Here is a 115343-nt window from a genome sequence, read left to right as displayed (position 1 = left end):
GATGCCATCAGAACGGCCCGAGGTCTGGCCTTGTGCGTCTACGCGACGCACATTCGCCCGGCTTCCATCGCATTCAGCGCAGCCAACGGCGACCTGCCAGCCCTGCGGATGATGCAGGCCGCGCTGCTGCTGTGCGCCGATGCACGGATGACGCTGATCACCGGACCGTTTCCCTCGGTCGGCCATACATTCATCCGCACCGGCACGGTGGACACCGCGATTGGCGACCTGCTGGAGCGAGGACTGCTGCCAACCCGCGCACGCGGAGACCTGTATGCGATGAAGCATCGCATATCGGCGAGCGCCGCGCGATTCCACCGGAACCACGGCTCCGGCATTGAAGGCGGCAATAGGAACGAGAACATGCTGGCGCTCATCGCCAGTGACGCCGGCGAACCGTGGCGCGAAACCGCTGCGGCGCTCGCCGGCGAATGGAAGGTGGCCGCATGATCGCAACCATGAATCCGGCTGATCTGGGTAGCATGGGCCTGATTGCGGATGACCCGTTCATCTCCGACGATCCGGTCGGCATGCCCAGCCTGTCCAACGCGCTGTACGGCTTCGACCCCAGCGGTCTGGCCAATCGCATCTTCCGTCTGCTGAAGCGCTATATCGGCGCGACGGACGACGATCTGAAGATGCTGACCCTGTGGATTATGCACACATGGGTGTTCGCCAGCCTGTATACGACGCCGCGCCTGTTGGTGACGTCCATTCTTCCAGGAGCGGGCAAGACCACGCTGCTGGAGTGGATCGGGCACTTGGGCGCGAAGTCGGAGATGCTGAGCGCCATCAGCTCGGCGTCGCTGCTCGCCAATCTCGCCGATCAGGGGTACACGCTGCTGGTGGACGAGGCCGACCGGAGCCTGCGCAAGGACAATCCCCTTGCCGCCGACTTCATCGCCGTGGTGAACACCGGGTACAAGAAGGGCGGCAGTCGCACGATTCAGGAGCCAGACAAGAAGCACGGCTGGAAAGTGGTGCGCAAAAGCACGCATGCGCCGGCCGTGTTCGCGGGCAACAACCCCGATCTGCCGGCCGACACCCGGCAGCGCTGCATCCCCGTGTTCCTCTACCCGTCCGACGAGGTGGAGGAATCCGATTGGGAGATGATCGAGGAGAACGACGCGGAGTATCTGGACCTGCGGCACGATCTGCCCATATGGGCGGAAACGGCGGCGAGCGCCATCAAGCCACGTCCCACGCTGCCGGAATCGGTGAAAGGCCGTTACCGCGAGGTATGGCTGCCGCTGGCCCGCATCGCCCAGACGCAAAGCGGGGACTGGCTGGACACCGTGCGCCGGCTGTCCGCGGAGTTCGTCGAACAGGCCAAGACGGATGCCGATCTCGGCCTCGCCAACGACTCGCCGCACATCGTGCTGCTCAAGGACATCGCCGAACTGTGGGCCACACAGTGGCGGACGTGCACGTTCGTCGGCTCGCAGCAGATGTGCGACGCGCTCGCCTACGGCAATCCGACGCAGTGGGGAGACCAGCAGCCCGGCGGCTTCGGACGGTTGACCGCCAAGCGATTGGCGTCGATGCTCAAGAAGGCCGGTGTGGAAGCGAGCCGCAACCGCGAGCGCACCAAACGCGGATACCGGTTCACGGCGTTCGCGCAGGCGTGGAAGACGCTGAAGATCTGGGAGGCGTTGAAGCTCGAACCGCCCACACCGGGTACGGGCATGGGCGCCGACGCGGACGCTTCGGACGGCTCGGACACGTCGGACGCTTCCATAGGGAGCACCTTGGAAGGCATCTCAGCGAACATCTCTAAGAACGACTCGGAGCCGGAACGGCTGGAACACTGGGCAGCGACGCTCAGCACCACCGCCGACATCCCGGACTGGACGGCACTGTCCTCCGACCAGCTGCAAGCCATCCGCAAGGTGAAGCACACCGGCCTATGGCTCAACAAGACCACCACCGAACTCAGCAGACGAGGAATCACCGTATGAAGGACATCACCCTGAACGAACCCATGACCGTGCCTATGCCCACCGCCGCCGTGTCTGCTGCGAAAACGCAGACTAACGCATCCGCTGTCTCCGCTGATCAGCTGGTGCAGGCGCTCTACGAGCACGTCGATGCGCAGAATCGCGTCGCCGACCAGCTCGAAAAGATGAACGACCATCTCAGTGACATGAGTCAGATGCTGTACGCCTGCCTGCACTCGCACAGCATGAGTCTGAACGGCATCGACCGTTCGCTCGGCGAGATCGCCGAACAGGTCGAGAACACCCAAAGGCCGTTGCCGACCGACCATCAGCCGGCGACCGCCACGCGATGACCCGTCGCTGAACGACCGGCATTGATGACCGGTGAATGACCGGTAGAGGGAGAGACCCCGCCCCTACGCCTCCGGCGCTCCCCGAGGCATAGCGCCGCTCTCTCCCCCGATTTTCCCACAGCCAACCGTTGTTTTGCAATCCGGGGCCGAATCTGATATCCTGCCTCATACACAGGTCCGCAGTAATGTGAGACTTCCAAGAGCCGGGGGTAATCCCCCGGCATTTTTTATTTCAGGGGGCGTTATGGCCGAAATCTCGATTTTCGCTGACGAAAGCGGCGAACAGGGATTCCAGTCCAAGTACTACGCGCTGACATTGGTGTTCCACGACCAGTCCGATCCCGTCATCCCCATATTCGATGGTTATGAACAAACGATCCGCGACGCAGGCCTGCCGAACATTCCCATGCACGCCTCACCGCTGTTGAACGGCCATGACGCCTACCAACACCTCGGCATCAGCCAGCGCAAGCGCCTGCTCACCTACTTCCTGTCCATGCTGTTCAAACTGCCGGCACAATACGTGACGCTCATCTACCGAAAGGCCGATTACGCAACCTTGGAACAGCTGGGCGCACGCATCAAACGTGACATCGTCAACATCGTGTTCGACCATCTGGCGCTTTTCCAGAGCTTCGACACCATCAAGGTGTACTACGACGGCGGCCAGAGCCTCGTCACGCAGGCCATTCACGGCGCAATTAAATACGCGCTCTCGAAACAGGCCATCATCTACCGCAAAGGTTCGCCGACCGACTATCGGCTCGTGCAAGTGGCGGATTTCATCTGCACTATCGAACTGACCGCGCTCAAGTACGAGAACCACGAACAGACAGCGACCGACGAGCGCTTCTTCGGATCAGCACGCACCTTCAAGAAGAATTACCTCAAAAAGGTCCGTAAGCATCAGCTGACAGCTCGGTAGAGAGTTCTCCAATCCGACTCAATTCATCGCCATCGTGCTGGAGACCAGCTTGTTGGTCTTCGCCATGGCTCGGGTCACCGGCGTGTACAGCGTGAAGCCGATGAGCAAGGCGACCACGAGATAGATGCCCATGCGACCCATCTGCTCCCAGTAGACGTTGCCGTAGAATCCGCCGACGGTCTCCCTCAGCGCGGTGATGCCATGCGAGAACGGCAGGTAGGGGTACAGCTGCCTGAACCCGCTCGGGAGCATCTCCACCGGGAACGTGCCGCCGATGCCGGCGATCTGCGAGACCATGAGCGCGGCGCAGATCGCCTTGCCGACGGTGCTGAACACGGCCGACAGCGTATAGACGAGCGTCGAGCTCACCAGCGACGACCACCACAGGCACAGCATGAACAGGAACGGGTTCGTCGCCTGCGCGCGCAGGTACAGCAGGTCACCAAGCCCCAGCACGGTGGTTTGCGCCAGCGAGAACGCGACGAAGGTCAGGCCGCGGCCCAGATACAGTTGCCATGGCTTCGGATGGTCCAGGGTCGCGGCGATCTTGTCCGATACGTTCGCCTTGAGGACGATACCCAGGAACATCGCACCTACCCAGATGGCCAGCAGCGTGTAGAACGGGGTCATCGCGGAGCCGTTGTTCGCGATCGGGTACACGGCTATGCGCTTCGTCGTCACGGGCGTGGTCATGGCCAAGGCGATGGTGTCCGTGGGCTGGGAGAGCAGCTTGCGCGCCCCCTCCACTCCGCCGGATGCCATGGCCTCGTCCAGCTTGTCGGCGGTTTCGCCGAGCTTCTTCGATTGCTCGAGCAACGCGTCATGCGCCGTGTTGATGTTGGCCGTCAGCTCCTTGATATTGGCCAGAGCACCGGTCGAACCGCTGCCGTCGGTTCGACCGGTTACATCGACGAGCGCGGAGGTGGCGTCGTCGACCAGCGCCTTGGCGTCCGCCCCGGCCCGTTCGGCGGAGTCGGTCACGCCGGAGAGCGTGGCGACGACGTTGTCCTGATACGACTTGTTCAGATCGCGGATCGACTGCGCGCTGGCTTGCGCCTGCGCGGCGATATCCCCGCCGGCGTCGGTGATCGCCTGTCCCTTGGCTTCCGCCCGGTCCGCGGCGTCATTGATCTTCGCATCGGTGTCATTGAGGCGTTTGAGGGTGCGGTCCACGTCAGCGATGGCCCGGTCGATTGCAGCCTTGGCCGGTTCGGTGTGCAACGATTCCCTGATGGAGACCAGTGTGCCGCGGTATTGGGTCAGGCTCGCAATCATCGGCCTGATGCGGTTCGTGGAGATCGCGCGCAGGGACGCGGCGGTATTGTAGGCCCCGTTGGCGGGTTTGCCCAGCGCTTCCTGGACGTTACCGCCGACGGCGTCAAAGGCGTCCGCCGCGGAATCGAGTCCGTTGGTCATGTTCTCGTTGATGCGGTCGATCGACGTGGATGCGTCTCCGAGCTTGCCGGTGATGCCGTCCATGTCAACGGTGGAGGATTGCAGCGACCGCTTCGTCCGTTCCATCGACTTGCCGGATGCGTCGAGCAGGGATGCCGCGGAATCGGCGAGATCCGCGTAGCTCGAAGCGAGATCGGCAGCGTCGGCGAGATCGCTTGATTGCTGCCGCAGATTGGCACTCAATGCACTGATGGATCGTGTGCTCTGGTCCGTGTCGAGATAGGCGGACACGGAATCAAGCATGCCGGCGGCGGCCTGAGCAACGGCCGAGGTGAGGGTGTCGCTGATCTGCTGACGTACGGTGGAGGCGCCCTGATCGGTGACGGTGGAGCCGATGGGATTCTTCTTGGGGTTGGAGTAGTAGACGAGCTGAGCCTGCCGCACCTTGGTCTTGTCCGTTTTCCCGGAATCCGCGGTCCCCTCGCTCAGCAGGGAGAACAGGTCCGTGCTGAAGTCCTTGGGAATCACGATTGCCGCGTAGTATTCGCCTGATTCCACGCCGCTTTTGGCCTCATCTTCGCTCACGAACGTCCAGTCGAGGCTGTCGTTCGCCCTGAGAGCATTGGCGACCTGATCGCCCACGTTGACCTTCGCCGGCAGCAGGTCGCCCTGATAGCCCTTGTCCGAGTTGGCGACGGCGACCTTCATGCCGCCGGTGTTGCTGTATGGATCCCAGTTGGCGTAGATGTTGAACCATGCGTAGAACGACGGCATGAGGATCAGGCCGATGGCGATGATGAGCGCGATCACGCTGCTGCGGATGTGCCGCATATCGGTGCGGAATATGGTCCATACGTTCCTCATCAGTGAACATCCTTTCCACTGGCACCGATTCCATTGGCATCGTCACCGTCACCGGCGTTCCCCGCAGCATGCCGGGCGATGCTTCCGCCGGCGCTTCCCGTGACACCGCCAGCAATCACAGCACGTCCAGCGTCCACGACGGAACGCAGCAGGCTTTCGGCGCCCATCGTGCTGTCATGTGCCTGTCGCGGTAGGTGAAGGTGAATGTATTCGAGAATGATCAGCGCGACGTCCACCACGATTACCATCGCCAGCCAGACCACGAGGAATCCAATGCTCGGTCCGACGACCATCATGGCGATGAGGAACACGACGGGGATTATCCAGATGAGATGGAATCCGATGCGCACCAGATGTGGGTACAGCCGCTCGAACTTCCTCGCCCGGCGTCGTACGCCGGCTCCCCAGGTCGGATCGGCGAGCATCTTGCGCACGGTAATCATGATGTTGCGTTCGGAGCCGACAATCTCCAATCGCTGCGCGTTGACCAGATCGGTATCCGCCAGTTCACGGTTGAACAGATCGTTGAGATTGGCGAGCGCCGGACGGCACAGCATCGCCACGAGCAGGAACGCCACGGCGAACATGGAGGTCTGCCAGATGCGCGTCCAGAAGTCCGCGCCATAGAAGCCACCGATTGTCTCACGGAGCGCTTCGACGCCGTAGGTAAACGGCAGCATCGGGTACAGCAGTCGGTAGAAGTGGGGCATCATCTCGATTGGGTACATACCACCCGCGCCCGGCACCTGCACTATCAGGAAGATCACGCTCAATGCCATGCCGATGTACCGGAACATCATGACCAGACTGTAAGCGATTGATACGTAGGTCATCGAGCATACGATGGCGCCCAGATAGTACGCCCACGGCACATTGCACTGGATGCCGATGACGAGGTTGCCCGATGCGATGACGATGCCCTGCAGCACGGCGACGACCATGAGCAGCAGCCAGCGTCCAAGGAACGCCTGCTTGGGCGTGAGCGCGTCGATGCCTTCCGAATCGGTGTCGTTGCGCAATAGGGTGAGTGCCACGAAGGCGCCTGCCCAGCATGCCAGATTCGTGAAGAACGGGGCGATGGCAGTGCCGTAGTTCTTCATCGGATAGTATTCGCGGGTCTCCAGACCGACCGGGGAGGCGAGGAACGAGGACACCTGGTCGGTGTCCACATGCGCAAGGCCCTTGACGCCGGCCCACGCATCGCTCGCCCGAAGGACGGCGAAATCGGCTTGCGTGCGTTGCACCGATGCACTCACGCGATCGAGGGCCTTGCCCGTCTGCCCCATCACCTTGGACGCCGATTCGAGCGTCGTGTCGAGCTGCGCGAGATCGGCGTCGATGCGGCCAAGCGATTCGGCGGTCCCGCCCACGGTTCCGGACAGTCCGACGAGCTGGGTGGAGACACCTGTGAGAGTGGAATCAATCCTGCTCGAAGCGTCCGAGGACAGGCTGGAAAGCCCGTCGGCCTTGCCGTTCAATGCGTCCAGGGAATCAGAGAGCTTCTTGTCGCCCGCCTGCATCGCCGAGGGGATGCCATTGTTCAGCTGCCTCATCGCCTCGATCTGTGCGGCGAGGTCGTGCTGATGCTGTTTCGCCTGCGCAAGGGCGTCCGAGCCTGCGAGCTGCGGGTCGGATTCCATCGCCTCAATCGCGTCCCCCAGTGCGTCGTTCGCGGATTCGAGCGTGGACAGCGAGGCGTCGACGCGGCCGGAGATGTCCGCCGCATTGCCGTTGACGGTGTCCTTAATGCCGTCGATGCGGCCGGAAAGGGCGCCGGCCCCGGACTGCACCTGTCCGACGGTCGAGTTCATGGAGTGCTGGAACGCCGACAATCCACCACGTGCGGCGTCGACGGAGGATGCCGTGTCGTTGGCACTCGCGGAAAGGGCGTCGGCGCGACCGGCGATGCCCGTCATGTTTTGGCGGGCCCTCGTGATTGTCGCTCGCGCATCGGTGATGGAGGACTGCGCGTCATCTACTTTGCCGCGGGCCGCCACGATGCTGGATTGGGCTTCGCCCAGCTTGCCGTCCAGCTGGTTCGCCGTCCCGTCGAGCCGGTCGTTCATCTTGCCGGCCTCTTCGGAGAGCGTCTTCGTGACGGTCGCGCTGACGGTGGAGACGAACGATGCGTTGATCTGCCGTTCGAGGGCGGAGGCGCCGGATTGCGTCACACGCGGCGCGAGCGTGTTGACCTTCTCGTTGACATAGAAGGACAGTTCGGGGCGCGTGAAGTCGCCCTGTAGCACGCTGGTCAGATCCTTGCTGAAGTCCTCGGGGATCACGATGGCCGCATAGTATTCGCCGGACTCCACGCCGTTGACGGCGGCCGACTCGTCCACGAACCGCCATCCCAGATCGTGGTTGTCCTTCAGGGCGTCCATAGTCTGATCGCCCACATTCATTTCGGAGCCGTTCACCATGGTTCCCGCGTCGTTGTTGACCACCGCGATCGGCACATCTCCGGTATTCGCATATGGGTCCATGTTCGCTGCGACGTTGAGCCATGCATACAGTCCCGGCACGAAACATGACGCCAGAACGATGAACACGGCGAAGGGCACCGCGCAGATCCGCTTCACATCGCGAATGAAGACGCGCAACACGTTATGCATGATATCCGCCCATTCCCTCGTGAATTCACCTGCCGACCGTCACCATTGCGCCGGATGCGTGGGCCGCTGACGATTCGGAGACCGACACGCCAATATTCCTGGCGAGCATGGCCAGTCCGACTGCATGCGTGTTCCCGGCTGCGATCCTGACCACAAGATCAATGGGGTCCTTACGCCCACGCCGATACCATTCCTTGAGTGCGCCGACAATTCCGGCCGCCAGATACACGAAGTGGTAGTCCCTCACGGTTTCGGCGGCTTGGGTTCGGCCGTCGTCGGGCGCCAGGCTCGCGTGAGATGCGGAAATCGGATCGATGAGCTCGTTGCAGTACGCACCCATCGCGGCGATGAGATCACCTGAGAACGTATCTCCGGACCTGCCGGTCACCAACAGGGACATGGATTCGTTGGCCGTGGCGAACTCGAAAATCTCATGGATGAGAGGTTCGTAGTCGTCCTGGAGAATTTCCCCGCGATGCCGAGTGATGATGTCCTTATACGAGTCGATGAGCTCGCGTTTGAGCTGATCGAACAGGGCGTAGATGTCCGTGTAATGCACGTAGAACGTCGCTCGGTTGACGTCCGCAAGACGGGTGAGTTCCATCACCGAGATCTTGCTAAGCGGCTTGGTCTCCAGCAGTTTGACCAATGCACTCTGCAGCATCGCCCGCGTACGGCGCGACCGCCTGTCCATGGGCTTGGATTGCCCTTCGTCAGATTCGCCGATACCCGTACGAGTGCCCGCCTCTGCCATTCCGCACCTCCAATGATTCGATCCGTCACGCCACGCTGGTCGAAATACCAGGATCTTCGTTGTTGTGCATGGTCCGTTGTCTCGGCAATATCATAGCAAACACTCTTCGACAACTGTCGATAAACAATGCAACTGTCAAAAAGTAGACTCACCCATTAGATCAGCAACGTGACGCAGGCGGGAGATCCGCAGAACAGACGTCAGCCCACTGACGCCGGCTTGCAAATCTTCGCGACACGCCGAGAAGAGCGGTAATTTGAGCGGTAATGCAGTTGGTCGGTACGACGATTTTCGTTGGAATGCCGCCAGTTCTTCGGCACGAAGTTGTGAATCTCGTATCCTCCGCCATCGCCCTTTTCCCACCCAGAGGAAAAGGGCTTTTTCATTGCCAAAACGTCGGAATCCCAACGGTTTCAAGCCATTCCGCCGTTCTGCCCGCCCTCCGTTCTGACCCGTCAACCCGTTTCCCGGGATACCACAGCCAGCAAATCAAGCAGTACCGCCCCATGCCCAATCCAGAGAACGCGCCACGACAGCGCAATACGGGCGATATCGCACCCCCCCATTCCCGCCGTACGCTACGGCGGACTACACACAACTGCAAAATAGCCTTCACAGCAAGGGGTTAAAGGGCTCAAGGCCGAATCATGTTCAAACCGTGTTCAAACCGTGAGCCCTAATCCGCGCTGTCTTACCCAAGTGCGTTGCCGGCGTGTCGTTGGCTAGTTTGGGCGTCCCGCCCATCCTCCCCCATCATCATGTCGTTCATCGCTCACGCCGCCAGACTGTCCGGATCGAGCAGGAAATCGTAGACGCTCATCGTGAGGATGCCGTGCTCGTCACGGACCGGCTTGACCACGTCTCGCACGAGGATAATCTTCTGGAAGCTGTCATCGATGCGGAGCAGCGACGCTTTCTCCTGCGCGACCTTCTCCGGCGTCGGCAACTGATACGCGGATTGGATGTAATAGCGCCGGTTGCCGAGATTCGCCACGAAATCGACCTCTAGCTGCTTGCGGTATGGCTTGCCCTCGTTGGTTCCACGCTGCTCGACCACGCCCACGTCGACATTGAAACCGCGCATGCGCAGTTCGTTGTACACGATGTTCTCCATGATGTGGGTCTGCTCGATCTGGCGAAATCCCAGCCGCGCATTGCGCAATCCCATGTCTTCGAAGTAATACTTCTTCGGACTGCCGATGTACTTGCGGCCTTTGACATCGAAGCGCCTCGCCTCCTCGATGACGAACGCCTCCTCCAGGTACTCGATATATTGCATGATGGTGTTTGCACTGATGCGGGAGTGCAACATGCTGTCGAATGTGGCCTTGATTTTGGGAGGATTGGTCAGGGCCCCGATGGAGGATGCCAGCACGTCCACCAAGTCGTCAAGCTCCTGCGATCTGCGCAACCCGTTGCGGGCGACGATGTCCTTGAGATAGGTCTCCGCGAACAGGTTCTTCAGGTACAGCGACTTCTGTTCGTCGGTCTTCATGGACAGGGTGAGCGGCATGCCACCAAACATCACGTATTCGGCCCAGCCATGCTGAACATCGCCTTCATACGCCTGCATGAATTCGGCGAATGACAATGGGCGGACGCGGATTTCGTCGCCACGACCACGAAACTGGGTCATCACATCAGTGGACAGCATCTTCGAGTTGCTGCCCGTCACATACACGTCCACATTACGCATGCGTAGCAGGCCGTTGAGCACCCCGTACAGCTGTGGCGGCTCGTCGCTCCGTAGTTCTTTGTCCGAAATCGCGTACTGCACCTCATCTAGCAGCACATAGTATGGTTCGCTGCGATTCACGATGCGGGACTTCACATAATCGTATAGCGAGAGCGGGTCGCGGTAATGTGCATACATCAGGTCATCCAGCGCGATTTCGATGATGTGGTCATCATCCACACCCTGTGCGCGCAGATGTTTCTCGAACAGTTCAAACAGCAGGAAGGTCTTGCCACAGCGTCTCACGCCGGTGACGACCTTGACCATGCCGTTGCCCATGCGCACAATGAGATCGTTCAGGTATTTGTCCCGTGAGATGAGCATCAAATCCCCCAATCGCCACTCGCGCTCTCGCGCTTTTCACTGAGTGATTATGACATTTATGTCAGTTTCACGCAATAGAGAGCGACGAAAGGGGGATTTCAATGGAGGATGCGCGCGAACAAAGGCACCGGATGCCAGACGAGGAATGCACTCCGTCACGAATCGCCACGCAATCACCGTCCAGCATCGCGAACACCCAACTCACGATTGGCGATGGCACAGTGATCGGCGCGGGTTCGGTCGTCACACATGCTATTACCGCCAACGCCAAGCGGCAGTAAAGCTAAGCCCCGATGAAAGTTAGGGTCTCGCACCCTCCGCCATCACCCTTTCCCTATCCAAAGAAAAAGGGCTTTTTCATTGCCGAAACGGCGGCATTCCAACGGCTCCAAGCTCGTTCCGCCAATCCGGTCCACCTTCCGTTCTCCGTTATGACTCGTCTCGACCCATTTTTCTGGGCTATAGGAGATAACCACCGGTAGACAAGAAGGCTGTCGCGTCGGCGGTCAGCAGGATGGCGACAACAATCAGCACGCCATGCAGCATGTGGTTGAACATCGTCTGGTTCCGCGCCTTCCACTCGTCCAGTCTGGCGGCGAGCGCGTCAAGACGATTGCATTGGATGGCTGCGTACACGACCATCGTCAGGCATTGACTGACCACGAACCATAGAGCCAGCAGCAGTGCGGCCGTGACGACGCTACGCGATTCCCCGCCGATGAGCATCACCGCATAGAACGTGGGGTCGGTAAACGAGGTAATCGCGAACACGAAGCCCACGGCTATATGTCCCAACGCACCGCCGCGGACGGCTTCACGTGGTTGTTTCTTCTCGCGCCTGGGACCGGCAAAGACCCGTCTCGCCACCCAAAGCAGGATGACGACGGATACGGCAAGTTCCGCAATCGCCCAGAACCGACTGCCGTCATCAGGCAGGACGCTTTGCAAGAAACCAGCCGCCGCGGCCCCCATCGACGCCGCGAGCACCGTGCCGACAAGAATCGTGGAGACCGCGAAAGACAGGAAGAACAATGTGACGCGAGACTTCCTCTCCCCTCGCAGCCTCATCGACATCATGTATACCGCGGTGAGGGGGTCGATGCCGAGCACTCCCAGCCCGATCGTATTCAACATCCGGTGAGTCAACGCGCAGCCTCCAGCTCGTCGATCTTGCGGCGGAAGGAATCAAGATAGCGGTTCACCAGTCGCAGTATCGCCTGCTGGTCCTCGACCGGCATCTCGTCGAACACCTCGCTTTCGGCGCGTTCGACCGGCAGCACCCGCTCGCGCATCACACGCTCCCCCTGCGCGGTCAGATGCATGCGCATCTCCCGGCCTTCACCTTGGCGCAGTTCAATCAGTCCATCCTGAATCATCCTTCTGACGGACGAGTTCACGGTCTGCTTGTTCAGGCATGCATACCGGCACACGGCGGTCTGGGTACACCCCTCCCCCAGGACCAGCATCGCCCGCAGGATACCGTATGCACTGTCGGACAGCCCGCGCGCGATGGCTATCTCATGGTAGAGCCCATCGATCTGCCGATTCAGCCGATCGAACTCCCGCAAGGTCCCGTTCTGCCTGAATTCCATGATCACGCCTTCTGCCCACATGTCGAGTATGAAATCATACTCGCAGAGTAGTATGATTTCATACTCACGTCAACATCCCTGCCAAAATCAACATCAACAGTGCAGGAACCACGTTCCGACGTGGCCAAGAAGACAGCCTGCCCAGCCGCCATTGCAGACCACGCCACCTTCCGGCAATCCGCGCCCCACACACAGATCCGCAGCAATGTGAGACTCTTCCAAGAGCCGTGGAGTCCTCGGCATTTTTATGCAACATGACGTGGGCTGGAGATCCGCAAAACAGGTACCAGCCCATTGATGTCGCGCCGAACCCACACCCCAACCTAGGAACCTTACCCACACCCACTTCCTAGGTTCCTAGGTAACTTCCTAGGTTCAGGTTCAGGTTCAGGCTCAGGCTCAGGTTAGAGCATTTGGCACAGTCTCGGCTCCTACTCAGAAATGTCTACTCGGAAGCCACCAGCCGGTACCGGCGCTTGGGGCTGTACTTGGATCCGATACCCTCGACAAGATGCTCATCCATCAAACCGGACAGGTAGTCGCGGATGGTCTTCGGGGACACGCCTGCCGCGTTGGCCAGCTCGGATGTGCTGACGCTATTCCGCTCGGCCAGATACGAAAGAATCGCCTGGCGCAGGTTATCCCGCGAGTATGAGGTTCCTTCCTGTTCGGTCATCCTGCGATGCCCAAAGATAATGCGGAATTCGCTCAGCGAGCTCACCGGCACCGGTGGGTCCATGAGCGCGTCGGCAAGAGAACCCTCGATAATCGCGTACCCGGTGCCGCGATTCTCCACCACGCGACCGACCTGACCATCGACGTCCGTGTAGGGCACATCCTCCAGAATGCGCGAGAGGAACTGGTTTCGGGACTGGGTGCTGCCCTTTTTGCCAAGTTCGTCCACGGTCAACGGGCCGAACAAACCACCGGGATTGATGATCTCCAAACGATCCGGATACAGCTCCACACGCACCGGCGCTCCCTGCGCGTCCAGCGAGTAGTCACGGTGCATCAGGGCGTTCGCCACCGCCTCCCTGACTGCGGCGAGTGGATACTCCGGCACATCCTCGCGCAAAGCGCCCTTGACCACGGCACCGTGCCTGATGTTGCGGGACACCGCGCGCAACGTGGCGAGCAGCATGACCGGAATCGACCCGTCGATGTTCTGCGAATCGACGAACCTTCGACCGCCCGCCGCGACATCGCCCTTCACCGACGTGGGAAACGCCGAGAACACGATGTTCAGCCGGGGGAAGAACTTCTGCGGGAAAGCCCCCAACGCCATCAACCCGGCGACCGTGGGACGCAGTACACCCTGCGCATCGTAGGCCAGCACACGACGATTGACCATCAATTGCTCATCGCTCATGGACGCAGTGCCGCCAAACGATCCCCCTCGCTGGATGTTCAACCATCCATTCAACAGAGTCTGATCCAAATCATCCACTGTGGCCTCGTCGACGATGGCGACATCGTTGCGGGCCATCCGGTACTGGTTCTCCATGAACCGATCGATTTCATACATCGTCATCTTGTAGTCGCCATCGCCGGTGCGCAGATACGAACCCTTGGGTCTGCCGTCCTTGCGGATATAGCAAGGCTTCTGGCGCACATCCAGTTCAGGGATATTGGCGACGACCACCGGCTTGCCGCCGTGATGCAGTACAAAGATGTCGGCCATGATGGACGGGCTTATGCGGTCACGCGCCGCCTGCGCAAGCTGGCTCTGAAGCATCTTTACGTCCACATCCACCGAATCGAACGTCTTCTCGGAGATACCAAGAATGACCACGCCACCCGACGTGTTGGCGAACGCTACCATGGAATCCACCACGGAGGACGGAAAACCGCCCTTGGCATCCTTAATCTCATAATCGGCCAGATCGGTGTTGGCTTCGCGCATGGCATTCACCGCCACGGCCAAGTCATCGTCGGTAACGATCTTGGAGAACATGGAACCTCCCTGCACGCCGGAGAAGAACCTAGGAAGCAACCTAGGAAGCAACCTAGGAAGCAACCTAGGAACCCAAACCCTGCAACTTCCTAGGTTCAACAGTAGACTTCCTAGGTTCCAAGGTCAAGTTCCTAGGTATGCGGATTAATATGCAGACACATTGGAGTCTTGAACCTTGAAAACAAGCCAGAGAAAGCGTGCCTACACAGTTCCCACTAAGCGCACTTCGACAATCAACTGACGACGATTCGCTGAATTCAGCGTATTCAGCGCAGATTCAGCGAAAAGCAACATTGCGACGACACAGCCGACATGACGAAGTGCATGCGTCCGGCCACTGGGTGATGCCGTTACAGCCCGTCACGACACGCCGAGGACGTGGTAACAGGGGTGGTACGGCGAAGGCGCGAAGCTCGCGAACGACAAGCGGCAGTAAGGTTAAGCCCCGATGAAGGTTGGCGTCTCGTGTCCTCCGCCATAGTCCTTTTCCCACCCAAAGGAAAAGGGCTTTTTCATTGCCAGAACAGCGGTATTCCGACACCGATAATGGGAAAACCACTTGGACCGATGCACGGATGACTAATCTGGCAGAATCTCTCCGATGGAGAACAGCGCCGCGCTACCTCCAAGACTGACGCGCCCATCCGACACGGTCGCATGGATGGTGCCGCCGCGTTGGGAGGCCTGATAGGCAGTCAACCTGTCTCTGCCGAATCGCCTGCTCCAGTAGGGCAGGATATGGCAGTGGCCGGAACCGCAGACCGGGTCCTCATCGACGCCACATTTCGGCGCGAACGAGCGGGACACGCAGTCGAGCCCCGTTCCGGGATCGCCCGCAGCAGTGACGTTGACCAGCAGACCGGGTAACTCGTTGACCAGCGTCATGTCGGGTCGTATGCCGCGTACGATGCGTTCGTCACGCATCACGCACAGCAGGTCACGGCCGAGCCACGCCTCCACAGGACGCGCGCCAAGCGCCTGTTCCATCGCGTCGGTCACCGGCGTGGGCGCGAGATCGTAGGCGGGGAAGTCCATGGCGAAGACCTCGCCATCATCACCGCGAAACCGCGTGACCGTCAGTTGTCCACTCAGCGTGTGAAACCGAATGGTCTCGGCATCGGGTTCAACGAAGTGCATGATCACATAGGCGGAAGCGAGTGTGGCGTGCCCGCACAGGTCGATCTCGCCACCGGGAGTGAACCAGCGCAGGTGATATCCCTGTGGCTCGCGTACGATGAACGCGGTTTCCGAGAACCGGTTCTCCATCGCGATACTGGCCATGAGCTCCTCCGAAGGCCATGTCTCCGGCAGGCACACCGCCGCCGGGTTGCCTTTGAACACCTCGTCGGTGAACGCGTCCACCACATATTGCTTCATGCCCATCATCACGCTCCTTAGCGGGTTGGCTCCATTATGACACTGGACATTGCGGCACTGCCGGCGCTGCCGTTGTGCGATCCGCGCCCATGGGCAGAGCTCCGACGGATGTTCGGATGGAAGGTATCGTAACCACGCACGGATGCTCGCAATCATCAGAAAATGTGCATTCAACGAAGGATTCCGCAGGAACGCCTCGACGCCGAGGAGATCACCATCGAGGCGCAGGTCTACGCACGGTCCCTGTAAGAGAAGTGCGGGTTCCGCCAGGTCTCGCCGGAATTCCTAGAGGACGAAATTCCACATATCCAGATGAAGCTTTATTTTCAAGGGCGCCATGGCTGAAATCCGGTGCACTGAAATCTGGGGTCCTACAGCCCTACAATTGCTCTGCAATGAGCGGAATGAGCAGTATGACCGAAATGCATGGGATGAATGGCGAGAACGAGACCACGACAGGACGTACGAAGCCCGCGGCTCCTACCCTCACTGCTCCTACCCCCGCCTTGCTGGCGGCGCTGATTTTTCTGGTGGCGCTCAACCTGCGCCCTGCCATCGCGGCGGTGGGGCCGGTGCTGGTTCGCATCGGCAGCGATTTGGACTGGGGCGAGGGCACACTCGGTATGCTGGGCGCGATGCCCTTGTGGGCGTTTGCCGCGGTAAGCCCTCTGGTGCGGTTCGTCACCGCCCGCATCGGTGCCAACCGCACAATACTGGCGGCATTGCTGGTGCTTTCCATCGGATGCGTGGTTCGATCGTTCTGCGGCCCGGCCGGCGTATGGCTGGGCACATTGGCCGTGGGCGCAGGTATCGCCGCAGGCAATGTGCTGGTGCCGGTGGTCGCCAAACGCGACTACGAGAAGCACCTGCCGTTAGCCGTCGGCGCGTATTCGGCATGCATCACCGCGGGATCGGCCATCGCCGGACTCACCTCCGCCTCGCTGGCCGATTGGCTGGGCGGATGGCGTGGCGCATTGGCGGCGTGGGCGGTGCCGGCGGTGGTCGTGGCAGGATTGTGGACGGCGCGTGTGATTCGCGATCGCACAGACATCGAGGGTGCTGATCACACCACCGAACACACCACCGAATTCACCGCCGAACACGCCACGGACGCCATCAGCGAGCAACCGGCCCGTACCCGCCCGCAGATTGAAGTCGGCGTTCATCAGGACACCCCGCAGCATACCGGTCACGACACCGAAGCGGCCATCCATGTAAGCCACCCATCCGAAGGCACCCCGCTGTGGAGACGGCCGATGACCTGGTGGGTCACGATGTTCATGGGTCTACAGTCGGCGGCGTTCTACACGATGTGCAATTGGCTGCCGGCGGTAGCCTCGGCCGCAGGCTTCGACGATGCCGCAGCCGGCGTGCACCTCTTCGTGTTCCAGTCGCTCGGCATCCTCTCCGGTCTGCTCATCCCCGCGTTGATGCGAGTGCATGGCGACCAGCGCTGTGCCGCGCTCGTATCCAGCCTACCGATGGTGATCGCCGGCACAGGATGGATGCTGCTGCCCCATCTTTCATTGCTGTGGAGCGTGATCGGGGGCATGGGCCAGGGCGCGGCACTGGTGGTGGCGCTCACGCTGATCTCCCTGCGCGGAAGCACTCCGACCGAGACCGTCGCCCTCTCGGGCATAGCTCAATCGATCGGTTATCTGCTTGCCTCGGTCGGGCCGCTGGCGTTCGGCGCATTGGCCGAACTTACCGGAGGCCGATGGACTGCGCCGCTGATTCTGTTCACCACGCTCGCCGTCGCTCAGTGCGGAATCGCGTTGCTTGCCGGCCGCGACGCCTGATTCGTCGCTCATCAGGCGCGAGACGATTTCCAGCTCTCCGCCGTCGACTGGACTTCATCGAGCCCTGCGTCATTCGGACAGCAACTGCACGTAACGCTGCACTTCCTCGTCAAGCTGCTCATCGGTGATGGACAACATGCCATGAATCGCGAACGGCTTGGCGAACGTCATACCGACATGCTTGGCCGTAGTTTCCAACGGCTTGAGCAGTTCGGGACCGGTGACGCCGAACTCGCCCTCATGCGTGTACTTGGACTTGGCGCCGCCCACGGTGATGGCCAGCTGCAGCTCCTTGCCGTGCAGCTTGTCGCCGCCATGCCCATATGCCCAGCCGTGCTCAAGCACGAGATCCTCCCACTGCTTGAGCAACGCCGGCGTGGAATACCAGTAAAAGGGGAACTGCCAGACCACACAATCGGCCTCGAGCAACGCCTCCTGCTCGGCTTTGACATCGATGCCGAAATCGGGATAGAGCGCGTATTCGTCGCGTACGGTCACATTGTCGAGACTGCGCGCCGCGTCCGCCAGACGCTTGTTCGCGCGTGAACCTGATTCGAGATGCGGATGGAAGACAAGCAGCAACGTGTTCTTCGCCATGATGATTCCTTCACTTCTTCAGGCTTAACATAATCGTCGTTGCCATTGAAACAGCGTCGGCGCCCTGCCGTCCAATGTCACAGGACTATATCCGGCCATGCGTAGAACGTATCGGCAAGACGCCTGCCAACGTGCAAAGAGCGGCATCAAGGTATTGCCACAGGAGGCGCCGCCGTCATTGTCGTCTTTTGGCAAACGACAACAAGCCTGATTGAGCGCTGCGGCGTCACGCATCGGCTGCGCATCGGCCGCGCCTAGGTGTGCCGAACCGCGCCAAACCGCTTCGCACAGGACCCGCCAAAACGTCACCAGCGCACGGAGATACGTTCGCCAACATGCGCGTCATCCGTCGCAGCGGACAGCTCATCAACGATGGCGATGGCGTAGTCGGCGTAGCTGATCGCGCTCTCGCCGTCCGCGTTCGTGGTGAACTCCTCGCCGGTCAGCACGTACTTACCCGTACGAGGGCCATCAGCACGGAAGTCGGCGGCGGGCGAAACGTACGTCCACTTCACGTCGGAACGCTTGCGCAGTTCGGCGAGCGATTCGCCCATCGCGGTGGCCAGCGGCTTGAACGCCTCCGGGAATCCTTCGGACTGGCTCAGCTGCAGCGTGTGGGCGGCATCGAGGTACAGACTGCCCGCACCACCGACCACAATCAGGCGGGTATCGGTGCCGGAGAGGATGTCGGCCAGATGCTTGAGCGAGTCGGAATGCTGGTGCAGGGTTTCCGGCGCCCATGTACCGAACGCATCAACGACCGCGTCGAATCCGGCCAGATCGGCGGCGGCCAGGTCGAACAGATCCTTGGACAGAACGTGCTGGGCAGCGGTCTTGTTCTCGCCGCGCACGATTGCGGTCACGCTGAATCCGCGATCGACTGCCTCCTTGACGATGGCGCTTCCGGATTTGCCGTTGGCTGCGATAACTGCAATGTTCTTGGTCATGGTGAACTCCTTATCGGTCTGGCTAGTGGTCTGGTTAACGGTCCGTTTGTCCGTCTGATCACAACGATCTGGCTACCGGCCGGTCGTCGCGTACGCCTATTGACGCGCCCGCGATTCCCCGCTGACATGATTCACGATATTGAAGTACATCCCAAAAAGGAAGAAGGCACTCTAAAGTGCTATAGTTACCCAAAAGGAACTATTGAATGATTCCAACGATTCAGGACGGTACAATTATGATTGATGTCAACACACTACCGGCGTGTCCCGTGGAGACGACACTGACGCTCATCTCCGATAAGTGGAAGATCCTGATTGTCCGCGATTTGTTGGACGGCACCAAACGATTCAGCGAACTGCGCCGGTCAATCGGCAATATCTCGCAGAAAGTGCTCACTTCGAACCTGCGTCAGATGGAGGCTGACGGCCTTGTGCACCGCGAAGTGTACGCCGAAGTGCCGCCGCGCGTCGAATACTCGCTGACCGACACCGGCCGCAGCCTCAAAACTGTCATCGACGCCCTCTGGAACTGGGGCGAGGGCTACAAGGCCGCACTCACGGCCTAATAGCCTGTCTCACTCATGCATTGGGGATTTCAGCCCCTGCCGCTTCCCCAGTCATCGCCGTCAATCCTTCGCCAGGGGCCGATCGTCATCCAGACAATTGCGGACGGGCCACTGGCATCAATCAAGAGCGATGACTTCTCGAAAAAGGTTCATTGCCCGTAAGATTGCCGTGCGCTGACCGACAAGTGCTAACCGCCAAGTGCTAACCGCCGCACCCTGACCACCACATTCCCACCACCTGCCATAAGGAACCGCCCACCCACCATGACATCCCATCTTTCCGAAGCCGGACGCACACTGATTCCCCGCAAGGACGACCGCTACGGGCTGCTCTCCCCGGCTCTGGTGATTCTGACGTTCGTCGCCGGACTGGTGGATGCGCTGAGTTATCTGGCATTGGGCCATGTTTTCGTGGCGAACGTGACCGGCAACATCGTCTTTCTGGGATTCTCCATTGCGCACGCGCAGGGATTCGTCTGGTGGACGTCGGCGCTGACGTTGGTATCGTTCATGGTCGGGGCGCTGATCGGCGGGCGCATCATCCATTACTTTGGCAGGAACCGCGCCCGCCATCTGCTGGTGTCGACATGCGTGCAGATGACCTTCGTCGTCGCAGCGCTTGTCGGCATCTATCTGCTGAACCGTTTCGTGCCGGAACCGACGATGGGTGGAGCGGGCGCCGGAACCACACCGGCCGCGCAGGCCGCCGGGCAAGTCGCCGGACAGCCGAGTTTGAACTTCCCCACCGGCAGCCACATCGATCTGCACATCATCATGCTTATCGTGCTGCTCGCCCCGGCGATGGGCATCCAGAACTCCACCGCGCGCAAACTGTCGGTTCCTGATCTGCCCACCACCGTACTCACCATGACGCTGACCGGCGTCGTCGCCGATACGTCGGCCCACGGCCATGAGCAATCGAAACTGGGACGCCGCGCAGTGGTGATGACCGCGCTGGCGCTGGGCGCGCTGACCGGGGCGCTGCTGCAAACCAATGGCCACGAGGACGTGATCCTGATGGTGATGATCGCCTGTCTGCTGTCGGTCATCGCGATGATGATTCCGCACGTCCGCTCGGATGCGGCGTGGGTCACCGGGCGATGACCGACTGGACTGAACTGGCTGGCCGGCCGGCCTCGGCGACCTGGCGGACGTGCGGTCCGACGGACATGGTCATCGAGCGAAGCGTCGACTGACCGACCGGGCAGTGCCGACCAACCGGGCAGTGCCGACCGGACAGGCAGTGCCGACCGGACAGGCAGCGACGATTGGGCTGCGCCGCGTGGTCATCAACGCGCAGCTCTTACCTGAACCTTACTTCTTGGAGGCGTTGACGGCGTCAACGGCCTTCTGCAAGGAGGCGGTGTGGGTCTTGTACCAGTCGATCTGCTCGTTGAGCTTGTCGGTCGCGGCCTGATAGCCCTTGGTGTCCTCGGCCATGCAACCCTCGTATTCCGGGGTTTCGGCACCCAGTTCCTTGTTCAGGGCGTCGAGCGTGGAGGAGTCCTTGACGTCCTTCTCGGTGAGGGCGGCAGCTGCGGACGCATCGCCGTTGACAAGGTTGTTGTAGTCGTTGGTGGCGTTGCGCATCTCCTCAGAAGCGGTGGCGCAAGCGGCGACTGCGTTGCTGTACTGCGCGTCGGAGTAGGCCCGGTAGCCGAACACTGCAGCGATGGCGACCACGGCCACCACCACGACCACGATGACGGCGGCGGCCCACTTCGGCAGGCCCTTCTTCTTGGCGGTATCGGCGGCGTTGGCGGCAGCGTTGGACTGGAAGTTTTCGGCAGTGTTCTGCGCGGCATTCTGGTTCTCAGCGGACATGTTCTTCTCCTTTGCTGTGCTCTGATGTTCAGTGGGGTTGGCGCGAATCGGCGGCAACCCGTTAGGCAACGGGCATCTACAGTAACGGAAACGCCGCGAAACGCGAATCCGAGCCAGCGAACGTGGCACAAATCATGTCACAGATTGAATGGATTATGGATTGAATGGATTGAACGGAGACGCTGGTTCCCGCCTAACATGCCGTGCCGTGTAAACGTGACGCCCGACTACTCCTCACCCCCCGATTCACAGGGCCGGAGCCGCCGATAGGGAGACCAAGAGCTAACGGTCTGTCTCGTTAATAACTGAGGGCTTTACCTTTTTCTTCCCCGGCCAGCTTCGCGGACAGCCCACCGTCAGAGAGGGCGGATACCACTCAAGTAACGGCGAAACAGACCCTAGTATGTCAATTCTTGTTTTGCAGAGTTAAAACAAAAACCCTCGCAAAACTTGCGAGGGTCATTGGCTGGGGTGCCTGGACTCGAACCAAGAATGGCTGAACCAGAATCAGCTGTGTTGCCAATTACACCACACCCCAATTTGGCTGGCGTAGCAACTCCGAAGAGTTGTTCGTCGTACCCCCAACCGGATTTGAACCGGTGTTGGCGCCGTGAGAGGGCGTAGTCCTAGACCGCTAGACGATGGGGGCTTATTCAGTTTTCACTGGCTGCTCGGCGAACCGCGCAACAGGTGTATATATTACACGCCGAACTCTTGAATGCAAATCACGGCGTGTCGCCAGTATTTGCAAGGATTTCCGCCAATCAGGTGCAGTGACCCCGGCGCTGCAAAAGTTCCTATAGCCCGAACCAAGAGCACCGCAAAATTCCTATAACCTTATGCCGGCGGAAAAACAAAAAGACCCCGGAGGAACCGGGGTCTTCAGTCGTACCCCCAACCGGATTTGAACCGGTGTTGGCGCCGTGAGAGGGCGTAGTCCTAGACCGCTAGACGATGGGGGCATATTCAGTTTTCACTGGCCGCGACGCGAACCGCAACGACTGAATAATATACGGGAACCGTCCACAGCCGTCAACTACGGCGTGTCACATTGTGATTGCTCAGTTGACAAGGCGTGCAACGCATGGCACTTCACAGCACAATCGCCCTTCAATCATGTCAGGTCATTCATTAGGTTGATTAGTCACTCCTCTGGTAGGTAGCGCCCGAGAGACACCCGCGGAAACCCGCCATATCAACGGCTGACACGACGGGTCACCTACCAAATGAACGTCAAATCCACCAAACGAATGCATGCGTTCGTCGCTTCGAACAGTAGGGGTAGGGAGACAGAGGCGGTACTTCGAATATGCTAAAGGCGGGCATCCGCAATCATACGGATGCCCGCCTTTAACTCCCATCAGTCAGCTTTCGCCCGACAGCCCCTCGCAGAGGGTAGCCAAGGGCAGGCGGAAGCCCATCGTACTTACCGGATTCCAGCTTCCCTCCTCTGAGGGAGCCAGGATGAGGCTCACAGATGAGCGCGCAGTCCCTTGAGACGTGCGACAGTGAGCGGCTTGCCCACAATCTCCATCGACTCGAACAGCGGCGGGGAGACGCGACGGCCAGACATGGCCACACGAACCGGGCCGAAGGCGAGACGCGGCTTGTAGCCACCGTCCTCCACCAAGGCCTTGTTCAGCGTTTCGTGCAGGTGGTCGGTCTTCCAGTCGGCCTCGTCCACGCCTTCGAGCGCGGCGATGGCGGCGTCGAGCACTTCGCCGGCGGAGTCCTTGAGCTGCTTGCGGGCATCGTCGGCGGGTTCCAGATATTCCTCGGTGGAGAGGAGCGACCCGACCATGCCGGCCACCTCGCCCAGCAGACGTACACGCGGCTGGACCAGCGGTGCGGCGGCGGTCAGAATCTCCTGCTCACGGGCGGTCAGGGCGTCCCAGTCGTCGGCGGAGACCACGCCGTCGCGCTTGAGGTACGGCACGGAACGGCGCAGGAAGTCGGCCGGGTCAAGCATACGGATGTGCTCGGCGTTGATGGAGATGGCCTTGTCAAGGTCGAAGCGGGCCGGGTTGGCCTTGACGTCGCGCACGTCGAACTTGGCGATCATCTCATCCATCGTGAACACGTCGCGGTCCGGAGCGATGGACCAGCCGAGCAGGGCCAGGTAGTTGAGCAGGCCCTCGCGGATGAAGCCGGCGTCGCGGTGGTTGAACAGGTTGGATTCCGGATCGCGCTTGGAGAGCTTCTTGTTGCCCTGGCCCATCACGTACGGCATGTGGCCGAACAGCGGGGTGGTCTTGGCGATGCCGAGCGCCTCGAGGTAACGGTAAAGCACGATCTGGCGCGGGGTGGAGCTGAGCAGGTCCTCGCCGCGCAGCACCACGTTGATGTCCATCATCGCGTCGTCCACCGGATTGGTGAGCGTGTACAGGGCGTCGCCGTTCGGGCGCACGATCACGTAGTCCGGCACGGAACCGGCCTTGAATTCGATGCGGCCACGGATGAGGTCGTCAAAAGCGATGTCCTCGTCGGGCATGCGGATACGCAGCGCAGGCTTGCGGCCCTCGGCGCGGAAGGCGGCCTTCTGCTCCTCGGTGAGGTCACGGTCGTAGCCGTCGTAGCCGAACTCGGCCGGGCGTCCGGCGGCGATGTTGCGCTCCTTGATTTCCTCCGGGGTGGAGAAGGACTCGTAGGCGTAGCCGGCCTCGAGCAGCTTGGCGGCAACGTCCTTGTAGATGTCGGTGCGCTCGGACTGGCGGTACGGGCCATGGGGGCCGCCCACGTCGATGCCCTCGTCCCAGTCGATGCCGAGCCAGCGCAGGGCCTCGAGGATCTGGTTGTAGCTTTCCTCGGAGTCGCGGGCGGCGTCGGTGTCCTCGATACGGAAGATCAGCTTGCCGCCGGTGGCGCGGGCCTCGGCCCAGTTGAACAGTGCGGTGCGGACCATGCCCACATGCGGGGTGCCGGTCGGCGACGGGCAGAAGCGGACGCGAACGTTCGCGGGGAGTTCGGGTTTGGTGTTTTCAGCATCAGTCATAAGCACCCACTTTAGAACTGCCCTTGGGCAGAATTCCGCCAATCCGTTGCGATGGCCGGGAAACGGCTTGGTGGAGCCGTTTTCTGGGGATGCAAGGGCGAGAGGCGAGGGGGCGAGGGGGCGAGACACCTTCTCTCAACCCTCCCCATACACGGAATGACCTGGATGTTGCCGATGGTAATGGCGCCGTCGTCTCAGCCCTCTCATACACGGGACGACCGGAATCCCACACCGAATGCAAGCCGATCCCGCGGGCATGTAGCCTAAGGCGACCGGACCTCCGTTTGGCTGCATGGCGGAGTTGAATGCCATGCCCTTGCCGCATGCCACCATCGTCGCCACCACTGCCGCCGGAACTTGCCGGAGCCGCCGCGGAACACTGTCGCCGGTGTCACCGCCATTGTTGGAGCCGCCGTGGATTCACGGGCAGCACATTCCGCAAACGGCGGGCACCGATTTCTCAATTCCCGCTCCGCAAATATGCCACAGCACCGTCGCAGCCAAGCCAACGTATGGCCGGATGAACGCGCTGACTCTCAATCCGCTATCGCCAACGAGCCAGCAGCTGGCTCTTTGGCACCGCTAACTCGCTTAGCGTCGCCAAAAAGCCAGACCCTGGCTCTTCTACGCCGAAAATCATGTTCTACGCATCGCCAAATAGCCACCGGATGGCCTCACAACGCCGCTCACTCACTCAGTGGCGTCAACAAGCCATTCCATGGCCAAACGGCAACGCCAAATATCATCCCAGAATCACCAAATAGCCACGCACTGGCTCGCCGGCACCGCTGACGCCCTCAGCGTCGCCAAAAAGCCAGACCTTGGCTCTCCCACACCGAAGCAATTGTCAGCAGGCCAGCCCGGCGAACAGGACGGCCCAATCCTGAGCCTGGGAATCGTCTTCGCGGGAGTCGTGTCGCTCGGTGTTGGTGTCAAGGTTCATGTTCATCGTCGTTCCTTACTACATCGTTGTTCTCTATCGGTCTGCGCCGAAAGCATCATCGGCTTCCTCGGCCCCGTCTCCGCGACCGTGCGCATATAAGATTGATGTTAGCGCAAACAGTCACAATAAGCATCATTGGTACGTCTCATTCTGTATCGTTTTGATAACGATTGCGCGAATAACGCACAAATCTCGGTGGAATTCATCAGGCGAGCCGTTATCGGCCCCGCCCATACAGACGAACCCAGACGACGTCTATGGCGGACGCCGAGCACCAGCCCTGCCCGGCACCAGCCCTACCCGGCGACAGCCCTACCCGACACCAGCACAGGCGAATCCCCGGCAATATTCAGACGATATTCACTGCATATGTTGGGTTTTGGTGAAAAAGCTGGAAGAATGGAGCAGGACGACACAGTCCTGATGAAAGGGGAATCAATGACTGATCCCAACAATGCGCCGAACATCCCGAACGTGCCGCTGCCCGCGGCTCCCAACGGCGCAGCACCGAACGCATCAAATAATCCAAGCACGAACGCACAAAACCCGGCTTATCCGAGCACCTACCCAAGCTACGGCTCAGCACCATCCTACGGTCAGGCCCAGGGACAGAACGGTGATCCATACGCGGCCCAGAACCAGCAGTATGCGTATGCGCCGCAATACGGCGCCCCCACAGACCCGCAGGCGCCCGCCGGTCAACCGCAGTATGGCGCTCCGGCATCGACGACTCCGGCGACCCCCGTACCGCCCACTCCGTCCGCACCGTACGGCCCGGCAGCAGGAGGCAATCCGTACGACGGACAGAATCCGTACGGCAACCAGAACATCTACAATCAGGCCCCGCCGTCCTACAACCAGTACTCCCAGTTCGCCGCGCCATCCGCCGGCATGACGACCGGCGTCATCCCACTGGACCAGCCCTACTACGGCTGTCCGTTCCCGGAGGCGTTCCTGCGCTTCTGGAAGAAGTACGTGGTGTTCACCGGCCGCGCCTCCCGCAGCGAATACTGGTGGTGGACCTTGGCCGCCCTGGGCATCAACATCGTTCTGGGCATCATCGCCGATGTCTCGGATGACAAGCTCGCTTTCCTGACCGGCATCTGGAGTCTGGCGGTCTTCATACCGGGACTCGCGGTGTCCGTACGACGTCTGCACGACATCAACAAATCCGGTTGGTGGCTTGCCGCGCTCTACGGTGTCATGGTCATCGGCGTCATCCTCATGATCGCGGGCGGCGGTGCCGCGCTGTTCGGCGGCTTCCTCGGCTTCTCGCACGGCGACTACAACAACGTCTATGGAGCGGCCGCCGCAGGAGGATTCGGCATCATGGTGATCGGGTGGCTGGCGATCATGATTGCCAGCATCGTGCTCCTCGTGTTCATGTGCCTGCCGAGCAAGCCGGAAGGCGCGCGCTTCGACGCGCAGCCCGGCGCCGGCAATGCCGCGTTCGGCGCTCCCGCTGCCCCCGCGTACGGCCAGCCGGCAGCCGCGGCTCCTTACGCGGCCCCGACCTCAACGCCGAACAACGGATATGACCCGAACTACGGTTCGACGGCCTCCGCATACAGCCAGCCGACCGCGCCGAGCCCGTTCGACGCCGCGCCGACTGGCGCACCGACGGCACCGGAGACCCCGGCCCCGGCATACGGCCAGCAGCCCTTCTCGACTCCCGCATATGGGCAGAACGCCGCACCGGTCTCGCCGTCCGCGACGCCGTCCGTTCCGTTCGGGTCAGGCACTCCGGACGCATCGTCCGCCCCGCTGCCGGAATACGGCCAGCCTGTCCCGCCGGCCCCGACGGTCCCGGCATCGGTAACGCCGCAATCCACCGCGACTCCGACGGTTCCGGCCTCCGCGACGTACAGTCCTTCCGCAGCACCGGCCGAGGAACCGGTCAGCGACGAGACCGTGCTGTCCCCGCATGCGCCGGTCTCCCCCGAGGATGACAACGCCGCCCAGAAGCCGTGGCAGGGCCAATAACGGCGGACCGCCAAACACCGTCGCACAACAATAAGCAACAAACAACAATTGGGGTCTGTATCAGTGCATCAATCGCAGGTACAGACCCCAATTGCATATCCATCTCAGCGGCATGAGCAGCGGCATGAGATTCTGCAAAAACCGCAACGTCAATCCACGCTCACGACACACACAAGCACAGGACACGCCAGCCGGTCAGCGTAGGCCCATCACCACTGGTCAATGCCAGTTGTGCTTGATGGCGAATCGGCGGCTCATGTCTCCAGTCCACCGCAAGTCAGGACCGGTATGGTCCGGCGCACAGAACAACGGCGCACAGAGCAACAGCGCACAGAGCAACAGCACACAGAGCAACAGCGCACAGAGCAACAGCGCACAGAGCAACGGTCACGAAGCCGCAAAGGTGCGGCGCAACCAAGCCTCAGCCAGTTGCGGCCAGCTTTGCACGCATTCGACGACGTGGGCGTACCTGCTGGCACCGGCCGTCTCCTCGTCGCCCAGCGACAGGCCGTGACTACCTTCGGGGAAGAGGTGCGCCTCAACGCTCACGTCGGCGTCGCGGCAGGCCCCAATGAGCATGAGCGTGTTCTCCACCGGCACGCTGGTATCCGTCATAGTGTGCCAGACGAACACCGGCGGCGTCTTGGCGTCGATGTGCCGTTCGATGGACAGACGCTCCAGCAGCTCCTCATCGTCCGCCCGTTCGCCCAGCAGACAACGGAAGCTGCCGCGATGAGCCAACGGACCGGAAGTGACCACCGGATAGGCCAGCATCAGCGCATCCGGCCGCACCTCATCCGGGTTCAGACCGTGCGCATGGAGATCCTCATCGCCGGCCGTGGTGGCGAGATTCGCCGCCAGATGACCGCCGGCCGAAAAGCCCAGCACCGCCACACGCTGCGGGTCCACATGCCATTCGTCGGCATGGGCGCGGATGAGCCGCATCGCCTCACCCGCCTCGACCAGCGCCACCGGATACCGACTGGGCCGGACCGAATACCGCAGTACGAACACGTTGAATCCCCGGCCAAGGAACCGCAGGGCCACCGGCTCGGACTCACGGTCGGAGGTCATCGCGTACCCGCCGCCGGGCAGAATCAGAATGGACGTGCGGCGCCGCGCCGGGTCCATTTCCGGACTGTTGTCCGCCACATATCCGATGAACCGCGCCTCGCTGCCGTCAATGCCGGCGATCGTCCGCTCGATGTACTGCATGACTCCCTCCTCACCCTCGATCAGGAACGTATTCCCCTTCTCGCCATCATCGTAACCGTTCCGCGAGTCGACTGACGGCGGAACCCCCAGCCGACCACGTCCATATGTCTACGCCGCGACCCGCAATGCATGGTCGGACAGCGTATGAATCGCGTTATTGATCGCTGCCCTACGTGCAAGCAACCACTGTGCATCATGCGGGTAATCCGCGAATGTCAGAGGACGATCCAATCCATCCCGCAGCAGCGTCAGCACGCGGTCTCGCCCCGCCAACGATTCCAACAGTCGGCATGCGCGCAGGTCGTTCATCGCCTCCTCAAGCACCATGATGCGAACGGATTCCTCAGGCACACCCTTCGGGCCCGGATACAGCAGGAAGGCGTCGCCCGCAGCGAACCCCTCCGGTGTGCCCGCCTCGGTGTACGGGTTGATTGGCCTCATGGAATATTGAGAATTGTAGAAGTTAAGTCCCCAATGCAGGAACCCGGCCAAATCGTAGACATACAGCAGGAAACCGAGTATGCGGTTGCGATAGGACGGCATCGCCATAAACCGGTTGGGCACATCCGTGGTCTGCGAGCAGCAGTAGTAGGTCCACAGGCCCTTCACACCAGCTCGTACAAACGGCTCGATGGCATCGTCCGCCGGAATGGGATGCTCGCAGGCGCCACTTTTGTAGAATTCGACGTGACTCACCGCATCCATGATCCGGTAATCCTTGAGATATGGCACGACCACTGCCTTCGCCGCCAGATACGAGTCGAGATTGTCGGAGACCGGCTCATCGGAGACATGGAACACCGTATCCCCGGCAATGCCCAAGCGGCGCAGCTCGCGATCCAGTTCCGGCAGGAACGCGGCAAGGAAGTCAGGATATCCATCGGCCGGGTCGGTGGCGGAGGCCGACCAACCGAACAACTTACGTTCGACGCCATCCACCCGAGCAATGACCTTCGGACAATGCGCCGCACCCCACTGCGTAAACAGATGACTCATCTCGAATTGTCTGACGCCCGCTGCCCGGCACATTGCCACCCACCGCTCAAGCCGGGCAAAATCAAAGCTCCATACGCCCCGCTCACGAGTGACGCCAATGAGCTGCGTGGTCAACCGTTCGCCGCCGACCACCGTATCCAGCGGCGGAGTGAACAACGGGGTGTACATCATGGTGACTCCGCGCTTGACTGCCGCCCGCACGAACCGCTCCACAATGGTCCAGTGCTCATCGCTCCAGACCGGTACGCCATACCATTGCGCCAGACAATCGGCATGCAGCCATTCGGTATGCTGCAACGTCAGCTCGGGCAGTTGCGCGGGGATGCGGTGAATCTCGACGGATGCACGCGCCACTTCAGCACCGTCGCGACGGGTGAAGACGAATTCCAGCGTGCTCGTCCGCTCTTCCATCTCCTCATCAGTTTCCTCAATCGCAGGCAGTTCCACATCCACCCACAGCGAACGCCACTGTCCTGGCATAAAAGCCACCCACCCATCGGTGTCCTGCAGTAAATCTGGGTATGAACCGGAACGGTCGGATATGTAAGCGCCATCGACGGTACCGGGATAGGCCACGAAATCCGCATGCACCAGCCGCACCGCACGCACACGGGCGTGCGCTGAGAGCAGGCCGGAAACCGTCACGCGGGTGACGAATTGGTTGACGCAGGTATCGTTCACAGTACTTTCTGCGAGCGCCGGCCGCTCGTCATCGCCGCAGACACGGCCACTCGAATGTCCGTCCATGCCCTTGGCGACCTTGGCGGCACCCGCATCCACCGTATCCTCGACCCGATAGGCGAGCTGGAAGGAGACCGTCTCCCCTGCAAGGCCGGTCACCATATCGATTCGCACGGACGCCGGGTCGCCGTCCGGGAACACCTTCTCCAGCGAATGAATGGGTATAACGTTGTATACAACCATGAGGTATGTTCCTTTCTTTCAGATGGCAATCGGCCTTGTTGTTTTGTCAAGTCCGTCGAAGCGGAAAGGTGCAAGTGCCGTTAGCAAACATAAAGATGCGTGGCGATGTGAATGAGGAATAGGAGATTAATTCACACCGCCACGCAAGTCTGTATCTCGTCTCGGGCATTCTTAACCGCAAGGGCTTGGGAAGGTTCGATGCCCACGGCCCGAGAAAAAGGATGGCGACGCGGCGAAGGCAAGGGTATCGGTGAATCCGCGCCGCCAAGTGTCACATCTTGACCGCGCCGGAGGCGAGGCCCGACTTCCAGTACCGCTGGGTGAGCATGAAGATGGCCACCAACGGAATCAGGGAGACGAACGCGCCGACCAGCGACAGCGTGCCCAACTGGGCCACGGATTTGGCCTGGTTGCTCCAATCGACCAAGCCAACGGTCACCGGGAACATCTTCGGATCGTTGAGAATCATCAACGGCAGCATGTAGTTGTTCCAGCTGGCGGTGAACGCGAACAGGAACACCGTGGTGAGTCCGACGCGCATCATCGGCACAGCGATCCGGAAGAAGATGCCAATCTCGCCGCAGCCGTCCACGCGGGCGGCCTCGATGATCTCCATCGGGACCGAGGACTGAGCGGTAATCCAGGACAGCATCACGCCGAACGGGTACACCAGAGCGGGCAACAGCACGGCCAGCACATTATTGCTTAGTCCCATCTTCACCAGCAGCAGGTACTGCGGCTGGGTGAGAGCGGCCATCGGCACGAGGAAGCTTAACGTAACGGCCCCGAGCACGATGCCCCGCCCGCGGAATCGATATACCGCAAGACCGTAGCCGCACATGGCACTCACCAGCACGGTAAGCAACGAGCCGACCACCGAATACAGCACCGAGTTGCCAATCCATCGCAAGAAGATGCCATCGTTATAGGTGAACACCTCCTTGAGATTCTCAAACAGGCGGAACCTCGCGAAGGAGAAGCTGGGCGTGGTATACAGGTCGCCGGCGTTTTTCGTCGACGCGATGAACAGCCAAATCACCGGCACCACGAAATAGACGAAGGCAGCGGCGAACAGCAGCAACGTCAGCATGCGCGCCCACCAAGGCGACAACGCGATACGTTGCCCCTGACGCGGAACCCCGTGCACGGCATTTCGTCCGAACTTGGCGGAACTCACTGTCGCACTCATGATTCAGTCCTTCTTCCTGCGCTGGGCAAGAGCCACCAGCGCCGACAACACGAACGCAACCACCGCCACGATGATGGACATGGCAGATCCCATATTCTGATTCTTCATCGTCATTGTGGTGTTGAGAACACTCATCATCGGTGTGAAGTCACTACTGACATTGGCCGTGATGCTTCGTAGCACCGTCGGTTCGTTGAACAGCTGGATTGTGCCGACGATGGACATGAACAGCGTCACCAGCAGCGACGGCAGCACCATGGGGATTTTGATGGACCAGGCGATGCGGAACTCGCTGGCGCCATCGATGCGGGCGGCTTCATACAAATCATGCGGGATGGATTGCAGGGACGAGAAGATGATCACCATGTTCACGCCGACGTACACCCATGTGGTGATGTTGGCCGCGGACCAGAGCACCGTGCCGGGGGCCAGAAAATCAGCGTTGACGCCGATGGCCTTCAGCCCTTTGACGATGGGGCTCACGCCCGGCTGGTACAAAAAGCCCCAGAGCAGGGCGGCCACCACGCTGGGCACCGCGTAAGGCAGGAACACCATGACCTGCGCGGTCTTCTTGAATCTGACCAGCGAAGAATCGATCAGCAGCGCAAACAGCAGGGACAGACCGAGCATAACCGGCACCTGCACCACACCGAACAGCAGCATGCGGCCGAAGCCGGACATGAATGCCTGATTATGCAATGCCTCGATGTAGTTGTTCAGTCCCACGAACCGGGCTTCACGACCACCTCCGCCGAAGCCGAGTCCGGAACGTTTGACAGCGAACAACGAATCCCAAATGGCCATACCGAGCGGCACCAAAATGAACACCACAAAGGCTACGACGAATGGACCCACGAAGAAGTACGGGACGGCGCTAGGCCCGCGCTTGCCGGCACGGGCGATGCGCTTGGAATGACCGGCCGTGGCGCTGGGGACGGCACCACGGGATACGGTCTTCGCAGAGGCCGTGCGGCCGGCGGCGGTTTGTTCACCGTCGGCCGCACTACGAACGGACATCGCGGACGTCATGGCGATCACTTCACGTTCAGGCCCTTGTCGGCCGCGGCCTTCTTCAGCTTCGCAGCGGCGTTGGTCAGGGCTTCCTTGAAGGTCTCATCGCCATTGACAACCTTGGCGAACTCCTCCTGCAGGGCCGTTTGACCAGCGGTGATGGCCGGACCATTGATGCCACCGTCGGAGTTCAGGTTATTCGCGGACTTGATGAATTCGTCATAGATGGGCTGGCCGGAGAAGTAGTCGCTCGGGGCCGACATGGCTTCGCTCTCGAATCCGGCCTTGGCGGCGGGGAACAGGCCTCCCTTGCCGATCAGCACTTCGAGTGAATCGGGGTCGGAATTGAGCCACACGATGAACTTGGCGGCCTGCTCCGGGTACTTGCAGTTCTTGGTCACCACGTTGATGCCACCACCATCGTCGCTCCAGGGACCGTTGCCGTCATCGGAGATGGCTTGGGAGATGGCCCACTTGCCGGACAGGTCGGGCGCATTCTCTTTGAGAATCGTGGTGAACCAAGCGAGGTAATTGAAGGATGCGATTTCTCCGTTGTTGACCGCGGTCCAGAACTCCGGCGTGAAGATCTCGACCGGTTTGACCAGTCCTTCATCAAGCAGGGTCTGGTAGCGTTCGGCGACCTTCTGGTTCGCCTCGCTGTCCAGCGTCACCTTCCAAGAGTCACCATCGGTCTTGAACCATGAACCTCCGTACTGCAGGAAGTCGGTCTCAAACGGAGCGGTGTCGTTGGGAGTGAACGCCGCGATATATACGTTCGGATCCGCTGCGTGCAGCTTGCGGGCCGCATCCAGGTACTCATCCCACGTCTTCGGTACCTCGACGCCGTACTTCTCGAAGATATCCTTACGGTACATGAACGCGGTGGGAGCGGAGTCCTGCGGGACACCGTAAATGCCGTCTCCGAGCACCGCCGTGGACCATGCACCGTCGGTGAACAGGTCCTTGTCGTCGGAAACATACTGGCTGATGTCCTGAATCTGGCCATCGATCACATAATCGACCATGTCGAAGGCCGGCATCTGCAGGATGTCCCCGGACGTGCCGGCATCGATTTGCGTGGAGTAGTTCTTGCGGGCGTCGCTAGCGATGCGCTTGAACTCGACCTGGATGTCCGGGTTCTCCTTGTTCCACAGATCCACGGCCTCCTCGATGCCAGGCACCCAGCCGGTGAAGGTTAGTTTTACCTTGCCATCTGCGGGAGCCGCGGCATCACCGGAACCAGAACCGGAGGTCGAACCGCATGCAGTGACCACGAGCATGGATGCCGCCACCGCTAGGGCGGCCGCCGACTTCATCGATTTGTTGATGTTCATGGGAAGGTCCTTTCTCTTCCTGTTCACGATTCCCTCTCGATGTTGAGAGGAATCATTATGGCGACGTCATCATCGCAATATGAACAACGATTGTCATTGTACGAGCATTTTTTGATGACGTCAACATTCTGGCGTGTTGACGTCATCATTTTTTGTTACGCAATCGCCCTGCACTCGGTCCGAGCATGCATTCAGCGGTATTTCGCCGTCGAGCCGTGCATGACCAGCTCGGGCACCACCTCCAGCCTGCTGCCGCGCTTGTCGGCATCCTTCATCATCGACAGCAGCAGACGCACGGCCCCGGAGCCGGCAGCCACGAAATCCCTGCGCACGGACGTCAGCACGTTGTCGGGCACGAAGTACCCCAGCACGTCATCCACACCGACGATGGACACGTCACGCGAAATCTCAAGCCCACGCTCGCGGCACGCCTTCATGGCACCGCTGGCGATGGCGTCGTCCGACGCGAACACCGCAGTGCAGTCCGGATACATATCCAGCAGCCGCACCGCGGCTCGATACCCCTCGTCCGGCGTCCAATCCTCCGATTCCACATACTGCGGCACCGGCGCGCCATGCCTCTCGAGCGCGGCGCGCCACGCCTCCACGCGGCGTGCAGACGCAGGGAACGAGAGCGGGCCCGCAATATGGCAGACCGTGCGATGCCCCAGCGAAAGCAGGTGATCCACCACCAGTTCGCTGATGCGCCCCTCAAGCATGTCCACGTACGACCACCAGGCCGGGAATCGCGTCAATGCGCCCATCACCACCGTGGGAATATGCGACAGTTCCTCGGCGGACTCATCCGATATGTCATCGTCCGAGAAAACGATCATGCCGTCCAGGTTGAGACTCAAAATGTACCGCGCGTTCCCGGACAGCGTTTCGGATGCGTCGTTGTCCACAGGAATCATCATGATGCCATAGCCCAGCTTGGAAACCTGCCTGGAGACGCCCTCCAGCACATCAGCTAAATCGTTGTTGCGGTAGAACTTGACGATCATGCCAATCATTTTCGAGCGCCCGACACGCAACGCGCGCGCCTGCAGATTCGGCGTATATCCAAGCTCCTTCATCGCAGCACGGACCTTGCGCCGAGTAGTCTCCTTGACCAAATCGCTGCCGTTGGCCACACGCGAGACCGTCTGCTGCGAAACCCCGGCCAACTTGGCCACATCGATGATGGACACGGTCTTCTTGACGGACCCCGACATGTCTCGCACTCCTTGATCGCCGCTTATTACGCTGTCTATCAGACCACTATCCACCGAGACTGCGACCCCTCGATTCCGCAGACCGGCACGCCGCACATGGCGTCGTCGCCACCGGTGGCGACGACTCACAAGAAAATCTGATGACGTCAACATCAAACTATAGCAAAGCGCGCAAACACGCGACGCCCTGTTGTTCTCGTCAAACTAGGACTATAGTTATGATGACGTCATCATTTTATGGGCAGCAATATCACCGCCGATCTTGCACCGCCACGGCAATCGGTCGGCCACGCCACAAAGGAGCATCATCATGGCACAGCCCACGGGGTATGCCACCGCATACGAGGAATTTCTGTTTCCGGATCAAGAGCCCGGAACGCTACCCACGCACATCGACATCACCACCGCCCTGAACGGAAGGCCCGGGGTGCAAGTCGTCGTCGCGGTCGATAAACCACATGATGTCGAAAATCGCGCCCATGCCGACAATCATCGTGAAACCGGAGACCCAGCTGGAGCGGAAACCCCTGATCGGCACGGCGATACAGTCCGTTTCCAACTCACCGGCGAGGGGTTCTCCGTCGAATGGTTCCACATGATTGCGGTGCCGGTCGAATACAACACCGGCGACGGACAGACCCAAGGCGGCGACATGGTGACACTGCCCGACGCCAGACCGGAATACGCCATCCGAAAGGCCCCGTTCAAGGTGTACGACTGCCTTCAACCGATTACGTCGGCGGACGGAAACGGCCGCGAATCCCGGCGGCCGCACGACAGCGACGATAGACGAGCCGGCCTATCCGATCAAGACTCCAAGGCCACGCCAATACTGTCATCCGTCCGAACAGACCAAAACGTGCATGCGACCCCAAACGCGACGGCACAGTCCATGCACACCGTCACAGTTCCCATCATCGACGACCGCGCCGCCCTCTACCTTACACTGCAGCCGAATCCCGGCATCACACCCGGGCGATATCGTCTGGAGCTGACCGTCGAAACGAGCGCGCAAAATAACGACCCGTGGTCCATCGCCTTGGACATCACCGTGGTAAACGTCATCATCCCACCCGAACAATTCCACGTTTCCAACTGGTTCTCATTGCCAGCAATCTCGCGGATGCATCACGCGGACATGGGCTCACCGCGATTCCTGGAAGTGCTCGACCAATACATTGAAGCCATGCGCCGCACCCGGCAGGACACGTTCTTCATCGAGATTGACCAGACATGCGTGACAAGTCGCGAACCGTACACCTTCGATTTCGAATATCTAACCCCGATCATCGAACGGTTCTTCGCGGCGGGCATGACCACTCTGGAAATCGGCCCGCTGCTGTCGCGCGGATTCAAACCGGATGGCATGCCGAATATGCTCACCGATGCCTTCACCTGTGCGATGGCGCCTGACGTGCCGTTCGAATCGACACAGGGATATGACATCACCACCGCCTACCTGACCGCACTTGCGGCGTTCCTGCAACGACACGGCTGGCAGCGTCATGTTCTGGTGCACATCCACGACGAGCCCGACGTGCACTGCCCCAGCGAGGACGCGCTTGCCGCACGACGCAGGCAGTACTACATGGCCGTGGCGATGCTGAAAAAACATCTTCCCAATGCGCGGGTGCTGGAAGCAATCAAAACGGACTCCTTCCGCGGTGGGCTCGACGTCTGGATTCCGACCACCAGCGGTTACGAAGCCGAACAACGCTCATTCGAGCGTATGCGCGACCTGGGAGATAAGGTGTGGAACTACGTGTGCTGTGAGCCGGAAGGCCACTGGCTCAACCGGTTCCTTGATCAGAAGGTCATCCATTCACGGCTGTTGTTCTGGGGATTCGAACGCAATCGTCTCTCCGGATTCCTGCACTGGGGATTCAACCAGTTCCCCGAGGGGATGAATCCGTTCCAGGCAACGAGCTGTCATAATCCGACCGGACTCGGCACGAACTTCCCGTGCGGCGACGCATTCATCGTGTACCCAGGCAATGACGGGCCATGGCTGAGCATGCGGCTGGAGGCCGAACGCCGTGGCACCGAAGATCTGGAACTGTTACGCCAGTTGCGGGAACGCAATCCGGAGCTGCACAATCGGCTTATCGCCCAAGTCTTCCGTTCCAACACCGACTACAGCGACGACGAAGCGACGTTCGACTGCATATACCGGCAACTGCTCGGAGCGTTGGCTGAATAGCACCGGTTGCAACACCCATCGGTTCTGGCCTACTGAACTTAGAAAAGGATTAAAAAGGATATGAAAGGATAAACAAAGCCAGCTCGGCAGCACCGGCACCGTGCGACGGCACAGCCGCGCCGCCACTTTCTGCATCACCGTCATGTTTTCTGCCTCATATCGCACTGCAATGAGGCAGAGAACATGAGGCAGAAAACCGTGCCCCACAGGAGCTGTAGGCGCCCTCGAGATGCGCCCCATTCCCAAGATATGAAAACTTAGAAAAAGATATACAAAGATAGAAAAGGTTTTATTTATGCATCCTCATACAGATATGTGGACTACACCATCCCGTATCTGCGTCAGTGGCTTCGAGAGCATGCCGCAACATTGCTGATGACTGCGACCGAAAGGTAGCGCTGCCACTCATGCCACGGTCAGGGTCTGGGCGAGGGTGTGGGAGGCGTCGGGGGCGAGGGTGACGGCCTTGTCGCGGCAGATGGCGGCCTCGACGGCCACGAAACCGCGCCATTCGCCGGCACCGGGACGGGTGTTGGCGAGCGCCTCGCCGCCCGTCCTGCCGGGATTCCACACCACGGTCTGAGGGGAGCCGGACTTGTCGATTCGGATGGTCCGGCCGAGTACAGCGTCGTGCAGTTCCAGCGGACGATCCGAGTAATAGACGCGATCGACGGCTGAATCGCCAAACGTCACGTCCTCGTCGGCCTGCGTTTTCGGCGGGAAACCGGCGATTGTGGCATCCAGATACGTGCTGCCTTCGAGTCCGCGCAGTCGAGCTCCGTCAAGGTCACCGACATGCAGGTACGAGTGCAGCGCGGCCTCGAAGGTGAGCGGCGCCTCTCCGGTGTTGGCGACGGTCAGGGCCATCGTGAGCGAGCGGGCTTGCAACGTCACGTCGTAGACGGCGCGGAATCGTGGATTCGGTTCGTCATCCAGCCATGGAACCTCACCGGCCGGCGCATCGGCAGGCTCCAGCACATACCGTATGCAGCTGCCGGCGGACTGGTCTCCAACAGACTGACCTCCGGCGGACGAGTCAGAATCGAGGCGCCACCACGAGCGCCGGGCGAACCCGTGGATCGAGCTTTTCGCGGTCTGACGGCCATGCGCATATCCGGGGCCGAACCACGGGAAGCAGATGGGTACGCCTCCGCCAAGGGGACGACCATTCTCGAAGCGCCAAGTGGACGGCGTCCATATGACGTCCGGCTGGCCGGCAGGCGCCCACCGCAGGAGATGGGTGCCGTAATCGCTGATGGCCGCAGTGCCGCCGGCGTTGGACAGGGTGCGGATGACGAAATCATGCATGTTGACCTCGGAAAGCAAACGTGGACTTGGCGGATGGATTACCGGTGCCTAAACAGGTACCTGAACCGTTACCTGAGTTGTCGTCCGGCGCACCAGACGTGTTGGACGGTCCAGTCGGTGGGGTCGAGGAGGTTGAGGTCGGCGGCGTATCCGGGGGCGATCAGGCCGAGCGGGGCGCCGGTGACGGGGTTGGGCCGGTCGAAGCCGAACGCGCGGGCCGGGGTCAGAGTGGCGGCCTCGACGGCGTCGGCGGGCGCGAACCCGAGTTCGTTGACCGCGCGTCGGACCGCGACCTCCAAGGTGAGCGTGGAGCCGGCGATCGCGCCGTTGGAAACCAGGCGCGCGTGCCCGTCGACCACGTTCACGTCGAGTTCGCCGAGCTTGTACGCGCCATCCGGGCATCCGGTCGCGGCCATCGCGTCCGTGACGAACGCGACGCGGTGGGGCGCCAGCCCGAAACCGAGCCGGACCATCGGATCCTGCACATGGAAGCCGTCGTTGATCAGCTCGATCGTGACGCGCGGGTCCTCGACCGCGGCCGGGATCGGCCCCGGTTCGCGGTGCCTGAGCCCGTTCATCGCGTTGAACATGTGGGTCATGATGCGCGCGCCCGCGTCGAAACCGGCCTTCGCGGCCGCGTAGTCCGCGTCGCAGTGGCCCACCGCCGGCGCCACGCCCGCGGCCGCGAACCGGACGATCGCGTCGAGCCCGTGCTCGTACTCGGGGGCGATGGTGATCTGCCGGATGCAGCCCAGACGGCCGGCCGCGGGGTCGGCGCCCGACGCGTCCAGCAGCGCGTCCACGAGCTCCGGGACCGGGTCCCTCAGGCAGGCCGGGTCGTGCGCGCCCTTGCGGGCCAAGGCCAGGAACGGGCCCTCCAGATGGCAGCCGAGGATGTCCGGCCGGCCCGTGGCCATCCGCTCGCGCACCACGCGGATGTTGCGGCACATCACGTCCACCGGGTTCGTGATCAGGGACAGCACCTGACGCGTGGTGCCGTGCACAGCGTGTCCGGCACGCGCCACGTCGATGCCCTCCGGCCCGTCGTCGAAGCTCCGCTCCCACGCGCCGTGCGCATGGATGTCCACGTAGCCGGGCGTCAGGATACGGCCGCCCGCGTCGATCACCGCACCATGCGCGGCCGGATCGATGCCCGCCGAACGGCACGCATGCTCGAACGCCTCCTCGCCCGAACCATCCGCGCCCGCCGCACCCGAGGCGACGATCACGCCACGCGCGTCCGACACGACCCACCAGCCCGAACGCACGCCACGCGCATCCACCTTGCGCGCCCCACGAATCGCGACCGGCTTGGCCGCGCCCTCCAACGCCGTCGTCACCCGGGCGACGACCGCCCGCCTATCCTCAACCGTCATACGCCATGCTCCTTCACATCCATGCCGCCCGATCGGGCCGCCCCACCAGTCCCGCAACCCACGATCCCGGCACACGAGACCATTATCACGCGCCACCGCAGCCACCGCGTGCCACCGCAGCCCGTTTTCGACCCCAAAACCGCTGCGGGGGCGCAACGTGTGCCCCCGGAACCGATACACGCCGGAAAACCGGCTACGGGGGCAACACGCCGGAATCCACAAAACCGCGGAATTCCGCCGAAACAGCGTCCGACCGCCGAATCACCCCGAAAACACGGTGTGCCCCCGCAGCCGTTTCACGGTCGAAAACCGGCTGCGGGGGCACACCGGCAGGCATCCCGACCGGTCAGATGCCCTGCCAGGCCGGCTTGTGCGCGTACGCGTACCGGTAGTAGTCCTTGTGACGCAGACGCGAGGCCGCCTCCTCGTCCACGATGATCGTCGCATGCGGATGCAGCTGCAACGCGGACGCCGGGCAGAACGCCGACACGCCGCCCTCCACCGTCTCCTCAATCGCCTCCGCCTTGCCCGAACCGAACGCCAGCAGCACCAGATGACGAGCCTTCAACACCGTGCCGATGCCCTGCGTGATGCAATGCGTCGGCACCTGGCTGATGTCATCATCGAAGAAACGAGCGTTGTCGATGCGCGTCTGCTCCGCCAAAGTCTTCACACGCGTGCCCGACGCCAACGACGAGCCCGGCTCGTTGAACCCGATATGCCCGTCCGTGCCGATGCCCAGAATCTGCACATCGATGCCGCCAGCCGCCTCGATCGCACGATCATAGGCCGGCCCCGCCAACGCGATCCGCTCGCCATCCTCCAACGGGGCGCCATCCAGGATATCTCCCGGCACATGCACCTTCTCCGGGTCCAAGCCCAACGGCTCGACCACCGTGCGATGAATCGTCGAATGATACGACTGCGGATGATCCAACGGCAGACCCAGATACTCGTCCAACGCGAAACCACGCACACGCGACACGTCGATCGACTCGTCACGCACGATTCGCGCAAGCGCCCGGTAGGCGGCCAACGGGCTCGAACCCGTGGCCAAACCCAACACCGCATCCGGCTTCGACTTGATCAGATCAGCCACCGCACGACCATAGATCTGGCCGGCCTCCTCCTGATCCTTCACGATGATCACTTCAGCCATAATCAATTCCTTTCCGTTGTGATGACTGCTGATGAATACGTGGATTGATGTATGTGATGGGATACGTTTGCGATTACCGGAGCACCATGCCGAGGTTCCTGAGGAACTGGGCGGTGGTGTGCTCGTCCTTGAAGACGGCGGTGTTGCCGAGGATACGTTCGCACACGCTGCCGAGTTCGTCCTCGACGGCGGCATGAATCGTCTCCGGGTCGCGCGAGCCGTCCAGTTTGGCCGCAATCTCATCCCATTGGCAGTGGAATTCCGCGCAATCCTCCGGTAGTGGTTCGCCGGCCGCGAGCGCCGCCTCGAGCCTGCCAAGCTGATCGACCAAACGGCCGGGGAGGATGAACAGGCCCTGCGCCTCGATGAGTCCGATCGGCTCCTGCTTGATAGGCCAGAACTCGGGATGCGCGTGGAAGATGCCCTCGGGGTATTCCTCACTCACCGCGTTGTTGCGGAAGATCAGGCTCATCTCGTAACCACGGCCGGTGACGATGGCGCTCGGCGAGAGGGCCGACTGGCGGTTGCCGTCCGCGTCGTGGCTGGCGATGCCCTGCTGCGGATCGTCGTAGTTCACCCATGCCTCGCGGATGCGGTCGGACACCTCCACGATGTGCTCGCGCGATGGCGAGACCACGCGCACGGCGGTGCCGGGCCAGTCGAGGATCTCGACCACGGTGTCCGGGAAGTCGGGCACGGCGAACGTGGCCCACGCGGCGGCCTTATGCATCGGCAGCAGCTCGCCGCCGCCCTGATAGTGGTCGTGGGCGAGCACCGAGCCACCGATGCGCGGCAAAGCGGCGTTGCAGCCGAGGAAGTAGCCGGGGAAACGGTCCACGAAGTCGAGCAGATGGACAAACGTGGCGCGGTCCACATGCATCGGCGTGTGCTGCGTGTTCACGCAGATGCCATGCTGGCGAAAGTAGCCGTATGGGGAGAACTGCCAGAACCACGGCTCGCCGCCAAGCGTGACCGGGATGGTTCGCAGCGTGCGCTTGTTGCGCCCGGCGAAGCCCTCGTTTTCGTGGCAGATCGTGCACTTCGGGTATCCACCGGCCACCGAGTTGCCGGCGGCGGCCTTCTTCATGTTCTTGAATTCAGGCTTGGCGAGGTTGATGGTGATGACCAGCCCGTGCGAGTCGAAACGCGGGTTCTTGTCGAGCACGGCCTTCTTGACGTAGTTGTTGGCCACGCAGTAGCGGTAGAACCAGTGCATGGCAGCCATGCCGCCGGATTCCCCGTCGGTCTTTCCGTCGGTCTCCCCGTTGAGTTCGATGACGGTGAACCGGTCCTCCACATAGGAGGGCCGTTGGGAGAGCAGGCCCATGATGATGTCCGCATACACCGGCCCCTCCTCCGCCTCGAACAGCCCAGCCGCGGCGGCTGCGGCGCGGAAGTCGGCCAGCAGGGCGTCAGGGTAGGCGAAGTCGGCGTTGGAATCGGGGTTGGTGCCGGAATCGGCACCAGAATCGGCGGCGGAATCGGACTGCGCGGCTTCACAGGCGGGCACTTCGGGCGAACCCGACTGGGCACCGTAGGAATCCAGCCCGAACAAGGCGAAGATGTTGTTGCGCGTCCAGTCGGCGTCGCGCGGGTCGAGGTCGAGGTTGCGCACGGCGAAGTCAACTAGCGCGTCAATCGAAGCGTACACGGCGGTGAGCGCGGAACGGTCGTCAGCGGGCACAGCCTCAGCGGAGGCGGCGGTTGTCTCGGTCATCAGCGCCCCTCCCCTGCTTCTCCGGCACCGGCACCGTCCAGCACTTCGTCCACGATGGCGCGGATCTCGCCGGCCTTGGCTTCCATCTCCTGCACCAGCTTGATCTGCGTACGGGCGCGCACCAGATTGTGCTCGGGGTACTTGGTGGCGAAGTACGTGTCGCCGGCCAGATAGTCGGCGAGGAAGCGCATGCCGCATTCCATGGTCATCAGGTTGCCGGCGAACGCGAACAGCTCAGCCTCGCGCGGCGTGACGCTCTCGTGCACGGCACCGATGAAACCCTTGGCGTACGCGCGGAAGTACTCGGTGCTGAAGTGCACCTTGTCGAGGTCCTTCTCGTCCTCGAGCGCGGTGGAGGCGCCGAAGCGGATGGAGTCGCCGAAGTCGTAGAGCATGGAGCCCGGCATGATGGTGTCGAGGTCGATGATCGCGCGGGCCTTGCCGGTTTCGGCATCCATGAGGATGTTGTTGAGCTTGGTGTCGTTGTGGGTCACGCGCAGCGGGATGGAACCGTCGGCGAGCCCGTCCGTCACCGCGGCGTACTGATTCTCGCGCTTCAGGAAGAAGTCGATCTCCGGCTGGCAGGTGGCGGCGCGGCCGAGCTTGTCCTCGGCGAGCGCGGCCTTGAAGTCGGCGAAACGATGTGGGGTGTCGTGGAAGTGGGCGATGGACTCGGTGAGCTGCGAGGCGTCGAACTCGGCGAGCGTCTGCTGGAACTCGCCGAACGCCGCGCCGGACTCGCGGAACACATCCGCATTCGGCACGAGGCTGTAGTAGACCGTGTGCTCGATGAAGCCGTATATCCGCCACGCGCCGGACGCGATGTCGGCGTAGGTGCGGCCGTCCTTGGTGGGAATGATGTCGAGCGTCTCCTGGCCGCGCTCGCGCAGGAACGCGGTGACCAGTTCGATGTTGCGCATGAGGTTCTTGGTGTCCGGGAAGATGCTCGTGTTCATCTTCTGCAGGATGTACCAGCGCTGGTTCGTGACCAGCAGATAAGTGACGTTGATATGACCGTCGCCGTACGGCTCGATGCTTTCGACCTCGCCTTCCAGCTGGAACAGGTCGGCGACTGCCGCGAGCTCGTTATCGATGGTTGCCATGGGTTCCTTCCTTTGTGTGCGCGTTGCGGTCCGCGCCGTCCGCGTATGTTGTGTGTGCCGTGTTCCGTTATGTTCTGTCGCATCGGCCGTCCGAATCGAACGGGCCGATCGGCGACCCAGCCAAGGACCACCGCCGACTTCTTCGCCTACGACAATCCTTGGATGTCATCCACTGCTATTCAAACACAGGCCCTACAAGACGCTTTGGTCTCACGGAAGTGTGAAATCCTTGGAATGACAAGGGTTTCGATGATTCATGTGATTGGATTACGCTGCCCAGTCAGCACAATTTCCATTATTATCAGGACAATTTTTTGATATGCTCGAGGGGAGCAATGGAGCGAAGGGGAGCGAAGCGAGCAAGGCAGCAAAAGAGGCAAGGGGCGGCACCAGAAAGGAGCAGCCATGACACCGGTCGAGCATCATGTGGATGCGGCGGTATCGCATTACTACGTGTATGTACCCAGCCACAACGCCCTGAGCATGTTCCTCTACCCCACGCGCATCGGCCTGTACCGCTATCTCAAGGGCTACTGGCTCAATCGTGGCTCGTTCGACAGCTTCATCCTCATGGCGGTCTACAGCGGCACATTCACCTTCACCGTCAACGGCCGACGATCCACGGCGAACACCGGCGACCTCGTGCTGCTCGACTGCCATGAACCGAACGTCTACCAGGCGCAGGCGGAGACGGACTGCACGCTGCTATGGATGCACTTCGACGGGCGGCTCGCCCACGACTACTTCAAGGCGATCCACGGCGAGCTGGGCACCGTCGTCACGCTGAAGCGCGCCACCTATGCCATCAGCCGGTTCCGCATGATCTACGACACCTTCGCCGAGGAGCGCAAGGTGAACGAGGCACGCATGTCGCTGGCCATCACCGAAATCCTCACCGAATGCCTGACCGCGCACGACGACGCCGAACAGCGAGCCGGAGCGCCGTACAACCAGCATGCCATCGAGGAGACGCTCTCGTACATCGCCACGCATCTGAACGAGCCGCTGCCGGTGGCCCAGCTCGCGGCGATGGCGCTGATGAGCGAGTACTACTACATCCGCGTGTTCCGCCAGGTGACCGGATACACCCCGCACACGTACATCGTCAACGCGCGCATGCACGCGGCGAAGTACATGCTCGTGACCGGCGATGCGACGCTGAAGGAGATCTGCGCCGCCTGCGGCTTCTCCTCCACCAGCGCCTTCTGCGCGTCGTTCAAGAAGCGCTTCGGTGTCACGCCCCTGACGTTCCGCGGCTCATCACGCGGTCCGGCGCGCAGGTCGTCTCGCACAACGCCAGTCCGCGCGTGACGCACGCAAGATCACTGCGCGCGAATCATCGCGTACTGCGACTCGTACAGGCGGTAATACGCACCCTTTGCCGCCAGCAGCTCCGCATGCGTGCCGTGCTCCACGATCTGGCCATGGTCGATGTAGAAGATCTGGTCCGCGTTCTCGATTGTAGACAGCCGGTGGGCGATGATGAAGCTCGTGCGCCCTTCAAGCAGATGCCGCAGGCCAGCCTGCAGCGCCTCCTCGGTACGGGTGTCGATGTTCGAGGTCGCCTCGTCCAAGATCAGGATGCGCGGACCGGCGAGCAACACTCGCGCGAACGCGATGAGCTGGCGCTGACCGGCCGACAGGGTGGAGCCGCGTTCCTCCACCACGGTGTCGTAGCCATCCGGCAACTCCATGATGAACTCGTGCGCATGCACCGCCTTCGCCGCAGCCTCGATCTCCTCGTCCGTCGCGTCGAGACGGCCATAGCGGATGTTCTCGCGCACGTTGCCGGAGAAGATGAACGTGTCCTGCAGCATCACGCCCATCTGCCGGCGCAGCGATTCGAGCGTCACGTCGCGCACGTCGTGGCCGTCGATCTTCACCGAGCCTTCCGACACATCGTAGAAGCGGGAGAGCAGGCTCACGATCGTGGTCTTGCCGGCGCCGGTCGGGCCGACAAGCGCGATGGTCCGGCCCGGCTCGACGTGGAAATCGACCAGATTGAGGATGTTGCGGCCGCCCTCCTCATAGCGGAACACCACATCGTTGAAATCGACGCGACCGACGATCTGCGGCAGGTCCTTCGCACCCGGCTTGTCTTCAATCTCCGGCTTGACGTCCAATGTCTCGAAAATGCGCTCGAGGTAGGCCGAACAGGTGATGAGCTGATTGTAGAAGTTCGCGATGTTGATGACCGGGTTCCAGAAATTGTTCGCATAACCGACGAACGCGATCAGCACACCTACGGTCACATCCACGCCGCCGAAGCGGGTGACGCCCACAAAGTAGATGAACGCGATAGTCATCATCGAGATCGTGGCCACGCCGGGCCACATGAGGAACTGGATGTGCACGGCCCTCATCCACGCGCGACGCACGTCCCCCTGCTGCTCTTGGAAGGTGTCGAACTGGGTCTTCTCCTGCGCGAAGGTCTGCGTGGTCTTCACGCCGGCGATGGACTCGTGGATGTAGGCGTTGAGGTTCGACTGCTTGTTCGAGAGCCTGCGGTAGGCGCGGCGCTGGAAGACCTTCAGCACGTACACCCAGATCATGAGCGCCGGGAACAGGATGAGGCTCCACAACGCGAGCCGCCAGTCAATCACGAACATGACGATCAGCGTGATGATGAACGTGAACACGTCGGAGATCACGTTGATCAGACCGGAGCTCAGCGTGTCGGACAGCGTGTTCACATAGTTGACCACGCGGATGAGGATTTTGCCGTGTGGACGGGAATCAAAGTAGCTGAACGGCAGCGTCTGGATGTGGGTGAAGATGTCCCGCCGCATGTCCTTGAGCATCATCTGTCCCACGCGGGTGATGGCCACCGTACGGTAGCGCAAGCACAGCTCGTAAATCACGATGAGCGCGAAGAACAGACCCGCGAGCATGCCAAGCAGCGCATAATCCTTGTTCGGAATCGCCTCGTCGATCATGATCTTGGTCAGGTACGGCACGACCACGATGATGCCGCTCATCAAGATGACGACTGCGAGGATACGCGCCACCTTGCCGAAATACGGCCGGAGATAGGTACCGATGCGCAGGATATCGTGGAGGTTGATCGACTCCTCGAGTTCTTCATCCTCGCGGAAAGTGTTGCGTTGTGCCATGATGTAATCCCTTTCGACCACCCCTGACGGGGAGTCGCACTTTTCCGAAAGCTTTCAGAAGCCCTGCGATGCGCCGGACTGCAGCCCGAGCTGCTTATGGTAAATGTCCCAGTAGCGTCCGTGCCGTGCGACGAGTTCCTCGTGCGTGCCACGCTCGACGATGCGTCCATGTTCCAGAACCAGAATCAGGTCGGAGTCCTTGACCGACGAAATACGGTGCGCGATGGTGATGATCGTCTTGCTGCCGTCCATCTCACGCAGATGCCGCTGAATCTCGGCCTCAGTCTCCATATCGACGGCCGACGTGGTGTCATCCATGATGAGGATGCTCGGATCGTCCGCAAGCGCACGGGCCAGCGAGAGACGCTGCTTCTGACCGCCCGACAGACCCACGCCGCGTTCGCCGACCACGGTGTCGTAGCCGTCGGGCATCGATCGGATGAAGCTGTCCGCGCCGGCGATCTGCGCCATACGCTGGATGTAGCGTTCGTCGCGCGCCGCGTCCTCGTCTGCGCCGAAACCGATGTTGCTGCCGATGGTGTCGGAGAACAGGAATGTGTCCTGCGCCACGATGCACACCTGCGAGCGCAGCGTGGTCAGCGGCCAGTCACGCGCGTCGATGCCATCGATGAGCACATGGCCGAGAGTGGGATCGTAAAAGCGCGAAATAAGGCTGACAAGCGTGGACTTTCCGGCACCGGTCTCGCCCAGGATGCCGAGTTTCGCGCCTGCGGGAATGGCGAAGTCGATGTCCTTGAGGATCGGCGTCTCCGGATCGTCCGGGAAGGCGAAACTGACGTGGTCGAAACGGACTTCGCCGCTGATGCGATCGGGGGTCGGCGGATGAGTACCGCCCACCTGCTCGGCGATGGTCACGGCCTGCTTGACGCTCTCACGCGCATCGGGCTTCTCGGTGATGCGGGACTGGGCGGTAAGCAGCTTGCGGATTTTGATGCAACTGGCGTTGAATCGCTGCCAGTCATTGATGAGCCAGCCGGATTGTCGCACCGGGCCGTCGATCATCCACAAAAAGGAGTTGAAGCTCACCAGATTGCCGAGGGTCATGTACCCTTCAATCACCAGGAAGCCGCCCAGCCCAAGCGTAATGAGCTGAAGGCTGAAGCCGAGGCCGTCGAGCCAAGGCATGTACCGTCGCGAATTGTAGGCCAAATCCATGTTGCGACGCATGTAGTCGTCGTTGCGCTCGTCGAACTTCTCGGTCTCATACGGCTCACGCACGAACGCCTTGACCACGCGGTTGCCTTCGATGTTCTCCTCGACCATCGAATTGAGGGAGGCGAGCGAGTTGCGGATGGCGTAGAACAACGGATGCGCGTGCGTGGAGAGTCCGCGCGTGAGCAGGAAGATGAACGGTGTCACGCAGGACAGCGCAAGCGCAAGCCGCCAGTCGATAACGAACATCACGCACAACGCGCCCACGAACATGACCACGCAGTCGACGATCTGGTAGCTCACCCAGCTTAGACAGTGGCGGATCGCGTCCGTGTCTGAGGTCAGTCTGCTCATGATGTCGCCGGTGCGCGTGTGGTTGAAGTAGGTGAAGTCGAGCTCATGCAGCTTCTCGTACTCGTCGGAGACCAAACGGTAGATGGAGTTCTGGCCGAACCGTTCCATCCACATCTGGTAGCCATATCGCGACCCCACACGAATGATGGTCAGCGCAATCATCAGCAGGCATAGGTGCACGAGCCGTTCGGTATGGCCTTGGGTGATGACCTGATCGACCAGCATGCCGGTGATGAGGGGGATGGTCAGCGCCATTGCATCGTTCACGCAGAACAGCACCACGGCGCCCGCCACGCGCGGCAGATCGGGTTTGCAGTAGGGCAAAATCCAGCGAAGATTGCCCGAATCCTTGTTCTTGTCCGGATTAACGTACATCGGGAGATTCACCACGTTCTTCGGATTGTGTTTGCTTGTGGTCTGGCGCAGCACTTGTCTTTCACCCATACTGCGCGCGGCAATCGTCGCCGCCACGATTCATGACACCCGCGTTCACCCCGCGCGACCGCTCTCCTTCGACCGTCGAGACGCATTGTCTCACAAACAGATATCAGTCTAGACTCTCCCGCAATGATGGCAACCGGCCACCACCGCGCGTGTCCGGCGTCCGGCGTCCGGGACGACCGGCGCAGACAATCGACCTCCGACCCGTCCGCCGTTGCTACTCGCGCTGATTACTCACCGATTGCGGCTGAACGCCATTCGACTACTGACTTGGCTGTCGGTTCCCGACGGTTCGGTGTCGGTTCCCGACGCATGACTGTCGGATTTCGTACTGTATATGTACGAAATCCGACACTGAAGCGTCAAGGTCCGACAGTCAACGGTTGAAATCCGACAGTCATACGGCGAGAACCGACAGTCTTGTGAATGTATGAATGATGAATGCGTGGGGCTACAGCACTACAGCCCCACAGCATCTACAACCCCGCAGTTTCCTTGGTGGAATCGGCCCGGATTGCGGGACAATCTGCAGCCGGCATCATATCTGCCTGTTGTCGCTCGTCACCGACATCCCTTTTACAGCTCCACGGTCTCCTTGGTGGGGTCGTCCTTGATGTGCGCGAACTTGGCGGCGAGCGCCTCCTTGTTGCGCTTTTCGTCCTCCTCCTTGGCCTTCTTCTTGGCTTCGGCGGGGTCCCACAGCACGTCCTCGCGGTGCTTGGCCCACTCGGCGCCGGCCAGCGGCGCGATGAGCTCGGCGGTGGCTTCCAACGTATCGGCGGCGGTTACGCGGGCCTTGACCAGTTCCAGCAGCTGGCCATCGGTCAGGCAGATGCGCGGGATGGCGCACTGTTCGCGCAGTTCGTTGACGTACAGCAGAATCGGCAGCGACTGGGCGGCCACGCGGCGGGCCGCAACGTCATCGAGCGCCCCAGAGGCATCGCCGACACCCGGCACATGTGCAGCCGCCACTGCCAGCAACGCATCGCATACGGCGAGCGCGGTGGCGAAGCGATGGGCCACGGCGGCGGGGTCGGCCGAACCGGCAAGATGGTCGCCGCTCTCATCGCCGGCAGCGCCCTCGTCAGCCGCATCAGCCTCGATATGCCGCTCGACCGCATCGATGGCCGCGCGGATCTCGGACCGCACGCCGTCATCCCATTCAACGCCCAACGCCTCAGCCGCGGCGAAGACCAGCGCCGCGTTGCCGGTTTCGGAGTAGTCGAGCATCGTGTCGTACGCGTCATTGGCGGCCAGCAGCGTGTCGACAATCGACTGCGGGCGGCCGGGAATCTCGTCCGCGCCCTCGTAGACGAATTCGGCGTCCGGCACGGTCACGTCCTCACCGGTCAGGATGCGGGCGAACGCACGGGTGATGCGCACCTGCAGGTTCTCGGCGTACTTCGCGTCGTTGTCCATCTGCATGGCTTCGGTCAATGGCCACAGGGCGATGAGCCGAGCTCCGGTCTCCGCAGCCTCGCGTACCGCCGGCAGCGCCGCCACGCGGTCGATCGCCTCTCGATTCAGTTCAACGGTCATATCATGCTCCTTTGCTCGAGCCTTTCGCCCCTCCGCGGGCCGGCCTGTTCTTCCAACGATTGTAGTGCGCCATACCAGTGGTTCGTTCACGCATTCCCGGCTCCTTCGGCAAGGAGCCGGTCCATGAAGCAGGTCCGAGGGCGCCGAATTCGCCAACGGTGTTGCGGCAGGTGCCACGGCAAGCGACCCCGGCAAGCCGCGAGATGCCGCATCGGACGCCTTATCCGCACCGATTCGCGGTCACGGCTCCCCGCCGGGGAACGCGAGGAAACCGCCGGCACCCGTCACTGCACGTCGGCTGCGGGGTCCGCATACGTGATGGATATCACACGGCCGGTCTCGTTGTCGTAGGTCACGGACGTGACGGACGCGAGCGCGGTGTGCCGCAGGAACATCCAGTGCTCCGGATGGCCGGTCTCCAGATAATGACGGTAGGACCAGATCGGCGACTCGTGGCTGACCACCACGATCTGCTGACCGGGGTGCTGCGCCACCTTCTCGCGCGCGAAGTCGTCCATGCGCGCCGCGATGTGCTCGTAGGACTCGCCCCAACTGGGCTTGTACAGGTTCAGGACGAGCTTCCAGTTGCCGTTCTTCCACAGCGCACCCTCGCCGTGGCCGATGCGCTTGCCCCGGAACTCGTTGCCGGCCTCGATCACCCGCTCGTCGGTAGTGAGCGCGAGCGGCTCCTCGCCGCGCTCCCCTCGCACCCGGTTGAGCGCGTCGAGGATCGCGCCGGCGGTCTCGCGCGTGCGATCCAGCGGCGACGAGTACACGGCCGCGATGGTGTTGGTCTGCGGGTTGCCCGCCAGATAGGCGGCCGTGGCCTGAGCCATGCGGCGTCCCACCTCAGACAGATGGAAGTCGGGCAGACGCTCGTAAAGCAGATGGTCCGGGTTGTACACCTTGCCGTGACGGACGAAGTGGATGGTGGTTGCGGTCATCGGTGGCTCTCCTTCGTGAATTTGCCAGGCAGAGTTGCGGCGCCATCGGCAATACCAATCAACAATGGCGCAGCCTCTATCCTATCGTCGCCGCTGCGCCACGGTGCTGTCCGCGCATCGCCGCCGTATCGCCCAAGGCAAAACCCAACCGATAATCCTTAATTACCGCGTGTCAATCCAAGCCAACACATAGAGTAGCGGTGACGCAAATATGCGACAGCGGCGAACAGCCACGCAAACTTTGCGCGACCATGGACAGACACATCATTCGATGAGGGCTTCGCCGGCCAACGCCAAGGGCGGCGAGGGACATCCAATCGGGAGCGGAAAGGAGCGTAGTGCTGTTATGTCCAATACGAACACCGTCACGGCCGCCATCAAGGAAGTCGGGCACAAGGTCTTTGGTGGGTACGCCGAGCTGCTGCGCATCCCGCACACCGCACGTTATTCGATCGGCGGCGTGATCGCCTGCATGCCGTTCCCGATGGTCGGCATGACCATCACAATCTCCGTGCAGTACTACTACGGCAACTATTCGCTGGCCGGCATGCTCACCGCCATTCAGGCGATTGCACTGGCCGTGGCCACGCCGCTGCTCGGCAAGCTCACGGACAAGTTCGGCCAGCGTCAGGTCTCCATCCCCACGATCATCGTGTGGATCGTGGCGGCCATCGCGCTGACCACCTCCATCACCAACCGCGCGCCGGAATGGGTGCTGTACTGCCTGACGCCGTTCCTGGCGGCCATCCCGCCGTGGGGCGCGATGAGCCGCGCCCGCTGGACCAAAATCCTCAAGGGCGACCGCGAACGGACCGACCGCGCGCTGTCGCTATGCGGCGTGCTTGACGAATGCATGTGGGTGGTGGGCAATCCGCTGGCCTCCACGCTGGCCGTGATCTCGGGCCTGCTGGCGTTTTCGTTCACCGGCGTATGCGTAGTGGTGGGCGCGCTCATGTTCCTCACGGAACTGACCACCGAGCCGCCCTCGCAGACGGCACTGGCACGCGCCGAAGGCATCACGCGCAAGGAGTATCGCGAGCGCGAGTCCGCCAAGGCCGAGGCGTTGAAGGTGGAGGCCGCCGCAGAGGAGGCCCGTCGCCGCATGGCGCGCGAGGGCGTGACCGACCAAGCGCACATCGCGGCCGCCGTCGAGGCCGCCGTGGCCGAGGCGCGCTCGGGCAAGAAGGCGTCGATCTGGGGGCCGGGCCTGATCGCGGTGTGCGTCACCTGGTTCGGTCTCGGCGCGTTCCAGTCGGCCGCCGGCATCTCGATCATCGCGTTCGCCACCGAGTCGAACATGAAGCAATACACGGGCTTCGTGTTCGCGTGCTTCTCGATCAGCTCGCTCATGGGCGCGCTGGTGTACGGCGCCAAGAACTGGGCCATCCCGTTGTGGAAGCGCTTCTACTTCTGCCTGGCGGTGGTGAATCTCGGCATCGGCACGTTCCTGTTCGCCAAGCATCTGTGGGTCATCATGATCATCTACCTGCTCATCGGCGTGTGCCAGGCTCCCACATGGATCAACGGCAACCAGCTCATGCTGCATCTGGTGCCGCCGTCCCGCCTGACCGAGGGCATGGCGTGGATGGGCGCAATGAACTCCATCGGAGCCTCCGCCGGCTCGGCGATCGCCGGGCAGTTCATCGACCGCATGGGCTCGCACGGCGGTTTCATGGTGGTCACAACGCTGGCGCTGACCTCGCTGGCGATCGCGCTCATCGGCTTCAAGCAGATCAAGAGCTCCACCGAGCAGCCGACACTGACCGAAGTGACGGTGTGACCAGGACGCGCGTTGCATCTTATTACACGAAGAGCCCGGCTTGCACCGGGCTCTTCGCATATTCGCTTATCTTCAGCTGACGGCTAGGCTACTTCGGCCAGCCCTTCGGCGTATGCTCCAGCGACCAGACGCCGAGCTTGTGGGAGAAGCTGTTCTGCCACTTGGCCTCGAGCTCTTCGGCACTGAGCTTGTTTTCGGCGGAGCGCAGGCGGTTCATCGCATGGGTGTGCGTATCGTCCAGCAACCACTTGCGAATCAGGAAGTTCCAAACCATCACCACGGCCGTGGCGATCAGCTTGCCCACGTTCGTGCGCAGCAGATACTCGGCATGCTGCGAGACGAAGGCGTCGCGGTTCATGCCATACGTGGAAATCCAGATGATGAGGTCGTTCATGAACAGACCGATCACCGCACCCACCACGAAGATGAGGATCTCCATCCAGCGCGCCATGTCGGCGCGGTGCTTGAACACGAACTTCATGCTCGCCAGATAGTTGAAAATCAGCGAGATGATGAAGGAGATGGTGGCGGCAATCACGTTGTGCATGTGGAACACGCCGACCAGAAGGTTCAGGATGCCCCAGTCAATGATGAAGGCGATGACACCCACGATGCCGAATTTCATAAGCTGCGCGATCAGTTTTCTCACGTGGGTTATTCAACACTACCGGGCTGACTGTAGGCTGTCCGTTGGCTGGATTCCGCCGCAATCTTCGCAATTGGCCTGACGGTACCTCGAGCCGCCTCGAATCGCTAGACTGGGCTCCTGTAAGGCCATTCCACATCGTCAAGGAGGAATCATGCCCGTCATTCACACTCATGTCTCCGTCAAGACCACGCCCGAACAGCGCGAAGCCCTGAAGGCCGCTTACGGCAAGGCCATCACCGCAGTGCCCGGCAAGTCGGAGGGTTGGCTCATGTGCCCGTTCGAGGACGAGATGCCGATCTACTTCGGCGGCTCGGACGACAAGCCCGCCGCCTACGTGGAGGTCAACGTGTTCGGTCGCTCCGTGCCGAGCTCGTCCTGGGAGAAGCTCACCGAATCCATCATGGCCGCGCTGAACTCCACGCTCGGCATCCCCGAGGATCGCACGTACATCCGATACACCGCCACCACCGACTGGGGCTGGAACGGCGGCAACTTCTAACCGGCACCATTCCCTTCGCGGCACAGCCGCTCGCCTCACCTACGGGAAGCCCACCGGGCTCCCCGCTTAACGGTTCAGGGCGGTAACTTCTAGCCGGCACCCTTGCAACGGGGCTTTCTCCGTTGCAAGGGGTACATTGGCGCATTCCCCGACATCTATCTGCGTTGCAAGGGGTACCCCAACAGCGAAACCCCGAGTATCACCGCTGCAATATCAACGGTCATACTCGGGGTTTCCCGTATCAGGTACCCCTTGCAACGCAGATACCATTCCGCAGATGCAAGAATGTACCCCTTACAAGCCAGTTACCTCGCCTCAATACGTCTTAGCGGGCGTTCTCCGTTACGAGGGGCTGTCCATACAAAAAATCCGGGGTCTGACCGCCGATATTGCAGCAGTCAAACCCCGGATTCCATCATTTATCAACCCCTCGCAACGCAGATGGACCCACCGATATGCGCAATCACACGATCTTCGGCATCGGGGTGGTGAGCGACGAGGTCAGGTTCACATGCACCAGACCGGCGCCGGCGTGCACCTCCACCTTCTTGAGCGTCACCGTGCGCTCCCCCTCCGGGGCGCGATCGTTGTCGGTCATGGTCGCAGGCGACTTGACCGCTACCAGCGCCAGATCGTCCAGCGAGATGCCGGCGGACTGGCACAGCTCCATCGCGTTGGACATGGAATCGGTGAAACCGGGCTTGTACACCACGCGATCGGACGGCACACCGTAGGCATGCTCGGCCACCCACTTCACGTTCTCGGTCAGGGCCATGCCCTTGTGCGAATGCGGTTCGGCCGGCATGGACCCATGCTCGAGCACATCCACGAACCCGTCGAGCTGCGGGGCCAGCGCCTCGCCGCCGTCACGGAACAGGTTGCCGATGATCGGGGTGCGGAAGCCCAGCTCGGCTGCGGTCTCACGCAGGGACGGGATCTGGTCGTCCTCGCCATCCCACAGATTGACCAGCGGGAAGGTGGGAATGTCCAAGCCCTCGAGACGCTCCACATGGAACGGATAGCGCCAGGCCAGATCGGGGTCGTCGCGCCATGTGGAGGCGCGGGTGACGACCACGGCGGCCGACGGCCACTGCGCCCCGAACTCACGGCATGCGATGTCCAGCCACTTCTGCGCGCCGGCATCGGTGCCGTAACCGGCTTCGACGATGACCACGTCGTGAAGCGCGCAGGCCATCTCCACGGAGACCAGCGTCGGGATGCCGATGGACACGTTGGCGAACGGACCACCATGCACGTAGACCGGCGAACCGTTCACGGTCTCGGTCAGAGCCGGCTTGACCGCATCAGCCAGAATGCCGGTGATGCGCCACAGGTCGATGAACTCACCGAAAGTCACGGCCTTGCCATCCTTGGTGCCGGCGATCATCCTGGACACACGCTCGCCGATCTCGCCCATGGAACGCGAAAGCACCACGATCTGCATGAGCTCGGAGGTAGGCGTGAGCACCACCTTCTCCGCCACGTTGCCCTTGCCGTAATCCACGGCGATGGAACGCAGCGAGCGGCTCGGCACTTCGGAGACGCGCGGCACGAGCACGGTGTCGAGCTTGCCGTCGTCAATGGCCTTCTCGGCGAAGGAGACGAGCAGGTTCTGCGCAGCCGCGATGGCGCCCATCTCGCCGCACAGGCCCCAGTCGATGAGTTCGGGGTGCGTCAGGGAAGCCTTGCCGCCACCGGACGCGCCGCCCTTGGAACCGGCGGCGGTGATACCCATGCTCGGCTGGCGCAGCACGGCAGCCGCATCGATGCCGCGCTTGTTGAGCGCGTCGATGAGGGCGATGGTGGTGGTGGTCTTGCCCTCGCCACGGCTCGCCTTGAGCGGGGTGTCCGCCGTGACGAGCACGACCTTGCCGTGCTTGCGCGGGGCGTCCGGGTTCTCCGCAAGGTACTTCAGGTAGCCGAATGCGTCGATTTTCTTGACCAGTCCGTACTGGCTGGTGAAGTCTGCAATGGTGGTCATATAAAGCCTTTCTGTGTTTGTGGGGGCAGTCCATATCTCAGCTCCCCTCTGTGAGAGGAGCCTGCCGCGAATCGGACTGAGGGGAAGTCCTTCAGCAAACGCTCCCCTCAGTCCCATTTCGTTCGACAGCCCCCCCTCAAAGAGGGAGCCAGATAACGGACTAGAAATCGGACATGTGGAAGCCGTTCTTCATCTCCATGCTGCGGGTGTACAGCACGGAGTCAAGCAGCTTCTCGGTCTCGGTCTTGAGCTGGTCGGCCATGGTCTGGTTGGCGGCGGCGAGGATGCCACGTACTTCGGGGTTGCGCACGGCGGCGATGATCTCGTCCGGGTCCATCGGCTGCACGTCGCCGTCCACGTTGTCCGCCTCGAATTCCTCCTCGGCGGCCGACTGCTCGGCCTCCTCGGCGGCGGTCAGCCCCAGTCGGGCGACCTGCTCGTCGGTGGCGGCCACCAGACGATGCCCCATCGCGCCGGTCTTCTCCTGATAGCGTTCCACGGCGTTGGAGGTGGAGCGGAAGGCGCCGTCGCACAGGGCCGCGATGATGCGGTTGGCCCAGTAGAAGTTCTCGGAGGTCACACGGGTGGTGGTGTCCTCGAGGTAGGCCGGAGTGGAGTCCACGTTCGGGAAGAACGGCACCAGCGTGTTGAACGGGTTGGAGCCGTATGCCATCCACTGAATCGCGCGCGAGGCCTGCGGCCGGTACGGGCGGATCTGCATCACCGCGAGCTGACTCTGACGGTTGATGCCGATCGTGCGGTACATGTGGCGCGTACGCTCGTCGCCGAGCTGCCCGTACGGATCGAACGGCGTGCCCTGGTAATGGGAGGACAGCACGTACTTGATGTCCTCGATGGTCACCTTGCGCTCAGGCTGGCGGGCCCACGGGATGTCGTCGGATTCCGGCTTGTGGTCGGCGTCCGGCCCATCCCACACCTCGTCGTACGGGTTGAGGAAGCGCTGCATGTACCAGGCGCGCGGGGTGTTGTAGACATGATCGGAATCGGAGTGGGAGCCGAAGGCGTCGCGCGGGTTGAACGGCGTGGTGTTCTCCACGGCGAGGTCCAGATGATTGGCTTCGATGAACTCGGCGAGGTCGGCGGAGCACATGTGGTCCTCCTGATCGCCCAGCGCATCGGCCAGATCGAACTCGTCGATGCCCAGCTGGTTCGGCATGGTCACGTACGCCTCGTCAGGCACGCGCTTGGCGATCCAGTGATGGCCGCCGACGGTTTCCAGCCACCAGATCTCGTTGGAATCGGAGAAGGCCACGCCGTTCATCTCGTAGGTGCCGAACTCCTCGAGCAGCGCGCCGAGACGCTCCACGCCCTCACGCGCGGTCTTGATGTACGGCAGCACGATGGTCAGGAAGTCCTCCTCGCCGATACCGCCGGGCACTTCGGGCTCGTCGCCCTTGGCCGGCGTGTATTCGACGAACGGGTCGGCACCGAGCACGCGCTCGTTGGTGGTCAGGGTCTCGGTGGCGCTCATCGCCACGTTCGCCTCGTTGACGCCGGCCTCGCCCCAAATGCCCTCCTTGAGGTCGGCGTTCGGCACGGCGGTGTACTGCAGCGGATCATCGGGCAGGATGATGGTCAGGTGGGAGATCACCGACTTGTACTCGCGCGGCTGCTCCTCCGGCTTCACGACGATGAAGCGCTTGGGGTTGAACTCGCCGTTCGCGGAATCCTCGTTACGGGCGATGATGGTCGAGCCGTCGTAGCTCGCGTCCTTGCCTACCAGAATCGTGGTGCAGGCCATAAGTTCGATGCATCCTTTCTGTTGTCTGTGTGTCCGGCCCTTCCGACGAGGGACCGTCGGGCGCAGTGAAACCGGGAGAAATCCAAGCGGCAGCGCCCACGTATCGTCATGGATCGTCTCGCCCCGGCGCGTGCGTCGCCTGCGCGACCCGCGCGAATAGGGATATGCCGCCCGCAGGCGCAATCATCGGGGGACGATGCCCAATCCGGCTTCCGTTCCGGCGTCTATCCCGCCGGAACCGAGGAACCGAGGCTCACGCCTTGCCGGTCAGGAAGATGCCGTCCGTCTCGGGGGTCTCGCCGCTGTTGCGCAGCGCGTGCAGCAGCTCGTTGAGCCAGAATCCCTGATTGAGGCCGGGCAGCGGGTTCTTGGTGGCCCAGACCTGCAGGTAGTACTCGTGGTCCTTGTCCGGCGGCTGAGGACCGTTGTACCGCATGGTCACGGCCGGGTCGTTGTCGCGGCCGAGGAACTTGGACGCCGACGAGTTGCGGCCCTGCACGGCTTCGGGAATCATGGCCGGCAGCTGACGGGAGAAGTCCGGCGGAATGGCCAGCGCATGGGAATCGTTGAAGTCGTACATCAGCGCGTCGATCGGCAGGTTGGCCACCGACCAGTGAATCCACTCGAACCCGCACACGGGGATGGAGTCGGGATCCACGAACTCCCAGTGCAGATAGCGCGCCTCGGGGCTCACTTCGTCGATGTAGAACGGGAAGGAGACGACCGGTACGCCGCCGTTGAAGTACGCAGGTGCCGCGGCCTTGGCAAAATCGTCCGGAATGACGGTGAAATCGGCGGAAATCTTCATAAACTCCAGTGTAACGCGAGCCGTGTTACCGGCGCTTGTCCCCGCTTCGCCAGCGGACTGCGCGCGCCGATCCCTTCGACAGGCCCGCAGCTCCCTTCGACAGGCCTATAACGCATCAGACGGGAATCAACGCGCAGAACAGGGCCTCGAACACCAACAGCGGATTGCCGTTGCCGGCCAGACGCTTGCGGGCTCGCGCCACCTCGTCCAGCCGCGTCACAGCGCCGGCCCGGTCCAGCCGCACGGACAGTTCGGTGATGGCCGACCGGTTCTCCAGATTGATGAGCCCGACCGCATCCTCCGCATTGTTCTGCAGCACGGCCACGTCCCGGTAGATGGAGGCCACGGAGTTGAGCGCGCGGTCCAGTACGTCGCGCGTGCGGCGGGTAACCAGACGCTTCACGTCGTCCTTTTTGGCGATCTGGTTGTAGGCGCCTCGCAGCTTGGGGGGAATGCGCTCCCCCTCCTTGAGCCCGTTGATACGGCGGAATTCCGCTTCCTGGGCCGCTGTGGTGCGCGCCGCATCCGCTTCGGCCTGGGCCTTGGCGTTGTCCGTCAGACTGCCGGCGAGCAGCACAGCGTCCGAGGCACGAGCGAGGTTGAGCACGCCGACGACGAGCTCGTCGCGGTCGGACATGACCCGCTCGTCCGTGGCGTACAGCTTGGCGATGCCGATGTGCCCCTCGGATAGGCGCGCCGCACGTTGGGCGATCTTCGGCTCCGCGCCGGTGTTCGCCACCAGGAAATCCGCGACCGCCGCAGTGGACGGCACGGCGAGGTTCACCACACGGCAGCGTGAGCGGATGGTGGGCAGCACGTCCTGCGCGCTGGGGGCGCACAGCAGCCAGATGCAGCGTTCGGCAGGTTCCTCGATCTCCTTGAGCAGCACGTTCGTGGTGCGCTCCAGCATACGATCGACGTCCTCGATGATGATGATCCGCCATGGCGCGGTGGCCGGCATCTGCTCGGAAGTGGTGATGATCTCACGTACCTGATCGATACCGATGGTCACCTTGTTGGTGGCGAGCACGGTCACATCGGGGTGTGTGCCGGCGAGCACTTGCCGGGTCACGCGGGTAGGTTCGTCGCCCATGCCGCGGTCCGGGCTTTCGAGCGAGGCCGCAAACGCGCGCGCCATGTTCGACCGGCCCGATCCGGGAGGGCCACAGATCAGCCATGACTGGGCGATCTGGCTCGGCTCGCCCTGCGCGATGCGACTGAGCATATCGACCACAGGCTTCTGACCCACCAATGAATCCCATACGCTCATGCGCGCTCCTTAAGCAACGTCCTGATATCGTCCTCGATGACATTCCACACATCTTCGATGGACTGCCCAGCATCGATCACACGGAACCGGTCCGATTCCGCTGCGGCCAAGTCGAGGAACGCCTGACGTGTGCGGGATTGGAATCCGTCGCCGGCCGACTCCATGCGATCCTCGGCGTGCTGGAGGCGGGCGTGTGAAAGCGAGGGGTCCATGTCCAGCAGGTACGTGCGGTCCGGCAACAGGTTGTTCGTGGCCCACATGCTCAGACTGCGGATCTCCGCTGCGGTCAGCTCGCGTCCGCCGGCCTGATAGGCGAGCGACGAGTCGAGATACCGGTCAGTGATGACCACTTCGCCGCGCTCCAATGCCGGGCGAATCGTTTCGGCCACATGCTGGGCTCGATCCGCAGCGAACAACAATGCCTCAGCACGCGGGGCGATGTCGGCCGGAACAGAGGCGGAATCAGCCGAGCCGCCGGACACCGCCGAAACGGAGGCCGCATTCGAGGGCTCTTCAGCCACGCCATGAAGCAGCAGCTTCCGGATGGCCCGGCCGAGTGCGGTACCGCCCGGCTCCCGCGTGACCGCCACCGTATGGCCCTGCGCCTCAAGCCAACCGCGCAACCTCTCGACCTGCGTGGTCTTGCCCACGCCGTCGACGCCTTCGAAGGAGATAAACACACCGGTCATAGCATCGACATTACCGGTAGGCGCCGAGCTGGCGGCTCAGCCGGGACCGCAAGCCCCTTGTGCGGCCTATTGCAGGTCAACATCCTGGCAATTCCACAATATCCGCCGGTACCTTCGCAGTATCTCCGTTGCAAGGGGTACATCTCGCATCCCACGGACAGCTATCTGCTTTGCAAGGGGTATCTCAACCCGGCAACCCCAAGTACAATCGGCGACATTTCGCCAGATATACTCAAGGTTTCACGGTTGAGGTACCCCTTGCAAAGCAGATAGCTGTTTGCAGAGGGGCGAATGTACCCCTTGCAAGCGAGATATCCACCCAATCAGCCATCAACCGCTGATCGACCAGCCTCGCCGACCGATTCAGCGGCGCTAGTGGCGCTGAGGCTTGGCGGCGACCACGGCGGGGCGCTCGTACCCCTCGTTGGCGGTGAGCCACTCCACATCCTTCTTCACCGTGGCGGGCGTGGAGCCGATCTTCTCGGCGATGCGCTGGTTGGCCCAGCCCTTGTCGGCGAGCTTTTTCACCTCGGCGCGACGCTCGGCGCGCTTGGCCTCCTGAGCGGATACGGCCGACGATGCGGCTTTCTTCGTAGCGCCCGTGGCGGCGGCCTTGGCCCCTCGGCCACGCCCGCGCCCACGGGTGGACGGTCCGGCGGCGCGTTTCTCGGCAAGCAGACGGAACGCATCATCGGGGGTGATGGTCTCGGGCGTGTACTGACGAGGCACGGTGCGGTTCGTCTCGCCATCGGTGATGTATGCGCCGAAACGGCCGTCCTTGATGGTCACGTTCTTGCCGGTGGCCGGATCGGTGCCGAGCTCACGCAGCGGCGGCTTGGCGGCGCCGCGACCACGGCCACGCCCGTACTTGGGCTGGGAGAACAGTTCCTTGGCCTTGGCCACGTCCACCGTGAAGATCTCGTCCTCGGAGGCGAGCGACCGGGTCTCCGACTTGCCATCGGCTCCGGTCTTCGACAGGTACGGACCGTAGCGGCCATTATTGGCCGTGACCGTGCATTCGGACACCTCGCCGGTTTCGGCGTTGGTCTCCTCGTACCGGCCCACCTCGCGCGGCAGACTCAGCAGCTTCAGTGCGTCTTCCAGCGAGAGCGATTCCGGGCTCATCGTCTTGAACAACGAGGCCATCTTCGGCCGCGGCGCATCGGCGGCGGCCTTCTTGGAGCTTTTCTTGCCGGCCGTGGCCGTCCCCGCACCGGCGGCAGTCGCCTCAGCCGGCGGAATCAGCGCCACATACGGCCCGAATCGACCGTTGCGCACCTCCACGGTGCCGCCGCTGACCGGGTCCTTGCCCAGCTCACGCGGCCCGCCGGAATGATTGTCGATGAGATCGTGGGCCACCTCCACGGTGAGCTCGTCCGGCGCGATGGTGTCCGGCAACGACGCACGCTTCGGATTGCCCTCGGCGTCCATGTGTTCCATGTCCTCAAGGTACGGACCGTAGCGTCCCACCCGCACATGGAGCCCGTCGCCGATGTCGATGGTATTGATGGCGCGGGCGTCGATCTCGCCGAGCTGGGCCACCTGCTGCTGCAGGCCCTCGTGCGCCTCGTCGGCATTGCGCGCCGCGCCCTCGCCGGATCCGAAATAGAAGCGGGTGAGCCAATCACGGCCCGATTCCTCGCCATGCGCGATGCGGTCGAGGCCGTTCTCCATTTCGGCGGTGAACTGGTAGTCGACGAGCTTGGGGAACTTGGTCTCGAGGAGTTTGACGACCGAGAACGCCAGCCAGCTGGGGATGAGCGCGCGGCCGCGCTCGTACACGTACCCGCGATCCATGATGGTGGAGATGATGCTGGCGTACGTGGACGGCCGGCCGATCTCCTTGGCCTCAAGCGTCTTGACCAGCGTGGCCTCGGTGTAGCGGGCCGGCGGCTGGGTTTCGTGCCCGTCCGGCTCCACTCGGCTTGCTTCGACCTGCTGGCCCACGGTCATCGGCGGCAGCGAAGCGTTGCTCTCCGAGGCGTCCGCTCCGGCCTTGCCATTCGCGGCACCGGCGACTGCACCGGCGGCACCTGCGGCAGCGCCTTCGGATGCGCCCTGCTTCGGCCTGCGCCCCTCGCCCGTGGCCTTCATGAAGCCGGGGAATTCGATTACCGTGCCGGACGCCTGGAACACGGCCTCGCCGTCCGTGGGACCGGCCGGCGCGCTCAACCGCACGGTGGCGGTGGAACCGGTGGCATCCGCCATCTGGCAGGCGAGCGTGCGCTGCCAGATCAGCGTGTAGAGGCGCAGCTGGTCCACTGGCAGCTTGGCGGCCAGTTCATCCGGATCATGGAAACGCGAGCCGGCCGGGCGGATGCATTCGTGGGCCTCCTGCGCGCCGGCGGTCTTGGTGGCGTACTGCTTGGGCTCGGCGGAAAGGAACCGGTCGCCGAAATGATAGGAGACGGCGTTGCGGGCGGCGGCGATGGCCTCCTGCGAGAGGGTCACCGAATCGGTTCGCATATACGTGATATAGCCGTTCTCATACAGGCTTTGGGCGGCGCGCATCACGGCGCGGGCGCCCATGCCGAGCCGGTTGCCGGCGGTCTGCTGCAGCGTGGAGGTGGTGAACGGCGGCTGCGGGCGACGACGGTACGGCTTGGTCTCCATCGACATCACGGTGAATGCGGCGCCGCGCAGCACGTCGGCGAGCGCGGTGGCGGATGCCTCGTCCAACTGACGCACATTGTCCTTGAACCCGTCGGGCGTGAGCTTGCCGTCCGGGCCGAAGTCCTTGGAGCCGGCGAGCCGTTTGCCGCCGAGTGAGACCATACGCGCGGAGAATTCTGCGCGATCTCCCTCGGCGGAGGGCGCAGCCAGTGTGGCCACGATGTCCCAGTACGGGGCGCGCCGGAACGCCATGCGTTCGCGCTCACGCTCCACGATCAGACGGGTGGCCACGGATTGCACGCGGCCGGCGGACAGTCCCGGCCCCACCTTGCGCCACAGCACCGGGGAGAGCTCGTAGCCATAGAGGCGGTCGAGGATACGCCGGGTCTCCTGCGCATCGACCATATGACCGTCCACGTCACGCGTCTTGCCCAGCGAGGCGCGGATGGCGTCCTTCGTGATCTCGTGGAACACCATGCGCTTGACCGGCACCTTGGGCTTCAGGGTCTGCACGAGGTGCCACGCGATGGCCTCGCCCTCGCGATCCTCATCGGTTGCGAGGTAGAGTTCGTCGGCCTTCTTGAGCGCCGATTTGAGTTCGCTGACCGTGTGCTTCTTATCGCCGTCCACAATGTAGTACGGCTTGAATCCGTCATTGACGTCCACGCCGAACTTGCCGAACTTGGCCTTGTCCGTCGCGGGCACCTGACTGGGCTGGGCGAGGTCGCGGATATGGCCCACTGATGCCATGACGGTGTACCCCTTGCCTAGGTAGTCACCGATCTTGTGGGCCTTGGTCGGGGACTCCACAATCACGAGTTTGGTAGCCATACCCACTCCTTAATGCCTTCTCCCGAAACACACGATGTTTCTGGCGTCATAATAATCACGAACGGTGGTCAACCGCCAAATTCAGGGGTCGGGGCGAGCTCGCCCGCCGGCGCGGCGAATGCTGCGTCGTCAGCGCGCACGGGACGTCGGCGGGGCCGGCGGCGCGCCGATCAGTCCGATGCGGCTCAACGGCGCCGCAGTGATCTGCCGCAGTGCCAGCACCAGTCCGAATGCCAGCGCGGATAGGCCGACGATGCCCGTCACCGCGCTGATGATCGAGCCCGACACCGCCCAGCTGGCGCTCACGCTCAGCCCCGGAACCACCTGCCAGACCACGTACGCGGCGTAGGCGATCAGCAGCAGTCCGCCTGTGATGAGCACACTGCCCACGATCTGCACGCTCACCGAGGAGACACGGCGGCCGGGCGCGTCCATGCCGGAGGTGCGTGTGAACGCCATGGCGATCAGCGTCAGCCCCGTGACCAACAGAATCGACATGGCCACGTCCGAAGCGCGGTGCCACTGCCCCACCATCACCGAAACGCCCACCAGCGACGACCAGGCCACACCGGCCACCGCGGCCAGCGCACGGGCCGCGCGCGGCACGGTGAGCAGCAGGATCGCTGTGGCGGCGACGGCCAGGATGGTATGGCCGGAGGGTGCGGAATTGACCGCCGGAGACGCCGTGTTGATGATGAATGGACGGGGCAGCACGCCCTTGAGCCCTGTGGAGGCCAGGCAGGCCACAGCCAGCACGCCCGCCTGTCCCAACAGCCACCAGCGGCGGCGCACGGCCGCGCAGACCAGACCGATGGCGGCCAGCACGCAACTCACCGCGATCACCAGCCACGACTGGGCCACGGCATCCATCAGTCCGGCGGCCCACGACGGCACGCTCTTGGGCAACGAGGTCCAGATCAGTTCGTCATATGATTGACCGTTCTCGGTGTGGACGCAGGCCCACCACACGCCGAAGCCCAAGGCGATGAGCAGTACGCCGAACACCACGCACAGCACACGGCTGGAGCCGCGCGGACGCACGGCGAGCGGGTCCAGCCGGGCCAGACCACGGTCGATGTCGTCCGGCTCGATGGCATTGATACCGATACCGCGACCGCCCGATGCGGAGGCCCCGCCGAATCCGGCTGCATCGGCATTGCCTGCCGAGCCCGCGCCGGAAGCGCCCGTGAACGATCCGCCTCGACCGGCCAGCCCCAAGGATGCGGCCGTGGCATGGTTTCGGGGATCGGGGCCGAGCGCGGCCAGCGGGTCGTCGGCAGGGGGCCGCAGACCGCTCCCGTCGCCGCCGACCAGATTGTTCGATGCGTGCGGATCGCGAATGGTGGGATACTGCTGGTCATTCATAGATTCGACTGTACGGCCGTATCCCGGACAGCGCCCCGCCCGCCCGTCATGCCGCACCCAAATCCGCACAATTATTAATGACCATTACCGGCGCAACCCACTAGGCCGCACAGCGGCAAATCGGAAAACCGGGAAACCGGGAAATACCAAAAGAGTGAACCGATAAAGACTGAGCCTATGGGCCGGGGCCACGAGTGCTGCGGCGTCCGCGGCCCGGCTCGACCCGAGTCTCCAGAAGAAAGGAAAACCTCCACGCACCCGCCAGAGGCCACTTACCCTTGCTGCATTCCTGCCCTGGGGGAGTTGGGTGACGTAGCGCCGCATGGAGGCTTTGTTTAGTGTATGGAAACGGGTGGACCATCGCAAGTCGTGTCTCAAAGAGCCTGCCGGAATACGCTGAAAGCCGCAATATACAGCCGATATTCAGGCAACACGCAGACACACGCTCATACATGTGCGTAAATGTGAGAATTCGGCGGAAATACGCACTTCGCACCCGAGTGGTTACGTTCACGCCACTTGATTGTTCAAGGCCAACGGTTACGGTGGAACGTATGGCTTCATATCAACGTCGTGCGCACGCGCAGGGTCAGGGCCCCGCCAGGAGGCAGCCCCGCACCGCGCAAAGCAAGACCTACGGCACCGCGGACGCCGGCATGCGCGCCACGCGCGCCGCAGGCACCGGCACGCACCGTCCCACCAGCCACAAGGCCCCCAAGCGCAAGAGGAACGGCGGCAAGCGGCCGCATCGCGTACTGAAATGGGTGCTGGGCATCTTCTTCGGCCTGATCGGCCTGGGCGTGCTGACCGGGTGCGCCGCATTCGCATACCTGTACACCACCACCGAGGTTCCGCAGCCCGAGAAGTTCGCGCTGGCGGAGAAGACAACCGTCTATTACGCGGACGGCACCACACCGATCGGCTCGTACGCCGAGCAGAACCGTCAGATCATCTCCTGCGAGGGCCTGCCGAAATACCTCGGCAACGCCATCGTCGCATCCGAGAACCGCACCTTCTATACGGACCACGGCGTGGACCTCAAGGGCATCGCCCGCGCCTTCTGGAACAACGTGACCACCGGCACCCGTCAGGGCGGTTCGACCATCACCCAGCAGTATGCCGAACGCTACTATCTGGGCGAAACCACCACGTATGTGGGCAAGGCCCGCGAGGCCGTGCTGGCGCTGAAGATCGCACAGACCGAGTCCAAGGACGAGGTGCTGTGCAACTACATGAACACGATCTATCTGGGCCGCAACTCCTACGGCATCCAAGCGGCGGCCAAAGCCTACTTCAACAAGGACGCCAAGGATCTGACGCTCTCCGAAGCGGCGATGATCGCCGGCATCATCCCCTCCCCCTCCACCTGGGACCCGGCGGACGACCCGACCATGGCCCAGCAGCGCTTCAAGCGCGTGCTCAGCATCATGCAGGAGGACGGCTACATCACCGCCAAGGAGAAGGCCGCGGCCCAGTTCCCGACCACCGCCCCGGTGGCCCAACAGAACGAATACTCCGGCCCTACCGGCTACTTGCTCGATATGGTCGAGCGTGAGCTGGTGCAGTCCAAGGCCTTCACCAAGGAGGAGCTGGCGACCGGCGGCTACAAGATCGTCACCACCATCGACAAGTCCAAGCAGGACCTCATGCAGCAGATCGGCGACACGCGCCTCGCGGACATGCCCGCCACGCTGCAGGTCGGCGGCATCGCGCTGAACCCCAAGACCGGCGCCGTGGTGTCGGTGTACGCCGGTTCGGACTATCTCACCAAGCAGCTCAACAACGCCGATCAGGCGCTGTTCGAGCCAGGCTCCACGATGAAGCCGTTCGCCCTGCTGGGCGCGGCGCAGTCCGGCGTGAACTTCAACACGCTGTTCAACGGCAACTCGCACCAGCACTTCACCGGCATCAGCGCCGAGGTGAACAACGCCCTCGATAACAACTGGGGATACATCAACCTGTACCAGGCCACCGCCAACTCGGTGAACACGGTGTTCATGAACGTCAACGAACACCTGACCCCGCAACGCACGGCGGCCATCGCGCACGAGGCCGGCATCGCGGGCGAGATCGACGAGAACTCCATGTACAACGTGCTGGGCATCAACGCCCTGACCGTGTGGGACCTCGCGCAGGGTCACGCCACCATCGCCAACAACGGCGTCAAGAACACCATCCACATGGTCGACCGCGTGATCGACGCGAACAACAAGGACCTCTACAACGCCCCGAACGAGAACGAGAAGGTGTTCGACGCCAACGATTGCGCCCTCGTGCAGAAGGCCATGCAGGGCACCACCACATACGGCACTGCGGCGGGCACGTCCACCATGCTGGGCCGTCCTGTGGCCGGCAAGTCCGGTACCGCCAACGACGAGAAGGCCGCCTCCTTCGTGGGCTATACGCCAAGCATGCTGAACGTGTGGGCCATCTGGAATCCGGACGACAACGGCAACCCGCAGGTGGTGCCCGCCTTCTCCGGTTACGGCGTCTCCTCCACCGGCTATCCGGCGCATCTGTTCCAGGAGTACATGTCGCAGGCCCTGCAGGGCACCGAAGTCGAGCAGTTCCCGACCGCCAAGGATTCCGGCAAGATCGGTGGCTCCGACGGCACATGGGGTCTGGGTCGCGGCTCTTCGTCCTCGTCCGGTTCGACGTCCGGCCAGCAGAACTCCGAAGCCGACAAGGACCAGTCCGGCACCGATTCCGGCAAGCAGCAGGATCAGCAGTCCGGCACGACGACCGCACCGGACCAGCAGGCCCAGGAACTCGCCAAGCAGTGCCTCGCCAACCCGAGCTATTCCAGCGAATGCCCGAACTATCCGGGTGTCAATGATCCCAGTCAGGGTGACGGCCCCAGCGCCGACGACCCCGGCAGCACCGATGGGCCGAGCTACGACGTGCCGGTCCAACCGGATGAGGAATCACCCTTCGCGCCCGGCGAAATGAATTCCTACGCGACCACGGAATAGCAATACCTTGGCTTCCAAAGCCCACAACCAATGAGGCGCCCGCCTTCCATCTGGAAAGCGGGCGCCTCATTTATCCGCGGCCGGATACTGCGGCCAGCCGGGCGACCACACTCAGCGGTTGCGCTGGGAACGGTTGATGGCGGAGATGATGGCCTTGAGGGCGCTGGTGGTGATGGACGAGTCGATGCCCACACCCCACACAATCGGCGCGTCATCGCCGTCGCCGACCTGGCATTCCACATAGGAGGCGGCCATGGCGTCGGTGCCCACGGACATCGTGTGCTCCACGTAGTCCATGATCGAGGCGTCCACGCCGAAGTTCGAAATGGCGTTGAGGAACGCGGCGATCGGACCGTTGCCGATGCCGGAGACCTCGCACTCCACCGGCGTATCCACGCCGACGTTCACGCCACGGTCGAGCAGACGGGCCTTGAGCACGGTGTCGGAGCCGTCCTCGCCGGAGCTGACGGACACCTTGAGCAGCTTGAGGCGGCCCCACGGCGCCAGCGAGGCGTCATGAGTGTCGCCGACCACCACGCCGGCGGCGGTCATGCCGGACTGCTCCACCGGCAGGTACTCGTCCTTGAACAGGCGCCAGATGTCCTCGTCCTTGACTTCCTTCTTGGTGTCGTCGGCGTACTTCTGCACGATCTTGTCGAACTCCACCTGCAGGCGCTTAGGCAGGTCGAGGTTGTGGTTGGTCTTGAGCAGGTAGGCCATGCCACCCTTGCCGGACTGCGAGTTGACACGAATGATGGCCTCGTACGTACGGCCGATGTCCTTCGGATCAATCGGCAGGTACGGCACGAGCCACACGAAGCTGTCCAGATCGGCGCCGGCGCGCTCGGCGGCCACCTGACGGGCCTCAAGACCCTTCTTGATGGCGTCCTGATGGGAACCGGAGAACGCGGTGAACACGAAGTTGCCGGCGTACGGATGGCGCTCGGAGATCTTGATCTGGTTGCAGTACTCGACGGTCTTACGGATTTCGGGCACGTTAGACAGGTCGAGCTGCGGGTCGATGCCCTGCGTGAGCCAGTTGAGGCCCAGCGTCACCAGATCGACGTTGCCGGTACGCTCGCCGTTGCCCAGCAGGCAGCCCTCGACGCGATCGGCGCCGGCGAGCACGGCAAGCTCGGTGGCGGCCACGCCCATGCCCTCGTCGTTGTGCGGGTGCAGGGAGAGCACCACGGCATCGCGGTCGTCCAGATGGGCGGAGACGTACTCCACCTCGTCGGCGAACACGTTCGGCGTGGTCATCTCCACGGTAGCCGGCAGGTTGATGATCATCGGATGCTCGGGGGTCGGCTTGATCACGCCGATCACGGCGTTGCACACCTCGACCGCGTACTCCGGCTCGGTGCCGGTGAAGGATTCCGGCGAGTACTCGTAGTACAGGTCGATGCCCTTGGCCTCGCCCTCGAGGTGCTTGCACAGCTCAGCGGCGTCGGTGGCAAGCTTCTTGATCTCCTCCTTGTTCTTGCGGAAGACCACTTCGCGCTGCAGCACGGAGACGGAGTTGTAGAAGTGCACAATCGCACGCTTGGCACCCTTGAGCGCCTCGTAGGTGCGGCGGATGAGGTGCTCGCGGCACTGGGTGAGCACCACGATGGTCACGTCGTCCGGAATCAGCTCACGCTCGATGAGCATGCGGATGAAGTCGAAATCGGTCTCCGAAGCGGACGGGAAGCCCACCTCGATCTCCTTGAAGCCCATGGAGACCAGCAGATTCCAAAAGCGCAGCTTGCGCTCGGAATCCATCGGGTTCACCAAGGCCTGATTGCCGTCGCGAAGGTCGACGGAGCACCAGCGCGGCGCCCGCTGCAGTCGCTTGCCCGGCCACGTGCGCTCCGGGTAATCAAAGGGGACCTGCTTGTCGTAGGCGACGTACTTGGTGTACGGCATACGGCTTGGCTTCTGCGGATCGCCGATGAATCGTGCCGGAGGCAGCAGCGGGTCATTGTTCCCTCCATTGGATGCCGCGGCAACCGCTGCAAGATCAAAGACGGATGATTGATCCTGACCCATTGTTCCTCCCTTGTATGTGGATTGATTCCTGAATGGATAAGTCGTTTACGCACACGTAACATGCGCCTTTTCTATCCTAGCTGCGGCCCATTCCAACACCACGCGCATCTCACAATATGCCTGAATCATCCGCGTTCCCCGGGATGCCGGCCTCGCGACACTAGTGGCCTGTCTCGCAATTGTTTGAGTGGTGGTATCGGCCTTCGGCAAGGGGTGGCGGAAGCTGACGGTGGGAGAGGAATGGAAGCCGCAATCCTCGATTATTTGTGAGATAGACCACTAGGATTGGAGACATGTGCGGGAGCATAAGGCTCACGCCATGAGAGAAGAAGCAGCCCATGTTCTGTACCTCCTGCGGAAAGCCCAACGACGATTCCGCCAAATTCTGCACGTCCTGCGGCGCAAGGCTCGAGAAGCCGGCCGCCGCTCCAGCAGCAGCATCCACCGGCGCCCAGCCTCCTGCACCAGCGGCTCCTCCGACCTCGGCAGCCCCGGCAGCCCCGGCGACTCCTGCAGTACCCCTGCCCGGCAGCACAACGCCCACAACCAAGCCAACGGCATCAACGCCCGTCGTACCCGCACCGGCTGTGCCGACACCCACGGCAGCAACCGGAACGACCACGGTATCCTCTGCAACCGCACCGGCTTCCGGCGCCGCCAGCACCAACGCCACCGCCGCCACGGCGACCAAGCAGTCGCCGAACAAGCTCATCATCGCCCTGGCCTGCGTGCTGGCCGTCATCGTGGTGGCCGGCATCGCCCTGTTCGCCACATGGAAGGCCGAGCTGTGGGGCGGCAAGACACTACCCGACCCCGCGTCCCTCGTACAGCCGGCCGCGGCCAAGGACGGCAAGTCCGCCACCATCAAGGCCAAAGACGTCACCGACGCGCTGAAGCTCAAGGGCATCGACGCCAAGACCGAGAAGGTCTTCTCCGGCAAGGAATCCGGCGCGTTCCTCGGATACGCCGGCGCCAAGCAAGGCGAACGAGTCTCCGCCGGCACCACGGTCACGGTCCAGGAATCGGCCGGCCCCGGCGTGCCGAAGGACACGCTCGGCAAGAAGCCTGAACAGGTGGTCGAGACCCTCGCCGACATGAACGTGCCCGTGCACTACAAGAAGGTCTACGTCTCGGACACCAAGAAGAAGCCCGAAGGCACCATCGTGGCCACCTATCCTGAAGCCGGCACTGCCGTGAAGGACAGCGAGAAGGACAAGGGCATCTACGTGGGCGTCGCCACCAAGGGCGACTCCGCCATCCCGGTGGACGTGCTCGGCCAGGACATCGACTCCGTCAAGTCCAAGCTGGAGGGCGAGGGCCACACGGTGACCGTCAAGCAGAAGTTCTCCTCCAAGGATTACGTGGGCAAGGTGGCCGGCTCCGAACCAGCGCCCGGCTCCTCGCTCGACTCCAGCGACGACGTGACCCTGTACGAGGGCGTGGACGCCAAGGATACGCAATCCGTGATGGGCCAGCAGTACGACTACGGCGGCACCAAGTACTCCACCGTGCGCAACAACGCCGGGGCCATCGCCGGCACCTACTGCAAGTCCGACGGCTCCTGCCTGACGCTGAGCAAGTCCACCAACGCCTTCTCCAAGTCCGAGGACGGCTCCGGTTCGGCCGGCGGCAACGGTTTCATGGTGCTCAACAATCAGGAGCCCAGCAATTCGGTCGACCTGCTGGGCCTGACGAACATCTGCCAGGACATCAGCTGCTCCGTCATCAAGCCCGGTAGCGGCATCAGCGAAAACACCATGCCGCTCAAGAACCACCTCATCACCAAGGATTGGGGCATGTTCGAGCTGTACGCCGGTCAAGGCATGAAGAACTGCGGTTCCACAGTGATCGGCAGCGGCGGCAGCGCAGGCCCCGGCCCCTCCTGCGACAGCGGCATGACCTACGAGATGAAGGACTTCCTGGTCTACTTCCCGGCCGGTTCCGACCTGAAGTCGCTGGAGGACAGCGGCTACTTCGACGCCGACGCCCTGGCCGCCGCCAAGAAGCAGAAGGCCGTGGACACGAACCGTCCGTTCATCCTGTTGCGCGACCGTTCGCAGTACAAGGAGACCAGCGTGTCCGCCTCGGGCGACGGCGTCAACCCGTTCGTCCCGACCAGCGAATATGCCAACGGCGGCAAGAGCGCCTTGGTGGGCATGAAGCCCGCGCCGAGCGACGCCACCGCCTACTACCTGTCCGAGCAGGGCGGCGACCTCGACTGGGACTCCCTGCCCGACGCCGAGGTCAAGGGTGCCGACAAGGCGGCCAAGTCCTCGAACGATTCCGGCGATTCGTCCGACAAGGCCGATAAGGCCGACACCACCCTGTTCAAGAACGTCGCAGGCCAGTACCGCTTCTTCTCCACCGGCAATGGATCAGCGTTCATCGACATGACCGTGAAGGATGACGGCACGTTCACCGGCGCGGCGGACTCCGCCGACCTCAGCACGGGAGAGCCGACATACAAGGCACCGCGCGTCAAGTATCCGTTCCACGGCAAGTTCTCCTCCATCACGAAGAACAACGCCGGCGGCTACGACCTGCAGTGCGATGCCACGTCGCTTACGTGGGAGAAGGAATACGGTGACACGAGCGGCATCAGCCCGTGCGGCAAGTGGCATTGGTACCCGGCCGGCACGCCGTGGTCGTCCATGGCTTCAGGAGATAAGGTCCAGTACGCCCTGAGGTTCGGTAGCCAGCTCCTCGGAGACTCCGACTCCTACCAGTCGAACCTGCTCTACGATGAGGACGCCGAACGTTCCGCCTTCTACCCCTACACCCCGCAGTAGATCGGAAACAACATGCGGTGAACGCGGGTGATATGGCCTGTGCCGGTCCTGTGAACGGACCGGCACAGGCCATATCCGTCTTCTACACTGGGAGCCATGACAAGCTTGCGATTCCGCGAAGACGGCAGCTTCCGCGTGCTGCAGATGGCCGATGTTCAGGACGGCCCCGACGTGCAGCCCGATACCATCCGACTCATCCGCGAGGCCATCCGCACGGCCGACCCCGATCTGGTAGTCTTCACCGGCGATCAGATCCGCGGCTACGACCCCGCCTACATCGACACCTTCCTGCGCCGCCGCGGCGAACAACCCGGCGCCCGCGTGCGTGCCGTCACCGAGCTGGAGGCCAAGCTGCGTGGCATCAAGCGCCACGTTGTCGCATCTGAGGCCGCCGGAATCGGGAATGCACATGATGCGCACGACAATTTCGAGGCGCCCGATGCAGCCGATCCGGCCGGCATCTCTGGCATCCCCGACGGCACCGTCCCGCAGGACACGTCTCACACCGGTTCCACGCTGGTCTACTCCACCCAGTCGCCGCAACCCGTCGAGCAGCCGCAATCAGAGCCGCGCACAATGGACGAGCTCATGGACGACACCCGAGAGAAGGTCCGCCGCACATTCCACGGATTCCTCGGCCCGATTGTGGAGGCCGGCGTGCCATTCGCCGCCACGTACGGCAATCACGATTTCCAGTGCGGCATCCTGGCCGACGAGCAGGACGACATCTACCGCGAGTTCCCCGGTTGCCTGAATCCGGTCGATAGCATCGAGCCCGGCACGTTCGCGCTGCCCGTCGAATCATCGGACGGCTCCGGCCGCGTGGCCATGTCGGTGATGATGGTCAATTCGGGCGATTATGCCGCCGAATCCGGTCAACCCGGCGCCCCGAAGGAGCGCGATGGCCAGTACCCGGCGTATGTGGTCAACTCCCGTGGCCTCGATCTGGCCGATTCGGACGGCTACGGCACCCCGACCCCTGAGGCCCTGGCATGGCTGCGCGACGTGCAAACCGAGCTCGGCGAGCGCAACGGCGACGGCAAGCCCGTCCCCGCCATAGCGTTCCAGCACATCCCCCCGCAGGAGTTCTACGACTGCCTCAAGGAGGTGCCCGCCTGGACGCCGAACGCGGTGGAGGGCGCGCGCACCCACGCCGGTCACTGTTATGTGCTCGACCACACGGTCTGCCGTCCCGGCTCTCGTCTCGGCGAGGCCATCGGCTGCGCCGACGAAAACGTGGGCGAGGTGGATGCCCTGCGCGAGGCGGGCGGCTATTTCGCCCTGTTCTGCGGACACGACCACAAGAACGCCTTCGTAGGCCATGTGCATGGCATTGACTTGGGCTACGCGCCCACCTGCGGCTTCGAGTGCTACGGCCCTAAGTCGCGCTACCGTGGCATCCGTCTGTTCGAGTTCCGCGAGAACAACCCGGCCGGCTACGTGACCCGCATGCTCACCTGGGGAGATCTGGTGGGCCGCTACTCCAGCAACGAGGTGCGCGTCTGGTTCGAGGACCACTGCGTCACCGATGCCATCGGCATCCGCAACGAACTACGCCGCCCGCAGGTCTTCGCCGTCCTCGCCGGCGCCCTGAGCCTCGGCTTCCTCGCCGTCGTCCGCTCCCTCATCAAGCCACGGCGGTAACGACTTCCCGCGTTCTCGAGTCAGTCGTTGTCGGAATCCACTCATATCCCGGCAACGACTGACGCCCGGCTGACTAACATCCAAAATCCGGACATTACTCAGTCGATATGCGAGCTAAGTGCGGAACGAGGGCGGATAATCGTCTATTTTCATCGTGTTGTCCCACACCAATGCGGGACAATGCGCAGAAAAGCGCGAAACCACTGCATCGTCCCGCTAAAAGAAGCGCCACGTGCACAAACTGTCCGACAGCGCAGATTCCATAATTAATTATTCTGCGGATCATATGGGCCGAAGGCCGAAGATTCAGCACCTTCATCGAACATCAACGCGCCTTCTACAAAGTCCGAATCCGTAGGCCCATTGGCGATTTCAAAAGAGTCCTTCGCCTTATCGCCGCCACCATGAGCCTAGGCTTACCGGCCATCGTACGTTCAGTACAGGTTGCTGTAGAACGTCTCCCCGGCGCCACTGGTCTCATTGACCAGCGCAGGGCCGGGGAGATTGCTGACCGGATTGTCCGACCTGAAGTAGCCGGCACCCCATCCCTTCATCTCATCGCTCAAGCGTGACACTTCGTATCCCTTAGGGTACAGCGTGAACTTTCCGCATGGCGACATACCGTACGGTTCGGTGATGGTCACCTTTGCGCCGTTCTCGTCGTACGAATCACCAACGGTGCCTTTGATCTTCAACCTCTCGGCATCGCACTGCAGAATATATGTATCATCGTCGTTCTTCTTGGCCGAGACGAATTTCCCGGAGAATTCCGACTGACTGCGGGTACCGCGCGGATATTCACTGCCACCGCCACCCATATCCGTATCGATGTACGTGCCCGAGAACGTGCCATCTTCATGGACGGTAAGGCTGGTGCCCCACCCACCGGCACCGGACGAGAAGCCATATTCCCCTGCAGCCTCTTTCATCGCTTCCTTGAACACCTTGCTGGCAGCCGTATCCGATTTGCCAGCGGCACCTGCCGAATCGTCAGAACTCTTTGCACCTTTGACGGCGAGATTGGTCATTGACGCCCAGTCGTAATCGCCCGTGCTGTCGAGCAGATAGTAGGCGGCTGCGTTGCTGGGAGCCGGCTTGAACTTGACGTCATTAGTGTCGTCAGTAGACGGCACGAACGGGTTGTCTTCCACGTTTGCATCAGTAACCTTCACGCTGGTTTCGTCGTACAGCGCAGGATCCCGGTAGAGAATGAACGGGCGGTTGCTGTCCACAGCCTTCTGCTTGCCGGCGGTTTTCACGGCGTCCGCATCGAAGTAACCATCCTTCTCAGCGGCCCGAAGATCCGCTCCAGCAGCCACGTAGACGAACAACGGAGTGCTTTTCATCTCATAGGTGGCGCCATCCCAACGATTACCGTCCGTCGCGGGTTCCGACGGCACACCATTGCGGCATGCGTCGAACCATGTGGAGATCATCTGGCCTCCGCATATGGCGCCCTCACCGCCCTTGCCGAAGTCGAACATGCCCCAATCCTTGGTGATGAGCCGGTTCTTGGCACCGCCCTTGTACGTGTCCCCATCGGAGGTGATGTCGATTGAGCAGCGCGCCACGTCGCCGCCGTTCGAGGAGAAGCACTGACTGACCTGATCGCTGTCGGATGGATTGCTGCTCGCCGCGGAACCCCACTCTTGGTAGATCACAGTATCGCCGTAATCGTTCTTGCCCGCGCTGAGGGTCATGCAGTCCTTGGAGGCGTCGGCGACCGTCGCCTTGCAATATGTGCCGGTGACGGCGTCGTTCATCATGTACAACGTGCGTTCCTGATATCCGGATTCGCCGTTGTTCACGGTGATCATCAGGTCCTTCACGCTGCCGGCATCCACGCCCTCATACAGTGTGACGGACCGCCCGGAAGAGGTTGGCGAACCGGGAGCCGGTCTGGAACCGATTACCTTGCCGGCCATGGTCTTGGCTGCGAAATGCTTCTTGACGCTTACGTCAAAGCCCTGTGACTCCAGTTTGGAGCGCACATCGTCCACGTTCTGCCCCACGATGTCCGCGCCAATACCATCGCCCTTGCTGGCCACGCCGATATAAATGCCATTATCACGCTTGTCTTGCGGCAATCCCGTGCCGGCCATGGGATAAGTGGCCACCACTGAGCCTTCCGGCATGCGCTTCGTGTCGTTGACGATGACCTTCTTGTAATGCACCGGCACGCCCATCGTATTGAACGTGGGTACCACCTGTTCGGCCTGTTTGCCGATGACGTCCTTCGGCACGCCGGGACCGGCCGACTCCTGCACGGTGACCGTGGCGCCCACCGGCATGCGCGAGCCCGGGGCGGCGTCACGATACCCCACGAACGCGCCTTTCTCCTTGCCGGAGAACACCTGTTCGGTGGCGGTGCGGAAGCCTTTGACCTTCAATGCGGCGGTCACGTCCGAGGCTTTGACCGCCGACTGTCCCTTGCCGCTTCCGTCCGACGTTGCCACAGTGACGGACGCCGGGTCCGGAAGCGAGCGGCCGCCCCACAGTTCCGACTTCCACGTAGCAAACAGGGCGATACCGGCGATGACCAGCACGGCCAGAATCGCGGACAGCAGGATGACCAACCTGTTCGGTTTGGCGGTTGACGCCGGCATGGCGGAGGCCGTGGCTACGGATGCGGCCGAAGTGATGTCCGACGCAGAATTCGGCGGAGTCGGAGCGCTCATCGCCGGAGCATCCAACAGAGGCGTGGCCGACGATGACGCAATCGGAGACGTTGCAAACGAAGACGGCACGGACGATGTGGGCATGCCATTCGCTGATCCTTGAGATGCAGGAGACGTCGTGACGGAAATCGTCAGGCCCTGCGCACCTCTCGCGGAATCCGGCAGCGGCACCGGACCAGGCACTGCTTGCCGACCGCGTGCGGCAGCCGCCTTCGTCGCAGCCGGGATAGCAGATGCGCCCGAAGCGGCACCGGACGTATCAGATCCCGCCCGCACCGACCTTTTCAGGGGCGAGCCGCACCTGACACAGAATTTATAGCCGTCCTTGTTGGCGGCACCACACTTCGTGCAGAACATCCCTGTCTTCTTCCCCTGAAAATGGCACAATCACTTGCCATTCTAGTGCGCGAGGCCGCGCGGCCCAAGGGACGTGACCCAGGGGAACTTTGAAATGAGCGGACGCGACCACCGTAATCGCGTCCTCCTACCGGGCCTATCTCACAGACCACTAGCATGGACTTCAGTACTGCCCCGACCCCAGTCTCAGCCGCTACAGGAACAGGCTGATGCCGCGACGGGCCATGCAGTAGGCGTTGCCGAGCCATGTATGCCGGGAATTGGGCCAAACGGCGCCGAGCCGCGGCGCGTTCTGGCTCATCCAGATGGACGGCACACGGCCATCGGCCGAACGCGAGCCGAGCAGGTTGAACCCGTTCTTCTCCAGCAGCCATTCCGGGTGCTGCGTGGCGATGGCCAGCCCCTCCTCAAGGGTGAGCGGCAGCCGATCATCGGAATCGATGAGCTTGCGGGCCACGTCCGGCTCGCGGTTGATGTAGCAGGTGCCGGTATGCGGGTCCACCACCAGATAGAACGGCCCCTCCGGCGGCTCGAAGCCGTCCTGCGGCAGGAAGCTGGCGATGTCGCGCGGCGGCATGGTGGTGAATCCGGCCATACGGTTGATGGAGGTTCGCGCGATCAGCGATTCCGGCGACACCAGCTCGCGGGTGGGCACCAGCAGGATGTTCGACCCCAAATCGGATTGCTCCAGCGCCTCAATCAGCGGCCTGGCAAGTGAACGGAACGCTGCTGCGGACATATCGGCCACATCCGGGTATCCCAAGGCCACGATACGGTCAAGCTGCTTCTGCGCCTCTACTGATGCGATAGACATGGTTACCAGCCTAGCGCGTCACCATGTCGGGATGAAGGCCTCCAACGCGCGGACTCGGACCGCATCGGACGGCGGCGCCATTCAACCGTTCAAGCCGGACACCCAAGCGAAACCGGCCCGGCCAAGCATCCGTCTCGGCGGAACATCGATCCACCATGCAGGCCATCATACGGAAGGACGCGCGTCATGAGACCGCCGATTCCGTACCATTGAGAGTTACGTACGAAAACCCATCCATCTGACCCAAGGGGTTGAAATGTCCGAAAAGTTGAAGGTCGGCGTGCTTGGTGCCACCGGCATGGTCGGCCAGCGCTTCATCACGCTGCTGGAGAACCACCCATGGTTCGAAGTGGTCAAGCTTGCCGCGTCCGCGCACAGCGCCGGCAAGACGTACGAGGAGGCCGTCGGTGACCGTTGGAAGATGGAAACGCCGATGCCCGAGTACGTCAAGGGCATGACCGTGGTCGACGGCGACGACGCCGAATCCGTGGCTGCGGACGTCGACTTCATGTTCTCCGCCGTGAACATGCCGAAGGACCAGATTCGCGCCATCGAGGAGCGTTACGCCAAGACCGAAACGCCGGTGGTCTCCAACAACAGCGCGCATCGCTGGACCCCGGACGTGCCGATGGTGGTGCCGGAGATCAACCCGGAGCACTTCGCCGTGATCGAACACCAGCGCAAGCGTCTCGGCACCACGCGCGGCTTCATCGCCGTCAAGCCGAACTGCTCGATTCAGGCCTACACCCCGGCGCTGGCCGCTTGGAAGGAATTCGAGCCGCACGAGGTGGTCGTGAGCACCTATCAGGCGATTTCCGGCGCGGGCAAGACGTTCAAGGACTGGCCCGAGATGGTGGGCAACATCATCCCGTTCATCTCCGGCGAGGAGACCAAGAGCGAAAAGGAGCCGCTCAAGGTCTTCGGCCGTGTGGACGATGCCAAGGGCGAAATCGTGCCGTTTGACGGCCCGCTGCGCATTACTTCGCAGTGCATCCGTGTGCCCGTGCTCAACGGCCACACCGCCACCGTGTTCCTCAACTTCGGCAAGAAGGCCACCAAGGAGGAGCTCATCGACCGACTGGTCAACTACACCTCGCAGGCCGCCGAGCTCGGTCTGCCGCACGCGCCGAAGCACTTCATCCAGTACCTGACCGAGGACGACCGACCGCAGGTCAAGCTGGACGTCGACTACGAAGGCGGCATGGGCGTCTCCATCGGCCGTCTGCGCGAGGACTCGATCTTCGACTGGAAGTTCGTCGGACTCGCTCACAACACGCTGCGTGGCGCCGCCGGCGGCGCGCTCGAATGCGCCGAAATGCTCAAGGCCCTCGGCTACATCACGAAGAAGTAGCGGAAAGCGGCTGGAGCCACATCAGAAAGCCCGTCGCCGCGCCATTGTGGTGCGTAACGACGGGCTTTTTGCGTTTCCGCATTCATGCCGGACAGGACGGCAGAGTGTCAGAACAACGAAGTGTGCATCCCCTCAGACGCTATCCATCTTGCAAGGGAACAACATTCATCAGACTCGCTCACAACACGCTGCGTGGCACCGCCGGCGGCGCGCTCGAATGCGCCGAAATGCTCAAGGCCCGGCGCTATCTGCCTTGCAAAGGGTACATTACCGCTTTCCCGAACAGCTATCTGCCTTGCAAGGGGTACCTCATCCCCCAAACCTGCAGTATCGGACCTGTTCCCGCAACGCCATAATGCCGTTTCGAGGGAGGGCATACTTCGCCATGTACCCCTTGCAAGGCAGATGCCTCTCCGCAGAATCCCGAACCTACCCCTTGCAACGGAGAAAGCCCTCCTCACGGAGGGCTTTCTCATAACAATCGGCATTCGTGTCCCGCATCAGAGGTCCGTCTACAAATTGACTACCTCTCAGACCCGCTGCGCAAAGGCAACTCCGATGACAAGAAGAGCCAAGAACAGTCAGGCTACTGGCGCAGGCCGCCAACGCATCCTTTCCGTAGACTCAGCGGCCGGTGCCGCCATACACCACGGCTTCAATCTGATCGGCGTCAAGACCATAGGCGGTGTGCAACGCCTTGACGGCCTCATTGAGCTGGTCCAGCGGCACCAGAGCGGCGATACGAATCTCGGAGGTGGAGATCATCAGCACGTTGATGCCCTTGTCGCTCAGCGCCTGGAAGAACTTGGCCGCCAGACCGGAGTGGGTCTTCATGCCCACGCCCACCACGGCTACCTTGCCGACGTTGGTGTTCACGTCGAAGGAGTGGTAGCCAAGCTCGTCCTGCTTGTCGAGCAGCACATCCTCCACCTGCTTGACGGTAGATTCCGGCACCGTGAAGGAGATGTCCGCCGTGCCCACCGACGCACCGGCCTGCACGATCATGTCCACGTTGATGCCGGCGGTGGCCAGCTCGGTGAACACCTTGGCGGCCATGCCCGGCTCGTTCGGCACGCCGCGCACGGTGGCGAGCGCCTCGGAACGGTCGTGCGCGATGCCGGAAATCACCGGCGCCTCGGGGCCGAGGTCGGGGAAGAGATCGCCCATGGATTTCGCTTCTTCTTCAGTCATGTCTTGCCTTGTCTTGCTTGGATTTTGCGATTATTTACGTTGTGATTGCGATGATGACGGTCCCACCGAATTACGATGAGTCGCGTTGATTACGGTCGATCCCGCGTCGCGTCATTCATCGTCCGGGGCCAGCCGCCCGGCATCGTCCAATGCCCGGTGGCACATCGACGGCCGATCAGTTCAGGTTCGGCAGTGTGCGCGGGTCCACCCCGTCGGGAACGATCAGCGTGCCCGCGCGGTGGGAGAAGGACGAACGCACATGCAGCGGCATGTTGAAACGCTGCGCGTACTCCACGCAGCGCAGCGCCAGCACTTTGGAACCGCAGGAGGCCATCTCGAGGATGGCTTCGTACCCGATGACCGGAATGCGGCGGGCCGCAGGAACGATGCGGGGGTCGGCGGTGAACACGCCGTCCACGTCGGTGTAGATCTCGCAGATGTCGGCGCCGAGCGCCACGGCAAGCGCCACGGCGGACGTGTCCGAACCGCCACGGCCCAACGTGGTGGCGTCGCCCTTGGCGTTGATGCCTTGGAATCCGGCCACGATGGCCACATCACCCAGCGAGAGGGCGTTCTTCACACGATCAGGCTTGACGGCCTTGATATGCGCCGCACCATAACGGGCATCGGTGAAGAAACCGGCCTGCTGACCGGTGAAGGAGTGCGCGCGCTCACCCTCGGCATGAATGGCCATGGCAAGCAGACTCATGGAGATGCGTTCGCCTGCGGTCATGAGCATGTCCATCTCGCGCTCGGGCGGGTTGGAATCGATACTCAGCGCCTGATCGATGAGATCATCGGTGGTGTCGCCCATGGCGGAGACCACCACGGCTACCTTGTTGCCCTTTTTCTTCGTCTCCACGACGCGCTTGGCCACGCGCTTGATCGATTCCGAATCGGCCACCGAAGAGCCGCCGTACTTCTGCACGATGAGAGCCACTGCTGTCCTTTGTTCTTCTCTTGGGGAATGTTGCGAACATTCTACGCAAACGCAACGATTATACGGACGCCGTCTTCCGCCTCGTGGCACACCGCCGGCATATGGACACAGGGCCGGTTCGGCTGGTATGCCGCGTCAATAATTCGTTGATGAATTCACTGTTCCTCAGACCTGCTTCGCGGGCCAGCTCGTCCTGCAAGTATGGACGCGCCCTGCGCGCAGCGTCCTGAAGCCCCAACAACAATCAACGAGCTCCTGGCGCAGGGCACCAGCTCTCTAGGCGTGGAAAGTACCAACACGGTCTACGTCCCAGGATCCATGTCCCACCACCGTCCTCCCACAGCCAACACATATAGCCGCCCCCGCAAGCCCGCCGCTCTCATCCCTCCCCGTTGATCCACGAATTCAGCAACCTTTCAGCATGATGGCAGAAGCCTTTGCGGCTACCCCATCGTTGCGTACAAGTTCACGCGGTTATATATAAGTACCGGCAAACGAAAACGCACCGGCGGGGTTTCCGCAGAGCCTCATAATTGAACGAACCTTTCTTCTTCTCCTCTTCCTCTCTCGGGGCCCGGCTTCATCACCGGGCCCTTTCCTTTTCATTCCTGCCGCACCGGCTGCGTTTGTGCGGGCGCCTCGAAACGGAGTAACGTTTCGCACAGTGACGTTCGTGCGATGATTCCCATACACGCTCAGGATTGTCTTGCATCGACGGCACGGCTACCGGAAGGACGAAGGATTATGGGTTGGTCTCGCAAGCGCCGCGCAGGCGCCCATGTCGCCTCGCACCGTGCCGGACAACGCACAGCCAACGTCATTGGCTCACAGCGGCACGTTCCGCGCGACACGACCCGGCATGGTGCGCCTCTGCATGACGACGCGGCTTCACCCGGCTTCAACGCCCCGTCGTTCGCCGAAGCCGTCGATATCACCGACCTTCTGGCGGAACGACGCCGACTGCAACGCAACCTGCTGGCGATGCGCATACTCACCGTGGTGCTGTTGGTGGCTGCGGTGGCCGTGGCCTGCTTCCCACTGGTCCTGCAATACCAGTCCGGCCGCGAGTTGGCCGCAACGGCCGCCACCAGTGCCAGGGACGTGGCGAATTGGCCGTATCCGAAGGCCGAGAACGAGCTCAAAGCCGCCCGCGCATACAACCGGACGCTTGCCGATTCGGGACAGCCGGTGCTGGGCGAGGCCGTGGACCCGTTCGCGTCCTCGCAGGGCGGCTCCCGCGCCAGCGGCGAGGATTCCGCCTCGAAGAAAGACAAGGAATACCAGTCACTGCTCGATTCCGGCAACGAGGTGATGGGGACCATCAAGGTGCCGAAGCAGTCCATCGATCTGCCGATCTACCACGGCACCTCCGAGGAGGCGTTGGCCTCCGGCGCCGGTCACCTGTATGGCACCAGCCTGCCGGTCGGCGGCAAATCCACCCACGCGGTGATCACCGGGCACCGTGGTCTGGTGGAGGCGATGATGTTCACCCGTCTGGACGAGGTGCGGAAGGGCGACTTCTTCTACATCGAGGTCATGGGCGAGACGCTGGGTTACAAGGTGGACCGAATTTCCGTGATTCTGCCAGACGATACCTCACAGCTTCGCATCGTGCCCGGCGAGGACCGCGTCACTCTGATGACCTGCACCCCGTACGGCGTGAACACGCATCGTCTGCTCATCTCCGGGCATCGCGTGGCCATCCCGGTGCCGGCGCCGGAACCGAAGGACATCTGGGACGCGCGCAACATCGCCACCGGCGTGACCGCAGGTGTGTTGATAGTCGGATTGGCCGCCGTCCGAATCAGCCAACGACGCCAAATCACCAACATCATCCGACACACCGCCGCCTGGACAGTGTGAGCCGCGCGGACGACGCGAGCCTGTAACTGGCAGGTTCGGCAAAACCGGCGAATTCGGCAGGTTCGTCATGCCGAACCTGTCCGATGCTCGATGCTTCCGGAATGATGGCCATGCGCAGTATCCCTGACGCATCCGTCACATCGCTTCCGTCCACACCGCCCGTAATCCGTATCCGTACCGTACGTATGGCACCGTATCCCCTAGCACATATCCCGTCAGGCTTCGCGGCGACCGGCAAGCGCACGTCCGAGGGTGATCTCGTCGGCGTACTCCAAATCGGACCCCACCGGCAGACCGCTCGCCAGTCGTGTGACCTTGACTCCGGCCGGTCTCAGTAGCTGGGTGAGGTAGCTGGTGGTGGCCTCACCCTCGATGTTCGGGTCGAGTGCCATGATCACCTCGGCGACCTCACCGCTTTCCAGCCGCTTGATGAGCCCGGGAATCTTCAAATCGGCCGGCCCCACGTTGGCCATGGGATTGATGGCACCGCCAAGCACGTGGTACAGCCCGTGGTATTCCCGGGTGCGTTCGATACTCATCACGTCCTTGGGCTCCTCGACGACGCAGATGACCGTGTGGTCGCGACGCGGGTCGGCGCATACCGGGCAGGGGCTGGTCTCACATACGTTGCCGCAGATATCGCAGAACCGTACCTTCTCCTTGACCTCTTCGATGGCCTCCGCAAGCTCGCGCGCCTCATCCTCCGGCTCCGACAGGATGTAGAAGGCGATGCGCTGCGCTCCCTTCGGCCCGATGCCAGGCAGCTTGCCGAATGCGTCAATCAGCCGTTGCACGGCGCCGTCATAGGCCAATGCCATGGTGATGCTCCTTGCTTATATCTCGTATTGCTCATGACGTGTGCGTCTCATTACGGGGGCACGTCGCTTCATCCACGGTCCCGTTTCCGGCTCCTGTGCCAAAGGAACCAGAAATGGAAACGTGCATGCGGCGGTGGGCCCTTTATATTACGCGCACGCCTTATTCCTCGGGCTTCTTTATTCCTCGGGCTTCTTCGCGGCCTGCATGTTGCGCGGGTTCCGGGGGTCGTCGGAGGCGAACTCCTCGACCTTCTTGACCTCGAACATCTTCTTCAGATCCTCCAGACTCATGGCCGTCGCATCGCCGAGCGACTGGTCGTTCATTGAGTATTCGTCCTCGTCCGCCGCGACCTGCGGGCGAACCGGCTGCGGAGAGTCCGCCGAACCATTGCGGTTCCACGAGTCGTTGACGCCATCCGCGCCAGACACGCCCGATTGCGGCTGGGGACGTCCGGAACGGTCCCATTGCGCCGGACCGGCATTCGGCCGCACCTGCGCCTCAGGCTGCGGCTGATTCCACGGATCATCACCCTGTACCGGCGTCGGCGTCGCTTCGGAAGCCATCTCAGCTCGAGGGCTTGCCCCAGACGCGCCTGATTGCGGCTGACTCCACGGGTCGGCAGCTGACGCCATGTTCTGCGGCGTGTTCCATGGGTCGGCTTCCGGGACCTGGCTCGGAGGCCGATGCCACGCATCGACGGCCATGTCATCGTCGTGCGGCGGCTCATCAGCCGGTGGCACGTCCGACCAAGGGTCTCCGGCCCGCCCGGTGGACGCAGCCGCGGACGCGCCAGCGGCCGCCGAACCGTTCCGGTGATCTGCCCCGGGATTATCGGGCCGTGGGAGCACATCGCTCGCGGCAGTCATCTTCTGCTCCGGCACCGCTCCCGACACGAACCCGTCCGCCGCGCCCGCCCGATCGCCCGTCACGGCTTGTCGTACAGGTTCGGCCTGTTCAAACGAACCGTTCCGCCCAGCAGGTCGGACCTGTCCGTCCGACGCATTCCGTCCGTCAGGGGAAGCCTGTTGCGGAGGAACCGCCCACGGATCGATGCCATCGCTGACATCCGGCACCGCCACATGCTTCTTCTCGTGCCGAGCCTGATGCTGATGGGCGACTGGGACGGCGTGCGAATTCGGCTTGGCGCTCGTCACCGGTTTGGCCCATGGGTCATCGGCTGAATCCGCAGCGGGGACCGGCTCGCCCCAACCATCGCCTCCCGCCGCAGGCGCAGCGGCGAAATCTGCCGAATCCGGCAATCCGGTTGTGGCATAACTGGATGTGGAAGGTGTGCTGAACGGCTCGGTCTGCCGGACGGTGAATGCGGTCCCGCCGTCGGCCACCGCTCCCGCACCGCCGTTCACCGGACTTGCGTGACCGGAACCGGCTCGATGACTGTCGTCGGCGTCCTCGGCCTGCCCCTCGGAGGTCTGCTTGCCCGTCTTCGGCTCACTGCCGGAATGCAGTCCCAGACCGACACCCAAGCTTGATGCGGCGAGCCCCGCCTTGGCCAAGGCAATCTGCTGCTTGACCTTGGCGAGCTGATCGGGGCTCATTCGTTTCACCGATTCAACCCGTTCACCGTTCGCCGCGACCGTAGTGGGGGCGATGACCGTGGTGGGGCCGAATTCCTTACGCACCGCGTCCATGACCACGACCGCGGCCTTCTTGCCGCTGTCCGTATCGACGGCGAGCGCAAACGCATGCTGGCTGAGCGGCTTGTCGAAGGTCAGGGACAGGCACGGAAGCCCCTTGCGATTGAGACCGAACTTTACGGTCGGCACCTTGTTCCGGGACACATATTCGCGGATGCCCTCCGGCAACGCAGTCACTGCGGCATGCCACTTTTCGTCCGGCGTGCGGTTGTCTGCTGCGGAACCGGCGACAGGCGAGGTCGGCCGTCCCGCAGCCCCTCCGGCAACCGGCTGAACCGGCTGTGACGGAGCAGCCGCGCCTGCGCCGGCCATACCCGGCGCAGGAATTGTCTGCGCGCCGGCGGACCATCCAGCAGGTTCCTGAGCCCGCCCCGGCATCTGGACCTGACCCGCATTCGCGGCGGCCGTCTGCACCGGTGCCGTCCGCACGGCGCTTTGTCCTGTAGCACCCGGCGTCCCGGTACCTTGGCCACCGCCGGCATTCGGCGCGGTCGATGCGTTCCCGGCGAAATGGCTGGTCGGCGAACCACCGGAATTTCGGTTGCGCTCGGCACCCGAGAATCCACCATGATTGGCTCCCGCGAAACCGCCGCGGGATGCCCCGGCGAACCCACCGGAGGTCTTGGCGCCCGATTCCTGCGCTCCCGCCCCAGCCGCTGCAGCACCGCCAGCCAAAGTACTGGCTGGCGCGCCCAACGCAGCGGCACCAGTGCCGCCCGCGCCCGGCACGGCGACGGTGAATCCCGACTCGCTTCCCGCCAACAACCGGGCGGCCAGCAGTTCCAGCCTCATGCGCGGTGAAATGGCACCGGTCATCGACCCCAGCGTGGCATTGATGATGTCCGCCATTGCGGTGAGCGCCCCCAAGCCCAACGCCTTGGCCTGACGGTGCAGATCATCCATGTCTTCAGCCTCGGCGGTGTCGGACAGTACGGATTCCGCGCGGTCTCCGGCCAGCGTCAGCACCAGCAAATCGCGCACCCGCGCCAGCAGATCCTCCACGAATCGTCTCGGGTCGAAACCGCCGACCACGACCTTCTGAATCACGCCGTACAGCGCCTCGCCATTATGTCCGATGACCGCATCGACGGCCTCGCCAATCAACGCCTCCGGGGTGAAGCCCAGCAGCGCCACCGCCGCATCATGGGTGATGACCCCCTCGACGGAACCCACCATGAGCTGATCCAGTACCGACAGCGTGTCTCGCACGGAGCCGCCGCCGGCGCGCATGGCAAGTTTGAGCACACCGGGTTCCGGCGTGATCCCCTCCTTGCCGCAGATCGTCTCCAGATACGGGCCCATGACCTCCTGCGGCACAAGGCGGAACGGATAGTGATGGGTGCGCGAACGGATGGTGCCGATCACCTTGTCGGGCTCAGTGGTGGCGAAAATGAACATCACATGCTCGGGCGGCTCCTCGACGATCTTGAGCAGCGCGTTGAAGCCCTGCTGCGTCACCATGTGCGCCTCATCGAGGATGAAGATCTTATAGCGGTCACGGGCGGGGGCGAACCCTGCACGTTCACGCAGTTCACGGGCATCATCGACGCCATTGTGCGACGCCGCGTCGATTTCGACCACGTCAATGGAACCCGGCCCTCCAGTGGCCAAATCCTTGCAGCTCTCACACTCGCCACACGGATGCGACGTCGGGCCCTTAGCACAGTTGACGCAACGCGCCAGAATACGGGCCGAACTGGTCTTGCCGCAGCCGCGGGGACCGGAGAACAGATAGGCATGCGTGAGCTTGCCCTCATCCAGGGCGCGCATCAGCGGAACCGTGACCTGGTCCTGACCAATCACACCCGCGAAGGTGTCCGGACGATAGCGACGATATAGTGCAAGTGCCATACCTACTAACCTACCTTGTCCCCTACATTGAGATTTGCCCGAGCCATTCCAAACCCTGTCACGGCGTCCCGGCCACGACGACATGGCCACGACGGATATCCGCCGGACCAGCTGGGCCACCGGAACCGCCCGTCCCTGAGACCACCCGTTCACGGAACGACTGTGCACGAGACCGACCGTTCATGGAACTGGCCGCGCACGAAACCTCTATTCCACAGAACCGCCCGTCCCGGAGCCACGGAAGAACCGCCGCCCCCGCCAAGCACGACAAGTATTAACATAGTGTCAATACCGTCCGGAAGGTAGGAGCAATCATGAGCGAGATTCTCGAGGAGCGTCAAAACACCCGCGGCGACGCCCGCCGCGAAGCCATCGTGCAGGCCGCCCGAGCCATCTGCTTGGAGAAAGGCTTCTCCCGCATCACCGTCTCCGACATAGCCAGCGCGGTCGGCATGACGCGATCGCTGTTCTACCACTACTTCAAGGGCAAGGACGCCGTCGCGGACGCGGTGCTCGATGACGTCATCGATGAGATACTCACCAAGCTGGAGCGCTGGAACCAGACCCGCGAAACCGGCAACATCAACAAGGCGCTCGACGACATCGTCCGCCTGCTGCGCGCGCTCATCGCGGACGAAAGCCCGTTCTCGAACCGGATGATCCAAGACGGCAACGCCGAACTGTACATCAAGTTCATCGACAGGGCCGCCGACCGCATCGCCGACTACATCGCGCAAACCACCGTTCGTGACTTCGCGCAGAAGCACGGACTGCCCATCGCCAACATTCACGAGACCTTCTTCGCCCTGATCGTGGGGCTCATCTCACTGGTCCGTTCGCATCCCGATGTCAACGATCAGACCATCAAGCAGGTCATAGCCCAGACGCTGCATATCGAAAACTACATCGCCTGAGCCGGGCGCCCCAACCGGCACCTATACGAATCGTCCCGTGAGCGGGTCACGACCATCCCGGACGATGGCGTCGTTCACCTGCTGCCGATCGTCAATGCCCTGCGCAGCTACGGCCGGCGGCACCAGCACACGCAAGGCTCGGTCCTCCGCCATGACACGAACCGGCAGGTGTCCGACATACTCGCCATCCGCCATCAGCAGCGGCGGCTCATCGCCATCCTGGGCACGGGTGATTTCAATCTCCCGCACGCGATGCCAGCCGAACACGCGGGAAGCGAGCAACCGCCCGTTGTAGGCGTTGGACACCGCCACCGCGCACTCACCGACATTCGGCACATGGTCCATCCACACCAGATCCAGCAGACCGTCCGAGAAGCACGAATACGGCGATACCTCGATGCCGCCTCCGATGTGCCGCGAATTCGCCACGGTCAGCAGCGGCGAGATGATGTCCCGCTCATCCGTGGAACCGTCCGCCAACGTGGCTTTGACGTGGTATCCATAACGCTTCATGCGGGTGAGTTCCACCAATACCGCCGCGAAATACCGTAACGAACCATTCGGCAGATGCGAATGATTGGCACGATCGTTGATGCTGGCATCGATTCCGCAGGAGAGCATGCCGGCATAGTAACGATCTATGGGATATGCAGGGGCTCCGCCCTCCTCCTCGGATTCGTATTCGTCGCCTGTGGTCGGGTCGACCGCGCGTCCGCCGTCCAGCGAGACCACACGTCCCATGTCCACGTCAATGGTCGAACCACATACGATCGCACCGACGATGCCCTCCACCGCGGTCTCGATACGGTTGACCGGCAGTTCGAGCCCGCGCGCGAAATCATTGCCCGACCCCATGGCCACCACGCCCAATGGTTTGCCGCTGCACCCCACGGCGTTGGCTCCCAACGCGATCATGCCATCGCCGCCGACCACCACCAGATAGTCGTACTCATGCGCACGCTCCCGCGCCTGTCTCAGAGAATCGTCGAAACTGTCTCCGGTGATGTCGATGACCGAGAAGCCGTGCGTTGCACCCGCCTGCTCCAGCAATGCGAGCACCTGCGCGTCCACTTTGGCGCCACGGCCTTTATCCGAAGTGGGGTTGCCCACCATGGCCACGACGCGGCAGCGTTCGTTGCGTTCATTCATATCATCACCTTAACCAATATCGGTCCTGGCCCGCCAGAGCGACGCTCCTCATCCACTGCGCCTTATCTCACATACCGGTTCATCAGACCTCTCCTTCCCGGCAGTCCACCGGCCCGGCGCGGGCCCGGTACTCCACGCTGGGAGCAATCGGTACCTTGGTAGCCACCGCGACGGCGACCCATACATCGTCTTCCTCGGTAACGCAATCGGCAAGCATGGCGTCGTTCGCCATAGCCGCATCAAGGGCAAGCGCACATGGGTCGGCGGCGTTCCCATGCCAAGCCGCATAGGCGGCCGAGAACGCCGTCAAATCCGCCAAGGCACGCGCCTGCTGCTGGCAGATGAGGAGATTGCTCACAGATGCGACGACCGCCAACGACACTCCGGCCATCAGCACCACTATGACGCCGGCCATGGTGCCCGACCCCTCTTCGAGACTGTCCAATCGCCTCATCATCCCGTTCCTTCGCTCATATCTTGTGGTCGCATACGCCATGCAGGACGGATATGCGACCACGACCGGTAACAATACGGTCACCGCGACGGCGGCAACCATGACGTAGCAGCCATTGCGACAGCGGTACGCCACTTTCGTCATTGCAGAACGGCGACCGCCTCCCGCTTGATTCTGGTAGGTGTCAGATTCAGCGGCCCCGGCAGTACCGGACACTCGACCAGAACGCGCGCCGACCGGCTCTCGCGCTGCACGGACGCAGCGACACCGTCTCCTGCTATGTCCGCAGCCACCGCTCGGGCCGCCGCCGCGTCTTCGGATACGACGAATTCGCGTGCGGCAGCCGCAGCGGCGCTATGACAGTCCATGGATACCGAAACCACACGGCCCAAGGCCAGCAATAAGGAGGCTATGACAATGACGCTCGGCAGCACCATGGAGAACTCGGCGGTGGCCGACCCACGCTCCCACCATGAGGATGCTCTGGCGGAGCCGGCAGACACGGAATCGTGCCCCATCCGTCCTGGTCGCTTCAACGGCATGACATCGGGCGATCCGTTTCGGCTTTTCGGCGGCCATCGCGCACGCCGCCGGCATGCTTCTTCCGTAATCATGAGGGTCATCCCACGTTCAACGCCTTCTTGACGATGTTCGTCAGCAGCGTCTTGATGGCGTCCGACTTCAGCACGGTGACCAACAGGGCGGCAAAACCCGTGGCGGCGATCAGCACCACCGCGTATTCGGCAGTGGCCGCGCCTTCCTCGGGTTCCGCGGTCAATGTGCGCATACGTGCATCCAGCACACAGATACGCTCATAGGCTTTGGCTCGAAGTGCCGCCAATCCGGCCCTTCCACGGGCGAATGGACCGGCGTAATCATCGACGATGAGGGGAGCTGGGGAGGTCATGGCGTTCGTTCCTTTCGTTGTGGAGCAGCCGTGCCGGCGCCTGCATGACCGCTCGGGTGGATGATGTGGCCCCCGCACCGGAAACGGCACGGGGTGCTTCCACTGTGTGTGATTGGGCTGCGTCTTTTGCAAGGAAATCGGGTATGTGGTTCCAGCTTGTCGAGTTATCCACACCTCGGCATGTCGTCCACCGACAATGTGGATAACCGAAGAGGACGCTGGTGGCCTGCGCCAGAAACTCGTTGCGAATTCACTACCTCTCAGGCCCACTTCATGGACCAGCTCGTCCTGCAAATATGGAGCGCACTGCGCGCAACCTGCCGGCTCGCACGTTGCCCACCAACAGCTCCGCTGTTTGCTTCACGGCAATGTCCTGATAGGGGGAGTAATAGCATTATGGGCCAACTCGCCTAGACGCAGTCGTCACATCACGAACGAGACTATGGCGGGAATGATACCGATCAGCACGAAGGCCGGCAGGAAGCATAAGCCCGTGGGCATCAACAGCTTTACGGACAGGCTCGCCGCATGGCGCTCTATGGCCGCGCGCTCATCCCGGTCCCATTGTTCGATGGCGGCATCAAGACGTATGCCGGGAGCATCGCCATGGTTCCACGAGGATTCCAGTGCGGCCCGTACCAGCGACAGCGTCTCGCACGCCTTGCGGCCTTCATCCGTGTCACGACGCATCACATGATGTCGGTCATTCGATTCGCCAATTGTCCCAATCGTCACGACGCCCCATGCGTCCGCCCAGGAGGCTCCACGATTGAGCGCGGCGCCGACTCGCTCCATGTCGCCGCCGCATTCGCCACCTATGGCGCGCCCAACGGATTGCAACGTTCCGGGGATGGAGGCACCTTCACATAACGCGACCTGGACCATGCGCAGGACAAGCATGGTCCAGGATGATCCGGCATCAATGTTCGTGCGCCCATACGCGGACACATCCAGACGCCCGGCAGCACCGCCACGCATGCTGTGCATCCAGACCGCAATGGCCGCACAGCATGCCGCAGCGACGGGCCATGCGGCACTCATCCCGAATCCCCTTTCATCAACGCCCGCATCCATGCCAGCCCGGCTATATAGCAGCAGCCTCCCAGCATCAGGCAAACCAGTCCCCGACCGTCCGTCAGCAGGAAGCCCATCGGATGTGAACCCATCAATTCACCCAGCAGCACCGTCGCCGCAGGAAGCACGCTCAGCAGACCGACAGTCGCCTTGGGCACGGCGAACGCCTGCGCGGTGAGCTGCTGCATCAAACGCATCTGACGATAGGCGTCAAGCACCGCTTCCAGACACGGCACGATCCGGCATCCAAGCTCGTCACTGAGCCGCGCCGCTGCGGCGACGCCGGCTGCGGCATGTCCCGACTGTTCCCGCGACTCATCGTTCAGACGGCAATCGTCGAACACTGCTTCCAGCTGACGCATGGTGAGCTTCCGAATGGCGAATCTTCCGCCGGACTGTTCCTCGAACGCTTCCAACATGGTGCCGCCGCCCTTCATGCGAGCGATGGCCGAAGCGATGACCTGTGCGATGCCGACGCGAGCCGACGCGCCGTACCGGCCTTTACTGTGGGTGCCGGGACTCCGCCCGCCTAGAGGACCGGCGACAGCACGACGAGCACTGACCTCGGCACCATGACCGGGCGGAAGGCAGTGTTCCAATCTTGCCACCGCACGCGATCCTCCGGACGGCCACAGCACAACCGCCAATGCCACCATCAACGCACACCACATCGGTCAGCCGCTCCATCGTGCAAGGAAACGTTCCCATTCCGGAGCGCGCCATGGAGCTCCCGAGCCGTCCCATACAGCCAACGGCACTCCGGCAAGACCGGCTCGCGATGCCTGCAATCCACCAATCTGAGCGATGCGACGACGACCGTTGACCCGTTCCAAATGCAGCACCGCATCGAAGGCTCCAGCGGCCAGCATGGCCATGGCCTCCGGTGCCACGCCGGCAAGCAGCCCCAAGGAGACCATACGCGCCGGGACCCGCTCCACGCCGTCGGCATGCAGCGTGGTCAGTCCGCCACGATGCCCGGAGTTGAAGGCCCGCAGCAAGTCCACGATCTCCTCACCACGGCACTCGCCCAAAACCACACGATCCGGCCGCATGCGCAATGTCGCTTTGGTCAGTTCCGGCAATCCAACGGCGCCCACGCCTTCGACATTCGCCTCGCGCGCCACCAGCGACACATGATTGGCATGGCCTACATCACCCAGCTCGCGAACCTCCTCGACGGTGACGATGCGCTCGTCGGCGTCGCATTCGGCCAGTAAGGCCTTGGCCAGCGTGGTCTTCCCCACGCCGGTGCCGCCAGTGATCAGCAGGGTGGCCCTGTTGCGTACCAATCCCGTCAGCAGCGTGAACCAAGGCGCCGGGAACATGCCGGACTGCCCCAGCGTCCACAATGACGTTCCGGACCTGTCCGGGAATCGTATGGAAATCGCCGCTCCCTGCGGCACCAGCGGTGCGATCACCGCGTGGACGCGGATGCCGTCCACACTGGCGGCGTCCGCGATTGGGCAGGCGTCATCCAGCCTTCGCCCGAGTTGCGCGCACAGCTGGACGGCATATTCCCGCACCACCTGAGATGACCGAAACGGCACCGGCAGCCGATGCTCATGCATGCCGTCCCCTCGGTCGGCCCAAACCCGGCCGTCGCAGGTGACCGCCACGTCCGTGACGCGCGCGTCTGCGGCCAATCCTTCCAGCAGACCGAAAAACAGGGTGCCGTGAACCGTGCCATTAACCGGGCCATTCATAAGGTCACCAATCCGGTTCCGTGGCCGCATGCGTGGGCCGGATGGTCTGCTCAATCGCATCGGCCAACAGATTAATGGCTTTGCGGCTTCCTTTGGGAATCGATCGGATGCCTAATCCTTCCAAAACATCGCCGCACAATCCCGCAAAGGGACGAACGGGACCGAGAACCGTGGCGGTCAGGTAATCCTCCGCTTCGGGGACGCCCACCTCTCCCCGGCCGCGGGGCTTGCCGCGAGGCAGGACCCCCACGATACGAGGCGTCGGGCATCCCCACGAGTCCAACCGCATCCTATGGGTCTTGGCTCTGGCCAGTCCTATGACGGAAAGCTCCGCCGCCACGATGTGCATGGAGGAACGCAAATCATTGACCGTTTCGACCAGACCGCCTTGTCCGGCGTCCACGATGACCACATCATTGGCCTGAGCCAAGGCGCGAACCGCCGCCTGCACCTCCCACCAGTCAGGCTGGCGGGCGTTCCAGGGATCATATGGCAGCACACGAACGCCTTCCCACGTCAACAGATCGTGGTTGAGCGCGGTGCCCTCGATGTAGCCGAGCGGAGCTTCGACCTGGCTGAAGCGAAGACCCGACTCGCGTTCCACACCGAGCAGCAGATCGAGGCAGCCGCCCACGAAATCGGCATCCACCAACGCGCAACTGCGGCCACGCTCCATCAGCGCCCAAGCCAGCATGGCAGACATGACGCTCAGACCTATACCGCTGTGGCCGGCGGTCATCGTCACGATGTTCTGGAATGTGGTGTCTATGGCGAGCGCTCCGGCAGGGGCATCCTTGGAACGTTTGCGTTCGCAGGAGGCCAACGGTTTGGGAGGCGGCGTGTAATAGCGAAGCGAGGGAGATGGTGCTTCGTCCGCAGGCAATGGGACGCCTGGAGGGGCCAACGCCGGCGCACTCATCCGACGTGCCGCATGGGGTGTGGTGTTGCTGGTCATGGGCCGATTGAACCGTAACGTCCCTAGCCGGTTCAATCCGGAACGGGCAATGTGGTTCCAGCTTGCCGGGTTATCCACAGCCCAGCATGTCGTCCACAGCGCATGTGGATGGGTTCGCCGGCTCGTGAACGCACGCCATGCCGGACCGGTCGGCGATAATAGCGGCAGCAGGGTGGATACGAGCAACAGGGGCCGGTGGAACGGGCATCCCAGCTCATCGCCGGATTCGGCCCGCGAAACGGACAGTAAATACACGCGGCCTGGAACGGTACGTACGAGTCTTGGGACGGTAAATACGCGAACTGACGAAGGTCACGCGTACTTACCGTCCGTTTGAGGCCTCCCAGGGACTGTATGTACGTGACTGCCTCGTCATCCCGCATACTTACAGTGAGTTTCAGTGGGCTTCGAACCTCTCGGGGACGGTAAGTACGCAGGCAATGTACGCGGGCGCCCAGTCATTACGCAAAAAGCCCCGACCCATCCCGCTGAGGGACCGGGGCCATACGACCGCCAGCCACACAACCATCAACCGACCGTCAGACGGTTGGCGACGTCACCTGTCGAATCGTCACTTGTCGAGATGTTCGATGCCGGATTCCATAACGTCGAGCTGGGAATCGGTCACCGGCTGTTTCTTGCCGAACTTAGCTTTGAACAGACCGATGATGGTCGGCGCGAGCGAGACCAGCAGGATGAGCACGATCACCAATTCGAAATGATCCTGCACGGCTGGAATGTTGCCGAAGAAGTAGCCCAGCAGCGTGAACAGCGTGGACCAGCACAGACCACCCAGCACCGAGAATGGGGTGAAGCGGCTCCAGCGCATGCCCGAGATACCGGAAATGAACGGCATGAACGTGCGGATGAAGGGGAAGAAACGGCCAAGGAACACGGCCAACGGGCCCCACTTCTCGATCATGTGCTCGGTTTTGGCGATGCGCTCCGGCGTCATGGCCTTCACCTTGCCGGACTGGATGATGCGGCGGCCGAAGAAGTGGCCGATGAAGTAGTTGCACTGGTCGCCGATGATCGGCGCGCACCACACCACCGGTAGCAGCCAGAACAACGGCAGAGCGGCCTTGCCGGTCGCCGCATCGGGCGCGGCGAACACGCCGGCCGCGAACAGCAGCGAGTCGCCGGGCAGGAACGGGAAGAACACCACACCGGTCTCGATGAAGACGATGAGGAAGATGAAGCCCAACGTGGGAGCCACGCCCATGGCAATCCAGCCGGCAATGGCGGCACGCGGGTCCTTCAGCAGCTCGAGGATGAAATTGACAAAGCCCATGTGATTCCTAAAGAGTTGAATTCCGTAATGTACTCACGCCTTATGGTCATTACCGGCATAACGGCGCGCAACGGCGTCCGGAGACCGACAACCAAGGGGTAAATCATCCCCTACCCTACCAGCGGGGCCGATACAGCCGACGACTCCACTGAAATCTGCACAGTTTTAGTGGTCTGTCTCTTAAATAATTAAGGGCTTCAACTTCTGTCTCTTCCCCAGTCAACTTCGCTGACAGCCCGTCCTGCCTAAGGACGCACTGCGTGCGCGGCATGCTGGCTCACCTGTCGGCTCGGCGCCGCCTACAAACAGCTCTGCTGTTTGCTTCACGGCAACGTCCCGTCAGAGGGAGACAACACCACTCAAACAATTACGAGACAGACCACTAGGACCCGGCAGTCTGGTGTTGATACCGGCGTGGCACTGGCATGTCAGCCGGTATCAACACAACGATCAGGCCTCCAGACGCCTGCGGACGAACTCGTCCAACGCGGCGGCATCGATGCCGTCATAGGAATCGATGGAGGCGAATTGGCCGAGACCGGAGGTGTCGGTGCGAATCCAGCCGGTCTGCGCAATGAGCGTGGCACCGGAGGCGGCACCTGCCTTCAGGCCTACGGCTGAGTCCTCCAACACCACGCATTCGCCCATATCCTCCGGGGCGATGCCGAGCTTGGCGGCCGCAGCCAGATAGGGGGCGGGGTTCGGCTTGTGCTCGTACGGGTCGTCACCGCATACATATCCGGCGAACAGACCGTCGGACTGTTTCATGATGTTCTCCGCCATGCGCCGCGGCGAGGTGGTGACCAGCATGGAGGGGATGCCGGCCTCTTTGAGCGAGCGCAACACGTCCAGCACGCCGGGAATCCACGGCAGACGCCTGACCTCGGCCTGGAACACGTAGTCCTTGAGCTGCACATCGATCTCCTCGACACTGAGCGTGCAGCCACGCTCGATCATATGCTTTGCCACATTGGGCACAGGCGTACCGGAGACGGACCATCCGAGCTCTTCGGTCCATTCACCGCCATTGGCATGCGCAATCTCGATTTCGCCGTCATGCCAGAGCGGCTCGGAATCGATAAGCGTGCCGTCCAGATCCCAGAACACAGCCTTGAGCAGCATATTGCCTCCGTACATGGTTGAACGCCGGTTGTTTGCTGCTTCTATCTCACCAACTCCGCAAGACAGCCCGTGGCAATGACGCCGCGCATTGGTGTCCTGCGTCAGAAGTTCGTTGATTATATCGTTGGCTCCCCTTGTCGGACGTTGCCGTGAAGCAAACAGCAGAGCTGTTTGTAGGCAACGTGCGAGCCGATAGGCGAGCCAGCGGAACACGCGCGAAGCGCGTCCGGAATTGCGGGGTCGTTGCAGTGAAACAAACAGCGGAGCTGTTTACCGGCAACGTGCGAACTGACAGGCGAGCCAGCAGAATACGCGCGAAGCGCGTCCGTAATTGCAGGACGAGCTGGCCCGCGAAGCGGGACTGAGGGGCAGTCAATGAATTATGACGCGGCATATAGCGGTCTGTCTCTTTAATAGTTGAGGGCTTCAGCCTCTGTCTCTCCCCCAGTCAGCTTCGCTGACAGCCCCCTCACCAGAGCCAGCACCACTCAGACAATTACGAGACAGGCCACCGGTCTGTCACCAGCCCCACAGCACCATCGACTTGGAGTCGTCAGCGTAGGGGGCTTCCTCGGCGGCAAGGCCCCCTTTGTCGGCACGGTTCGACGGGGATGCGGGGCGACCGGGAAGTTCGCGGGTCTCACGACGGATGGCGTTACGCCACAGTCTGGCGCGATTGGAACGCTGGACTTCCACGATGTTGCCGTCACGGCCTGCGGCGAAGACGCTTTCCCCACCGGAGGACTGCATACGTTTGACTTCGCGGCGCAGCTGCCGGTTCTCCTCTTCGAGGGACAGGATGCGCGCGATGCCGGAAAGGTTGATGCCCTCGTCCTGACTCAGCCGTTGGGCGCGGGCCAGACGGGCGATATCCCGCAGACAATACCGCCGGGCACCGCCATCGGTACGCTGCGGACGCACCAGATTAAGACGGTCGTATTGGCGAAGGGTCTGCGGGTGGATGCCGGCCAATTCGGCCGCCTGACCGACGGTGAAGATGGGGAGCTCGATGTCGAAGCCCACGTCATCCGCACCGTCCAGATCGGCGCGACCCATGACCAGCGCGGTGGCGCACATGGCGTAGAGCTGCCGTACCTGATTGGCTCGTGCCATGATGCACCTCCTTAATGTGCGTTTACGTTAGGCAAGGGTGGGACGCTGATGAGTGTCCCACCCCGGTCTTGCAGGCCTTGTGCAACGGCAGCATCCGGGTGGGACGCTCACGCCGCCCCGGTCTTGCCAGACTTGTCGTGCGAGCCGGCTTCCTCATCGGAGGGAGCCGGCTGACGGCTACGGCCCTGGCGGTTCAGCCAGCTCAACGCTTCGGTCCGACGGTCCGTCGGCTCAGCGGCCCGGCTGCGCTTCAGCCCGGCGGCTCAGCGGGCGAGATAGTCGCCGGCCTTCTCGTCGAATTCCTTGGCGACGTGCTTGAGCATGAGGCCCGGCTTGGCGGGCACCATGATCTGCACGCGGCCAATCAGGTCGCCCGGCTGGTTGCCGCGCTGGACGCCCAGTCCGGCGAGCCTGAGCTCGGTACCGGAACTGGAGCCTGCCGGCACCTTGAAGGTGACCGGGTTGCCATCGATGTCCTTGGCCTCGACCTTGCCACCGGACACGGCCTCGCCCACGGTGACGGGCAGATCCATGATGATGTCCGAATCACGCATCGCGAAGGTCTCGTCCGGCTTGACGGTGACGTGCAGGTACAGATCACCGGCCGCACCGCCGTTGAGCCCCGGCTTGCCCTTGCCGGCCAGCTTGATCTTCTGACCGTTGTGGACGCCGGCAGGCACATGGGCCTTGAACTTCTTGCCGTCCACGGACAGGGACACGGTGGCGCCCTTCACCGCCTGACGCAACGTCAGGCTGATCTTGGAATTACGGTCGTCGCCGCGCTGCGGGCTCGGCGCCTCCTCGTAGCTATAACCGCCGGCATTGCCGTAGGACTGACCGTACGGGCTGCCGCCACGGCCTGCGGCACCGCCGAACATCGAGAAGATGTCGTTGATGTTGGGATTGCCGCCGCCCGAGGTGGAGAAACGGATGCGGGAGCCATCGCCGCCCATGCCCGAGGCATTGCCGAACATGGAACCGAAGATGTCGGAGAAACCGGAGGCGTCGAAGCCGCCGGCGCCGGAACCACCGGCGAAGCGGGCACCGCCCATGCCGAACTGGCGAATCGCATCGTACTTCTGCCGTTCGCTCTTGTTGCTCAGCACGTCGTAGGCTTCGGAGATGTCCTTGAACTTCTCCTCCGCCTCCTTGGTCTTGTTGAGGTCAGGGTGGTACTTACGGGCCAACTTGCGGTAGGCCTTGGTGATGTCGGTCTCGGTGGCGTCCTTGGAGACACCAAGGACTTTGTAGAAGTCTTTATTCAGCCATTCATTCTCAGCCATGCATGTCTCCTTTCTTGAAAGTCTGTATTAGTGAAGTGCTTAGTGCTTTGGGAAGCACTAAGCACTGTGGATGTTTGAGCCGCCTGAAGGGAATCAGTTCTGCGGGGATGCGACCACCACTCGGGCGGCGCGGATGACGCGGTCGCCGATGCGGTAGCCGGCTTCCACCACGGTGTCGACGGTTTCCTTCTCGGCATTCGGGTCCGGCTTGTGCAGGATGGCGTCGTGCCTGGTCGGGTCGAAGGCCTCACCCTTCTCGCCGAACTTCTCCACGCCGAACTTCGCGAAGGCCTTGTCGATCTTCGTGGCGACGGCCTTGAACGAATCGTCCATCTCGCTGTGCTCGCGGATGCGGTCGATGTCGTCAAGGGCCGGCAGTAGCGCAGTCAGCACGTCGATGATGCCGTGCTGGCGGAAGCGCTCCTGCTCACGAGTGGCGCGGTTGCGGTAGTTGATGAACTCCGCACGCTCGCGCTGCAGGGCCTCGAGGTAGTCGGCGGCCTCCTTCTTGGCCTTGCCAAGCGGGGTCAGGGTGTCGTCGGATGAGGCAGACTCGGCGCCGGTCGAGGCGTTGGTTTCGGCTTGCGCCGGCTTCTCTCCCTTAGCCGAGGCATTCGCCGCGCCGGCTCCCTCACCAGAGGGGGCCGCGGAAGCGGCGGCTCCGTCATGAGTTGAAGCCGAATCAGTGGAGGTGGATTCGGGCTTAGCTGGGTCCGCAGCATTCGCCGCGGAGGTGGAGGATGCCGACTGATCGGCACCCGTAGAGGCGGCCGTGCCGGCCGTGGACAGGTCGTCCGCGTCCGGCAGGTCGTTCAGGTAGTCGTCCTTGTTGAACTCGGACATCACTTGTTGCCCTTGTCGTCATCGTCGTCCACGACCTCGGCCTCGACGGTGTCGTCGTCGGACGAGGAGGAACCGGCGGAAGCACCGGCACCAGCCGCGCCGGCCGCGCCAGCGCCAGCAGCGGCACCGGCAGCACCCTCGGCGCCCTGCTGGGCGTAGAGGACCTGACCGATCTTCTGGGCGGCGGTCATCAGCTCGGTCTGAGCGGTCTTGACCTTCTCGACGTCGTCACCCTTCAGGGACTCCTTCAGGGCGTTCACCTTGTCGGTGACCTCCTTGACGATGTCGTCGGAGAGCTTGTCCTTGTTGTCGTTGACGAGCTTCTCGGTGCTGTAGGCGAACGCCTCGGCCTGGTTGCGGGTCTCGGCATCCTCCTTGCGCTTCTTGTCCTCGGCCTCGTGAGCTTCGGCCTCCTTGACCATGCGGTCGATCTCGTCCTTCGGCAGGCCGGAACCACCGGTGATGGTCATCGACTGCTCCTTGCCGGTGCCCTTGTCCTTGGCGGACACGTGCACGATGCCGTTGGCATCGATGTCGAAGGTGACCTCGATCTGCGGGACGCCACGCGGAGCCGGAGCGATACCGGTCAGCTCGAAGGTGCCCAGCGGCTTGTTGTCACGAGCGAACTCACGCTCACCCTGGTAGACCTGAATCAGCACGGACGGCTGGTTGTCCTCGGCGGTGGAGAAGACCTCGGAACGCTTGGTCGGAATGGCGGTGTTACGGTCGATGAGCTTGGTCATGATGCCACCCTTGGTCTCGATGCCGAGGGACAGCGGGGTCACGTCGATGAGCAGGACGTCCTTGCGGTCGCCCTTAATGACGCCGGACTGCACGGCGGCGCCGACGGCCACGACCTCATCCGGGTTCACGGACTGGTTCGCTTCCTTACCGCCGGTCAGCTCCTTGACGAGCTCCTTGACGGCGGGCATACGGGTGGAACCACCGACGAGCACCACATGGTCAATGTCGCTCACGGAGATGCCGGCGTCGTGCAGCACGTTGTTGAACGGCGTGCGGCAACGACCCAGCAGATCGGAGGTCATTTCCTCGAAGTGCGCACGGGTCAGGGTCTCGTCCAGATGCACCGGGGTGCCGTCAGGGGTCATGGCCAGGTACTGCATGGAGATGCTGGTGCTGGTCGAGGAGGACAGCTCCTTCTTGGCCTGCTCGGCGGCTTCCTTCAGACGCTGCAGGGCGATCTTGTCCTTGCTCAGGTCGACGCCGTACTTGTTCTTGACCTCGGAGACCAGCCAATCGATGATCTTCTGGTCCCAATCGTCGCCACCGAGGTGGTTGTCGCCGTTCGTGGCCTGCACCTGAATGGTGGAGAAGCCGTCGTCATCCTTGCCGATCTCCAGCAGGGAGACATCGAAGGTGCCGCCACCGAGGTCGAAGACCAGGATGCGCTCGTCTTCCTTGCCCTTCTCAAGACCGTAAGCCAGAGCGGCGGCGGTCGGCTCGTTGATGATGCGCAGGACGTTCAGGCCTGCGATCTTGCCGGCGTCCTTGGTGGCCTGACGCTGAGCATCGTTGAAGTATGCCGGGCAGGTGATCACGGCGTCCGTGACGGGCTCGCCGAGGTACGCCTCGGCGTCCCTCTTGAGCTTCATCAGAATCTGAGCGGAAATCTCCTGCGGGGTCCACTTCTTGCCGTCGATCTCGACGGTCCAGTCGGTGCCCATGTGACGCTTGACGGAGGAGATGGTGCGCTCGACGTTCGTCACGGCCTGGCGCTTGGCCACCTCGCCGACGAGAATCTCGCCGGACTTGGAGAACGCGACCACGGACGGCGTGGTGCGGGCGCCCTCGGCGTTCACGATGACGGTGGGCTCGCCGCCTTCCAGCGTTGCGATGCAGGAATTCGTAGTACCCAGATCGATACCAACTGCACGTGCCATAATGTGTGCTCCTTTGTTCTTGTTATTCGTTCTTACGTTCTTTCGCCCAAGTTCCGAACCGGTCGTCTCTTGGACCTTCCAAAACTTGAGCCTACACCACTCAACTTTCCGACGGCAAGTTCTATTCCCAAATTCGCCACAAAAAGTTGAGCGTGTCGCACTCAGGTTTTATGAAACGAACCGACGCACACGGGCGGCAACAGCCACAAGCAGCATCGCCGCGGCCAGCACGACCACCGAGAGCCCCGCTGATCGGCTGGTCTCCTCAATCGCCTCGGCCGTCTCCCCGTCCATAACTGCATCGGCCTGGGCCGTCGGCTGCGCGGCGGCCATCTCCTCAGCCGAAGCGACGAACCAGTCCGGATCCACCGGGTCGACGCGCCGCTTGCCCGACCAGTCGCCGGGCGTCGCGCCGGCATATACGGCGACGGCCGAACCAGCGGGCATCGTGGCCTCGAAGGTGCCGTCGGCCTTGACGGAAACCGCGGCGGAACAATCGCCGGAAGCGTACACATTGCAGTACACGCCGGCCGGCATCGAGGTGGCGAACGTCCGTGTGACCGGAGCGTCGCTGTTGTTCACCGCCAGATAGCCGATCTCACCCCGTCCGAAACCGACCACGTTCTCGCCGTATTCCCTCCAGTCCACGACTTCAGTCCCGGACACGGCGTTATGGAAACCGATCATGCCCCGAATCGCGGTCCACCGTTGCGTGCACTGCCATGTGCCGTCAGTCTCGTCGCCGTTTTCGGGACAGACCATATCCGCCACGATGGTGGCGGTGGCGCCGGGTGCGCCGTCGTCCGTATCGCCGAAGTAATAGCCGGAGTAGAGATGCGGCTGCCCATACCCGTACGCCAGCAGGAAGGCGTTGGCCAGCAGATACTTCGCGTCGTCCTTATACGTCAGCGCGCTGCCGTTACGTTCGGTGTCCCAGTTCGTGACCCACACGGCCGCCTTGTCCGACTCCACCCAGCTCGTACTGGCCCCGATGCGAGCCAGGCCGAAGCTCGAGGAGTTGATGTCGCCATCGAACGCCTCCTTCAGTCGCACATTGACGTTGAATTCAGAAACCTTGCCGGTGCGCAGGTAATTGGACGGTTGAATCTCCTTGGCCTCGGACGCGCTGCCGATCACCTCCTGCTCGAACAGGACATCATCCAAATCCACGTTGGTTCTCCGCGTCAGCTCGGACTTGATGGCGGCCATGTCGTCGGCGGAGATATGTTTGACCGCATCCACGCGGAATCCCGCCACGCCCAGATCCAGCAACTTGGCCATGTATTCCGCAAGCCTGCCCCGCACATACTCCCGACCGGTGTCGAGGTCCTGCAAGCCGGTAAGACGGCAGTTCTGCACATTATCGGCGTCGCGGTAGTTACTCACATTCTGGATGCAGTCATGGAAATTCGCGGCGGTATACGGCACCGCCGGGAAATCACCGGCACCGTCAAACGAGCTGCCGGCAACTCCCGTGCCGGAGCGATCGGCACCGGCCATGTGGTTGATGACCACGTCCGCAATCACCCCCACGCCGGCCGCCCCGCATTCCTCGACCATGTCCTTGAATTCGGACTCCGTGCCGAGCTTGGAATCCAGCCGGTAGCTGACCGGCTGGTACGAGGTCCACCATTGCGTTCCGGTTATGGATTCCTGTGGCGGGGAGACCTGCACGAATCCCACGCCTTCAGGCCCATAGGTCTCGGCGCATTCACGAGCCACCGAGTTCCAATTGGTTTGGAAGGCGATGACAATGACGTCGCCACGTTGCTCGGCGGCGACGGCGGACGGCGCCGGCGGCAACATCGACGCCGACGCGAGTGCGGCGGCCAGCGAGGCAAACGCCGCCGTCATCTTTCGCGCCAGCCCGACCAATCCGCTGAATCCTCGCGCCTTTGCCCACATCCTCATATATTCCTCCGCTCATCCGACGCCCAATCGACGCCCAACTGGCATCTGATCGACGCCCAGCCAATACTCACCATTGAGAGCCAGTGCCACCTTGCATTGCTGATTGCGTTGCCGATTGCGTTGCTGACGGAAATCACTATAAAGCATACGTTCGCATATGCTTTTCATCATAGGTTATCACGATAGACACATCACATCGGCTGATTGTATCGCGAACGTTTGCAACATATGATGGTAATGGTTGGCTTTACAACGACGTATCATCACGACAGTCTGGTGTCACGTCGGGCCGTCCGTTCGACCACAGAACACAGCAACGTAGGGGAGGATCATGGGCAAAGCAGACATCTACGAGGTGGCAAGGGCCGCCGGCGTTTCCATCTCCACGGTGTCGCGCGCGTTCACCCGCCCGGAGCTCGTGTCGGCGAAAACCCGACGCAAGGTGCTCGACATCGCCGACAAGCTTGACTTCAACATCTCCCGTTCCGCCACGGCGCTCAAGTCGGGACGCACCAACCGCGTGGCGATGCTGATGAACGAGGAGATCACCAGCTGGTTCAACACCCAGACGTTCGCCGGCATCGAGTCGGTGATGCACCCGGCCGGATACGACATCTCGCTGTTCCAGCACATCGACACCGAACGCAACAGGGATGAGTTCTTCACCGATCTGCCGATTCGGCGCAACGTGGACGCCGTGTTCGTGGCATCGTTCGCCATCGACCCGCATGAGGTGGAGCAGCTGCGGCGCATCCACGTACCGATCATCGGCATCAACACCCCGTCCGTGGACGGCTTCGACGCCAGCATCAGCATCGACGACGAGAAGGGCATGTACACGGCCACCCAGCACCTCATCAATCTGGGGCATCGGCATATCGTCTATCCGTGTTCGGAGGCATCCCTGCTCAATTCCTCGATCGATGCCCGCACACGCGGTTTCATCCGCGCCTGCGAGGACGCCCAAGGCAAGCACGACCTGAACTGGCAGGTGCTTTCCGTGCCGCGCGGCCCGGCGTTCGCCGATTCGGCGCTGTCAGCGCTGCTGGCTCTGGACGAGTTCCCGGACGCCATCTGCTGCCAGATGGACATGATGGCGATTCCGCTGGTCATCAAGCTGGGCCGATATGGACATATCACGCCTCGCGACTATTCGATCGTGGGCTTCGACGACAGCCCCAATGCCGATACGATCAACCTGACCACCATGCGTCAGGACCCGTATGCGATGGGCCGCACCGCAGCGACCAAGGCCCTGAAGCTCATCGAGGGCGAGCCGCTGACCAACGCGCATGAGGTGGTGGAGGCGCAGTTCGTGCCGCGCGGCACCGACATGCCGTTTGGGGGCGCGCAGTAGCCGCGGCACCATCATGCCGCTATATCGCGCTATACCAGCGCGCCCAACAGCAGCATGACCGGGTAGAGCGCGTAGAACACCCATTTGGTCCACGGACGGCTGTAGCCCAGTTCGCCGTTGCGGTAGTGGAGGAACGCCACGCCGACGCCCGGCGTGATGCACATCACCGCGCCCAGTAGTCCGGCTGTGAACATCATCGTGTTCTCGTGCCGGTTCAGGAAGTAGAACACCATCACGAACGCGAGCGCAAGCACGCCCGTGTACATGACTCGTTGGCTCACGCCGATCTGCAGCATCATGTTCCACAGCACACCGGCGACGATCAGCGCCACCGTAATCAACCATCGCACCGCGCCCGAATACGTACGGGCGACCCAATCGACCGCGACGAGCACGATGTACGCGAAGAACAGCCCCCACACCGGATTGTGCGTGTGCGCATCGAACCAATGGCCGGTCATGATCTTGTCGTACGACGGCCCAGCCAGCGAGGCGACGACAAAGAGCTCCGCACCGTAACGCGCACGGCTGCGAGTGTGCCGCCAACCGTCGAACAGCAGCCAGGCATAGATCGGCACTGCGCACCACGAGGCGATCTCGCACACGACCGCAATCGTCAGACCGGTCATGTTATCTGCGGACGGCTCACCGAACAGCATCGGCACCAGCGTGGTCGAGGCCACGGAAAGCGCCATGAACGCCGCACCGATCACCTTGAGACGGAACACGGAGAGGCCCTTGCGCCGCCTCGTTCCCTCAGCGACTTTGCGCTGCCGGGCCATATCGATCTCGTTCATCACTCCTCCGAACTCTCCACGGTCGGTCTCTCGGCCGCTCCTTCGGCCGCCCCATTGGTCAATCCTCCGGACAATCCCGCCGGCCGCCCTTCCGCCGCGCTTCCCGCACGAAGGCCTGCGAGAATGCCAAGATACCGCATGAGGGAAGCATAATCGGGGCCGGCGAGCGAACAGACGGCATGTGCGCTGGCTGCCGGGTCGTCAGGTGGGGATATCACCGTACGCAGATAGACGCCGTCCATACCGGCTGCGCGGGCGCCAAGGATGTCCGCACGTTCGTCGTTGCCGACCATGACGACGCGGGAAGGGGCAAGTTGTCCGGCCTCCAGAGCGCGGCGGAACAGCTCGGGCGACGGCTTGCGCACGCCCGCCTCGCTGGAGATGACGATGCAATCGAACGCGGCGGTGAGGCCCAACAGGTCCAGTTCCGGCCGTGTATAGCAGGATTGCGCATTGCTGACGAGAACAATGCGCAGCCCTGCGGTCCGCAACCGTGCCAGCAATTCCGACGCTCCCGGGTACAACCGCAGCAGGCTGGTGCTCGCGCGGCGGAACGACCAAGCAAGGGCACGGGCGCCTTGGTCATCGCCCGAATCATGCGCAAGCCCCCGATACACCGGCAGCAGGTCAGGTTCGGCCCACTCGCCATGCCGCGCGACGGCAGCGGCACGAATCGGTGCCGCGAGTTCGTCGAACCGGCTCCGCAGCGATTCGGTATCCGGATAGGAGACCCCGCACTGCGCGGTCAACGCCTCGCGCAAGGCCTCCCACGCAGCGTCCGACGACTCGTCGGTACGGATGTCCACCAGCGTGCCGTACAGGTCGAAGAACACGGCATCGTACCGTTGGTACCGTTGCATCATCGTCTCCTTTGCGCAAGGTCGTATCGCGCGTATTGCGTGGACTGGCCGGCTCTTTCGGGCGCTTTCGGCCCGATTCTCGGAGCCGGCTCGACACCGGTCGTCACCGCCAGCGAGCGGCCGTTATCCGGTCACACCCGCTGGTGCCTCCAGACGGTGAAGGTCCAAGGAGGCAATTGCAGGCGACGCCGCTCGACGCGGGGCCATGCTTCGGTATCGTCGTGCCCGCCGACGGCATCGGACTCATTGGCCCGACCGGACGATTCGTCATCGCCCACCGACACCACGCTTGCGGAACAGTAGATGCACTGCCATGCCTCGGGCTCAATCTTCGAGACCTCGTCATACGGACCGGGAATCTCCAGATCGACGGTGGGCTGTTCCTGCACGCGCCCGGTAGGATTGATCGCCACGCAATCGCCGCCGACGCGGAATACCACGACCTCGTCCGTGCGGGGCACGATCATCCGGGCGCCACCGAAGTACGCCGGATTGCCGCGCCGCAGCTGAATCAGCGCCGCGTAATGGTCCACCAGCCCCTCCAAACGCTGTGCACGACGCCAATCAAGCTGATTGAGCTCGGCCGGACTGCTGAACGAATCGGACACACCATGCTTGGTCCGGGCGAATTCCTCGCCGGACAGCAGGAACGGCACGCCGGCCGCGGTGAATACGATGCCGGAGGCCAACAGGTTCGCGCGCATGAGGTCCGCGCACGACTCGCCCTCGGCCGTGTAATCGACGTCGGTGGGCAGTCGGCGCATGGTGGCGCACAGCTTGTCCCATAGGGTCAGGTCGTCATGGGCGGAGACGTACTGAATCACCTGTCCGACGCTGGCGACCTCGCGCAGGGTACCGCGCCAGGCGTCCTCGGCGTGACGGATGTCATCGGCGTAGTCGGCTGCGGCACCGGCCAGATATCCGGGCACCTTCTGGTAGAAGATGTGTCCACGGACCGCATCACGCGTGGAATCACAGAACGCGCCGATGCGCGGGCTGAGGTACGGCATGCCGCGCTTGTCCGCGAGCACCGTGCCGGCGCCGGGCACAAGGGCCGTGGTGCTCGCGGCCCATGGTTCGCCATGCATCAGGATCGTGGCGCCGCCGGGCAGACGGTCGAGGGAGGTGCGGATGGCGTTCATGGTGTCCACGTCGATCAGGCCCATGAGGTCGAAACGGAAGCCGTCGATGTGGTATTCGCGCGCCCAGTAAGTGACCGAATCGACGATGTACTTGCGCATCATCGGATGTTCCGTTGCCACATCGTTGCCGCAGCCGGAACCATTCGAGAAACCGCCATCGATGCGGCGGCGAAGCGCGTAGCCGGGGATCATGCGCTCGAACCAATTGTCGGTGGAGAACATGTGGTTGTAGACCACATCCATGATCACTGCGATGCCGGCTTCGTGCAACGCCTGAATCATCCGCTTGCATTCGCGGATGCGTACCTCGCCGTTGCGCGGGTCGGTGCTGTAGGAACCTTCCGGCACGTTGTAGTTGACCGGGTCGTAGCCCCAGTTGAAGGCGCGGTCCGGGGCGTCGTGCGGCACGGATTCGTCGATGGAACCGTAGTCGTAGAACGGCAGGAGCTGCACGGCGGTGATGCCGAGCCGCTTGAGGTAGGCCACGCAGGTGGGGAATGCGCCGGTGCCGTCCACGCTGGTGTCGGGATGGGTGAAGGCGAGGTAGGTACCACGGTGCTCGGCCGGGACGCCGCTGTGCGGGTCGTTGCTGAAGTCGCCGATATGGGTCTCCCAGATGACCAGTTCTCTGCTGAGGATGTGCGGGCGGCGGTCCTCGGCCCAGCCGTCCGGATTGGTGCGACGCAGGTCCACGACCATGCTGCGCCGCCCGTTCACGCCAGCCGCGCGCGCCCAGGGATCGGCCGTGCGATGCTCGGAGCCGTCGGGGAAGCGCACGAGATAGTCGTAATACGCGCCATGGCCGATGCCGTCGGCGCAGGCGGACCAAGTGCCGTCCGGACCGGCGGCGAGCTCGTGGGTTTCGATGATGTCGTCGGCGTCCGGGTCGCCGGTTGTGAAGAGCCGTACCGTGACGCCGCTGGCCGTAGGGGCCCAGACACGGAAGGAGGTGCCCTGTGCGTCCGGGATCGCGCCGAGATCGTCGCCGGAATAGACCGGATGCTCGGGGCACGGCCGGGCGGGATCGGCGGGTGTGCCGTCCACCACAGCTGCCAGTGCGGGAATCGTATGCGACATGACGTCTCCTTTGGTTGTGACGGGTGACGAACGGCTGCTTGATACGGATTCGCCGCCGTCTCTCCCCGGTCAGCTGCGCGGACGAACCTGTGGAATCCCACGTCGGATTTGTGACGGGGGATTCTTGTACAGGATTATTCTTTCACGGCCCCTGCCGAGTGGGTTCGCCTCCTGCACGGATCAATATGAGCTTCGGTCTCCCCCAGTCAGCTTCGCTGCCAGCTCCCTCATCAGAGGGGGCCAATAAATACGAGCCTTCACTCAGCATCACCTTCGCTCGGTCATCGCCTCACTCAGGCTGACGCTATGCGAAGCCCACTGGGCTTCGCATTACGACTCGCCTCCGGCCCCTGCAATTACGGACTCGCCTCCGGCGAGACTCAGCATCGCCTTCGCTCGGCTACCGCCTCACTCAGGCTGACGCTATGCGAAGCCCACTGGGCTTCGCATTACGCGTCAGCCCTTTACCGATCCACTCATGGACTCCTGGTAGAAGCGTTGCATGACGATGAAGAGGATGGCGATCGGGATGGAGATGACCACGGCCGCGGCGGCGAAGCGTGCGTACCAGTTCTGGATGTACTCCTTCTGCAGCATGAGCCACAGGCCGAGCGCCACCGTGTAGTTGGACTGCGTACGGCAGATCACCTTGGCCATCACGAAGTCGAGCCACGGGGTCAGGAAACCGATGATGGCCTGATAGACGATCATGGGCTTGCAAATCGGGATGATGATCTTGGTGAACACCTGCAGTCGGGTGCAGCCGTCGAGCATCGCGGCCTCGTCGAGCGAGGTCGGAATCGTGTCCATGTAGCCCTTCATCACATAGAAGCCCGCACCGGAACCTGCGGAGTAGACCAGAATCAGCGCGATCGTGGTCAGGCCCTCGCTGGTCAGGCCCTCGCTGGTCAGGCCCACGGCCTTCAGGATGAAGTAGATGGCGGAAACGGCCATGATGCCGGGGAACATGCCCAGAATCAGCACCACGTTCATGAACGTGCGGCGCGTACGGAACCGCAGTCGGCTCATGCAGTACGCTACGGACAGCACGAACGCCATCGAGATGACGCATACGAAGCATGCCACGATGAACGTGTTCATGAACATCTTCGGGAAGTCGAGCACCGACTTGTCGGTGAACAACCCGACGTAGTTCTTCAGCGAGAATTCGGTGGGGAAGAACGTCTTGGTGTACGGCGCGGTGTTCGCGTTGAAGCTTTCCGCGAACACCCACACGATCGGGATCAGCCAGATCACGGCCATGACCGCGAGGAACAGGTGCGCGAAGACATCGCCCAGAATGCGGCGCTTCTTCGTATCGTGCATCAGGCTATGCGATTCGGCCTTCTGAATGTTGTGCTTGCTCACCGGAATGCCTCCTCGTTCTTGTAGGAACCGGAATTGCGGTAGGTGATCAGGGACACCACCGCTAGGACGATGAACGTCATGATGCCGATTACGGCGCCGAGGTTGTAGTCGTTCTTATCCACCGTGAGCTTGTACAGCCAGGTGATCAGCAGGTCGGTGGTGCCGGCGGAGTCGCCGATCGGCACCGGGGCGCCGCCCGACAGCAGGTAGATCACGTTGAAGTTGTTCACGTTGCCGGTGAACGTGGTGATCAGGTACGGCGTGAGCACGAAGATGATGTACGGCATCGTGATCTTGGTGAAGATCTGCCACCAGTTCGCGCCGTCGATGCGGGCGGCCTCGTACAGGTCGGCCGGGATGTTCTGCAGGATGCCGGTGATCTGCATGATCGTATACGGGATGCCGACCCACAGGTTGATCACGATCACGGTGACGCGCGCCCATGTGGTGTCGGTGAAGAACGGCAGCGCCTGATCGATCCACCCCCACTGCATGAGCAGACGGTTGATGGCGCCGGTGGGTTGGAGCATGGTGTGCATGACCAGCAGGGAGACGAACTGCGGCACGGCGATGGACATCGAGAAGCACGCACGCCAGAAGCCCTTGAACCGCGTGGTCCTGCGGTTGATGACCATGGCGAAGAACATGCCGAGGAAGAAGTTGAGGAAGGTGGCGAAGAACGCCCACACCAGCGTCCAGACGGTCACCTGGACGAACAGGCGGGCGCTGACCGTACCGTTGCCGGTGGAGAACACCTTGCCGAAGTTCTCCAATCCCACCCAGTCGAACAGCACCAGATGGTCGCGGTCGTAGCTGGTGAACGCCATCGAGATCATGAAGATCAGCGGCAGCACGGTGAACACAAGGATGCCGAGCGTGGGCAGGAACATGAGCAGCTGATGGGCCTTCTGGTCGGTCAGCGCATGCAGATCGGACTTCAGATCGGGGGCTTTGCCGTCCTTACGGGCCAGACATTCGGCCTTGTACGCGCACTTGAGGGAGATCGTCCACAGATAGACGAACAGCAGGCAGGCCACTATGGTGCACACGCCGTACAGCAGGATCACCACCGAGTTATCGCCCTGGACGTACACCCAGAAGCCATCCACAAGCTGCTTGCCCTGTTCCTGATCGCCTAGGCTGGGAAGCTTGCCCAGATACCCGGCGCCGCTCGTGATCATGAATACGATGAACGCGATCTCCAGCGCCAGAAGCGCGACGCCTTTGACGAACTGCCTGCGGACGATGTTGCCGAGGCCGAACACGACCGCCGACAGTTTGGTGAAGATGTCTCCCTTGGTCAACGCGGCCTTCACCGAATACGGCGAAGGCGCCACGTAATCCGCGCCCATTCGCTTGCGGCGCTTCATCTCCCGCGGGGAAAGGGTTGCCGTTGTCATAACCCCACCGCCTCCAATATGTTCCAAGATGTGAGTTGTTGTGAAAACCTGATGTGCGATCCTTGGTTCCGGCACCTCCTTGCGCCGGCGATCGCGCGCCTTGACTGACGTTCCGTATCCCCTCCGCCGATCGTCGCGTCGGAACCGCGTAGAGTTCGGGTGCCGGACGCGGCGTTCGGCACCCGAACTCTACGGGCAATGGAGTAGGAGAGAGAAAAAGAGCTGAAACCGTTGATTGGCGAGGGGTTGCAGGCGGACGCAACGGCTTCACATCGTCCGCCCGCAACTGGCGTACCTTACGGAACCCTCACATTCGGTTATGCCTATGCCGACTGCCGGGCATGGCGGCGGCCATGTAGCGGTCACGCCCCGGCCATACGGCCGGCCACGGTCCGATCGGGACGACCGGACCGTGAGCCGTCACTCGGCGTACTTGCCGACCTGCTTGACCCATTCGTCGGTCTTGGCCTGCGCGTTGTCGGAGGTGACCTCCTTGTTGAGGATGGCGTCGCCGAAGGCCTTGGCGGGGTCCCACCAGGAGGACATGCCGGCCAGACCGGACTGCAGGATGGCGGTGTTGGCCATGGTGTCGGTCTGGCCGATGGCGACCGGGTCATCGGCGGTCAGGCTGGCCAGGGACTTGTCGGTCGGGATGATGTTGCGCAGCTCGTAGTGCAGCTTCTGCGACTCGGTGGAGCCGAGGTAGGCGGCGAACTGGGCGGCGGCCTTGGTGTTCTTGGCGTTCGGGTTGTAGGCGGCGGCCTTGGTGGCGGCGAAGGACTTCATCTGCTTGGTCTGGCCGTTCACGGTGAACGTCGGCAGCTGGGCGACGCCCATGTTGTCACCGAGGGCGGCCTTGATGTCGGCGGCCGACCAGGAGCCGGAGAAGAACGCCTTGACGGTGCCTTCGGTCATCTCGGACAGGCCGGAGTTCTCAGCGCTGTTGTGGAAGTTCGGGTTGGCGGCGAGGTCCACGAGGTACTTGGAGATGTCGCCGGCGTCCTTCGGGAAGACCATGCCGGCGGATTCGTCGGTACCGTCCGCGCCGAACAGCTGCAGGCCGTCGTAGAAGCCACCGATGTACCAGGAATCGTTGAGCGGGAAGGAGACCGCGGCCTTGGACAGCATTGTGTCGAGGCTCTTGACGTCATCCTCTGAGAAGGTGGACTTGTCGTAGTACATGAACCATGTGTTATCGGTGTATGGCACACCGTAGTACTTGCCGTCGGTGCCGGTCATGGAGGCGATTTCCAGGTCGCCGTTCTGCTCCTTGAGCTGCTGCTCGGCATCGGTACCGAGCTCGCCGATGCCCTGCACCTCCATGAGGCCACCGAGCTGATCGGAGGCGAACATGTATACGTCGGCCGCAGCGGACGGATCGGTCTTGACCTTGGTCACGGCGTCACCCTCGGAAACCACGTCGTTCTTCCATGTGATCTTGTATTCGGGGTGCTCTTTTTCGAAGTTGGCCTCGACCTGGGTCAGCCAGGGCTCGGAGCCGTCGTCGCCCTTGGCCTGGTCCTCCTGCGGAGCCCAGACGCTCAGGGTCACCTCCTCGGTGCCGGCGGTGGCGGCACCGCCCTTGTCGCCGGAATCGGAACCACATGCGGCGAGCGGCATCAGCATGGCCACAGCGGCGGTAAGGCCGAGAGCCTTCTTCCAGTTGATCTTCATTGACCTGTCCTTTCTCTGTTCGGTCTGTACACCCGAGCTCACGATGCACACGTTTTCAGATTGTTT

At 62.4% G+C, this 115343-nt stretch carries 80 protein-coding genes, 3 tRNA genes, 1 other RNA gene and 5 pseudogenes (1 of these 89 running past the window's edge); 20 read left to right on the top strand and 69 right to left on the bottom strand.

Annotation, left to right across the window (positions count from 1 at the left end):
• The 4 genes from BG22_RS01535 to BG22_RS01520 all read left to right on the top strand — a co-directional run.
• On the top strand, positions 1-450 hold the 3' portion of the coding sequence (locus BG22_RS01535; RefSeq protein ID WP_094667867.1) for a hypothetical protein. Its footprint begins 183 nt before the window's first position; the window shows 450 of its 633 coding nt (coding positions 184-633); its start codon lies off the left edge, out of view; it ends in the stop codon at positions 448-450.
• Positions 447-1958: a DUF3631 domain-containing protein gene (locus BG22_RS01530; protein WP_158216964.1), complete on the top strand. Its 1512-nt coding sequence runs from the start codon at positions 447-449 to the stop codon at positions 1956-1958. The genes BG22_RS01535 and BG22_RS01530 overlap by 4 nt, the downstream gene beginning before the upstream one ends.
• A complete protein-coding gene (locus BG22_RS01525; RefSeq protein ID WP_094667869.1) occupies positions 1955-2290 on the top strand; it encodes a hypothetical protein in 336 nt (111 codons plus the stop codon). The genes BG22_RS01530 and BG22_RS01525 overlap by 4 nt, the downstream gene beginning before the upstream one ends.
• Positions 2291-2534: 244 nt before the next feature.
• The gene (locus tag BG22_RS01520) at positions 2535-3215 is read left to right on the top strand and encodes a DUF3800 domain-containing protein (protein WP_094667870.1); all 681 of its coding nucleotides are present in this window, start codon (positions 2535-2537) and stop codon (positions 3213-3215) included.
• 18 nt (positions 3216-3233) lie between these two features.
• On the opposite strand, the gene BG22_RS01515 is transcribed toward BG22_RS01520, so the two are convergent.
• The 8 genes from BG22_RS01515 to BG22_RS01480 all read right to left on the bottom strand — a co-directional run bounded on the left by BG22_RS01515 (position 3234) and on the right by BG22_RS01480 (position 15831).
• Positions 3234-5474: a YhgE/Pip domain-containing protein gene (locus BG22_RS01515; RefSeq protein WP_094667871.1), complete on the bottom strand. Its 2241-nt coding sequence runs from the start codon at positions 5472-5474 to the stop codon at positions 3234-3236.
• Positions 5474-8086 (bottom strand): YhgE/Pip domain-containing protein, encoded by a 2613-nt coding sequence (locus BG22_RS01510; protein ID WP_094667872.1) that lies wholly within the window; start codon positions 8084-8086, stop codon positions 5474-5476. Before BG22_RS01510 ends, BG22_RS01515 begins: the two co-directional genes overlap by 1 nt.
• A 25-nt stretch (positions 8087-8111) precedes the next feature.
• Positions 8112-8840, bottom strand: coding sequence for a TetR/AcrR family transcriptional regulator (locus BG22_RS01505; RefSeq protein WP_140492459.1), 729 nt, complete (start codon positions 8838-8840; stop codon positions 8112-8114).
• 772 nt (positions 8841-9612) lie between these two features.
• Complete coding sequence (locus tag BG22_RS01500; protein ID WP_140492457.1) at positions 9613-10899, bottom strand: ATP-binding protein; 1287 nt, start codon at positions 10897-10899, stop codon at positions 9613-9615.
• A gap of 459 nt (positions 10900-11358) precedes the next feature.
• Positions 11359-12033, bottom strand: a complete 675-nt coding sequence (locus BG22_RS01495) for a hypothetical protein (protein WP_140492455.1) — start codon at positions 12031-12033, stop codon at positions 11359-11361.
• Positions 12034-12041: 8 nt separating this feature from the next.
• A complete protein-coding gene (locus tag BG22_RS01490; RefSeq protein WP_140492453.1) occupies positions 12042-12491 on the bottom strand; it encodes a MarR family winged helix-turn-helix transcriptional regulator in 450 nt (149 codons plus the stop codon).
• A gap of 445 nt (positions 12492-12936) precedes the next feature.
• Entirely contained in the window at positions 12937-14445 is a 1509-nt protein-coding gene (locus BG22_RS01485; RefSeq protein WP_140492451.1) for an ATP-binding protein, read from the bottom strand.
• A gap of 579 nt (positions 14446-15024) precedes the next feature.
• Positions 15025-15831, bottom strand: a complete 807-nt coding sequence (locus BG22_RS01480) for a PhzF family phenazine biosynthesis protein (RefSeq protein WP_219846922.1) — start codon at positions 15829-15831, stop codon at positions 15025-15027.
• A gap of 404 nt (positions 15832-16235) precedes the next feature.
• On the opposite strand from BG22_RS01480, the gene BG22_RS01475 reads away from it, so the two are divergent.
• Positions 16236-17621 carry an MFS transporter gene (locus tag BG22_RS01475; RefSeq protein WP_258186156.1) on the top strand — a complete coding sequence of 462 codons (1386 nt, stop codon included), beginning with the start codon at positions 16236-16238 and terminating at the stop codon, positions 17619-17621.
• Between the two features lie 69 nt (positions 17622-17690).
• Here BG22_RS01475 and BG22_RS01470 read toward each other — a convergent pair whose 3' ends face one another.
• Together BG22_RS01470 and BG22_RS01465 are read right to left on the bottom strand one after the other, a co-directional pair.
• Positions 17691-18218, bottom strand: a complete 528-nt coding sequence (locus BG22_RS01470; RefSeq protein WP_140492449.1) for an NAD(P)H-dependent oxidoreductase — start codon at positions 18216-18218, stop codon at positions 17691-17693.
• Positions 18219-18523: 305 nt separating this feature from the next.
• Positions 18524-19165, bottom strand: coding sequence for an SDR family oxidoreductase (locus tag BG22_RS01465; RefSeq protein ID WP_140492447.1), 642 nt, complete (start codon positions 19163-19165; stop codon positions 18524-18526).
• A 206-nt stretch (positions 19166-19371) separates the two neighbouring features.
• Here BG22_RS01465 and BG22_RS01460 point away from each other — a divergent pair, with 206 nt between their 5' ends.
• Positions 19372-19731, top strand: a complete 360-nt coding sequence (locus BG22_RS01460) for a helix-turn-helix domain-containing protein (RefSeq protein WP_094667874.1) — start codon at positions 19372-19374, stop codon at positions 19729-19731.
• Positions 19732-19995: 264 nt separating this feature from the next.
• A complete protein-coding gene (locus BG22_RS01455; protein WP_140492445.1) occupies positions 19996-20835 on the top strand; it encodes a YoaK family protein in 840 nt (279 codons plus the stop codon).
• Between the two features lie 210 nt (positions 20836-21045).
• Here BG22_RS01455 and BG22_RS01450 read toward each other — a convergent pair whose 3' ends face one another.
• The 5 genes from BG22_RS01450 to gltX form a co-directional block, all read right to left on the bottom strand.
• A complete protein-coding gene (locus BG22_RS01450; protein ID WP_140492443.1) occupies positions 21046-21555 on the bottom strand; it encodes a hypothetical protein in 510 nt (169 codons plus the stop codon).
• A 463-nt stretch (positions 21556-22018) separates the two neighbouring features.
• Positions 22019-22093, bottom strand: a tRNA-Gln gene (locus BG22_RS01445).
• Positions 22094-22131: 38 nt separating this feature from the next.
• Positions 22132-22204, bottom strand: a tRNA-Glu gene (locus tag BG22_RS01440).
• Positions 22205-22444: 240 nt separating this feature from the next.
• Positions 22445-22517, bottom strand: a tRNA-Glu gene (locus tag BG22_RS01435).
• A 509-nt stretch (positions 22518-23026) separates the two neighbouring features.
• Positions 23027-24547, bottom strand: coding sequence for a glutamate--tRNA ligase (gltX, locus tag BG22_RS01430; RefSeq protein ID WP_094667876.1), 1521 nt, complete (start codon positions 24545-24547; stop codon positions 23027-23029).
• Between the two features lie 1381 nt (positions 24548-25928).
• On the opposite strand from gltX, the gene BG22_RS01425 reads away from it, so the two are divergent.
• Complete coding sequence (locus BG22_RS01425; RefSeq protein ID WP_233428211.1) at positions 25929-27473, top strand: DUF805 domain-containing protein; 1545 nt, start codon at positions 25929-25931, stop codon at positions 27471-27473.
• 387 nt (positions 27474-27860) lie between these two features.
• On the opposite strand, the gene BG22_RS01420 is transcribed toward BG22_RS01425, so the two are convergent.
• The 6 genes from BG22_RS01420 to BG22_RS01395 all read right to left on the bottom strand — a co-directional run bounded on the left by BG22_RS01420 (position 27861) and on the right by BG22_RS01395 (position 35356).
• Positions 27861-28688 carry an alpha/beta hydrolase gene (locus BG22_RS01420; RefSeq protein ID WP_140492441.1) on the bottom strand — a complete coding sequence of 276 codons (828 nt, stop codon included), beginning with the start codon at positions 28686-28688 and terminating at the stop codon, positions 27861-27863.
• A 108-nt stretch (positions 28689-28796) separates the two neighbouring features.
• The gene (locus tag BG22_RS01415) at positions 28797-30566 is read right to left on the bottom strand and encodes a DUF4091 domain-containing protein (RefSeq protein ID WP_181163327.1); all 1770 of its coding nucleotides are present in this window, start codon (positions 30564-30566) and stop codon (positions 28797-28799) included.
• A gap of 313 nt (positions 30567-30879) precedes the next feature.
• Positions 30880-31797 (bottom strand): carbohydrate ABC transporter permease, encoded by a 918-nt coding sequence (locus BG22_RS01410; protein WP_140492437.1) that lies wholly within the window; start codon positions 31795-31797, stop codon positions 30880-30882.
• A gap of 3 nt (positions 31798-31800) precedes the next feature.
• Positions 31801-32814, bottom strand: coding sequence for a carbohydrate ABC transporter permease (locus BG22_RS01405; RefSeq protein ID WP_094667898.1), 1014 nt, complete (start codon positions 32812-32814; stop codon positions 31801-31803).
• 17 nt (positions 32815-32831) lie between these two features.
• Positions 32832-34142 (bottom strand): ABC transporter substrate-binding protein, encoded by a 1311-nt coding sequence (locus BG22_RS01400; RefSeq protein WP_140492435.1) that lies wholly within the window; start codon positions 34140-34142, stop codon positions 32832-32834.
• Positions 34143-34333: 191 nt separating this feature from the next.
• Positions 34334-35356 (bottom strand): LacI family DNA-binding transcriptional regulator, encoded by a 1023-nt coding sequence (locus BG22_RS01395; RefSeq protein WP_181163326.1) that lies wholly within the window; start codon positions 35354-35356, stop codon positions 34334-34336.
• 310 nt (positions 35357-35666) lie between these two features.
• On the opposite strand from BG22_RS01395, the gene BG22_RS01390 reads away from it, so the two are divergent.
• Positions 35667-37556, top strand: coding sequence for a DUF4091 domain-containing protein (locus BG22_RS01390; protein ID WP_140492431.1), 1890 nt, complete (start codon positions 35667-35669; stop codon positions 37554-37556).
• A gap of 405 nt (positions 37557-37961) precedes the next feature.
• Here the strand turns inward: BG22_RS01390 and BG22_RS01385 are convergent, their stop codons facing one another.
• The 5 genes from BG22_RS01385 to BG22_RS01365 all read right to left on the bottom strand — a co-directional run bounded on the left by BG22_RS01385 (position 37962) and on the right by BG22_RS01365 (position 44219).
• The gene (locus tag BG22_RS01385) at positions 37962-38864 is read right to left on the bottom strand and encodes a D-hexose-6-phosphate mutarotase (RefSeq protein ID WP_140492429.1); all 903 of its coding nucleotides are present in this window, start codon (positions 38862-38864) and stop codon (positions 37962-37964) included.
• Between the two features lie 68 nt (positions 38865-38932).
• Positions 38933-40240, bottom strand: a complete 1308-nt coding sequence (gene nagA / locus BG22_RS01380) for an N-acetylglucosamine-6-phosphate deacetylase (RefSeq protein ID WP_140492487.1) — start codon at positions 40238-40240, stop codon at positions 38933-38935.
• A gap of 346 nt (positions 40241-40586) precedes the next feature.
• Positions 40587-41399 (bottom strand): glucosamine-6-phosphate deaminase, encoded by an 813-nt coding sequence (gene nagB, locus BG22_RS01375; RefSeq protein WP_140492427.1) that lies wholly within the window; start codon positions 41397-41399, stop codon positions 40587-40589.
• 73 nt (positions 41400-41472) lie between these two features.
• Positions 41473-43116: a UDP-glucose--hexose-1-phosphate uridylyltransferase gene (locus tag BG22_RS01370; protein ID WP_140492425.1), complete on the bottom strand. Its 1644-nt coding sequence runs from the start codon at positions 43114-43116 to the stop codon at positions 41473-41475.
• Positions 43116-44219, bottom strand: a complete 1104-nt coding sequence (locus BG22_RS01365; RefSeq protein WP_140492423.1) for a phosphotransferase enzyme family protein — start codon at positions 44217-44219, stop codon at positions 43116-43118. The genes BG22_RS01370 and BG22_RS01365 overlap by 1 nt, the downstream gene beginning before the upstream one ends.
• A gap of 405 nt (positions 44220-44624) precedes the next feature.
• Between BG22_RS01365 and BG22_RS01360 the strand changes: the two genes are divergently transcribed.
• The gene (locus BG22_RS01360) at positions 44625-45530 is read left to right on the top strand and encodes an AraC family transcriptional regulator (RefSeq protein WP_140492421.1); all 906 of its coding nucleotides are present in this window, start codon (positions 44625-44627) and stop codon (positions 45528-45530) included.
• 11 nt (positions 45531-45541) lie between these two features.
• On the opposite strand, the gene BG22_RS01355 is transcribed toward BG22_RS01360, so the two are convergent.
• The 4 genes from BG22_RS01355 to BG22_RS01340 all read right to left on the bottom strand — a co-directional run bounded on the left by BG22_RS01355 (position 45542) and on the right by BG22_RS01340 (position 51783).
• Positions 45542-47332 (bottom strand): ABC transporter ATP-binding protein, encoded by a 1791-nt coding sequence (locus BG22_RS01355; RefSeq protein ID WP_140492418.1) that lies wholly within the window; start codon positions 47330-47332, stop codon positions 45542-45544.
• 54 nt (positions 47333-47386) lie between these two features.
• Positions 47387-49234: an ABC transporter ATP-binding protein gene (locus BG22_RS01350; protein WP_169834092.1), complete on the bottom strand. Its 1848-nt coding sequence runs from the start codon at positions 49232-49234 to the stop codon at positions 47387-47389.
• Positions 49235-49876: 642 nt separating this feature from the next.
• A complete protein-coding gene (locus tag BG22_RS01345) occupies positions 49877-50839 on the bottom strand; it encodes a hypothetical protein (protein ID WP_094667890.1) in 963 nt (320 codons plus the stop codon).
• 284 nt (positions 50840-51123) lie between these two features.
• Positions 51124-51783, bottom strand: a complete 660-nt coding sequence (locus BG22_RS01340; RefSeq protein ID WP_094667891.1) for a histidine phosphatase family protein — start codon at positions 51781-51783, stop codon at positions 51124-51126.
• Between the two features lie 346 nt (positions 51784-52129).
• On the opposite strand from BG22_RS01340, the gene BG22_RS01335 reads away from it, so the two are divergent.
• Positions 52130-53563: an MFS transporter gene (locus tag BG22_RS01335; RefSeq protein ID WP_140492416.1), complete on the top strand. Its 1434-nt coding sequence runs from the start codon at positions 52130-52132 to the stop codon at positions 53561-53563.
• A gap of 88 nt (positions 53564-53651) precedes the next feature.
• On the opposite strand, the gene BG22_RS01330 is transcribed toward BG22_RS01335, so the two are convergent.
• Positions 53652-54188: a GtrA family protein gene (locus BG22_RS01330; protein WP_140492484.1), complete on the bottom strand. Its 537-nt coding sequence runs from the start codon at positions 54186-54188 to the stop codon at positions 53652-53654.
• Between the two features lie 175 nt (positions 54189-54363).
• Here BG22_RS01330 and BG22_RS01325 point away from each other — a divergent pair, with 175 nt between their 5' ends.
• Positions 54364-54711: a phenylpyruvate tautomerase MIF-related protein gene (locus BG22_RS01325; RefSeq protein WP_094667894.1), complete on the top strand. Its 348-nt coding sequence runs from the start codon at positions 54364-54366 to the stop codon at positions 54709-54711.
• Positions 54712-55174: 463 nt separating this feature from the next.
• Here BG22_RS01325 and BG22_RS01320 read toward each other — a convergent pair whose 3' ends face one another.
• The 8 genes from BG22_RS01320 to ffs form a co-directional block, all read right to left on the bottom strand.
• Positions 55175-56692: a formate--tetrahydrofolate ligase gene (locus BG22_RS01320; protein ID WP_140492413.1), complete on the bottom strand. Its 1518-nt coding sequence runs from the start codon at positions 56690-56692 to the stop codon at positions 55175-55177.
• 160 nt (positions 56693-56852) lie between these two features.
• Positions 56853-58454, bottom strand: a complete 1602-nt coding sequence (locus tag BG22_RS01315; protein ID WP_140492411.1) for a C69 family dipeptidase — start codon at positions 58452-58454, stop codon at positions 56853-56855.
• Positions 58455-58707: 253 nt separating this feature from the next.
• Positions 58708-59262 carry a YbhB/YbcL family Raf kinase inhibitor-like protein gene (locus BG22_RS01310; RefSeq protein ID WP_094667981.1) on the bottom strand — a complete coding sequence of 185 codons (555 nt, stop codon included), beginning with the start codon at positions 59260-59262 and terminating at the stop codon, positions 58708-58710.
• Between the two features lie 115 nt (positions 59263-59377).
• Positions 59378-60532, bottom strand: coding sequence for a DNA polymerase III subunit delta' (locus BG22_RS01305; RefSeq protein ID WP_140492408.1), 1155 nt, complete (start codon positions 60530-60532; stop codon positions 59378-59380).
• Positions 60529-61221: a dTMP kinase gene (gene tmk / locus BG22_RS01300; RefSeq protein WP_140492406.1), complete on the bottom strand. Its 693-nt coding sequence runs from the start codon at positions 61219-61221 to the stop codon at positions 60529-60531. Before tmk ends, BG22_RS01305 begins: the two co-directional genes overlap by 4 nt.
• 372 nt (positions 61222-61593) lie before the next feature.
• Positions 61594-64665, bottom strand: coding sequence for a type I DNA topoisomerase (gene topA / locus BG22_RS01295; protein WP_181163325.1), 3072 nt, complete (start codon positions 64663-64665; stop codon positions 61594-61596).
• 129 nt (positions 64666-64794) lie between these two features.
• Positions 64795-66030: a phosphatase PAP2 family protein gene (locus BG22_RS01290; RefSeq protein WP_140492401.1), complete on the bottom strand. Its 1236-nt coding sequence runs from the start codon at positions 66028-66030 to the stop codon at positions 64795-64797.
• Between the two features lie 238 nt (positions 66031-66268).
• An RNA gene (gene ffs / locus BG22_RS01285) (signal recognition particle sRNA small type) lies at positions 66269-66365 on the bottom strand.
• A gap of 219 nt (positions 66366-66584) precedes the next feature.
• Between ffs and BG22_RS01280 the strand changes: the two genes are divergently transcribed.
• Complete coding sequence (locus tag BG22_RS01280; protein WP_258186155.1) at positions 66585-69002, top strand: transglycosylase domain-containing protein; 2418 nt, start codon at positions 66585-66587, stop codon at positions 69000-69002.
• A 111-nt stretch (positions 69003-69113) separates the two neighbouring features.
• On the opposite strand, the gene leuA is transcribed toward BG22_RS01280, so the two are convergent.
• Complete coding sequence (gene leuA, locus BG22_RS01275) at positions 69114-71030, bottom strand: 2-isopropylmalate synthase (protein WP_140492397.1); 1917 nt, start codon at positions 71028-71030, stop codon at positions 69114-69116.
• Positions 71031-71368: 338 nt separating this feature from the next.
• On the opposite strand from leuA, the pseudogene BG22_RS11405 reads away from it, so the two are divergent.
• The 3 genes and pseudogenes from BG22_RS11405 to BG22_RS01265 form a co-directional block, all read left to right on the top strand.
• A pseudogene (locus BG22_RS11405) lies at positions 71369-71434 on the top strand (zinc-ribbon domain-containing protein); the annotation flags it as partial.
• A gap of 183 nt (positions 71435-71617) precedes the next feature.
• Complete coding sequence (locus BG22_RS01270) at positions 71618-73819, top strand: PASTA domain-containing protein (protein WP_258186154.1); 2202 nt, start codon at positions 71618-71620, stop codon at positions 73817-73819.
• 96 nt (positions 73820-73915) lie between these two features.
• On the top strand, positions 73916-75463 hold the full coding sequence (locus BG22_RS01265; protein ID WP_181163324.1) for a metallophosphatase: 1548 nt from the start codon (positions 73916-73918) through the stop codon (positions 75461-75463).
• Between the two features lie 434 nt (positions 75464-75897).
• Here BG22_RS01265 and BG22_RS01260 read toward each other — a convergent pair whose 3' ends face one another.
• The 3 genes and pseudogenes from BG22_RS01260 to BG22_RS01255 all read right to left on the bottom strand — a co-directional run bounded on the left by BG22_RS01260 (position 75898) and on the right by BG22_RS01255 (position 79312).
• Positions 75898-78141, bottom strand: a complete 2244-nt coding sequence (locus tag BG22_RS01260; protein ID WP_258186153.1) for a PASTA domain-containing protein — start codon at positions 78139-78141, stop codon at positions 75898-75900.
• Positions 78142-78432: 291 nt separating this feature from the next.
• Positions 78433-78498: pseudogene (locus BG22_RS11400) on the bottom strand (zinc-ribbon domain-containing protein); the annotation flags it as partial.
• 193 nt (positions 78499-78691) lie between these two features.
• The gene (locus tag BG22_RS01255) at positions 78692-79312 is read right to left on the bottom strand and encodes a DUF5701 family protein (protein WP_094667973.1); all 621 of its coding nucleotides are present in this window, start codon (positions 79310-79312) and stop codon (positions 78692-78694) included.
• 256 nt (positions 79313-79568) lie between these two features.
• Between BG22_RS01255 and asd the strand changes: the two genes are divergently transcribed.
• Positions 79569-80663: an aspartate-semialdehyde dehydrogenase gene (gene asd / locus BG22_RS01250; RefSeq protein ID WP_140492394.1), complete on the top strand. Its 1095-nt coding sequence runs from the start codon at positions 79569-79571 to the stop codon at positions 80661-80663.
• A gap of 624 nt (positions 80664-81287) precedes the next feature.
• On the opposite strand, the gene BG22_RS01245 is transcribed toward asd, so the two are convergent.
• Positions 81288-81854 (bottom strand): ACT domain-containing protein, encoded by a 567-nt coding sequence (locus BG22_RS01245; protein ID WP_094667971.1) that lies wholly within the window; start codon positions 81852-81854, stop codon positions 81288-81290.
• 175 nt (positions 81855-82029) lie between these two features.
• On the bottom strand, positions 82030-82794 hold the full coding sequence (locus BG22_RS01240) for an aspartate kinase (protein ID WP_094667970.1): 765 nt from the start codon (positions 82792-82794) through the stop codon (positions 82030-82032).
• Between the two features lie 744 nt (positions 82795-83538).
• On the opposite strand from BG22_RS01240, the gene BG22_RS01235 reads away from it, so the two are divergent.
• On the top strand, positions 83539-84657 hold the full coding sequence (locus BG22_RS01235) for a class C sortase (protein ID WP_140492392.1): 1119 nt from the start codon (positions 83539-83541) through the stop codon (positions 84655-84657).
• Positions 84658-84872: 215 nt separating this feature from the next.
• Here BG22_RS01235 and recR read toward each other — a convergent pair whose 3' ends face one another.
• Positions 84873-85475 carry a recombination mediator RecR gene (recR, locus tag BG22_RS01230; RefSeq protein WP_094667968.1) on the bottom strand — a complete coding sequence of 201 codons (603 nt, stop codon included), beginning with the start codon at positions 85473-85475 and terminating at the stop codon, positions 84873-84875.
• Between the two features lie 1368 nt (positions 85476-86843).
• Positions 86844-88982 (bottom strand): annotated as a pseudogene (locus BG22_RS11395) (DNA polymerase III subunit gamma and tau); the annotation flags it as partial.
• A 314-nt stretch (positions 88983-89296) separates the two neighbouring features.
• Here BG22_RS11395 and BG22_RS01220 point away from each other — a divergent pair.
• On the top strand, positions 89297-89896 hold the full coding sequence (locus tag BG22_RS01220; protein ID WP_140492388.1) for a TetR/AcrR family transcriptional regulator: 600 nt from the start codon (positions 89297-89299) through the stop codon (positions 89894-89896).
• A gap of 21 nt (positions 89897-89917) precedes the next feature.
• Here BG22_RS01220 and BG22_RS01215 read toward each other — a convergent pair whose 3' ends face one another.
• From BG22_RS01215 to BG22_RS01145, 16 genes and pseudogenes are all read right to left on the bottom strand, one after another.
• The gene (locus tag BG22_RS01215; protein WP_140492386.1) at positions 89918-91045 is read right to left on the bottom strand and encodes a diacylglycerol kinase family protein; all 1128 of its coding nucleotides are present in this window, start codon (positions 91043-91045) and stop codon (positions 89918-89920) included.
• A gap of 82 nt (positions 91046-91127) precedes the next feature.
• A complete protein-coding gene (locus tag BG22_RS01210; RefSeq protein ID WP_258186152.1) occupies positions 91128-91502 on the bottom strand; it encodes an Rv3654c family TadE-like protein in 375 nt (124 codons plus the stop codon).
• A gap of 137 nt (positions 91503-91639) precedes the next feature.
• Positions 91640-91936: a pilus assembly protein gene (locus BG22_RS01205; RefSeq protein WP_375137677.1), complete on the bottom strand. Its 297-nt coding sequence runs from the start codon at positions 91934-91936 to the stop codon at positions 91640-91642.
• Positions 91937-92118: 182 nt separating this feature from the next.
• Entirely contained in the window at positions 92119-92406 is a 288-nt protein-coding gene (locus BG22_RS01200; RefSeq protein ID WP_140492384.1) for a DUF4244 domain-containing protein, read from the bottom strand.
• Between the two features lie 423 nt (positions 92407-92829).
• Positions 92830-93447, bottom strand: coding sequence for a hypothetical protein (locus tag BG22_RS01195; RefSeq protein ID WP_140492468.1), 618 nt, complete (start codon positions 93445-93447; stop codon positions 92830-92832).
• Positions 93444-93917 (bottom strand): hypothetical protein, encoded by a 474-nt coding sequence (locus tag BG22_RS01190; protein ID WP_140492382.1) that lies wholly within the window; start codon positions 93915-93917, stop codon positions 93444-93446. The genes BG22_RS01195 and BG22_RS01190 overlap by 4 nt, the downstream gene beginning before the upstream one ends.
• A gap of 237 nt (positions 93918-94154) precedes the next feature.
• Positions 94155-95183 (bottom strand): CpaF family protein, encoded by a 1029-nt coding sequence (locus tag BG22_RS01185; protein ID WP_140492380.1) that lies wholly within the window; start codon positions 95181-95183, stop codon positions 94155-94157.
• A gap of 4 nt (positions 95184-95187) precedes the next feature.
• Positions 95188-96138: a P-loop NTPase gene (locus BG22_RS01180; RefSeq protein ID WP_140492378.1), complete on the bottom strand. Its 951-nt coding sequence runs from the start codon at positions 96136-96138 to the stop codon at positions 95188-95190.
• A gap of 571 nt (positions 96139-96709) precedes the next feature.
• Positions 96710-97429 carry a DedA family protein gene (locus BG22_RS01175; protein WP_094667961.1) on the bottom strand — a complete coding sequence of 240 codons (720 nt, stop codon included), beginning with the start codon at positions 97427-97429 and terminating at the stop codon, positions 96710-96712.
• 450 nt (positions 97430-97879) lie between these two features.
• The gene (locus BG22_RS01170) at positions 97880-98551 is read right to left on the bottom strand and encodes an HAD family phosphatase (protein ID WP_094667960.1); all 672 of its coding nucleotides are present in this window, start codon (positions 98549-98551) and stop codon (positions 97880-97882) included.
• A 519-nt stretch (positions 98552-99070) separates the two neighbouring features.
• Positions 99071-99664 (bottom strand): heat shock protein transcriptional repressor HspR, encoded by a 594-nt coding sequence (locus BG22_RS01165; RefSeq protein ID WP_140492376.1) that lies wholly within the window; start codon positions 99662-99664, stop codon positions 99071-99073.
• Between the two features lie 263 nt (positions 99665-99927).
• Entirely contained in the window at positions 99928-100947 is a 1020-nt protein-coding gene (locus BG22_RS01160) for a DnaJ C-terminal domain-containing protein (RefSeq protein ID WP_140492374.1), read from the bottom strand.
• 93 nt (positions 100948-101040) lie between these two features.
• Positions 101041-101655 (bottom strand): annotated as a pseudogene (grpE, locus tag BG22_RS01155) (nucleotide exchange factor GrpE); the annotation flags it as partial.
• Positions 101656-101672: 17 nt separating this feature from the next.
• Positions 101673-101790 (bottom strand): annotated as a pseudogene (locus tag BG22_RS11390) (nucleotide exchange factor GrpE); the annotation flags it as partial.
• Positions 101790-103691, bottom strand: coding sequence for a molecular chaperone DnaK (gene dnaK, locus BG22_RS01150; RefSeq protein WP_094667956.1), 1902 nt, complete (start codon positions 103689-103691; stop codon positions 101790-101792). The gene dnaK and the pseudogene BG22_RS11390, both read right to left, overlap by 1 nt.
• A gap of 168 nt (positions 103692-103859) precedes the next feature.
• The gene (locus BG22_RS01145; RefSeq protein WP_140492370.1) at positions 103860-105602 is read right to left on the bottom strand and encodes an alpha-amylase family protein; all 1743 of its coding nucleotides are present in this window, start codon (positions 105600-105602) and stop codon (positions 103860-103862) included.
• A gap of 331 nt (positions 105603-105933) precedes the next feature.
• On the opposite strand from BG22_RS01145, the gene BG22_RS01140 reads away from it, so the two are divergent.
• The gene (locus tag BG22_RS01140; RefSeq protein ID WP_140492368.1) at positions 105934-106959 is read left to right on the top strand and encodes a LacI family DNA-binding transcriptional regulator; all 1026 of its coding nucleotides are present in this window, start codon (positions 105934-105936) and stop codon (positions 106957-106959) included.
• A gap of 29 nt (positions 106960-106988) precedes the next feature.
• Here the strand turns inward: BG22_RS01140 and BG22_RS01135 are convergent, their stop codons facing one another.
• From BG22_RS01135 to BG22_RS01110, 6 genes are all read right to left on the bottom strand, one after another.
• Entirely contained in the window at positions 106989-107756 is a 768-nt protein-coding gene (locus BG22_RS01135) for a TraX family protein (RefSeq protein ID WP_140492366.1), read from the bottom strand.
• The gene (locus BG22_RS01130) at positions 107756-108619 is read right to left on the bottom strand and encodes an HAD family hydrolase (protein ID WP_140492363.1); all 864 of its coding nucleotides are present in this window, start codon (positions 108617-108619) and stop codon (positions 107756-107758) included. Before BG22_RS01130 ends, BG22_RS01135 begins: the two co-directional genes overlap by 1 nt.
• Before the next feature lie 128 nt (positions 108620-108747).
• The gene (gene pulA, locus BG22_RS01125) at positions 108748-110835 is read right to left on the bottom strand and encodes a type I pullulanase (RefSeq protein WP_140492360.1); all 2088 of its coding nucleotides are present in this window, start codon (positions 110833-110835) and stop codon (positions 108748-108750) included.
• 456 nt (positions 110836-111291) lie between these two features.
• On the bottom strand, positions 111292-112161 hold the full coding sequence (locus tag BG22_RS01120; RefSeq protein WP_140492465.1) for a sugar ABC transporter permease: 870 nt from the start codon (positions 112159-112161) through the stop codon (positions 111292-111294).
• A 38-nt stretch (positions 112162-112199) separates the two neighbouring features.
• Positions 112200-113573 (bottom strand): carbohydrate ABC transporter permease, encoded by a 1374-nt coding sequence (locus BG22_RS01115; protein WP_140492462.1) that lies wholly within the window; start codon positions 113571-113573, stop codon positions 112200-112202.
• A gap of 450 nt (positions 113574-114023) precedes the next feature.
• On the bottom strand, positions 114024-115277 hold the full coding sequence (locus BG22_RS01110; protein WP_140492358.1) for an extracellular solute-binding protein: 1254 nt from the start codon (positions 115275-115277) through the stop codon (positions 114024-114026).
• Positions 115278-115343 lie beyond the last annotated feature (66 nt).

Origin of the sequence: Bifidobacterium sp. UTBIF-78, assembly GCF_006408945.1 — a bacterium.
Classification (GTDB): domain Bacteria; phylum Actinomycetota; class Actinomycetes; order Actinomycetales; family Bifidobacteriaceae; genus Bifidobacterium; species Bifidobacterium myosotis.
This window is presented reverse-complemented; position numbering and strand designations above follow the sequence as displayed.

What these genes read in the sequence shown, in the direction of transcription:
- BG22_RS01190 (WP_140492382.1), bottom strand. Translation starts at nt 93,917, where the DNA reads ATGAAGGGCGGCGGCACCATGTTGGAAGCGTTCGAGGAACAGTCCGGC.
- BG22_RS01455 (WP_140492445.1), top strand. Translation starts at nt 19,996, where the DNA reads ATGACATCCCATCTTTCCGAAGCCGGACGCACACTGATTCCCCGCAAG.
- BG22_RS01360 (WP_140492421.1), top strand. Translation starts at nt 44,625, where the DNA reads ATGACACCGGTCGAGCATCATGTGGATGCGGCGGTATCGCATTACTAC.
- BG22_RS01305 (WP_140492408.1), bottom strand. Translation starts at nt 60,532, where the DNA reads ATGAGCGTATGGGATTCATTGGTGGGTCAGAAGCCTGTGGTCGATATG.
- BG22_RS01475 (WP_258186156.1), top strand. Translation starts at nt 16,236, where the DNA reads ATGACCGAAATGCATGGGATGAATGGCGAGAACGAGACCACGACAGGA.
- BG22_RS01410 (WP_140492437.1), bottom strand. Translation starts at nt 31,797, where the DNA reads ATGAGTGCGACAGTGAGTTCCGCCAAGTTCGGACGAAATGCCGTGCAC.
- BG22_RS01120 (WP_140492465.1), bottom strand. Translation starts at nt 112,161, where the DNA reads ATGCACGATACGAAGAAGCGCCGCATTCTGGGCGATGTCTTCGCGCAC.
- BG22_RS01515 (WP_094667871.1), bottom strand. Translation starts at nt 5,474, where the DNA reads ATGAGGAACGTATGGACCATATTCCGCACCGATATGCGGCACATCCGC.
- BG22_RS01350 (WP_169834092.1), bottom strand. Translation starts at nt 49,234, where the DNA reads ATGTACGTTAATCCGGACAAGAACAAGGATTCGGGCAATCTTCGCTGG.
- BG22_RS01400 (WP_140492435.1), bottom strand. Translation starts at nt 34,142, where the DNA reads ATGAACATCAACAAATCGATGAAGTCGGCGGCCGCCCTAGCGGTGGCG.
- tmk (WP_140492406.1), bottom strand. Translation starts at nt 61,221, where the DNA reads ATGACCGGTGTGTTTATCTCCTTCGAAGGCGTCGACGGCGTGGGCAAG.
- BG22_RS01495 (WP_140492455.1), bottom strand. Translation starts at nt 12,033, where the DNA reads ATGTTGAATACGATCGGGCTGGGAGTGCTCGGCATCGACCCCCTCACC.
- BG22_RS01265 (WP_181163324.1), top strand. Translation starts at nt 73,916, where the DNA reads ATGACAAGCTTGCGATTCCGCGAAGACGGCAGCTTCCGCGTGCTGCAG.
- dnaK (WP_094667956.1), bottom strand. Translation starts at nt 103,691, where the DNA reads ATGGCACGTGCAGTTGGTATCGATCTGGGTACTACGAATTCCTGCATC.
- BG22_RS01510 (WP_094667872.1), bottom strand. Translation starts at nt 8,086, where the DNA reads ATGCATAACGTGTTGCGCGTCTTCATTCGCGATGTGAAGCGGATCTGC.
- BG22_RS01460 (WP_094667874.1), top strand. Translation starts at nt 19,372, where the DNA reads ATGATTCCAACGATTCAGGACGGTACAATTATGATTGATGTCAACACA.
- BG22_RS01365 (WP_140492423.1), bottom strand. Translation starts at nt 44,219, where the DNA reads ATGGCAACCATCGATAACGAGCTCGCGGCAGTCGCCGACCTGTTCCAG.
- BG22_RS01485 (WP_140492451.1), bottom strand. Translation starts at nt 14,445, where the DNA reads ATGTTCTCCAAGATCGTTACCGACGATGACTTGGCCGTGGCGGTGAAT.
- BG22_RS01130 (WP_140492363.1), bottom strand. Translation starts at nt 108,619, where the DNA reads ATGATGCAACGGTACCAACGGTACGATGCCGTGTTCTTCGACCTGTAC.
- BG22_RS01110 (WP_140492358.1), bottom strand. Translation starts at nt 115,277, where the DNA reads ATGAAGATCAACTGGAAGAAGGCTCTCGGCCTTACCGCCGCTGTGGCC.
- BG22_RS01260 (WP_258186153.1), bottom strand. Translation starts at nt 78,141, where the DNA reads ATGAGCGCTCCGACTCCGCCGAATTCTGCGTCGGACATCACTTCGGCC.
- nagB (WP_140492427.1), bottom strand. Translation starts at nt 41,399, where the DNA reads ATGGCTGAAGTGATCATCGTGAAGGATCAGGAGGAGGCCGGCCAGATC.
- BG22_RS01490 (WP_140492453.1), bottom strand. Translation starts at nt 12,491, where the DNA reads ATGGAATTCAGGCAGAACGGGACCTTGCGGGAGTTCGATCGGCTGAAT.
- BG22_RS01395 (WP_181163326.1), bottom strand. Translation starts at nt 35,356, where the DNA reads ATGTCGGGGTCCGTCAAGAAGACCGTGTCCATCATCGATGTGGCCAAG.
- BG22_RS01520 (WP_094667870.1), top strand. Translation starts at nt 2,535, where the DNA reads ATGGCCGAAATCTCGATTTTCGCTGACGAAAGCGGCGAACAGGGATTC.
- BG22_RS01450 (WP_140492443.1), bottom strand. Translation starts at nt 21,555, where the DNA reads ATGTCCGCTGAGAACCAGAATGCCGCGCAGAACACTGCCGAAAACTTC.
- gltX (WP_094667876.1), bottom strand. Translation starts at nt 24,547, where the DNA reads ATGACTGATGCTGAAAACACCAAACCCGAACTCCCCGCGAACGTTCGC.
- BG22_RS01160 (WP_140492374.1), bottom strand. Translation starts at nt 100,947, where the DNA reads ATGGCTGAGAATGAATGGCTGAATAAAGACTTCTACAAAGTCCTTGGT.
- BG22_RS01425 (WP_233428211.1), top strand. Translation starts at nt 25,929, where the DNA reads ATGACTGATCCCAACAATGCGCCGAACATCCCGAACGTGCCGCTGCCC.
- topA (WP_181163325.1), bottom strand. Translation starts at nt 64,665, where the DNA reads ATGGCTACCAAACTCGTGATTGTGGAGTCCCCGACCAAGGCCCACAAG.
- BG22_RS01480 (WP_219846922.1), bottom strand. Translation starts at nt 15,831, where the DNA reads ATGATGGGCATGAAGCAATATGTGGTGGACGCGTTCACCGACGAGGTG.
- BG22_RS01215 (WP_140492386.1), bottom strand. Translation starts at nt 91,045, where the DNA reads ATGAATGAACGCAACGAACGCTGCCGCGTCGTGGCCATGGTGGGCAAC.
- BG22_RS01405 (WP_094667898.1), bottom strand. Translation starts at nt 32,814, where the DNA reads ATGTCCGTTCGTAGTGCGGCCGACGGTGAACAAACCGCCGCCGGCCGC.
- BG22_RS01525 (WP_094667869.1), top strand. Translation starts at nt 1,955, where the DNA reads ATGAAGGACATCACCCTGAACGAACCCATGACCGTGCCTATGCCCACC.
- leuA (WP_140492397.1), bottom strand. Translation starts at nt 71,030, where the DNA reads ATGGGTCAGGATCAATCATCCGTCTTTGATCTTGCAGCGGTTGCCGCG.
- BG22_RS01235 (WP_140492392.1), top strand. Translation starts at nt 83,539, where the DNA reads ATGGGTTGGTCTCGCAAGCGCCGCGCAGGCGCCCATGTCGCCTCGCAC.
- BG22_RS01320 (WP_140492413.1), bottom strand. Translation starts at nt 56,692, where the DNA reads ATGACCACCATTGCAGACTTCACCAGCCAGTACGGACTGGTCAAGAAA.
- asd (WP_140492394.1), top strand. Translation starts at nt 79,569, where the DNA reads ATGTCCGAAAAGTTGAAGGTCGGCGTGCTTGGTGCCACCGGCATGGTC.
- BG22_RS01340 (WP_094667891.1), bottom strand. Translation starts at nt 51,783, where the DNA reads ATGACCGCAACCACCATCCACTTCGTCCGTCACGGCAAGGTGTACAAC.
- BG22_RS01465 (WP_140492447.1), bottom strand. Translation starts at nt 19,165, where the DNA reads ATGACCAAGAACATTGCAGTTATCGCAGCCAACGGCAAATCCGGAAGC.
- BG22_RS01145 (WP_140492370.1), bottom strand. Translation starts at nt 105,602, where the DNA reads ATGAGGATGTGGGCAAAGGCGCGAGGATTCAGCGGATTGGTCGGGCTG.
- BG22_RS01335 (WP_140492416.1), top strand. Translation starts at nt 52,130, where the DNA reads ATGTCCAATACGAACACCGTCACGGCCGCCATCAAGGAAGTCGGGCAC.
- BG22_RS01345 (WP_094667890.1), bottom strand. Translation starts at nt 50,839, where the DNA reads ATGACCGTTGAACTGAATCGAGAGGCGATCGACCGCGTGGCGGCGCTG.
- BG22_RS01195 (WP_140492468.1), bottom strand. Translation starts at nt 93,447, where the DNA reads ATGAGTGCCGCATGGCCCGTCGCTGCGGCATGCTGTGCGGCCATTGCG.
- BG22_RS01245 (WP_094667971.1), bottom strand. Translation starts at nt 81,854, where the DNA reads ATGACTGAAGAAGAAGCGAAATCCATGGGCGATCTCTTCCCCGACCTC.
- BG22_RS01315 (WP_140492411.1), bottom strand. Translation starts at nt 58,454, where the DNA reads ATGGCCTGCACCACGATTCTGGTAGGCAAGGACGCGAGCTACGACGGC.
- BG22_RS01500 (WP_140492457.1), bottom strand. Translation starts at nt 10,899, where the DNA reads ATGCTCATCTCACGGGACAAATACCTGAACGATCTCATTGTGCGCATG.
- recR (WP_094667968.1), bottom strand. Translation starts at nt 85,475, where the DNA reads ATGGCATTGGCCTATGACGGCGCCGTGCAACGGCTGATTGACGCATTC.
- BG22_RS01220 (WP_140492388.1), top strand. Translation starts at nt 89,297, where the DNA reads ATGAGCGAGATTCTCGAGGAGCGTCAAAACACCCGCGGCGACGCCCGC.
- BG22_RS01185 (WP_140492380.1), bottom strand. Translation starts at nt 95,183, where the DNA reads ATGAATGGCCCGGTTAATGGCACGGTTCACGGCACCCTGTTTTTCGGT.
- BG22_RS01530 (WP_158216964.1), top strand. Translation starts at nt 447, where the DNA reads ATGATCGCAACCATGAATCCGGCTGATCTGGGTAGCATGGGCCTGATT.
- pulA (WP_140492360.1), bottom strand. Translation starts at nt 110,835, where the DNA reads ATGTCGCATACGATTCCCGCACTGGCAGCTGTGGTGGACGGCACACCC.
- BG22_RS01280 (WP_258186155.1), top strand. Translation starts at nt 66,585, where the DNA reads ATGGCTTCATATCAACGTCGTGCGCACGCGCAGGGTCAGGGCCCCGCC.
- BG22_RS01205 (WP_375137677.1), bottom strand. Translation starts at nt 91,936, where the DNA reads ATGGTGCTGCCGAGCGTCATTGTCATAGCCTCCTTATTGCTGGCCTTG.
- BG22_RS01370 (WP_140492425.1), bottom strand. Translation starts at nt 43,116, where the DNA reads ATGACCGAGACAACCGCCGCCTCCGCTGAGGCTGTGCCCGCTGACGAC.
- BG22_RS01210 (WP_258186152.1), bottom strand. Translation starts at nt 91,502, where the DNA reads ATGATGAGGCGATTGGACAGTCTCGAAGAGGGGTCGGGCACCATGGCC.
- BG22_RS01165 (WP_140492376.1), bottom strand. Translation starts at nt 99,664, where the DNA reads ATGGCACGAGCCAATCAGGTACGGCAGCTCTACGCCATGTGCGCCACC.
- BG22_RS01330 (WP_140492484.1), bottom strand. Translation starts at nt 54,188, where the DNA reads ATGAAATTCGGCATCGTGGGTGTCATCGCCTTCATCATTGACTGGGGC.
- BG22_RS01115 (WP_140492462.1), bottom strand. Translation starts at nt 113,573, where the DNA reads ATGAAGCGCCGCAAGCGAATGGGCGCGGATTACGTGGCGCCTTCGCCG.
- BG22_RS01170 (WP_094667960.1), bottom strand. Translation starts at nt 98,551, where the DNA reads ATGCTGCTCAAGGCTGTGTTCTGGGATCTGGACGGCACGCTTATCGAT.
- BG22_RS01255 (WP_094667973.1), bottom strand. Translation starts at nt 79,312, where the DNA reads ATGTCTATCGCATCAGTAGAGGCGCAGAAGCAGCTTGACCGTATCGTG.
- BG22_RS01180 (WP_140492378.1), bottom strand. Translation starts at nt 96,138, where the DNA reads ATGACCAGCAACACCACACCCCATGCGGCACGTCGGATGAGTGCGCCG.
- BG22_RS01135 (WP_140492366.1), bottom strand. Translation starts at nt 107,756, where the DNA reads ATGAACGAGATCGATATGGCCCGGCAGCGCAAAGTCGCTGAGGGAACG.
- BG22_RS01355 (WP_140492418.1), bottom strand. Translation starts at nt 47,332, where the DNA reads ATGGCACAACGCAACACTTTCCGCGAGGATGAAGAACTCGAGGAGTCG.
- BG22_RS01505 (WP_140492459.1), bottom strand. Translation starts at nt 8,840, where the DNA reads ATGGCAGAGGCGGGCACTCGTACGGGTATCGGCGAATCTGACGAAGGG.
- nagA (WP_140492487.1), bottom strand. Translation starts at nt 40,240, where the DNA reads ATGACGGTTGAGGATAGGCGGGCGGTCGTCGCCCGGGTGACGACGGCG.
- BG22_RS01420 (WP_140492441.1), bottom strand. Translation starts at nt 28,688, where the DNA reads ATGCAGTACATCGAGCGGACGATCGCCGGCATTGACGGCAGCGAGGCG.
- BG22_RS01390 (WP_140492431.1), top strand. Translation starts at nt 35,667, where the DNA reads ATGGCACAGCCCACGGGGTATGCCACCGCATACGAGGAATTTCTGTTT.
- BG22_RS01140 (WP_140492368.1), top strand. Translation starts at nt 105,934, where the DNA reads ATGGGCAAAGCAGACATCTACGAGGTGGCAAGGGCCGCCGGCGTTTCC.
- BG22_RS01325 (WP_094667894.1), top strand. Translation starts at nt 54,364, where the DNA reads ATGCCCGTCATTCACACTCATGTCTCCGTCAAGACCACGCCCGAACAG.
- BG22_RS01385 (WP_140492429.1), bottom strand. Translation starts at nt 38,864, where the DNA reads ATGCATGATTTCGTCATCCGCACCCTGTCCAACGCCGGCGGCACTGCG.
- BG22_RS01310 (WP_094667981.1), bottom strand. Translation starts at nt 59,262, where the DNA reads ATGAAGATTTCCGCCGATTTCACCGTCATTCCGGACGATTTTGCCAAG.
- BG22_RS01175 (WP_094667961.1), bottom strand. Translation starts at nt 97,429, where the DNA reads ATGGGCTTTGTCAATTTCATCCTCGAGCTGCTGAAGGACCCGCGTGCC.
- BG22_RS01290 (WP_140492401.1), bottom strand. Translation starts at nt 66,030, where the DNA reads ATGAATGACCAGCAGTATCCCACCATTCGCGATCCGCACGCATCGAAC.
- BG22_RS01200 (WP_140492384.1), bottom strand. Translation starts at nt 92,406, where the DNA reads ATGACCTCCCCAGCTCCCCTCATCGTCGATGATTACGCCGGTCCATTC.
- BG22_RS01470 (WP_140492449.1), bottom strand. Translation starts at nt 18,218, where the DNA reads ATGGCGAAGAACACGTTGCTGCTTGTCTTCCATCCGCATCTCGAATCA.